Source organism: Bacillus cereus group sp. BfR-BA-01330, assembly GCF_022663885.1.
Lineage (GTDB): Bacteria > Bacillota > Bacilli > Bacillales > Bacillaceae_G > Bacillus_A > Bacillus_A cereus.
Genome location: NZ_JAKUGK010000004.1, coordinates 1 through 115,343 on the forward strand (window position 1 = coordinate 1; position 115,343 = coordinate 115,343).

The window sequence follows — 115,343 nt, forward strand, 5'->3', positions numbered from 1 at the left end:
CAACAGGAGCAACAGGAGCAACAGGAGCAACAGGAGCAACAGGAGCAACAGGAGCAACAGGCGCAACAGGAGCGACAGGCGCAACAGGAGCAACTGGAGCAACAGGAGCGACTGGAGCAACAGGAGCAACAGGAGCAACGGGAATAACAGGAGTAACAGGAGCGACAGGTCCTACTGGGGGGATTGGCCTTATAACAACAACTAATTTGTTATTTTACACTTTTTCAGATGGAGAGAAACTTATATATACAGATGCAGATGGCATAGCTCAATATGGTACAACGAATATACTTTCACCTAGTGAGGTTTCGTATATAAATTTGTTTATCAATGGAATTTTGCAACCACAACCATTCTATGAAGTTAGTACTGGTAAACTAATTTTATTGGATAACCAACCACCATCGCAAGGTTCTTCAATTATTTTACAATTTATTATTATTAATTAAAAAAGACAGATTCTTAATGAAAAGGAATCTGTCTTTTTTGTTTTGAATTACATTCGTTAACATTAAGTGACGATAAATTCAATTGTAATTGGAATTCCGCCGTCTAATGCATCCCCACCAGGAATTGTAATAGCACCAGTAGGACCAGTAGTAACACTGGAGTTCACGCTTGGTTGAAGAATACCGTTCACATATAAGTTGTAATACGTGAAAGTCGGAAAAGCGGTTGCAGTAGTACCTGCATCGTTTAAACAAGCTGTGGCAGCAATTGCAAAAGCTGCACCTGTACCTGTGCCGGCTCCTAGTGTAGATGTAAATCTTCTAGATGCCATAAATGGTTGAATGATAGGCAATTAATTTTCACTCCTTACAATATTTTATTAGAACGAAGTATAAAATAACTTGTCCACTATATTGTATGAGAGTTTTTTATAATAGAAACGGCTTCACCTTTATAAGGTGAGCCCAATTTTAGTAAAGAAATGTTCTTTATTTATATGAAAAAATGATGTTATTACTTGCGGAATATATGTTAATCGTAAATTCGGTTTTTTGTATTCAAATTAAAATGTGTCTTTGAACCTAAGAGATAAACGTGGAAAAATAAAATAAACTCTTAAGTTTAGGTATTTAATCTAAGCAGTCAATTATTAAAAACATATAATTAATATGTGAGTCATGAACATAATTAAATAGCGTTTGCAAGTTTAATTATATTTCATGTTTCCTATTTTAAGTCAATATATAACACATACTCTTTTACAACTTTATGATCCTTATAATAGGAAAAACTCAAATATAAAACAAGTAAGGAGGACATAAATGACAAGTAATAATTGTTTCGGTCATAACCACTGCAATAATCCGATTGTTTTCACTCCAGATTGCTGTAACAATCCACAGACAGTTCCAATTACTAGTGAGCAATTAGGTAGATTAATTACTTTACTAAACTCTTTAATTTCGGCTATTGCAGCGTTTTTTGCAAATCCAAGTGATGCAAACAGATTAGCTTTACTCAATTTGTTTACTCAACTATTGAACTTACTAAATGAATTAGCACCTTCTCCAGAAGGGAATTTCTTAAAACAATTAATTCAAAGTATTATTAATTTACTACAATCTCCTAACCCAAATCTAAGTCAATTACTTTCTTTATTACAACAATTCTACAGTGCTCTTGCACCATTCTTCTTCTCTTTAATTATTGACCCTGCAAGCTTACAACTTTTATTAAACTTATTAACTCAATTAATTGGTGCTACTCCAGGAGGCGGCCCAACAGGCCCAACAGGTCCAACAGGTCCAACAGGAGCGACTGGTGGCGGAGCAACGGGAGCAACGGGAGCAACGGGAGCAACAGGAGCAACAGGCCCAACAGGAGCAACAGGAGCAACAGGTCCAACAGGTCCAACAGGAGCAACAGGAGCAGGAGCAACAGGCCCAACAGGAGCAACAGGCTTAACAGGAGCAACAGGTTTAACAGGAGCAACAGGAGCAACAGGTCCAACAGGTCCAACAGGTCCAACAGGTCCAACAGGTCCAACGGGAGCAACAGGTTTAACTGGTGCAACAGGCTTAACTGGTGCAACAGGAGCAACTGGTGGCGGAGCTATTATTCCATTTGCTTCAGGTACAACACCATCTGCGTTAGTTAACGCGTTAGTAGCTAATACAGGAACTCTTCTTGGATTTGGATTTAGTCAGCCTGGTGTAGCATTAACGGGTGGAACAAGTATCACATTAGCATTAGGTGTAGGTGATTATGCATTTGTAGCACCACGCGCAGGGGTTATTACGTCATTAGCTGGTTTCTTTAGTGCAACAGCTGCATTAGCTCCATTATCACCTGTTCAAGTGCAAATACAAATATTAACTGCACCTGCAGCAAGCAATACGTTTACAGTACAAGGCGCACCTCTTTTATTAACACCAGCATTCGCCGCAATAGCGATTGGTTCTACAGCATCAGGAATCATTGCTGAAGCTATTCCAGTAGCGGCTGGAGATAAAATACTACTGTATGTTTCATTAACAGCAGCAAGTCCAATAGCTGCAGTTGCTGGATTTGTAAGTGCAGGTATTAATATCGTTTAATTTGTTACAATGTTTAGTAGGAAATTAAACAGGGGTTTGTATATAGTCCTTCCTAATAAATTTAGGAAGGACTATATTTTTTGAGGAAATAAGTAATAAATCAATTGAACAATTACTCTTTATTAAGTTCGTATAAAAAAGTATAATTTACCCTTTCTCATTTAAGGCATAAGTTATGTAACTTTAAAAATTTCCGATCAGCAAAAAAAAGATGAATTCTTTTAAAAAAGAATTCATCCATAAAATAAACTATTTATTTTTATTACAGTTACATCCTTTTTTCTTTACATAGCCTTGCTCGGCTAAGTCTCTTTGCGATTGGGAATTGGAAGATTGGGAATTGGAAGATTGAGAATTGGAAGATTGAGAGGATGCTGAAGAGCTACTATTTTTATTATAAGAGTAGTTTTTTCGATAGTTATAATTACTCATAGTACTATCACCTCCAATTTAATATATAAATATTATATGTATGTACACTATCAATTGTTACTATTATTAATAGGAAGAGAACATACAATAAAAAAATCTCCTCGGTATTTTCCTAGGAGATAAATGATGATTCTTTTAAAAATTTACAAATTAATAGCCCCAGTAAAGAGGAAAGTAATAAGAATCTTGGTGATACGGATTATGTTGTTGAGGGAGGGGCTGGGTTGGGTAATTTTTCATTCCACGGTTTTGATTGCAGTTTGCCGGAGGGCCAATAACAGTAGTTGATTGAATAGGAGAAACCGCTTGTTTCCATTGTTGTTCATTGAGGCAGTAAGTATGGGCCATCATATGAGCCGGAGTTAATCTTAAAATATCAGAACCGAAAATAACTTCTGGCGCTGGGGCATTGAAAATGGCTAATAAATGAGTATTATCAGCTGTAGCAATTTCATAATGCCACCACGCTTGTGGAATGTTAGCAACTTGCCCCGGTTTTATCGGTAAGTTTAATATTTGATTCGTAAATGGATTAAGTAAAGAAACAACAGCAGACCCTGAAATACAATAAACAAGTTCAGCTGCATTTTGATGAATATGTGGTTCTACAACATTTCCTGTACTTAAATAAATATCTAATAAAGAAGTATTTTCTAAAGTATTTAATTGTTTAATGCCAAGTACATTTATATAATTTTGGGCATCTTTTTGAAAAAAATTACTTTTATTTACATCAAAAGTAAAATTGGTTGAGGGAGAGGTATAGTCGATGTTGACAGTCAATTGTATTACCCGCCTTTCTATAGGTAAGTTAGGTTACAAAATTAGGATATGTGTCTAGTCTTTGTTTTGTGCTGTTATCGGTAGCTTAATAAATTCACTTATTCCATAAAGAATAAGGTGTTAAGACCAAACTATATTCGTATTCCCATTCATACTTTGGATTGATGGAAAAAAGTAATGAAAATGTTAATTTAAAATTACATCAATCATTTATAAGGAGTGAATGTTCATGTCATTTAGTGAAATGATTAGAAATGAAGTACTCAGCTGGGCGGGTGTTTCTGAAAAACCGCATCGATTTGGTGGTATTGAAATAAATTATGGTAAGAAAGAACTTGGCCATCTTCATGGTGATAAATTAGCTGATTTACCATTTCCGAAGTTAAAGCGAGATGAATTAGTGAACCGAGGATTGGTAAAACCACATCACATATTACCTGAATCAGGATGGATCAGTTATTATATAAAGAGTGAAGAGGATATTCCATTTGCAATTGAGTTATTTCGTATGCAATATGACCGAATTAAAAAGTAATGAAATATAGTAGGGTAATAAAAATTTATTTTTATGTCACATCCCTCCTTAATCGTTCGTCTTGTATGTAGAACGATGAGGAGGGATTTTATTATGAAGAAATTTGATGTAGCAATTGTTGGCGGTGGGCTTGCTGGATTAACAGCATCTATATATTTAGCGAAAGCTGGAAAGAAAGTGATTGTATTAGAAAAGTCCAGTCAATTCGGTGGCCGAGGGATGACTATAAATAAAAATGGAATCTGCATGAATCTTGGTGCACATGCTTTATATAGAGGCGGGGCAGCGTTTATAACTTTTAATGAGCTCGGTATGACTCTTCCAGGTGGAATACCATCTACAAAAGCACATGGAATATGGAAAGGGGATATATTCACCATCCCAACAGATTTTCGCTCAATTTTATCAACACCACTACTTTCTTGGTCTGCAAAAGTACAATTCTCACGTCTTATGATTCGTTTAGGAAATTTAGATGTAGGAGAAGTTCCGAAAATGAGTCTAACTACATGGGCAGAAAATGAAATAAAAGATCCAATGATTCGCAATATATTTTATGCGCTATGCCGGACAACAACATATACGTTTGCTCCTACAATACAATTAGCATCATCTGTACTAAAGCAAATACAGCTTTCTATAAAAGAAGGAGTGCTTTATGTAGATGGTGGTTGGAAGACGATAATAACAAAATTAAGAGCTATAGCAAATGATATCGGGGTGCAGTTTTTGGCTAAAAAGCATGTTGTGGAAATTGAGCATTCCGAAGGTAAACAAAGAATACATTGTGTTGATGATGAGGTTTTTGAAGTAGGTACAGTCATCGTGACGACTCCGCCGAAAGAGGCTTGTAAAATAATAAAAGGTGCAGAAGGAACAAGTTTGCATAAATGGGGTGAACAATCGGTACCGGTTACTGTTGGTGCATTAGATATTGGCTTGAGACAATTACCCAATCCTACACATCAATTTGTATTAGGATTAGATCAACCTATATTTTTCACAAATCAATCGAGAGCAGCTAAATTAAGTGAAGACGGATCAATTGCAGTGAGTCTAATTAAGTACCATAATCCTGTGCTAGAGATGAATCATATTCATGAAGATAAAGAACAGTTGGAAAGTACGATGGAGTTGTTACACCCAAATTGGAAAAGAGAAGTTGTTGCACAGCAATATTTACCGAAAATAACAGTAGTACATGATTTTCCTCATATTGACCGTGTTGAAAAGCCGGGTCCTAATATACCTGAAATGCCAGGTGTTTATGTTGCAGGAGATTGGGCAGGGCATGATGAAATATTAGCTGATGCTGCGGTAGCAAGCGGGAAACGAGCAGCGTTACACATTTTAAAGCAATATGAAAGTGAGGCAGTTCATCATGGAAACGGAGCAGTTATATGAAGCGTATCAACCATTATTATTTTCGTTAGCATACAGAATCCTTGGGAGTGTTATGGATGCTGAGGATATCGTTCAGGATGTATTTATCTCGCTAAATAATATAGAAGATCCTCAATCTATAGAAAATATGAAAGCATATTTATGTAAGATGGCGACAAATCGTTCAATTGATAAATTACGATCGGCAGCGCATAAACGTAACGTGTATGTAGGGATGTGGTTACCAGAGCCACTTGTAGACGAGAGTGATGAGCCATCAAAGTCATTTATAATGAAAGAATCCCTTTCCACCGCATATTTATTACTTTTACAACAACTATCTGAGGTAGAAAGGATTGTTTTCATATTAAGAGAGGTTTTCAGTTATGAATACGAAGAAATAGCTTCAATTGTTGATAAGAGTAGTGTGAACTGTAGGAAAATCTTTCAACGTGCACGAAAAAGCATGTTGGAGAAACCGAAGCAATCAAAATTAAGCACGGAGAAAATGGCTTCTTATGTTGAAAAGTTTGTAGCATCATTACAGTGTGGGGATGCGGAAGGTATGTTAGAAGTATTAAAAACAGATGCTATACTCAAAGCTGATGGTGGCGGTAAAGTTACGACTGCGATCAATCCGATTTATTCTGCAGATCGAATTATACGTTTGTTCTTTGGGATTGCACAACGATTGACAGAAGAGTACACTGTTGATTTCAAAATGGTAAATGGTATACCAGGAGTTATAGTTACAATAAATAATAAAGTAACTTATGTTCTTTCGTTTGCATTTGAGGATGAGAAGATTTCAAATATTTATATGATGGTTAATCCTGAAAAACTTATGCATTTAAATGTAAAAATATAAAAAAGCGCATTTCTTCAGAAATGCGTTTTTTATTATTTTTCTAACATTTCAAGAGGTACATCTTTTTCGCCAGCTACCTCAAATTTAATTTCCCCGTCTTCTTCATAAATACGTGTAATAATCGGTATAGTAATCATTAATTTTTTATGCTGCTTTCGTTTTCGAGCAGCATCTAAGCTAATCACGTTCATTTGTAAGCATCCTTTCTTCTGGAAATATATAAACAAAGAAAATGCGTCCGAAAAGGGCGCTTAATTGAATTTGAAATACCGATTCATTTAAATGGGGTTTATATAATTTAATAACTGCAATTTTTATATGAAATAATATGAATGGAATAATTGCACGTAGAAATTAACTTTACCAAAAAACGAAACAATATGCTATAAAAAATTATAAATCTTTGTCATATAACAGGAAAAAGGTTTTTGTTTCGCATATAATAAAAAGTAGACGGGCAGCAAGAGCTTTTTCATCATATTGCTTGGAAAGGCGATGAAAAGAATGGATACAGTAGATTCATTATTATTACAACTTGAACAATATGGAGAAGAGCATGATCGAAATAAAAAAACAAGGGAAGAAAAATTACGGAATGTTTCTCGTGAGATGGGGCAATTTTTATCAATTTTAGTAAAAGGGTGTAATGCAAAAAATATCTTAGAAATTGGAACTTCTAATGGTTATTCTACATTGTGGTTGGCTAATGCGGTAGAAGAAACAAATGGAAATGTAACAACTGTAGAGCTTTCTTCAGAACGAGTTGGAGAGGCACTTGTCAATTTTGAAAAGGCAAACCTTTTACAAAGGATTGATGTTCACAATCAAGAAGCAGGGGCATTTTTAGATTCCCAATTAGATCATTCATTTGATTTTATTTTCCTAGATTCAGAGCGCACGCAATACATGTGGTGGTTTGAGCATATAAAACGTATGTTACAGCCAAAAGGTTTTCTTGTTGTTGATAATGCAACTTCTCATGCAAGTGAATTAGATGAGTTTATAAAAATGATTGAAGAAGATGATACGTTTGAAACAGTGTTATTAGCGTTTCAAAAGGGAGCATTTGTAGCTCGCAAAAATAAATAGAAGTGAGTGTAATAGAATTATCACATTGAAAACGGGTGAATGTCAAAAGATTGAGTGTAGCACGATTAAAAGAACGTAAATTATTTAGGAAATATATGAAGAATCCGCCTTCAGCATGTAGTTCTCTAGGTCTTAAGTCTGAGGAAAATTATGTTGATTACAGGTATACTTATAGTAAGAAACAGGGAATGACTGCATAAACAGACATTTCTAAAAAAATCGATTTCAAGCAATCAGAATGTGTATGAAATACGATATAATTGATGAAATATAGTGCATATAAATTCGCACATATAAATAAAGGAGCGATTTTGTTGACTGAACTCGAGAAAAAAGAACCTGTATCCATTGTGAAAGATAATAATGTAGAAGTAGTGGTTGATACAGTTATAAAAGATGAAGAACTTGATGAATTAAATAAAGAAGCCGATCTTTATGTACAAAAGTTAAATAGCGAGCAAAATACAGATTTATCGAAAGTATTGTCGCAGCTAGGAGATTTGGGGGATAAAGAACAACAAGCAGCAGGACAAACGTTATCAGCATTAAAACGTCCTGTCACAGCGATGATGAATGGAAAGAATGAAGAAATTCCAAATACATTGTTAGAATTACGCAAAGTAGTATCAGAGCTTGATCCGAATTCATTAAAAGCAAGTGGTATGAAGAAAATTATGTTTAAAGTATTTAAGAAAAATCCACTTGAAACATACGTGCATAAATATCAATCTATAGATAAGCAAATTGAGGAAATTATTAGATCCCTTCTAATTGGTCGTGATAACTTACAAGAGGATACAGTTGGTCTTGAAATGTTAAAAGAACAATCGCACGATAAAATTCATGCTCTTGATAAACAAGTATACTTAGGGAAAAAGCTTGCTGGCATGCTTGAAGCTGAGAAACAAAACCCAGAGCGTCAAAGGGATATTCCGTTAATTAACGATGCATTAGAAAAGATACTTGTACGTACACGTAATATGCAGCAAGCGAAAAGTGTATTATTACAATCTATAGCTTCTGTAGACATCATTAAGAAAAATAATGAAAAATTAACAGAGGCAATACGTAATGCAATTACGATGACGCAAAACGTTGTAACAGTTTCAGCTGCTATTCAGCTTGCATTAACGAATCAACGTAAAACAATTGATGCGGTAAATGCAACGAATGAAGCAATTGAATCGATGGTATTAAGTAATTCTCAAGCGTTAAAACAAAATACAGAAGAAACGACGAAATTGCTTGAAAACCCTGCTATTAGCATGGATAAATTACGTGAATCATTCCAAAATGTGTTCGCTGCAATTGAAGCATCTGAAAAATCGTCAGAACGTATTATTGAGTCAAGCAAGAAGTTCGTTATTGAACTAGACACATTTAATGATGAGATGAAGCAGAAACTCATTCAGCGTCCAAGGAAATAACGGATTATTAGAGGAGGTGAACAAATGAGTTTCATTCAAACAGTACTATTACTACTCGGTACATTGCTTTTAATAGCATTTACTGTCGTTGTTTTAGTCGTATACTTCGGGCGGAAACTGTATTTTTCATGGACGAAGCCATATAAAAGAGCGCAAGATTCTTTAGATAAGATATCAAACAAATCAATACCGTTTCTACAAGAATTTACACAACATCCACTGTTTTATCGCTGGATTCGCACCGAAGGAAAGAAAGAACAAAATACATTAAATATTCTATTTTGTGCATCAGGTCAACGTACGAGAGAGCAAGTCTTCTCGATGTTACCGAAAGAAAAGCAGAAAAAAGTGCATGTAATGGCAAAAACTACGAAAAAGCTTACGAATGAAGATATTGATGTGGCTGCGATGAAAGTGAAAGATTTCTTAAGACAAGAAGCGCAGCAAACTGTAAAACCGACAGAATTATCATTTTACAAATTGTATTTTTATGACCGTTATCCAGACGCATTAAATACAATTCAAGCGTATAAACGCTCAATAAATCCTTCATTACAAAGAACGGTTGATGATATTACAATTTCAGTATTAAATGCACTTCCGTACTATCAAGAGCAACGCATGTTTGAACAACAACATAAACTTGAAACGTTCTTAATGAAAGATTTAACGGCCATGTTATCGTTGGTAGTACAATTACCACCTTCACAAAGACCAGAGAAGGAAGAAGAACTGAAAATCTACTTGGAAAATTTCCAAAAAGAAATGGAAGTAGTAGAGCGAGATATTCGCGACTCAATTGATCACGATTTAAATGTGAAGATGAGAGCAGCGACTGAGAAGTTTAAGAATAAATAACAAAAAGCGCCTTAAAAGCTAAGTATCACGGCTTTAAGGCGCTTTTTTTATGAGGTTTTATTTTGCTCTAACGGTAGTATGACTAGAAGCCACACTTTCATTATGCAATCGATCAACTGCAGTTACGACATACGTATACGTTTCTCCGGAAATAGCGGTTTTATCTACATAAATTTCTCCAAGTTTTGTTTTTCTTACAGTAGTAAGTAAATTTTTGGGGTTTTGTATATCCACTTCATTTTTCCCATTCACGCGGTAAATAGCGTAATAAGCAGAATCATTATCTCTATTGTCAATGATACCGATTGCAATACCTTCATCTCTTGGAATGGCGCCTTTTAAAGTCGGTTGTTTTGGTGGATCATGATCAAGCCAAGGCATAGGTGGGATTAATGCAGGATGTTTATATATGTTTTTTGAAAGTCTATCTTTAACTCCGAGTGGATTGTTATTAATATCTTTTAAGCTAAAATGCATACTACCTTTTATATCAGGATATAGCCGGTTTAATGCAATTTGTTTTGGATATTCTTCTGGATCAGACCAAGCAGGGACGGAGTTATTATTAATTTTATAGGCCGCTTGACCGATGTATAGGTGAAGCGGTTTGTTATTTGTTTCTTTAACCCACCAATCTACTAATATGTCATATGCAGCTGGGGTGAAACCTATATTCCAATATATTTGCGGTGTAATGTAGTCAATATATCCTTTTTGTATCCACTCACGTGTGTCAGCATAAAGGTCATCATAGTTTCTTTGGCCTGCGGTTGTGTTAGAGCCAGTGGGATCGTCAGCTATATTTCGCCATACGCCGAACGGACTAATGCCAAACTTTACATATGATTTTTCTTGTTTTATAGCAGTATTTAAATCTTTTACAAGTTCATTTACATTATTACGTCGCCAATCTTCTATATTTGTAAATCTACCATTATTATATGTTTCGTATGTTTTCTGATCTGGAAATTCTTCACCGGCTACTTTATATGGGTAAAAATAATCATCCATATGCAGCGCATCAATATCGTAATTTTGTACGATTTCTAAAGCGCCTTCTGTTATAAATTTTTTCACTTCCGGAATACCGGGATTGTAATATAACTTTCCGCCATAAGTGACAACCCAATCGGGATGTTGCCTTGCAGGGTGATTATTTGATAATCGATTTATATCGGTGTGATTCATCGTTATTCGGTATGGGTTAATCCAAGCGTGGAATTCTATATTTCTTTTATGAGTTTCTTCAATCATAAATGCGAGCGGGTCATAACCAGGATCTTTTCCTTGTGTTCCTGTAATGTATTCAGACCAAGGACCGTAATTTGAAGGATAGAAAGCATCAGCGGTTGGTTTAATTTGTACAACAACTGCATTCATACCAGTGCTTTTTACATTGTCTAATAATCTTATAAATTCTTGTTTCTGTTTTTCAATGGGTAAGCCAGTTTTTGAGGGCCAATCAATATTCAGAACAGATGCAATCCATACAGCACGTAATTCATGTTTTTTGTACGTAGTATTTACTTCAGCATAAGTAAAGTGAGGGGGAATGAAAGAGAAAGGGATGAACAAGATGACGATACAACATATCATTAATAAACGTTTAACGATCATTTATACGCCTCCCTATCATATGATTATTTAAAATAATATATGAGGCGAGGTTGACTTTGCAATAGAGAAAATTGCATATTGAAACATTAATTTAATAGGAAAAATATTTTTAATGAAATTTACTTTCATTATAACTAAATTCATTTACTACTTCATATGCTTGTTAGTAAAGTGAAACTTCCTTTCATTTGAAGGGTAATAAATTATAAGTATAGGAGGATTAATAAATGAAAGTTTTGTTCGTCTGTTCTGGAGGAATGTCCAGTGCAATTGTTGTAAACGCTTTAAAAAAAGAAGCGGAGAAAAATGGTGTGAACATGGAAGTGCATGCAATTGGAACGAATGAGGTAGAGGAAGAAGTAAAGAATGGCTGGGATGTCGTAATGGTGGCACCTCAAATAAGACACCGATTTGACTCTGTAAAAAAATTTGCAGAGGAGGAATCTATTCCGTGTGGCATCATACCGCCGCAAGCATACACACCGCTTGGTGGCCCGACTTTATTAAAAACTGTAAATGAATTAATAAGTTAGGGGGAAACGTTATGAATAAGTTTGTCACGTTTCTTGATAAAAACTTATCTGGACCGATGGCAAGGCTTTCTGAGCAGAGACATTTACAAGCAATCCGTGATGGAGTTATTTCGGCGTTACCATTTATTATAGTAGGAAGCTTCTTTTTAATAGTAGCATTTCCACCACTGCCGAAAGATAGTTTCATATCAGTTTGGGCATTAAAGAATCAAACAAGTATATTGATACCATATCGTTTAACCATGTTTATTATGTCTTTATATATCGCATTTGGAATAGGATATAATTTAGCGAAAAGTTATAAATTAGATGCTTTATCAGGAGCACAGCTCGCGGTATGTTCACTACTTTTAACATTAACGCCTGAGTTAATTGATAAAAAAGGATTCATGCTTCCGATGACAAATCTCGGAGGTCATGGATTATTTGTGACGATGATTGTTTCTATTTTATCCGTAGAGATTTTAAGATTTTGTAAGAAGAAAAATGTAATGATTAAAATGCCAGAACAAGTACCGCCATCTGTATCGCGTTCATTTGAAGCACTTATACCTGCAGCATTCGTTATTATTATAATGAGTCTAGTAACTGTCGTTTTTAGCATTGATTTACACCATGTTGTTGATAAATTAGCAGCACCATTAGTAAAAGCTGGGGATAGTTACTTCGGTGTAATGATTCCAGTGTTTTTAATTACGTTTTTTTGGTCATTCGGCATCCATGGTGTGTCGGTTGTTGGAACTGTTGCTCGGCCATTATGGGAAGTATATCTAGGGAAAAATGGTGAAGCAGTTGCTAGTGGAGCAGATCAGTTGCCATTTATTTCACCAGAGCCGTTATATCAATGGTTTATATGGATTGGCGGTTCTGGTGCGACGTTAGGGCTTGTATTAGCTATGATTGTATTTGGTCGATCGAAATATTCGAAAGCATTATCAAGAACTTGTATTGTTCCGGGTATTTTTAATATTAATGAACCAGTCATATTCGGATTACCGATTGTACTAAATCCAATTTTAATTATCCCATTTATCATTACACCACTTGTAACAGCAACTGTTGCATATTCAGCAACTGCGATGGGATTTGTAACACCAACGCATATTATGCCGCCATGGACACTACCTGCTCCAATTGGTGCATATTTAGCAACAGGTGGAGATTGGCGTGCGATTGTATTAGTTTTTATAAATATAGCAATATCGTTCCTTATTTATTTACCATTCTTTAAAATGTACGACAAAAATATGCTTGAAATTGAAAAAAATGGTGACGGGGAATCTGTTAATCCTTAATCTGCACGCTGTTATTTTGAGTGATAGACTTTTTGTCTATCACTTCTTTCACATTAAAACTAGAAAGGGGGAAATAGAATGAATATAAAATTTAGTTATAAAGGCGTATTTTTATTATTATTTGGAGTGATTTGTGCAAATTTACTTTTTGTCCCTTTATTAGGCATGCTAAATCTATCACAAATGCATAGTATCTGGCTTGTTACAAGTATTGCGGCAAGCGTTTTGCTTACGGTAGTTGTTTCTTTCATTGATGGACCGTTTGCATCGAAAGCTCAGTTGTTTTTTAGATTTATATTGTTTTCGATTGGTTGTACGTTCGTTACTTACATGATTGTTTTTTAGTAAATAGGAGGTCATGCACGTTATGTATATTGCAGGGGTAATGTCTGGTACTTCATTAGATGGAATAGATGTAGCGCTCGTTCATATAGAAGGAAGTGGTGTAGATTCTAAAATCGAACTCATCCATTTTACTACTGTTCCATTTTGTAATGATATGAAAAATGAGATCCAACAAGCGTTATCAATTGAAACTTCGAATGTCCAACTTATATGTAGTTTAAATTTTAAACTTGGTTTATGCTTCGCCAATGCTGTAAAGGAAGTTTGTAAAGAGGCCAATTTTCCTTTGAGACAATTAGATTTAATAGGCTCTCACGGACAAACGATTTATCATCAGCCAAAGCAAGAAGGGAATATTATTTCTTCAACATTGCAAATTGGGGAACCAGCAGTAATAGCATATGAAACGAACACGACGGTTATCTCGAATTTCCGAACGATGGACATGGCGGCAGGGGGACAAGGTGCACCACTTGTACCATATTCAGAGATTATTTTATATCGGCATCAAACTAAAAATAGACTACTACAAAATATTGGTGGGATTAGTAATGTTACAGTGGTTCCAAGTAAACGAAGTAAAGAGAGTGTTATTGCTTTCGATACTGGACCAGGCAACATGGTAATCGATGAAGTATGTCAAAGATTATTTCATGTACCATATGATCAAAATGGTTGGATTGCAAAGCAGGGGGTAGTTGTAGATGAAATTTTAACATACTGTATGAACCATCCATTTTTGAACATGAAACCACCAAAATCAACAGGTAGAGAACAGTTTGGAGAAGCGTTTGTGACTGAATTATTGAATCGATTTGAAAAGCATAGTAAAGGAAATATATTGGCAACTGTCACGATGTTTACAGCATGTTCAATTGTTCATCATTATAAGGCGTTTATTTTGCCATATTATGAAATTGATGAGGTGATTTTAGGTGGTGGTGGAAGTTATAATAATACACTTGTTGAAATGTTACGGAATGGATTAAGAGAAGAGAAATGTAGCATATGTATACAAGAAGATATTGGTCATTCTTCAGCAGCGAAAGAAGCAATTGCATTTGCTATTTTAGCAAACGAAACGTATCATCGTAATCCGAGTAATGTGCCGAGCGCAACAGGTGCTAAGAATTCCGTAATTTTAGGGAATATAACATTCCCTCCATACGCAGATGAAAATGAGGCGAACATATGAAGTATATGATTGGAGTAGATGGCGGGGGAACAAAGACCGAGGCAATTGCATTTGATAAAGACGGAAATGAACTTGTAAGAGCTACCAGTGGTTTTGGAAACATATTAATAGATTTTGAAGAAGCTCTTGTGCATATTATGGAAGCAATTAATCAATGCCAGAAGAGTTTAATAAATGGGCATTGTGTTTGTGTTTGTTTAGGATTAGCTGGTATAAGCGGAGCGAATACAAATGAATTAACATTACGTTTAAAAAAGAAATACGGAACAAAAATTGAAATTCTTAATGATGCAATGATCGCACATGCAGCTGCTTTAAAAGGTAAGGATGGAATATTAACTATAGGTGGTACAGGTGCAATTTGTATAGGAAAAAAAGGAGAAGTATATCAGTATAGCGGTGGATGGGGACATATTTTAGGAGATGAGGGGAGCGGATATTGGATTGCATTACAAGCTTTAAAGAAAATGGCAATTCAGTTCGATCAAGGAATCAGTCTTTGTCCATTGAGTTTGAATATTCAAAGGCAGTTTCAACTTTTGACACCGTCTCATATAAAAAGCTTAGTATATACTTCTTCTAAAGATAAAATTGCAGCAATCGCCCCATTAGTTATTCAGGAAGCGAGAGATGGCAATAATGATGCGCATGAAATTATGATGCAAGCTGGAAAGGAATTAGCAAGGATTACAGTAAATGTTTATAACAAGTTGAACTTTAAGCACTCAACGCCAATTGCAGTAAGTGGCAGTATATTGCGTTTAGTTCCTGAAATATTTGCTGTATTTAAGAAATGCTGTGAAGAAAGTATGAAAGAAATTACATTCGTATCACAAGCAGAAATGGCAGTGAAAGGAACATACCATTTAATGAGGGATATATATTTTTAAAATTAGCGCATGAGAATTTTTGTATGATTTGTAAAAATATGATGTTAAAATGTATAAAGGGATGTATGTTAAAAACGTACAATATACGTAGTAATTGAATATTGTATATGTATTCCCATGTAGAAAGTGAATGATTACATGATTAATAGTATGCAGTTTTTATATTTGGTGGCTTCTTATTTAATTGGAAACATATTGACCGCTTATATAGTAACAAAATTGAGACATAACGTTGATATTAGGGATGAAGGAAGCGGAAATCCTGGCGCAAGAAATATGGGGCGCGTATATGGAAAAGGGTATTTCATCGCTACATTTTTAGGGGATGCGATTAAAGGGGCAATCGTTGTTACTGTTGCAAAATATCTGTTTGAAGACCCTACATTCGTAATGTTAACATTATTGGCCGTTATTATTGGACATATTTACCCAGTTTTATTTAAAGGTAAGGGCGGTAAAGGTATTTCAACATTTATTGGAGGATTAATTGCATTTGATTATTTGATAGCGCTTACCCTCATAGGCATTTTTATTGTATTTTATTTAATATTCAAAGGGTTTACGAAGCCAGGACTAATTACGATTGCTTGTTTACCAATTTGTATGATTCTTTATTCTTATTCTGTTGTTACGACTATTTTAAGTGGAATGATTATTGTACTTATTCTATATGTAAATCGAGAATAAAATGAATGTTTAATAAGTGGGGATAATCTCCACTTATCATTTTTTATTAAATAGATAAAGGAGATAAGGCATGGGGTTAATTTATAAAGTTGCTGATCAAGATTGGGAATTTGAAAGTATACATAAATTAAATTATAAAACTTTTGTAGAAGAGATTCCGCAACATGAAGAAACGAAAGACCGGTTTCGTATAGATCGGTTTCATGAAGAAAATACATATTTAATTTGTTTAGATGAGGATAGATTAGTAGGTATGGTCGCGGTGCGGGGAAAACGACCATTCTCGTTAGATTATAAAATTTCAAATTTAGATGTTTATTTGCAAGAGCATGGAGAAAAAGTGTATGAAATTCGTTTACTTTCAGTAGAACGTGAATATAGGAATGGAAGAGCGTTGTTAGGATTAATCCGTTTTCTACATCGTTATTTGCTTCTAAATGGATATGAATTAGCACTCATTTCTGCAACAACACGTGAACTAGCTTTATATGAGCAAATGGGATTCAAAGTTTTCCATACGTTAGTTGGTACAGAAGAAGCGGCCTTTCAGCCAATGTATGTTACCCCTGCTATGTTTGAAGAGTCGAGTGTTGGGGGGATTATGACGAAAGAATATACGTTTTTACCTGGTCCAGTAGATATTGAAGAGAACGTTCGAAAGGCATTTTCTACGCGACCTATTTCCCATCGCACTAAGTCATTTCAAGTGATGATGGACAATGTGAAAAAACGGTTACTTCACATGACAAAAGCAAAACATGTACAGCTTATGTTAGGAACAGGGACGTTAGCAAATGATGCGATTGCTTTACAGTTACGTTCTTTAAAAGGGAAAGGACTAGTATTAACAAATGGGGAATTTGGTAATAGATTAGTTGGACATGCAAAACGAGCACGGTTACATTTTGATACGTATAAAAAGGAAATGGGAGATCCATTTATTTATACCGAATTAGAAGAAATTATGACAACTGGAAATTATGAATGGATTTGGCTTGTTCATCATGAAACATCTACTGGAATGTTAAACGATTTAAACGAGCTAAATACTCTTTGTAACGAGAATCAAATGAAACTGTGTGTAGATTGCATAAGCTCAATTGGAGCAATACCATTAGACTTGAAGGATGTGTATTTTGCAAGTGGTGTTAGCGGTAAAGCGATTAAATCATATACAGGAATTTCTTTCGTTTTTCATAACCACATTGTAAAAATAAACGAGGCTGTGCCGGCCTATATGGACATTGGCATGTATGAAGAAAATGAAAGTATTCCATACTCACAATCATGGAATTTAATTTATGCATTGCAAGAAGCGTTAAAGAGATTTGAAGATGAAAAGGCATTTGTAAAAATTAAAGAGACATATGATTATGTTGAAGAAGTTATTACTGATATGGGTTTAAAGCTTGTTTCACCTAAAGAACATGCCGCGCCAATTATACTTACTATTGTATTGAGCGAAGATTATTCTTCTAAAGTAGTAGGCGATACATTAGCATTACAAGGATACATCGTTCATTATGAGTCATCTTATTTACAAAAGAATAATTGGATCCAAATTGCATGTTTAAATCATTATAAAGAACGCGATATGAAGAGGATGTTAAATTGTTTGCAAATGTGTTTATTTCAGAGTGGGGTACATATATAAAGACTTTTTCTTTTCGTATAAAGGAGCTACGACTTACGAAAACTTAGGAATAGAACATTGGAAGAGGTGTCAGTATGATAACTAGAAAACTACCATTACATATAGACGATATTAAAAAAGCTCACAAAATTCTAGATAGAAATGCTCGTAAAACGCCATTAGTAAAATCTTTTTACTTAACTAGTAAAACGGGTGGAGAAATTCATTTGAAATTAGAAAATATGCAATTAACGGGTTCTTTTAAATTTCGTGGCGCATTTAATAAAATGTCGCGGCTCACGGATCAAGAAAAAGAAAGAGGTGTAATTGCATGTTCAGCAGGTAATCATGCACAAGGAGTTGCATTATCTGCTCATTTACTCGGTATTAAGAGTAAAATTGTTATGCCAATTTCTGCACCTCAGGCAAAAGTTGAAGCAACAAAAGGATATGGATCTGAAGTGATTTTACATGGTGAAACCTTTGATGATGCAAAGGTAAAATGTGAAGAAATTATAAGGGAAACAGGTGAAACATACTTACATCCATATGATGATGTAGAGGTAATGGCTGGTCAAGGTACAATTGGATTAGACATTCTTGATGATATGTGGGATGTAGATACTGTCATTGTACCAATAGGTGGAGGCGGAATTATTTCTGGTATTTCTGTAGCATTGAAATCTTTTAATCCATCCATTAATATAATTGGTGTCCAAGCAGATAATGTTCATGGAATGAAGGCATCTTACGATAAAGGAGCAATCGTAGAACACTATGAGGCGCCTACTATTGCAGATGGTTGCGCAGTTAAAATACCAGGTGAATTAACATTTGAAATTGTAAAAGAATTAGTAGATGATATTGTAACTGTATCAGAAAAAGAGCTGGAAGTAGCGATGAAAGATTTATTACAACGTGGGAAAGCTGTTGTAGAAGGTGCAGGTGCATTAGCAACTGCTGCACTTCTTGCAGGAAAAGTTGATAGTTATATAAAAGGGAAAAAAGTAGTGGCTGTTATATCTGGTGGGAACGTGGACTTACAGCGCATATCAAGTGTATGTGAGCACTTTTTTGTCGCTAATGAAGTGAAATAGTTTTATGAAAGAAGAGCTAAGAGAAATGATCTTAGCTCTTACTTTTTGTCTACCGTTTACTGTAAGTAGAAATAAACTTGCAAAATTTGCTGTTTAAAAATTATTTTATTTAAGCGCCTATTTTTACACATATCTTTAATGTTATAATAATTATTTCAATATTGTCGAAACGTAAGCAGAAATTTAATATAATAGTTTTAATGTGCTAATGAGCGGTGAGGAGGGCAGGGCATGAATAAAGAAGAACAGGTCATGAACGGTTTCAGGGAATTATATAATAAGCTGGTTTGGCTTAATAAAGATAAGATGGAAGAGGGTCTTAAAGGTTTTAAGTCTTCTGAAGTCCACTGCATTGAATATATTGAAAACAATGCAGATTCTAACGTGACACAACTCGCAGAGGCTTTTTATGTGACTCGCGGTGCTATAAGTAGAATGACTAAGAAGCTCATACAAAAAGGCCTTGTTGAAAGCTACCAAAAGTCAGAAAATAAGAAAGAAATTTATTTTAGGCTTACCGAACAAGGGAAAGAAATTTATAAAATCCATGAAAATCTGCACAAAGAGTTTCAAGAGCGAGATAAAGCTGTATTTGAACAAGTAACTGAAGAAGAATTCAACAGTATAATTAGCTTTGTGGAAAAGTATAGTAGACATTTGGATGCAGAAATAAAGAAACAAGGTATACATATTAAATCGTAATATATTTTAATAATAAAGTGAAACTTTAATCAGTGGGGGGTCTTCATCTCCACTGATTATCAGCCCTCACCAATCGGGCTTTTACGGGCAGCCTTACTCTAATGAGAATAGGCTGCTTTTTTATTATTTTATTTTTGTTGACTAATCAACAAAAAAGAGTTATTATTTTGTTGACAAAGCAACATTTTTTAGGAGAGAAGTTAAATGTCTATATTTAGATCACAAAATGAAAGGAAAACTGAAAAAAACATAGATAAACATGCTTTACTATTCGGACTTATTTCTGTATTTCTTTGTGGTATAGGTTTCAGTATCATCATGCCTGTAGTCCCATTCTTAGTACAGCCATATACAAGTAATCCGGAAGAACAAGCATTGGTTGTTACACTACTAACTTCCGTATATGCGGCCTGCATGTTTTTAGCTGCACCAGTACTCGGAGCTTTAAGCGATAAGTATGGCCGTCGTCCACTACTTTTAATATGCTTATTTGGTTCTGCAATTGGGTACTTAGTTTTTGGAATAGGAGGAGCTTTATGGGTACTATTTGCTGGACGCATAATAGAAGGAATAACAGGCGGGAGCATAAGTACTATCTTCGCATATTTTGCAGACATCATTCCAAAAGAACAGAGAACGAAATATTTTGGATGGGTGAGTGCAGTTGTAGGTGCGGGAACTATCATTGGCCCAACCATTGGGGGGATACTTGCCAAGTTTGGTGATACTGTACCTATATATTTTGGTGCAATCATAACGTTAATAAATGTTGTATATGGGATCAAATATATGCCTGAGAGCCTTGAAAAAAATAATAGGTTGAAAGAGATTACTTTTGTAAGGTTAAATCCTTTTGTACAGCTAGCAAACATACTTTCCATGAAAAATTTAAAGTGGTTACTTGTCTCAGCGTTTTTACTTTGGATACCTAACGGATCTTTACAAGCAATTTTCACGCAATTTACAATGGATACTTTCAGTTGGAAACCTGCATTAATCGGACTTATGTTTTCAATTTTGGGCTTTCAAGACATTGTTTCACAAAGTTTTATCATGCCAAAGCTTTTGATCAAGCTTAGTGATAAACAAATAGCAATTCTTGGGATGGTTTCGGAGATTATAGGATACAGTTTTATTGCGGCATCAGCTTTGTTTTCACTCTATCCACTACTTATCGCTGGGATGCTGATGTATGGTTTTGGGGATTCAATTTTCGGACCTTCATTCAACGGGATGCTTTCAAAGTCTGTCAGTTCTAGTGAACAAGGAAGGATTCAAGGTGGAAGCCAATCTATTCAAGCTTTAGCAAGAATGATTGGTCCTATTCTTGGAGGACAAATCTATGTATCACTTGGTCATGCCGCACCTGCTTTTATGGGTATGATTCTTATAGTAGCGGCAATAGCAGTTTTATATAAGGGAACGCATGAAACTGTATAACAGATAGATATAAGAATAAATAAAAGGGAGTCAGAACTTAGGAACAAGTGCTGATTCCCTATTTGTTTACGGTTTGAGGACTAAGAGAAATTCTTTTACTGTTTAGGAATTTATTCTGCAATGCTCTCATGGTAAATGACTAGATAGTTTCATTATGCTTGTGCTGAAGTAAATAATGACTCCATCTTTATTTTGCTCTTTTCTCGAATTTCAGCATCTGCGTGTCTCATCACGTATTTATGCGCTACAGCGATTGCTAAAACATCATCTAATAAGCCGATCCCAATAATAGCAGCTATATCTGGAATGAAATCGATTGCTAATACGTAATAAGATAAAGCGGCTAATATTATGAATTTTGCTTTAGTAGGTAATTCTTTCTTTTTCATTGTGTAGAATAAAATAATACTTTCATATACGCTGGATTTACCGAGGTTTACAGAGCTTTTTTTGAACTTTTTCCAAAGTGTCTGTTTCTCCATATAAACACTCCTTTTACAAAAACATAGATTTTTTAAAAGGATGGACAAAGAAGTGAGAGATTAATCAATTTTATTGTTTTTCTTAATTATATATTTCCATAAAAATAGGGGAATACCTGTTCAAAATAATATAATGTGGATTATACAATGATTCACATTGTTCCGTTACATAGTATATATATTGTAAGATGTATGTGGATCATTTAGTTATTATTATGCATTTTATAAGCGGTATGGGGGAAGAAAAATGAAAATAATAGAACTACCAATTGAATTCGAATTTAACGGGCAAAAACAATGTATTTATCCAAGTTTAATTATATTACATAATGAATTAACGTTAGTCGATACAGGATATCCAAGTTTTTTACCTTTAATTGAAAATGCAATATTAAAACATGGATATGAGATGAAAAACTTAAAGAATATAATTATTCCCCATTATGATGACGATCATATAGGGGCTGTATATGATTTTAAAGTGAAATACCCAAATATTAATGTTATTGCTAGTGAAATTGAATCTAACTATATTAGTGGTGATATAAAATCAGAGAGGTTAGTTCAAGCTGAAGAAATGTTAGAACGTATGCCAAATGAAGAAAAAGAATTTGGTAAATGGTTTATACAACAGTTAAAAAATATAAAACATATTTCCGTCGATGAAAAAGTGCATGATGGTCAAATGATTTTGAATAATGAATGTCAAATAGTAGCGACGCCAGGACATACTTCGGGGCATATTTCATTATATTTTCCGAATTTAGACTGTGTAATTACGGGAGATGCGGCTGTTCAAGAGAATCGTGAGTTAGTAATAGCTAATCCGAATTTTTGTTTGGATATAGAAAAAGCGAAACAGTCTTTAAATAGGATTAAAAGTTTTAAAAGTTTTAAAGCAGCACAGTATTATTGCTATCATGGAGGAAAGCTTACTGTATAAATTAATGAAAACCGGTCTTTCCTAAATCGAAAAGATCGGTTTTTTAGTTCATATATTTTGCGATTTCAACCAAATCAGTAACATTATATTTCGGTAAAATTGAAATATATATGTAAAGAAGAATATATATAATTTGAGCAAGGGTATAGGGGGGAGAAAATGGGTTCGTTATTTGATGTAATAGCAGATATCATTTTATTTTATCCTCGAAATGACATGAAATTGAAACACCATATCGCAAAATTAAGTGAATTAGAGTGGTTTCGAAATCTAAATGAAGATCCGAAGTATACAAGTTTAATTTGGAGTAATAGAAAAATTAAAAAGTATATTTTGTCTTCTACTAACATGGAAGCATTAATAAAATCTGAGAAAAAGCAAAAAGAATTTGTTCATCTAGTACAGGATGAATATAAAAAAAGAAGATAAGAATTTTTTTATTTTTCATATTTGGCGAAACAAATGGTACAATGAAAGCTAATGTGAAAAATAAGGAAAAGAAGTGGTCTATTTGAAAAACTTTTTAGAATTAGGAATTAGTGAAACTTTTAATCATACATTACGTGAAAATGGAATTACAGAAGCAACACCAATTCAAGAGAAGGCAATTCCAGTTATTCTGTCAGGTAAAGATATTATTGGGCAGGCGAAAACAGGAACGGGTAAAACGTTAGCATTCGTGTTACCGATTTTAGAAAAAATCGATCCAGAATCTAGTGATGTTCAGGCCTTAATTGTTGCACCAACAAGGGAACTAGCTCTGCAAATTACAACTGAAATTAAAAAAATGCTTGTTCAAAGAGAAGATATTAATGTACTAGCGATTTATGGTGGGCAAGATGTAGCACAACAATTGAGAAAATTAAAAGGTAATACACATATTGTTGTTGCAACACCAGGACGATTATTAGATCATATACGACGTGAAACAATTGATTTAAGTAATCTTTCAACGATTGTACTAGATGAAGCGGATCAAATGCTTTATTTTGGTTTCTTATATGATATTGAAGATATTTTAGATGAGACACCAGGTAGTAAACAAACGATGTTATTCTCAGCAACGATGCCAAAAGATATTAAAAAATTGGCGAAGCGTTATATGGATGAACCGCAAATGATTCAAGTACAAAGTGAAGAAGTAACGGTTGATACAATTGAGCAGCGTGTCATTGAGACGACAGACCGTGCAAAGCCAGATGCACTTCGTTTTGTTATGGATCGTGATCAGCCATTTTTAGCTGTTATTTTCTGTCGTACAAAGGTTAGAGCAAGTAAGCTTTATGATAATTTAAAAGGACTAGGTTATAATTGTGCTGAACTTCATGGTGATATACCTCAAGCGAAACGTGAAAGAGTTATGAAGAGTTTCCGCGAAGCTAAAATTCAGTACTTAATCGCAACGGATGTAGCAGCTCGTGGACTTGATGTAGATGGTGTAACGCACGTATTTAACTATGATATCCCTGAAGATGTAGAAAGTTACATTCATCGCATTGGCCGAACAGGACGTGCAGGTGGATCAGGTCTTGCAATTACGTTCGTTGCAGCGAAAGATGAAAAACATTTAGAAGAAATTGAAAAAACGCTTGGTGCACCAATACAAAGAGAAATAATCGAACAACCGAAGATAAAACGTGTAGATGAAAATGGAAAACCGGTACCAAAGCCGGCTCCGAAGAAATCAGGTCAAAATCGTCAAAGAGATAGCCGCGAAGGTTCAAGAAGTGAATCAAGACGTGATTCGAGAAATAGCTCGAGAAGTGATTCAAGAAATAGTTCGAGAAATGAAAATAACCGATCATTTAATAAGCCAAGTAATAAAAAAGGTAGTACAAAGCAAGGTCAGCAAAGACGTGGTCGTTAAATAGTTATAATTGTAAAAGAGTCCCGAAATATTGTGGCTCTTTTTTTGTTTGTATACAACAAGGATGATGGCAAGAAAAAATTTCATTCACCGTATTTGAAATTTATAAAGGGAATTTTATAGTTCAAAACCAGTAGAGAAAGGGTATTACTGTCATTCAGCAGAACACTTTGGTTAAAAGAAAAGGTATTGAAGCGAGCGAGTATTTTCATTATACATTCCGCAATTATCGAAATAGAACAAGAGAAGTTTATGAAGGATTAAACTCGTATTGGTGTACGATCGTTGGAAACTGGAAAACTAATTTGTTAGTTTTTATCGATGAGGAACTCGAGAAGCACCACTGCCATCCTTATGGGGAAATTGCTTACGACGACGATGAAGGTAATGTAGTGATAATATGCGAAATAAGAAAAAAGGACTAGCAGTCGTACCTGCCGTCCTTTAATAGGAGAAAAAGTAATCTTGTTTAGAACTACGCATAAACAGAAAATTTGCTTGTAATTAGTTTTACCCTAAATATACGTGTCTATACAAAAAAGGGATAAGTAAAAAATACTTATCCCCGGAAGGGAAATCCCAAGTACCAAAATGGCTCGTATTGGTCTGCAGGTTCAAAAGTAGTATATGTAAAACGAAAAATCTCATACAAAAAGCAGACAACGATTTTGGTTGTCTGCCAGTGAGTTCAATGAGTTAGCTAATTGTGATAATTTGCATCCCCATTGCGAGAAGAGTGAAGCTGCTAGTTCAAACAGCTTGTTGGTATTATTTTCGATTTCTTAAAAAATATACATCAAAAGAAAGAGGTATTAGCCATGGACACGGCAGCTTGAAAGTAGTATGTATTTTTATTTGAAAAATATTCAAGGGGTGAAGAAACATGGAATGTTTAATAAAGGTGTTTGTTTTATTAATCAGTTAATTAATAAAACAAAATAGTTATTTGGGAGAAAGGGAAAATGAATATGAGATGAATTGAAGCTGTTGAAAAATTACTTGAAGTGATGAAAGAATGCTTTTGGAACGGAACATCTTTAAAGGGTGAAGCTAATGATTTTAATATTGTATCTTGGCTGATTGAAGAAGCGACGCGTAAAACAAAATAAAAATTTCATTTTGTAGCAAAGGGGAATAGATATGTGTACTTATTGGGGAAAAGTAGATAAAGAGTTCTTTAAGAGGCAAGAACCGGAACAAAATAAAAGAGCAGCTAGCAAAAGCTAACTGCTCAATACAAGGAGATACAGAGAAGACTACTTTAAATGAATGTTGGCATACAGCCCACATTCAGTATTGACCGAATATTTATTTTAAATTCAATTTATTTAAAGTAAACATCCCAACAGATAAAATGGTTGCGCCTGCTACAGAACCTAGCCAGTCTCTCCAGCCTAATGTATTTAAAGATACATATGTTAAATCCGTAATTAAGAAGATAGCAAACATTAATACACCAAATGCTAAGTATCCCCAAAATGTTTGCAAATATTTAATCATCTTCTTTCGGAACTTGCTCATATAAATCACCCTTATTAATAATTTATATTTTTATAAATAAATTATTATATATAAAAATATAAAAGTACGAAATATGCAATATTACATATTGGAACTCAACAAAATACTCCATTGATAAGTACATAGATCGAACGGAGGCATCGTTCTTTTCCTAAAATGAAAGGTGACGATAAGAAACATGAGATACGTTTTAAACAAATTGAGCGGACGTTAAAAAATAAAAATTTATAAAGGAAATAGAAAGTATGGTGTTGTATATGTACGATAATAGGAAACTTTTTGCAAACTAAACATATAATTTTAATAGACCGACAGTCGGTCTGGTAGGAAGGAGAACTTGAATGCGAATTGTAAAGGAGTATGAGGAGCGTAGAAAGGAAATTTTAGAAACAGCTGAGCGTTTGTTTCTTACGAAAGGTTATACGAAAACAACCGTGAATGATATTTTAAAAGAAATTGGTATAGCAAAGGGGACGTTTTATCATTATTTTAAGTCGAAGGAGGAAGTAATGGATGAAATCATTATGAGGATTATTAAAGAGGATGTCACTAAGGCGAAAAGGATTGTCTCCAATCCCGATATCCACGTTTTAGATAAGTTATTTAAAATTTTAATGGAACAATCACCAAAATCAGGAGATGTCAAAGAAAAAATGATTGAACAATTCCATCAACCAAATAATGCAGAAATGCATCAGAAAAGTTTAGTGCAATCCATTATACATTTATCTCCTGTATTAACGGAAGTTTTAGAGCAAGGAATAGAAGAAGGCATATTTTATACTCCATACCCACAAGAAACAATTGAATTATTACTCTCTTCAGCACAAGTCATATTTGATGATGGTTTATTTCAGTGGAAACCGGAAGAAATGATGAGAAGAGCTAAGGCTTATATTAAAATGATGGAAGTATCTGTTGGAGCGAAAGAAGGGTCCTTTGATTATATGATCGAGGTTTTAATGAAACAGAAATAGCTTTTTTCTGTTTGGGTGTTATAGACCGGCAGTCGGTCTAGACTAAATGAAGGATGTGATGAGGATGCCAGCAAGTATTCAATCTTCCTTGAAAGATTTTCACTTAATGGTAAGTGGTCAAATTATTACTATTTTAGGTTCAACACTATTACGTTTTGCACTGTCTTTATATGTGCTAGATATAACAGGACGTGCCGATATATTTGCAGGGTTATATGCCATAACGAGTATCCCGTTTTTGTTAGCTCCTCTTGGCGGAGCGATAGCAGATCGTTTCAACCGCCGTAATGTAATGGTCATTTTGGATTTTATAAACGCTGCTATTGTATTAAGCTTTATAGTTTTGTTATTAACTGAATCGGTATCTATTTTATTGATTGGAACAATTATGTTTTTACTAGCAGTCGTTAGTGCAATGTACGCACCAGTTGTTATGGCAAGTATTCCGCAATTAGTTCCAGAGAAAAAGTTAGAACAAGCAAACGGTATCATAAATGGTGTGCAAGCATTATCTAATATAGTTGCACCTGTACTAGGAGGAATATTATATGGCATAATTGGTTTGAAAATGCTCGTCATAATAAGTTGTCTTGCTTTCTTTTTATCTGCAATTTTAGAAATGTTTATTACAATACCTTTTATAAAAAGAGCGCAAGAAAGCCATATCATACCGACAATTATAAAAGATATGAAAGAAGGTTTTCTTTATGTTTTAAAGCAACCTTTTATTTTGAAGGCTATGTTACTTGCAGCTTTACTAAACTTAATTTTGACACCGTTATTTGTTGTTGGAGGACCTATTATATTACGAGTAACTATGCAGAGTAGCGATACGATGTATGGAATTGGAATGGGATTAATTGATTTTGCAACCATATTAGGGGCATTGTCAATCGGTTTCTTTGCTAAAAAGTTACAGATGAAAACATTATATAATTGGATGCTTATCATAGCTTTATTAGTTATACCAGTGGCACTATCAGTTACACCGTTTACTCTTAATTTAGGATACTATCCACCATTTATCCTCTTTATACTTTCTTCTCTTCTAATCGCAATGATTATGACAATTGTATCCATCTATGTGATTACTGTAGTCCAAAAGAAAACACCAAATGAAAATCTAGGAAAAGTAATGGCAATTATAACAGCGGTATCTCAATGTATGGCACCAATTGGGCAAGTCGTATATGGTTTTATGTTTGAAGGATTCAGTACGAAAATTTATTTACCTATATTAGCTATAAGTTTCATAATGATAATAATAGCGGTGGTGACGAAGAAAATATTAAGAAATGAAGGGAACTAGCTTCATATGCTTAGAGTATTAGCGAAACCCAATCCTAATCAATTCTTTGTCTAATATCCAGTAATAAAAACTGACTGCATCAACGTCAACTAATGATTGGAATACTTTATCAAGATTTGTACTTACTACAGGGATTTCATAGTTATCCCATATTATAAAAATCTGTTCGTCAAAATCTAGTTGGTTTGCTCTAATAAGGGAAATTAGTTGTTCTTTGTTCGAAGCTATGAATTGGTTATCTATCTGTTCCCAATCTATTCTTCCCGAGACAGTTATAGGAAATGAATTCATTAAAATAATAGCAATCTGCTGGCTTTTTTCTTGGGAGAAAATGAGAGTTTCGTTTCCTAGGGATTCAAGGCATTCACTAAACAAAGGGTTTGTGTCATTGTTGTTTTTGGTTTTCAGTGCTCTTAACTTTTGTCGCAATTTCCATTGTCTTGACGATCTATCATCCATTTTTAACATTCCTTATACAATTATTTAATAATGAGTATAGCATATAAGGGAAGTCTTTATGAAAAGGAACTTTTTAAATATAAATTAAATAAAAGCGTTATTTGAAAAAAAGCCTTTTAAGGAAAGATAAGAGGCCATCAAAAAATATAACAACATGAAAATTTTATATTATGTATATACAATTTAAAGAGTTAGTGGAAATAATAAAATGTATAAAATTCTTATAAAAAAGCCCTAGGATTAGGGGATCTAGGGCTTCCTCTGTTGGTATATCTCACACGACATTATAAAAAGAAAAGAACTTAATGAAGGTAACACATGAATGTTTCGTAAATGTATCAAAAAAGTGAACAAAAGCGTTATTTTATTAGAAAAGTATGATTGTATGAAATAACATGTATGAAAGAAGAGGCGTTAGCAAAAATATCCCTTAACGAAATCGGCTTTATTTTTCAGCAAAGTAACCTTCTTAAGTGACTCATGTTGTATAGGTAGCAGAGAAAACAGAAAGAGTTCTTTTTATGGAGGACGGAGAAGTTGTTAGTGAAATACAACTAGGCAAGTTTAGGAATGATGATTTAAAAGCGCGAGAAGAGAAATTGTTAAAATGGTTAGCTGTACTCGGATTTTAAAGACAAAAACTCCTATTGAATATAGGAGTTTTTTCTTTGTTTGAAAGTTCGAAAAGATATATAATAATTTTCTGACTATTAATTTATGGAGGGGTATTAATGAAAACTGAAACGTTACACACACAAGAAGACATTTTAAAAATGCTTGATTCATTATTAAGACCTGCAGAACCATTTTGGAATGAGTTTTATGAGAATAGAGAAAAGGATGTTCCGTTTTTTGAAAATGTTCCAGATGAGAATCTAGTTTCGTATATACAAAAAGAGAGAGTTTCAAAAGGGAAGGTATTAGAACTTGGATGTGGTCCAGGTAGAAATGCCATTTATTTAGCGACTCAAGGATTTGATGTAACAGCAGTGGATTTATCTGTAGAAGGCATTAATTGGGCTAAAGAAAGGGCATTGGCAAAAGAGGTAGAAATTCATTTTATTTGTGATTCGATTTTTAATTTAGAGGTTCAAAACGAATTTGATTTTGTATACGATTCGGGTTGTTTGCATCACATTCCACCGCATAGAAGAATAAATTATGTGGATTTAATTAAAAACTCATTAAAATCGGGTGGTTATTTCGGATTAACATGTTTTGCCGCAGGCGATTTAGATGAGCGAAATGGATCAGAAATAACAGATTGGGACGTATATAGAGAATGGAGTCTACAAGGTGGTCTTGCATACTCGGAAGAAAAGTTAAGAGAGATATTTAAAGAATTTGAGGTAATTGAGATTAGAAGGATGAAACAAATAAAACAACCGAAAGAAATGTTTGGAGAATCATTTCTTTGGACAGCATTATTTAAGAAGAAATAAGAAAGTAGATAATTGACAAACTCATCGTTTTTATAGACAATACACTTATAGGAATGTACGTTCGGTTTTTTAGCCGACTTATGTTTTACATAAATATATAACAAGGGGCTGTCTCCATATGAGTAACACAAATCAAAAAATTACTACGTTTTTAATGTTTGAAGGCAAAGCTGAAGAAGCAATGAATTTTTATACGTCGCTATTTGATCAATCGGAAATTGTAAGTATTTCTCGCTACGATGAAAATGGACCTGGTAAAGAGGGAACTGTAATTCATGCAACTTTTACGCTAAATGGCCAAGAGTTTATGTGTATTGATAGTTATGTAAATCATAATTTTACATTCACTCCAGCTATGTCTCTTTATGTAACTTGTGAGACAGAAGAAGAAATTGAAACGGTCTTTCATAAACTAGCGCAGGATGGAGCAATTCTCATGCCTTTAGGTTCTTATCCGTTTAGTAAAAAGTTTGGCTGGTTAAATGATAAGTATGGTGTATCTTGGCAGTTAACTCTTGCTGAATAAAAAAGAAAAAGCATAGCTTATTTGTTTAATGGATTTAGTTAAAAGCTTGAAAAATGAAATAACATAAAAAAGCGTTCCAACTGTCAACAGATTTGGAATGCTTTTTTTGTGTCTTTTTAGAATTTTTAGTAATTATTAGTGTTTATCTGTTAATGTAAATATAGACAACTATGTATGAACTATCAGGCGGGTTAATAGAAAAAGGAAAGCATAAATAGTTAATAAGTTTACACTTAAAATCTAACTAGATCGTTAGGAGGACTAATCGCAATGGATATTACACAACAAAACAGTAATGCATGGGATAAGAAGGTTGAAGAAGGTTCTAGATACACGAAGCCTGTAAGTAGCGAGGTTATTGAGAAAAGCAAATCAGGTGAATGGGAGATTACAGTCACTACGGAAAAATCAGTTCCTAGAGAGTGGTTTCCAAAGTCATTAGATGGATTAAAGATACTTTGCTTAGCATCAGGTGGCGGACAACAAGCACCAGTTCTAGCTGCTGCTGGAGCAGATGTAACAGTTACTGATATATCTAAGAAGCAATTGGAACAAGATGAAAAGGTAGCAAAACGGGATGGTTTGACTTTAAAAACCGTACAAGGAGATATGTCAGACCTTGGTGATTTTGAGGATGAATATTTTGATATTGTTATAAATCCTGTTTCTAATTTGTTTGTAAAAGATGTTCATCTTGTATGGAATGAAGTTTCTAGGGTTTTAAAGAATAAAGGTATTCTTATTGCTGGATTTACAAATCCGTTACTATGGATCTTTGATGATAACCAAGAACAAAAAGGTATTCTTGATGTTAAACATTCAATTCCTTCATCAACATTGGATTATTTACCAGAGGATGAAGTTCAAGATTACATCGATTCAAATCAAACAATAGAATATGCGCATACTTTAGAAGACCAAATTCAAGGCCAAATTGAAGCTGGTTTTGCTATAACAGGTTTTTATGAGGATGATTTTGGTGGGACAAGGATATTAGATAAGCATATTAAAACATTTATTGCGACAAAAGCTATAAAGTTAAAGATGGATTAAGAATTTTTGCTTGTCATACGGGGCGTTAGTCGAAGAATGCTCTTAAAATAGAAAAGGATGGTGCTTTCCATCCTTTTCCTTATGTATTTTGAGTGTCGAAACTATTCTCAAAACAAGTTTTACACTACCAATTGTATAATTAGGTTATGCTTTTATATTAAGAATTTTGCTGACCGAATCTTTTCCCGAGTTTAGCTAACAATTCAGGTTGACCGCTTTGGCTCATTATAACTTCAATAAAGATAAGTTGATTCTTATAAAAAGTTATATTTGTTAAGACTTCTGCTAATTCTGCTTCATTTTCTACTTTAAATGTTAGACTTTTTTCTTCTGACCCAAATACCATTGATAGTTTATTGTAATCCCACATTTGTATATCATTATAAGGTTGATTTTGGCCGTGAATGGCACGTTCAACAGTGTATCCGTTGTTATTGATTAAAAATATAATCGGTTTTAAATTTTGACGTAGTATAGTTGATAACTCTTGGGCAGTTACTTGGAAAGAACCATCACCAATAATTAAAATGTTGCGCCGTGCTAAATTGGCGAGCTGTGTACCAAGTAGAGCGGGCAATGTATATCCGATAGATCCCCATAACGGTTGTCCTACATATGCAGTGTTTTTAGGTAGAGGGATAGCAGCACTACCAAAGAAAGGTGTTCCTTGTTCTACAATTAAGGTGTCGTTTTCTTGTAAGAAATGGTACATTTGCTGCCAAAAACGTTTTTGTGTGACCATTTGTGCTTTTGGATTGAACTCTTCAGTAAAAGGTGATGGTGCTGAAATAAATGGCTTAATTTCAAGAGTATCTTTATTACGATGCGCAATTGAATCACTTAAATGTTGTAAAACATCCTGCATTACAACTGGACCGTATTTTTTATCTATAATTTTCACAGTGTAGGGATGGATTTCTATAACTTGTTCTTTTGTAAAACCTTGTGTGAAGCCGCCTGTAATAGTATCAGTTAACTTCACACCAATACTAATAATACAATCAGATTCATCAATTCTTTTTCTCAAGTACGGAGAACTTACATCACCAGTATAAATCCCTATAAATTGAGGGTGTTTTTCTGGGAATATTCCTTTTCCCATACTTAACGTCGCGATGGGAAACCCAGTTTTTTCTACAAATTGATGTAAATTTTCTTTAGCGTGAAATCGATCTACTTCAAAATCAGCTAAAATTACAGGTTTTTTGGCGTTATTTATTATTGAAGTGGCATGTAGTAGCATTTTATCCAACGCTTCTTTATTACTTAAAATCGGTTTATATAAAATTGGTTCTGTAGGTTTATTAATTGGTTTATTATATACATCAATCGGCAAATTAATATGAACCGGGCGTTTTTCATTCCAACATGCGCGTAAAACACGGTCAATTTCCTCAGCAGCATGCTCAGGTTTTACATTTGTTTGTGCCACAGTGATTTCTCGATACATATTGGAAAAGTGATCGAACTTTCCATCTCCTAACGTATGATGGACGATTGCTCCATTTTCCATTACTTTTGTTGGTGGCGTACCCGTGATTTTTATAACTGGCACGTTTTCCGCATATGAGCCAGCAATACCGTTAATAGCGCTTAATTCTCCAACTCCGAAAGTAGTAATAAGAGCAGCGATTCCTTTTATGCGAGCGTACCCATCTGCTGCATATGCAGCATTTAATTCGTTACAATTGCCAATCCACTTTAAATTTTCATGTGCTACCACATCATCTAAAAAGGCAAGATTATAATCACCAGGAACCCCAAATATATGTTCAATTCCTAATTCATGTAGTCTATCCAATAAATATGTACTTACAGTATATTGTTTTTTCAAATGAATCATCTCCTAATTATGCAATGAATGTTTCAATAGACTAAATAAGTTCTAATGCGTTGATTAAAATATTCATTACTAGATTGTGGTATAATTTACATACAGGGGGAAAGTAGATGACACAACATAAAGAAGAACAGATGAATGAGGCATTAGCATTATTTTATTTTGCATATAAAACATTTACTGAAAAGCCAGATGAAATTATAAAAGAATATGGCATTCAACGAGTACATCATCGAATTTTATTTTTTATCGCACGTTTTCCAGGGATAAGTGTAAATGAGTTATTATCACTATTAGAAATAAGTAAACAAGCTCTCCACGGACCGCTACGTCAACTTGTGGAAAAGGGCTTAATTGAGAGTAATGAAGCTATGCATGATCGACGTGTGAAACAGTTGTCTTTAACAGAAAAAGGTACAGATTTAGAGAAAAAACTGAGTGATGTACAAAGACAACAAATGGGTGCTATTTTTTCAAAATTTGGTGAATCATGTGAGGACAATTGGCACCAAGTTATGAATGAAATGGCAAATAGCCGATCAGGTTTTGATGCTTGGATAACGAAACGTGAACTACCAGTCGATCAAAAATAATGAAAAAACTTCTGTTTTTATCGTTTGAAAAAGAACAAATTTTATCCATACATTTGGCAACTATGATTTGGTCATAGAGTGAATGGATAAAAAGATACATTACTAGATACTTTATACGTGTACGCAATGGAACAATAAAATTCACATTTCCGAAAGGGGAATTATAATGATAAAACTTGTACTTATTCGTCACGGACAAAGCTTATGGAATCTTGAAAATCGCTTTACTGGATGGACAGATGTTGATCTATCAGAGAATGGATTAAGTGAAGCGAGAGAAGCAGGAGCAATATTAAAGAAAAACGGATATACTTTTGATGTGGCTTATACATCTGTATTAAAGCGCGCAATTCGGACGTTATGGATTGTACTTCATGAGATGGATCTTACTTGGGTCCCAATACATAAATCTTGGAAGCTAAATGAAAGACATTATGGTGCATTGCAAGGGCTGAATAAAGATGAAACTGCACAAAAATATGGTGAGGAGCAAGTTCATATTTGGAGAAGAAGTGTTGATGTAAGACCACCGGCTCTTACTGAAGACGATCCTCGATATGAAGCGAATGATCCAAGATATAAAACACTCAAAAAAGGTGAATTTCCATTAACTGAATGTTTAGAGGATACGGAGAAGAGAGTACTTACTTATTGGCATTCAGAAATTGCGCCGACATTAAAAAGTGGTAATAAAGTAATTATTTCATCACACGGTAACACAATTCGCTCGCTAGTAAAATATTTAGACAACCTTTCAAGTGATGGTGTAGTTTCATTAAATATTCCCACTAGCATTCCGCTTGTTTATGAATTAGACGAAAACTTACGTCCGATTCGTCATTATTATTTAAGTATGGATGGAGAAGTACCTGAAGGGGAAATTCCGAAACATATTTCTTTTTAATACGAAAATTTGAAATGAATGCTTGTCTACATATACAATATAGACTCATGGCAAAGTAAAACTTTAATCAGTGGGGGTCTTACTGCCCACAAATAGCAGGATAAAAGACGTGGTACCTTCTAATATATATGCGATGTAGCTAATTTTAGAAGCTTGTCCACGTCTTTTGTCATAAAGAGAGCAACTTGCGCATGTAATGATATCGTGAGTAGTTTTTGAATGGAGGGTGATGTGATTAATGATCTCTAACATTCGAATTGGCTTATTTGTTTTAGCGATTGTCTTTGTAGTCCTTGTTTTCTTTTTTTGGAAAAATGAGGAGTTGTACGAGGAGAAAAAGCAACGTATTAGAAAGACTTGGTATGGTTTGTTTATCATATCTGTCACTGTGTATTTCATGATAAAAGGAATCGATTTAACCCTCTGGAAAAATCTTTTAATGTTTACTGCGATGGTTATTTTTGTTGATATTGCGTTCATTTTAACACCTAATATTTCAGAAATATGGGGTGCGAAATTTAGTGATATTGGCAAGACAGTTCAATCGATAAAACGATCATTAATTGCATCTAAAGCGAGAGGAGAAATATACACGACAATTATTCAAAATGTTAATCCATCAGTATTCGGTACGATGGAATGGCATACGGAAGAGGAATATACAAAGAGCTTAAATGCATTTTTAGATTCATATGGGGAAAAGATTGGCGCGAAAATTGTTGTTTTTGAAGCCGCGAAAGAGTTAAATACAAACTTTCGTGGTATTCGCTCGCAATTTAGTATTATCGTTCCGTTAGAACATATCGAGCAATTGAATGAGCAGAAAGCGGTGCAAGTAGAAAATGTCGGGATTATACCAGCAAAAATAGTAAGTGACGTTTTCATTGTTATTGATGGAAAGAAAAATAACCTGCAAGATCGGGATTTTGAAAATGTATATAATTTAACAATACATCATAGTTATTTTAGTAAATAAGGACAGAATCTTTTTCTGTCCTTTTCTTCTATACATAAATTAAAAACAAAATCCGACAAAGTTGAATAAAATTGGACAATCATTCCTACACTAGCATGTAGAGGTGATTGTAGTGGTAAAAGATTATGACAATGATTTTTTTAAAGAAGATAACGAAGATACAACAGATTTCTCTTTAATAAAAGGGGATACGTTGCAGCAAGTAGAAGAATTAGAAGAAGAATTAAAAAGAAAATCATAAGTGTACACTCTTTCTACATTTGCTATATAATATAAATAAAAGGTTGTATCTTTTTGAAAAGGGGGAGAAGAGATGGCTGAAGTCAATGTGCAAAAGTCTTCGTTTTTTAAAGAAAAAAAAGAAGAATCAAATACAGATTTCTCTCTTGTGAAAGGTGCATTAACGGAGAATATAAATCGGTTAGAGAAACTGATGAATAATAGTAGTTCAAAATATATACAGGTGAAAAGAACAAAAGAAAATGCATAGAGCATTTTCTTTTTTTTTATTTAATAGTAAACTTTTCTCTTATTTTTTCAGGCAAATCTGCTTTCTGAATCTCTTCATAGGACTTTACTTCAATTGATGATATTTCATTTTTATTATTATCATCTTGATCTACATAAAGGCGTAAAAACGCGTCTGCATTTAATTTATGATTGTTTTCTTTTTTTGTACTTCTAAATGTAATTTGTTTTTTGACGCCATCTTCATCATATGCGGGAAGCGTATAGTTTCGTAAGTTTCTACCATCTACCTTTTCGATAGTTCCTTCGCCTTTTATCTGCATGTAATATACATCTTTACCAATTCTATTTAGTGACGCTCTCTCACAGCCAATAGTAAAACTAGAAAATAATAAACATAGTGTAATAATTGCTAAAAACTTTTTCATTTTCTTTATCTCCTTTAATGTGTTTCTTTAAAAAGTATACGGCTATTATTAAATGAGAAAAATCGATATAGATTACAATGCTCTTACAATGTTGTAAGAGTGTTTTACATAAAATGAACAATAAAAGTTAAAAGAAAGGTAAAATAATGAATCATGGTATAATGATAAAAGACTTACATACTATTTTTTCATTTTGAAAGGAGCTTGAAAAATGTATTCTACTTTAGAACAATTAACAAAGCACCCTGTATTTTATCATTTTGCAGAAATTTCAAAGATTCCTAGAGGATCAGGTAATGAAAAGGAAATTAGTGATTATTTAGTGGGCTTTGCAAAAGAGCGTAACTTAGAAGTCATTCAAGATGAAGCATTAAATGTCATTATTAAAAAAGAAGCAACAGCTGGTTATGAAAATGTACCAGCTATTATTATTCAAGGTCATATGGATATGGTTTGCGAAAAAAATCAAGCAACAGTACATGATTTTGAAAAAGATCCAATTGAATTAAGAATCATTGGGGATATGTTATATGCAAATCAAACAACTTTAGGTGCTGATAATGGTATTGCAGTTGCGTATGCATTAGCTTTATTAGATTCAAAAGAAATTACGCATCCAGCACTTGAAGTCGTTATCACTACTGAAGAAGAAACGACAATGGGCGGGGCTTTTGCTATTGATCCAAATCATTTTGAAGGAAAGATATTTATAAATATTGATTCTGAAGAAGATCATAAATTACTTGTAAGTAGTGCAGGTGGTGCGAAAGCTGTTGAAACAATTCCCGTAATTTGGGATGAAACGCCAGCGAATATGGATGCATACCGTCTATATGTTGGTGGTCTAAAAGGCGGACATTCTGGTATGGAAATTGATAAACAACGCGGTAATGCGAACAAAGTATTAGGACGAGTATTACGTGATTTATCAGCACATACGGAGTTTAACATAAGTGAAGTTCACGGCGGATTAAAAACGAATGCAATTCCGCGTGAAAGTGTAGCTACAATTTTAATTCGTACAGAAGATGTAGGACAAGTAGAAGAAAAACTAGAATCATGGACACGTGTATTACAAGAAGAAATGCGTGCTGTTGATCCAGATGTTCATGTTACACTGACAAAGTTGGATGAAAAAGTTGAAAAAGTATTTGCTAAAGAGACACAAAAGCAGCTTATTTCATCATTATTCTTAATTCCAAATGGCATTCAAAGTATGAGCATGGATATTAAAGGTCTTGTAGAAAGCTCAACAAATTTAGGCGTTATTGAAACGTTGCAAGATGAAATTAAATTACGTAACGAAGTGCGAAGTTCTGTAAGTAGTTTAAAACAACATGTTGCAGAAGAAATCAAATATATTGCTGAATTAGTTGGTGCTACATTTGAAATAGAGTCAGAGTATCCAGAATGGCCATACAATCCAAACTCACAAATTCGTAATTTATTTGAAAAAGTGCATCAAGAAAAATACAATAAAGAAATTGAAATCTTCGCTGTGCATGCGGGGATTGAGTGTAGCGCATTCGTTCAAAAAATGCCTGAATTAGATGCAATTTCATTCGGACCAGACATTTTTAACGTCCACACTCCAGATGAACATATCAGTATCTCTTCTGTAGTGAATAACTGGGGATTCTTCATTGATGTAATGAAGGGTACAAAAGAATTAGCTAAGTAATAACGACGAAATAAAAAGGATCCTATAAAAATTTATAGGATCCTTTTTTGTATTGGAATTTATCCCGCTATTTGCCAGGCAGCCCGATTGGTTTAACTAACAATCAGTGGGGGGTGAATAAAACCACTACTGATCAAAGTTTCACTTTATGAGAAGTCATTTTTCGTTAGTATGTAATATTAAGCTTGAACAATTAATAAGGATGAATTGTTGATGTTTTTTAGTACTGATGAAGGGGTGGAGAAATGAAGGGAAGAAAGCATTTTATTGTTTGTATGTTTTTATTGTTCTTCACATTTAGTTTTATTGGTGTTCAGAAAATAATAGCAGAGGAAGTTGAATTTACAGGAACAACAGCTCCATTGAATGTAAATGTTAGAGAGGCAAAAAGTTTGAATGCAAATATTGTAGATGTGATTCCCGGAAATACAAAAGTATCTTTTAAAGGATGGGAGTATGGTGAAGCGGTTAAAGATTACTGGACAGGAAATTTAGATAATCGTTGGTTTTATTATTTTAAAGATGGAAAAAAAGTATATGTAACGTCAGCGTATATTAATGGAAATCCTCCAAATACATCAATAGATCGTAAATTATCTGTACCTAACATATTACAAGAAAGATCAAATTGGTGTTGGGCAGGCACTTCGGTTTCAGTTTTAAATTATTTTGGGAAAACTCCTTCACAAGATCAGTACGTTAGGTATGTTAAGGGTGGATCATATAATAATCCTGCAACTTCACGTGAAATACAATATGGATTATCGGGATATGGTGTTAGCTCAGCTATAAGTTCTGGAGCAAAATCGTATGATTGGTTCAAAAGTCAAATTAATAGTAATCAGCCGATGATTGCACTCATTATGTGGCAAAATGGAGCTAACATCGGACACTTTCTAGTACTTGATGGATTTTATAAAGGGACAAATGGAACAGATTATATAACGTACATGGACCCTTGGTATGGTGATCATTATAATCATAATTTCAGTACGTTCCATAACAATAATAATTTTTGGTGGAGTGAAACTGTTTATAATATCCATGCAAACTAATAATATTAAAAGCGGGGGTTCATAAATGGGAAAACTACTTAAGCTTGTGATACCGTGCATGTGTTTAATGACAGTTATTATTTTCGCTAGTAAAATTAGTTATGCATCAAAAAATAAAAGTGAATCGGTACAATCGATCGCATTAAAAGATTATCAATATAGTAAGGGAAGTTCTTCTGAAAATTTAAGCTTTGAAAAAATAACAACATCTCCATTTTCATTACCAATCTATGAAACAATTCCAGCACAGCAAATTTTAAATAGCTCTGAATTTAAGCATTTACTATTACCAACAAATGAAAAGTTGTGGTTTATTATGAAGGGTGAGCAGCCAGAAGGAATGATTGTTGCGAATGATATTGAACCGATTCGAACGGGCGGAGAAAATAGAAGTAAAGATTTATACGGATTATATACAGCAATAAAGAATAATACAAATGAAACAAAAGATATTAGTTATTTCGAATTTGAAGGGCAAGGAATATTGGTAGTAAATCAAAATAATGATCAAGAAATATACCTTAGTAAAGGTGCCGCTGCCATATTAAAACTTCCTGCTGGTCAAAAAGTATTGAGCATTGAAGTAATACAGAAAATGAAAGAGAGAATTGTAACTGCTTTTGAATAGTTAAATATAAACTGAATAAACAAATTAATAAATAAATGAATATGTATTTAATATGAAATTTCATGTACTGTATTATTTTCGAAAATAATACAGTACATAGTATAAAAAGGATAACAAAAGAAAAGAGTGTAAGATTTTATGAAAAAATGATGATTATAGTAGAAATAGTTGATTCTTACTTGTTTTGTATAAAGTTCGATTCAAATTACACTTCACATTTAAAATATTTAAATAATTCAAACGGAAAAGCTTGACCTTCACACTATGTAAAGGTTTACAGTAAGACAGAAAAGGAGGTTAAGAAATGAAAAAAATAACGAATTTGTGTATGAGTGCTATACTAACCACATCTATTTTCAGTGGTTATGCTCTAGGGAAGGGGATTGAGAAAGTTCAGGCGAAGGAAATTGAAAAAACGCAAAGAAAAGATATGAAGAAAGTAGAGGTGCGAAAACAAGTAGGAAAGTATACAATGCCAGATGAAAAAAACAAACATGAAGGAACATGGCTACAATGGCCTCATGAATTTACATATGGGCAAAAATATCAGCAAGAAGTAGAGCCAATTTGGATTCAAATGACAAATGCTTTAAGTAAAGGCGAAAAAGTTCATATTGTTGCATATGATCAAGAAGAAAAAGAAAGAATTACTGAGGTTTTAATAGATCACGGGGTAAATATGGGGAAAATTGATTTCTTTATCGCACCTACTGACGATGTATGGGCGAGAGATACTGGACCAATTTTTGTTTATGATAATAACAAAAATCTAAAGATATTAGACCCAGGATTTAACGGATGGGGAAAGAAAACACCATATAAGAAAGATGCTCGTCTTCGTGAGAATCTTAGTAAACAGTTAGGAATTGAAAGAATTGATTGGAATAAATTTGTTCTTGAAGGTGGCGCATTTGAATTAGATGGTAATGGAACTGCTTTACTAACTAGAAGTGCTGTGACGAATAAAAATAGAAATGCAAAATTGTCAGAAAAAGATATTGAAAAATATATTAGTGACCTTGGGGTAACAAATTTTATTTGGTTAGATGGAGTACCTAACTTAGATATTACTGATTTTCATATTGATGGATTTGCAAAATTCCACGATAAATCTACTATTATAACATTAAACAAAAAAGATTTAGCTGAATGGGGAACGTCTGAAAAAGATATTAACAAGTTGTTGCAGGCAAAAGATGCTGAGGGGAATAAGTACAAGTATGTATATCTGCCGCTAAGCAAGAATAATGTTACATTAGAAAATGGGAAGCAGCTTGATTATAAAGGTTCATATATTAATTATTATATAGCGAATCAAGTTATCTTAGTTCCTAACTATAATGATCCTAATGATAAAATAGCAAATGAGATGATTCAAAAACTTTATCCTGATCGTAAAGTTGTGGGAATTGATGTAAGAGAGCTTTATAAAAATGGTGGTATGATCCATTGTATTACTCAACAACAACCAATTAATTTAAAATAATATATTTATAGTGTTTAGAGAAGTTTTCTATTTCTTATGAGAACCTGTTTATCCATAGGATAGGTAAAGATGCGATGGCATTTTTACCTATTTTATTGTATTTTTTATCCTGCATTAACGGGTAGCTCGAATGATTAAAGTTTCACTTTATAAGTTAAGTATACCTTTCCTATAAACTGAAGAAATCCACCCTTTTTGAAAAAAGCTTAATCAAAATGGATGGATTTTTTACATTAAAAGCTATACTTGCTGTTTCTGGTACAATCAGTCTTACTAAAATATCTAAATACAATCTATATTTTTTCTTTTAGCAATCCATACATGCCCATCACCTTCAAAATACAGAATTACCTTAAATAATAAAAGTTCAGCGGCTTTTCTGTTTTTATTTGTAACTGAAACACATTATACTTGGCCAATTATTGTGCAACCTTTTCAAATAAATGATTTTTTTTATTTGAAAATAAGGGTGCATCTATAAAACCATAATGGTAAACTAAAATACCTAATTCCACTCTAGAATTAATATGCCATTTTTCTTTAATATGATTAATTATCGTTGAAATTCTTCGAGGGGTAACATATATTTTTTTTGAAATTTCTACATCTGTAAATCCTTTTGCTACATAAATAGCCACTTCTAACTCTCTTTCGGTCAACATTCTTTTCATAAAATACGCTCCTTCGAAATTATTTATATAAAAATCAAAAGAAACTATTAAAAGAAATAAAGGTGAAAAATCATATTTAGTTCTTTTAATTTCGCTATTTGCGGGCAGTAAGATTCCCACCTCAAAATTTAGCTGTGGCAAAGAAATCGGACTCCCTGAAAAAGCCTGCCTGGAGTGGACTAATAATCAGTGATGATGAATAAAACTCCCATTGATTATTAGTGAATCTTATTGTAATAATTTCTCGTATTGTGATTCAAGTTTGCAAAAAACTATAAATCCATATAAATAGTAATTGTAACTATACTAATTTTACATTACATTAAAAGTTGGAAAATATTCTTATACTCATAAAGTGTTACATTTGAGGGGGGAAAGATGGAATTCTACAATCTTGGTATTATTATTAAAGAACTTAGAAAGAAAAAAAATATGTCACAATCTGAATTATGTCATGGCATATGTTCACAAAGCCAAATTAGTAAGATAGAAAAAGGTATTATTTATCCATCTAGTATATTGTTGTATCAATTATCTGAAAGACTTGGTATTGATCCAAATTATATATTTGCGCTAACGAAAAACAAAAAAATAAAATATATTGAAAATGTAAAATGTGTAATGAGAGATTGTGTGAAACAAAAAGAATATAATGAGCTTTACGAAATAGTGAAAAAAGAGAAAAACGAAAATAATTTCCAATCAAAAGAAGATAAACAATTTCTATTATGGCATGAAGCGATTGCTATATATTATGTAAATGGAGCAACAATTAATGCTTTTGACATTTTAAATAGAGCACTAAAACAAACCTTAAGTAGTAGTAACTTTTTATCAGAAAAAGAAATAAGCATAATGAATTCAATTGCTATAATACATGCAGAAAATGAAGACTATGAGAAAAGCATAAATATATTAAAACAAAGTTTAATTAATTTTAATAAGATAGAATTCCCTAGAGAAAAAGAAATCAAATTAAGACTCATTCATACGTTAACAAAATGTTTACACCTTGCAAATCAATATGAAGAAGCAATAAAGTATAGTGAAATAGGCATAAAATTAGCTATAAATATGAATACTTTATACTTATTAGGTGAATTGTTTTTTGAAAAAGGTGCAATTTTATTAAAAGTTCAGCACTCTAATGAAGTTGGTTTAACAGACATAAAAAAAGCATTATTTATATTTGAACTAACTGAAAGAAAACAATATATAAAAATGATCAAGGAAAAATATATTAAAAATCAAGAATAAACAAGAAATAATTCTAACATAAGTTATTCCTAATTGGTATTTATTTCTAAAAAAAGTACTGTAATACGAACTATTCCTAATTGTTATTTATTGCTAAAATAAGTACCGTAATATTAGATAAAAATAAAGGGTGGCATTTTATGAAAACAAGAGGGATTACTCGTAAAGCAGATAGCATGGGGCGTATTGTTATTCCAATGGAAATAAGACGGAGTTTAGGAATTGTAGAAAAAGATTCTCTTGAAATGTTTATAGAAGAGGACCAGATTATTTTACGAAAATATCAATCACCAAGAGCTTGTACACTTACAGGGGATATTTCAGACAGCAATATTTCGTTAGCGAATGGGAAGATTATTGTAAGTCCAAACGGGATGGAACTGTTAATAAAGAAGTTACAGCAATATCTTTTAAAATAAAAGGTAAGTAAGAAATTTAAAATAGAATATACTTGGAAAAAGGTCCTCTATCACCATTTAGGGGACCTTTTTATTGTTATCAATAAAATTGAGAGGCCGTAGTTGGTTCAATGAAATACGAATTACCTTATGAATAGTCTGACTATTTTTTATAAAAAAACTATTTATTTACATTTTTTGGTTTCGTGTTATATTTTTAGTGTTAATATATTTATCTTGAAAATTCTGATTTTAAACTCAGGAAAACTTTAGAAAATGAATCAGATTTTCAAATTAAATTTGCCAATTTAACGGAGATTCGTGGGGGTAATGTGACTAAGAAGAAATCTCTTATACTCCACGTTTTTTATCTGTAAATTGGTAGTTCTAATAGCTTTGAAGAAAAGAAAAGGAGCAAAAAAGAAGTAGGTAGTTCATTCAATAGAAGATATGGTGTGAAAAAATAAAACAACGGAGGTTTTATAATGAATAAAGGAACACTGCAGATTACAGAAATCGAAGAAATTAGCATTCCTAATGTATTGAAGGATAAAATCAAGAATCTGATAGAAGATGAATTGAAAACTCATAATCCTTATACTTGTGATCAAGAAATAGCAGCATATTTTTCAAAAGAGTGGCTTAATTGTTTGATTGACTATTCAAAGGAAAATCCGAATTCAGATATGAAAAACCTACTACATATGATAAAAATAGCGAATTGTGGCGGGAACGTACCACCTATTCTTATTAAAAATACTCCATGTGATCCTATGGAAACCCTATTACCTGCGGAGAATCGCAAAGGTTTTAATTATGGCGAAGACGAAGACGATAGAATGAAAAAATATTTTTATGCAGAATGGGTCACATGGCTTTTTGCCACACTTTTTAATTATGATGCTTTAATTCACCCATCCGAACATGCAGGGAAAAATAGATTTCACCTCATTTCCCCTTTGAACAACGATGAAGTTTTGCGAAATGTCGGTGCAAGCACCGGTGGCGGGAACTTTTATCAACATAACGATGCCACAGTGTTTACAGAAATGAAAGACCAATCAGATATTGAAGCAAGATTGAAAACATTCAATACGAATTTAGAAATTGTATCAAATAGACTTAATAAATCCGTGGAACGAATAGTGTCTGAAATTACTTGTGGAAAATTTACTAGAGTTGATGCTCTTTTATTAAAAGGAGTGTTAAATTTAAAAACTCAAACTCATATTGGAACGCCAAAATTACTTCAAATGCATCTTGAAGAAAATCACTTCAGTAAAGATGACATATTGGCGATAAGTAAAATGCCTATTGCTCATATCGCTGGAATGGCGGATGGTGAAATATCTGGATTTGTAGGGGAAATAAACCAAATCATATTTTTGGATGATAATGGCGATATTATTGCAACTTGTTTGAATGGAGCAGAAAATAGATTGATTTATGTGGGAGAAAGTGAAGAAGAAAAATTGAAATTTGACATGTTTTTAGAACTCTTACGAACAACGCCTACTTATAAGGTTCCACTTACATCTGAAGATTTATTAATTATCCCAAATTCATACTATGGTAAACAAACAAATGTAACTCATGGTAGGGAAAGGTTATCTGAGGAAGAATATAAAATCCCGATTGGAGATAATAAGTACGGAAGAAGAATTGTTTGCAGGCAGTACGTTTCCAGCCGATTACGTGATCAGAAAGAAAGTTACTTTACAGATATCATTAACTAGTTTAAAGAGAGGAGGGGCGATGGGGAGGTTTGAGTTATAATAGCTCAAGCCTGCCCCTATTCTTTGTATGGATTTTACTATTGAATTACTTATACTACTATTTTTAGTAGCTGTATTAGCAGGATGGATAGATACAATTGCTGGGGGCGGTGGTATGATAACTATCCCGATAATGTTATTAGTAGGTATGTCTCCTTCTGTAGCGATAGCAACTAATAAACTACAAGGGAGTAGCGGAACCCTCATGGCAACAATGATTTTTATTAAGAAGAAAGAAATTAATCTCAAAGATATGCGTTTGTCCATCTTAATGACCTTTTTTGGATCAGTTTTGGGTGGATGGCTTGTTTTACAGATACGGGCAGAATATCTAATAATGATATTACCTTTTTTACTTATTATTATTGGTCTTTATTTTCTATTATCTCCAAATATAGCAAACGAAGATCGACCGAGAAAAATAAGTATGTTGTTGTTTGCGTTAACAGTGGCTCCATTCCTTGGATTTTATGATGGTTTCTTCGGCCCAGGAACAGGTAGTTTAATTGCTTTAGCATTCATTCTCTTATGTGGATATAGTGCTACACGGGCAACTGCAAATGCTAAGATTTTGAATTTTACAAGTAATTTCGCTGCTTTGTTGTATTTTATTATTTTTGGCCAAATCGATTGGACAATTGGATTGATTATGATGCTTGGTCAAATTATAGGATCATATATTGGGGCGAAGATGGTGCTTACAAAAGGGACGGCATTAATACGACCAATAGTGGTTATTGTTTGCTTTGTCATGGCAATTAAAATTTTTTTGCAAAATATAAACTAAATGTAATCAATATATTATTTGTATCAAAGTTAGAGTGTTTTCATGTTCTTATTGCAGTATTACGCTGTTTAAGATGTGTTCAAAATTACACAATTTGACTAGTGTAATGTATTGCGTTATGCTTTTTTTAGTATAAAAGAAAGGCTTGAAGATAATGATTCGTCGTTTGAGAAAGCTAAAAAATGTAGCAGTCGTAGTAAGCTTCTAAGTAAATAGCAAAATATATAATACTTAGAAGCGAGGAATAAAGTTATGAAGTATCCATTATTTAATCATTGGTCAGAAACAAAGTATATAAAAGATATAGTAACAAATCCACTCATTGAAGTGGGAGAGTACTCCTATTATTCAGGCTATTATAGTCATCAAAATTTTGAAGATGGCTGTGTAAGGTATTTGTGGGGGGATGCTAAGTCTCAAGCACTTTTCAATCCAATTGAACAGATGGGATGGCATCTTGATAAACTCATTATTGGGAATTATGTTTGCATTGCAAGTGGAGTAGTCATTTTAATGGGTGGTAACCATAATCATCACTCAGAATGGATTACAGTATATCCATTCGCTGAGAAAATTGAACAATCATATGAACCTAAGGGTGATACAGTCATAAAAAGTGATGCTTGGATTGGAATGAATGCTATAATAATGCCTGGCGTTACTATTGGTGAAGGGGCAATTGTTGCTGCAGGATCTGTCGTAAGTAAAGATGTTCCGCCGTATACAATAGTTGGTGGAAATCCTGCTAAGGAAATAAAGAAACGATTCACTGATACAGAAATAAACATGTTAATGGAAATGCGTTGGTTTGATTGGGATAGGAAATTGATTGAGAAGGCAATTCCGCTGTTATCCAGTCCATCCATCGAACCATTATTTGCTTTTTATAAAAATGAAGTGAAAAATAAATAAATCAGTTAGAAAAACTACATCCAGTATAGGGTGTAGTTTTTTTATTACAAAAAACTAATAGTTTAGACTAAAGAAAATTCATCTCTAATATAAGTCTAGCAAATAGCTGAATTGAGTAATTAAAATCCTTGATAGCTAATAAAGCATTAACGGGCAGTAAGACCCCAACTGATTAAAGTTTCACTTTATTTTTTGTAAATGTGGAACAAATGTATTATTTAGATTGTCTATTAATTGTAATCCTAAAAAATATGAAAGTGCGAATCATTTTGAAAAATATAAGGGGATTAAAAATAGTGATATGTGTGGGAATACAAAGTAGTAGGGCACCTAAAAGTGTCGGATGAGATGGTCTATATGAAAGCGATCCTAACGTCTAATATGTATATACAATTTGAGAACACTGTCTGTTTTTTTTGAGATTATGTTAGAATAACGCTTTTTTTGAGTATAAAAATATTGGAGGTAACAGAAGTGAAAGGTATGTTTTGCAAGAGATTTATTGCAATAGTAACAGTGCTTACACTATTTTTTAGCATGTTCGTTACATTTGGAAGAGCAGCAGCGGAAACAGTTTCTGCTATAGAGGTTGAAGCAGGATCAGCAATTTTAATAGAAGCAAATTCCGGGAAAATTTTATATGAAAAAAATGCAGATGAATCATTGGCAATTGCTAGTATGACAAAAATGATGAGCGAATACTTAGTTCATGAAGCGGTGGATAAAGGAAAACTTAAATGGGATCAAAAAGTTAAAATCTCTGAATATGCACATAAGATTTCGCAAGATCGTTCATTATCAAACGTTCCATTAGAAAATGGTGGCTCTTATACGGTAAAAGAGTTATATGAGGCAATGGCAATTTACTCTGCAAACGGTGCAACAATTGCTTTAGTTGAAGAGATTGCTGGTAAAGAAGTCAACTTTGTAAAAATGATGAACGATAAGTCGAAAGAGTTTGGAATGAAAGATTATAAATTTGTAAACTCTACAGGCTTAACAAATCACGATTTAAAAGGATATCATCCAGAAGGGACAACTCTAGAAGAGAAAAATAAAATGTCTGCAAGGGATTGTGCAATTTTAGCACAACGTCTTATTCAAGATTTCCCCCAAATATTAAATACAGCAAAAATTCCTAAAAAAACATTCCAAGAGGGTGGTAAATATCCAATTGATATGGCGAACTTTAACTGGATGTTAAAAGGTTTAATTAAGCAATATGAAGGTGTAGATGGTTTGAAAACAGGAACGACTCCAGAAGCGGGAGATTGTTTCACTGGTACAGTAGAAAGAAATGGTATGCGCCTAATTTCTGTAGTGATAAAAGCAAAATCTCATACGGCACGTTTTGATGAAACAAAGAAATTATACGATTATGGATTTGCGAATTTTGAAGTGAAGAATGTCTACAGAAAAGATTCAGTAGTAAAAGGGCATGAAACAGTGCGAGTAGCAAATGCAAAAGACAAAGATGTAGTAGTTCAAACGAAGCAAGCTGTTTCACTTCCAATGCCGAAGGGCAATAAAGACATTTATAAAAAAGAATTTAAAGTATTGAATAAAAAACAAGAAGTGCCTATTAAAAAAGGTGTAACAATTAGTAAAATGATTATCTCGCCTAAAGATAATACAGATCCTGGGTTCTTATCAGGTAAATCATTACAAATAGACCTTGTAACAAAATCTGATGTGGAACAAGCAAATTGGTTTACACGTTTTATACGTAAAACAGGATCTTTTTTTAGTGGTATGTGGGATAGTGCGATTGATATAGTAAAAAGCTAATTTTATAGGATACAACTAAATGTTTCACTTTATAAAAATTTAATAAAATCTTTTCTTTGTATTAAATATTTTGTTTTAAATTATGTATATAAAGAAATGGAGGTCAAATTAACTTTGTACTGCTTATATTAGGAATTTAAAGAAAGAATATGTACAATTCTCCCACTACATTCTTATAGTGGCCTTTATGAACAGCAAAATTTACAATTTACAAGGAGAACATTTTATGAGTAAGAGAATAAAAGAATTAGATTCCATACGAGGGTTAGCGGCACTTACTGTGGTATTTGGACATTTTTGTTTAATGCTACCATCGTTGCCTAATTCTATTAAATTTTCCCCGCTTAGGTTTTTATGGGCGGGTGGGGAAGCTGTTATCGTTTTTTATGTACTAAGTGGTTTTGTGTTATCTATGGCACTTTATCATTCAAAAACAAATTATTGGGGATATTTAATTAAGAGATTTGTAAGAATCTATATTCCTTATTATTTTTGGATAATCGTTACCTTTGTTTTATTTATTTTATTTTCGTCGTATGAAGTGGTAGGATTACGGGATTGGTTCTATGATAGGTGGCAAGGGTCTATAACAAAATTAGATATTCTAAACCACTTTGTGCTTCTTAATAACTTTTTTACGGAAAATTATAATCCAGTTATTTGGTCATTGGCTCAAGAAATGCGTATATCTATTGTGTTTCCTTTGTTATTCCTTCTTTTTTATAAACTGAATTGGAAGAAAACGATACTATTTGCTTTGAGCTTTTCATTAATTAGTGTTGTTCTTAATATGTTGCATATTGGGAAAGCTGAAGGATTTTATAATGGTTATGCTGATACACTGCATTTTACATCTATGTTTATTGTTGGAATGTTACTTTTTAAGTATCAGGAAAAACTTATCTACTCATATAGGAATATGAAAAAATTTAAAAAAGGATTTCTTATTGCATTAGGGGTTATCCTATATTTATATTCCATTTTAATTTATGGTTTTTCCCGTAATGATACAACTTTCTTATTAAAAGATTGGGGTGTCGTAATGGGGGTTAGTATATTTATTATAATGGCTATGAGTAACCTAAAAGTAAAAGCATTTCTAAATAAGAGTGTATTTGTATATTTAGGAGAAATTTCATACAGTATCTATTTGTGTCATTTTCCAATCATGATGGTACTATTTAAACTATTGTATACAAAGATACCTATCTTTTTCCTTCTTACTTTGTGCATTGCAATGACACTACTTTTTTCTATAGTTTCATATCATTTAATCGAAAAGAAATGTATCAACTGGGCAAAACAAAGAACAATAATTTTTTTGAAAAAAGTATAATTTCTAGATAAATTTTATCTCTTTAGTAAATATATGAATATGACCGATTCTTAAGTATACTTAGGAATCGGTCAATTTTGGATTCTAAATATAAATATAGTAAAGTGGAATATAATTGAAATCGAAAACCACTTAGAAATAACAATTACGGTTTGAGCTATTGTATAGTATAGATATGGTTAATAATAAAGGGGGAATACATATGTGGAAGCAATTTGTAGCAATTGGCGATAGTTTTACAGAGGGGATAGGGGATGAAGTTGAGGGAATTGCATTAAAAAGCTGGGTAGATTATTTTGTTCAACTGTGTGAAAATGATATAGAATATGCCAATTTTGCAAAGCGTGGGTTAGTAACTAAAGAAATTCGCTCGCAGCAATTGGAAAAAGCGCTAACTTTTAATCCAGATTTGGTTAGTCTCATTGCAGGGGCAAACGATGTTTTAAAAGGACGTTGGAATTACGATGCATATAAGAACGATATGGAATTTATGATAGATACATTAAGTAAAGCAGGGGCTGATATTATTATAGCAAACCTTCCAGATTTTACAGTTAGGCTTCCTTTTGCTTCTGAAAAAAAACAAGTAATAAAAGAACAATTATTAGAGGCAAATGAAGTTATACATTCACTGAGCAGAGAGTATAAGCTTCATCATGTTGATTTTTGGAATCATCATTTAGTTAATGATAATACGCTTTGGTCTAAGGATTTAATTCATCCAAACTCAAAAGGATATGTAAAAGTTGCTGAATTAATTTTTAGTAGTTTGCCTGTACAGAAGACAAAATAATAGTTTGCAATTTAACGAATATGATATTAATTGTATGAAGCTATGTTTTTTAGTAAATAGAAAGAACTAAACATTTAGCAAACAAAGCGTTTCTACGATATATTTCTACAGTAGTGCACAAATACAGAATCACAAAGAAAGATCACTTATGGAAATAGGTGGTCTTTAAATGTTTTTATAACTAAATTAGTATATACTGTATTACTAACAGTTTCGTACTACATAAAAATTAAGTTCTCTTATAGAAAAACTGATTTTATATTATCTTAAAATATAATAAAACGTTCAAATCATATTTTGGGTATGTATCTTAATTGTGAATGATGTGTAATTTTTTTTGAAGTATAAATATCCAATAAATAAAATAGGTAGTAGCTGCAGAAGTATTAATACTATATTATTCAATTCTTGTTATGAGTACATTAGTGATTGGTAATATTATATTTTTATTATCAACTTTAGTTATTGGAATTAATTTGCATAGAAAATATGTAGGATTAGAAAAAATATACTTTATTGTATATTTTTTTTGTTTAGTTGGATTTACGGTCTCTTTAAACTATTATGTTAATAAAATTAAAAAACTTAATTCTTAATACCCTTATGGTTAAAGCTATCTATAAAATGAAAATATAACTAAATAATAGTTTGTTATGATTTGTGGATTTGGTTTTTTATCCGAATTTTCTGATTCAAATATTTCAACTTTATGAATATAGTAGGTGAAATATTTGTGTGATAGTATTTGAGATAGAAAAAAGCCAACTTTAAAAAGGATGTGAATTGAATGTGCAAACGACTGTAAAGGGTTATATTAAGGCAACGTTTAGCTGTTATTAGTGTAAGGTAAAGATATATTTTGTAACAGTTGATATAAAAATGAAGGAATAGGTACGCTTTCGTTTGTCTGACTATTTTAAATATACGAAAAATAAGATCGATTTGAGTTTTGACGAAGTTAAATTCTAGGTGAGATGTCAATAATGATTAATTAGGTTTAATAAAGAGATACCTTATACGCAAAAGCGTTTATATTAGTAACCTAAGGAGCTTGCTTTTATGAAAACTACTGATTCAAAAGGCCTATTAGGAAATAGGGTTTATTTACAAGTTTTCTCTGCCTATTCATTGCTTATGCTTGGTGTTTTTATTGATATGTTAGCGATTATGACTATAGTTGGGTTTGAATGGGAAGTAGATCCTACTATGATTGGATTGATTCCTGTTGCATATGCACTTCCTGGAATTATTTTTGGCTCATGGGCAGGTGTTATTGCGGATCGTTTTAGAAAAATTCCAATTATGATGTTCTGTAATCTAATGGTTGGTCTAATAACAATTGCTCTTTTATTTGTACAAGATATCCACTGGCTCTTAGTGGCATTAATGATTCGTTCCATTTTTATTGTTTTCTATTATCCTGCACAGCAAACACTAACAAGACAGATTGTATCCCCGGACTTGCTTACTAAAGCAGTAAGTATCAACGGAATAGTAGAGCAGGGTACAAAGATAGTAGGCCCACTTATAGGGGGCATGTTGCTGAGCTGGTTTCAACCAGAGTTCTGCCTCATTATAAGAGCTATAAGTTGTTTATTAGCTACCTTAGTTCTGATACCCACAATAAAATTTAAAGAAACTATATCGAAAGAATTTATTGAAAAGCAAAAACAAAGTACTTGGACCGCTTGGGTACAAGGGTGGGGTTATGTGTTATCTAATCGGATAATATTATCAACCATGATTTTCGTTACAATAGCCATGGCAGTATTACAATTAGTAGACTCACAATTCCCAACTTTATTTAAGAGCTTATTCCCACATGATAAAAGTAAAATGGGATATATCATTTCTATTATTGGTCTTGGCGGAATACTTGGTGCATTACTAACTCAGAAATTAAAACAATTTCAATATGGCTGGGTAGTATGTGGAGGTATGGTTTTAATGGGAATTGGTTTTGGGGGGATTGGTTTGATAACGCCCGGTACGGTCTTCGTTTTAGCTTATTTAATTAGTTTTATCGCTGGTATCGGAAGTGGGCTGATGCTTGTATCTAATCAAGTCATTTTACAAATAGAATCCGATCAAGATCAAGTAGGAAGAGTATTTGGTATACAAAGCAGTTTAACAAACGCAGTTCTAATTATTTCTCCTGCTATGAGTGGTCCATTAGTGCATTTGTTTGGAGTAACTCAACTCTATGTTTATGGAGGGATTGGGCTTGTTATTATTGGAGTAATTGGAGTTTCACTGCAGAAATATTTATGGGCTAAACATAAACACGAACCTATAAGAGCAAATAATTTTTGAAGGGAAGATTTTTATGACCAATGAGGAATGCTATCCATTAAGCCATCCGCAGCGAAGAATATGGTATACAGAAGTCGTTCATTCTGATAAAGGAATATGTAATTTAAGATTTTTATTTAAACTTCATCGAAAAATGAATTATTCAAAATTAAACCAAGTTGTGAATCGCGTTATCAGTGAAAATGACGGTCTGTGCATTAGGTTAAAAGAAAATGGGCATCAGGAACCGAAACAATATTTTACTAAACATGAAGAACAAGAATTTGAGTTTTTTGATTTCAGTAATGTGGAGAATACAAATTTGCTTGAGGAATGGATTGAGCAGAAAACAAAAGAAACGTTTACATTATTTAATTCAAATTTATACTATTTCGCTTTAATAAAATTAAACGATAATGAATGTGCAGTCTTTGGAAATGTTCATCATATTATTATGGATGGTTTATCAATTCAAATATTTACTGAGCAGATTGCAAAATATTATTATGACATGCATAACGAGAATGAGGAAGGCGAAATTAAAAATTCATATGTTCAATTTCTGACCAACGAACAAACATACTTGAATAGTAGTCGCTTTCAAAAAGATCAAAAATTTTGGTTAGAGGAATTTAAAACACTGCCATCTGTGACTGGATTGAAGCCTTATAATACGTACCAAGTTAGTACCAAAGCATCACGTGAGACGTTTATATTAACGGAATATTTGAAGAGAAAGATAGAAAAAATTTCTGAAGATTACAAAATTAGTTTATATACTCTTTTTGTTGCTGCTTTCTCGTTGTCCATGTATCGGTGGACCTCATCGCTTGATATTGGTTTAGGAATGGCTTACGGCAATCGTATGACTAAAATGGAACGAAAATTGATTGGAATGATGGTGAGTACAGTTCCTTTAAGGATGGATATTGATCCAGAAGAAGAAGTACTTTCATTTATTAGTAGGGTGTCCAGAAAACAAAGTAAATCATTGAGACACCAGAAATATCCATTTGATTTGTTATTAAAGCAGATTAATAAAGAGAATAACAGTAATGTGAGACTTTTCGGAACTACGATTGATTATAGGGATCGTGATGAAAGTGGTGACTCACTATGGATTCCAAACCGTGAAGAAGTACAAGATTTTGCAGTGCATATTGAAAATCTAATTGATATAGACTCTTTACATGTACATATTGATTATCGTGAGGAGCTATTTTCTAAGGAAGAGATAGAACGATTTTTTAACGTTATGCTAGTGATACTAGAAAATACTTTTGAAAACCCAAAGCAGAAGGTGGCTGAAATAGAAATCATTTCTGAGGAAGATAAAAGAAAAAGTTTAGTTGAGTTCAACAATCCTAAACTGGATGTCCCACCTCAAGTAACTATTCATGAAATGTTCGAACGGCAAGCGATGATTTATCCAAATGCTATTGCAGTTACGTATGAAAAAGAAAAAATTACTTATAAGGAGCTTAATGAACGTGCAAACCAGTTAGCTCATTATCTGCAGAAAAAGGGAGTAGGACCTGATACTTTAGTTGGACTGTGCGTTGAACGTTCCCTCGAAATGATTGTAGGTATTTTAGGGGTTTTGAAGGCTGGTGGGGCTTATGTCCCACTTGATCCAACATATCCAGAGCAACGACTTCAATATATTTTAGAAGATGCTAGCATTCAGTTATTCGTAACGCAAGAAAGTTTAAAAGAATTGAACTGGTTACCAGAAAATGTTGAGTCGATTTGCCTGGATCGTGATCAAGATGAGATTGGGAAAGAAAGTAAGACTTTGCCGGTTTCTAGTGTCGGTCCCCAAAATCTGGCATATGTAATCTATACTTCGGGATCAACGGGAAATCCAAAGGGCGTTATGATAGAACATCACAATGTCATTCGGTTATTTAAATCGACGGATTGTTGGTATCAGTTTAATGAAAAAGATACTTGGACGCTTTTTCATTCGTATGCATTTGATTTCTCAGTATGGGAAATTTGGGGAGCGTTATTATATGGTGGAAAATTAGTTGTTGTTCCGTACTGGATTAGTCGATCACCTAAGGATTTTTATCAATTATTGGTGGAGGAAGAAGTCACAGTTCTAAATCAGACACCTTCCGCATTCCGCCAATTAATACAAGTGTGTGAACAAGAAGATAAGAATAAAAATTTGCAGCTGCGTTATGTCATATTTGGCGGAGAAGCGTTAGAACCTACTAGCTTGTTACCGTGGTTTCAAAGGTATGGGGAGAAAAAACCACAGTTAATTAATATGTATGGAATTACAGAAACTACAGTTCATGTTACATATTATCCAATTACTTTAGATGATGTGCAGCATGTTTCAAGAAGTAATATTGGAAATCGGATTCCCGATTTAGAAGTGTATATACTAGACGCTTATCAACAACCTGTTCCTATAGGTGTTGATGGTGAACTTTATATTGGCGGGGCAGGGCTTGCACGTGGGTATTTAAATAGGCCTGAATTAACAGCAGAGCGTTTTATATCTCATCCATTTAGTAGTGATCTGAAAGCAAGATTATACCGGACAGGAGACTTAGCGAGGTATTTGCCAGATGGGAATCTAGATTATCGTGGAAGAATTGATCATCAGGTTAAAATACGTGGTTTCCGAATTGAGATTGGGGAAATTGAGTCTACTTTACATACATATGCATATGTAAAAGAGGTAGTTGTAATTGTAAGAGAAGATCAGCCAGGCGATAAACGATTAGTAGCATATGTTGTAGGAGATGGAAATGTAGATGCGTGGAGAGAGTATCTTAAAGCGAAACTACCAAGTTATATGGTTCCTTCGGGATTTGTGGCGATGGAAGCTATTCCACTTACAGCTAACGGTAAAGTTGATCGTGAGGCCTTACCTATGCCGGAGGAAACGCAGATTAATAGTGAATGTGTTGGCCCTCGGAATAGTAACGAACAAATACTAACTACCATTTGGAAGAGAGTATTAGGTGTTAAAAAGGTGGGAATCTATGATAATTTCTTTGAAATTGGTGGCGACTCGATTCTCAGTATTCAAATCATATCTCAAGCAAGTCAAGTGGGGTTAAAACTTACTCCAAAGCAAATGTTTGAATGCCCAACTATCGCTGAGCTGGCACAAGTGGCTATAGAAACGCAGGGAGTACAAGCGGAGCAGGGAATTGTGATAGGTGATGTGCCTCTTACTCCAATTCAGTGCTGGTTCTTCGAGCAAGAACATCCACATACAGAGCATTGGAATCAATCAATGCTTTTAAGAGTAAAAGAAAGATTGAATGTGAAATTACTAGAGGGAGCGATATTAAATTTACTGAAACATCATGATGCTTTACGTTTCCGGTACGAACAGTTACCCAACGGAACGTGGAGGCAGAGAAATGAAGGGACTGATGAGCTGTCAGTACTCCATGTTGTAAAACGTAATCAAGTTAATGAAAAAGAGTGGAATAAAATAATACAAGAAGAGATGAACATTAATCAAGCTAGTTTCAATTTAGTTACTGGTCCGTTAATGAGAGTAGTGTACTTTGAAGATAACTTGACTGGAAATGATCGAATATTCTGGGTGATTCATCATTTAGTAGTAGATGGAGTGTCATGGAGGATTCTATTGGAAGATTTACAGGTGGTATATAACCAGATGAAACAAGGTCAAGAAGTTCGCTTACCTGCGAAAAGTACATCTTTTAAAGAGTGGTCTGAACGACTCCAGACATACAGTGATTCGGGTATTTCAAAAGAAGTACAAAATTATTGGAATGAACAAGTAGAAAAAGAAACGATGAAAATTCCAATGGACTATCCAATACAAGAAACAACAGAAGAATCGATTGATCAAGTGACGAGGACTCTAGGAATAGAAGAAACACAAACATTGTTATACGAAGTTCTAGTCACTCATAAGACAAGGATTGATGAGGTACTATTAACGGCATTAGGACAAGCTATCGTTGATTGTATAAATCAGCAAACCGTTTCTATTCATCTAGAAGGACACGGAAGAGAAGAGATGATTGAAGGTATTGATTTATCAAGGACAGTGGGCTGGTTCACAAGTATTTATCCCGTTCATCTCAATTTTCAAGGAACTCAGACACCTATTGAAGGGTTAAAGGCTGTCAAAGAACAATTACGTCGAATTCCAAATCGCGGAGTTGACTATGGTATTTTACGTTACTTGAATAAAGGATTACTTCCGTTTTATCAGCAAAAGCCTTCAATAAGCTTTAACTATTTGGGCCAATTTGATCAGGTGTTTTCAAGGGACTCTTTGTTTATGCAAGAGACAGGATTTACATTTTTAGATCATGCTCCAGATTCCAAACCGTCTCATCTAATTGATGTTATCGGAATGGTGAAAGATGAAAAGTTACATTTTATTTGGATGTATAGTAGGGAACAGTTTTCTAAATTAAAAATTCAAGTGATAGCAGATGGTATGTTAAGGCATCTCCGTCAACTTATAAATAAACCAACAACAGAGTCTGCTTTTACGGTATCAGATTTTGCTGATGCAGAGGATCTTACGGAAGAAAGCTTAAGCAAAGTATTACTTAAATTAACAAAAAAGAGGGTGTAAAAATGGGAGACGTTATTGATATATATGGTTTATCACCTTTGCAAAAAGGAATACTGTTTCATACTTTATACGATCAAGATGATGAACATTCTTTTTCCTATATTGTACAAGTAGGTTTCTTGCTCGGGGGGCAATTGGATGTTGCTACTTTTGAAAAAGCTTGGGAATATGTTATTCAACGACATGAGGTTCTGCGCTCAGTATTTGTTTGGGAAGAAGTAGAAAAACCTCTACAAGCAGTTTACGAACGTCTTCCTTTTACTATTCATCAAGAGGATTGGAGTACCTATTCGCATGAGGAGAAGGAGAAGAAATTACAACAGTTTTTGACTGCAGATCGTAGGAAAGGATTTTTATTGGATGAAGCACCATTGATGAGAGTCACTGCGATTAAAGAAGCAAAAGAGGAAACGAGAATTATCTGGACACATCATCATATTTTGCTAGATGGATGGAGTGTGTCATTGGTCTTTAGTGAAGTGATGGAAGTTTATCTCAAGATGATAAAGGGAGAATTGTTGAATCTTCCTAAATCTCTTCCTTATAAAAAATATATTCAATGGATAAATAAACAAGATCAAAGTCAAGCAGAGGAATTTTGGAAAGAAGAATTAAAAGGGTTCTATGCACCCACTCCATTAGCAATGGAAAGAAAGGATCAAGGACAAGAGAAGGGTTATGGAGAGTTTGATTATCAAGTATCTGAGGAACTTACTGAGAGTTTACAAAAGTGGGTACGAAATAGTCGATTAACGTTGAATACGTTAGTACAAGGTGCATGGGCTTATTTGCTGAGTAGGTATAGCGGTGACAGTGACGTCGTATTTGGCGTAACTAGCGCTGGACGTCCTACTGATTTAATAGGAGCAGAGAATATGGTGGGGCTATTTATTAACACATTACCTACCAGAATTCGATTAACGGATAATGCATCAGTAGTAGATTGGCTTCGTAAAATACAAATGAAAGAAATGGAACGAAGACAGTATGAGTATAATTCGTTGATAGATATTCAAGGCTGGAGTGAGGTTCCGCGAAATTGCTCCTTATTTCATACCTTGTATGTGTTTGAAAATTATCCAATTCAAGGTGAGAGAAATGATGATTTAAGATTACTAGATGTTAAAAGCACGGAACAAACAAATTATCCTTTAACACTCATTGTAATGCCCGGTAAGAAAATTACTTTAAAGTTGATGTATGATCGAAGCTATTTTAATGAAGAAACAATAAATCTGATTCAGAATCACTTATTGCAAATATTAATTCAGATGACGAAGAGCCTAGATTCAAAACTATTTGAAATTACTCATTTAACAGAAGAAGAACAAATACAGTTACTAGAGGAATGGAATCATACTCAAGTTAATTATTCGGCTGAAGGCATGATTCATACGATGTTTGAGGAGCAAGTAAAAAAAACACCGGAAGCAATCGCGGCTAGTTACGAAAATGAACAAATTACCTATAAAGAGTTGGAGAAGCGTGCAAATCAGTTAGCTCATTATTTACAAAAGCATGGTGTAGGCCCAGAGTCTCTAGTTGGGGTATATATGGAACGTTCATTACAAATGATGATAGCGTTATTAGGTATTTTAAAATCAGGAGCAGCGTATGTTCCACTTGACCCTACTTATCCAGAGAGTCGACTTCGATATATATTAGAGGATGCTGGAATCGAAGTACTAGTGACGGAAGAAAATTCTAAAAATTTGTTTTTATCTGAAAATATAGAAACGATTTGTATGAATAAAGATTACACTGCAATTGAAAAAGAAGAAACAACCCCATGTATAAGTGGTGTAACAGGAGAAAATTTAGCGTATGTTATGTATACTTCAGGATCTACAGGGAATCCAAAGGGAGTAATGATTGAGCATCATTCAGTAATTAATTATCTAGAATGGATGCAACATAAATATCCGCTTTCTGAAAAAGATGTGGTCTTGCAGAAAACGCCATTCTCATTTGATGTCTCTGTTTGGGAATTGTTTTGGGGCATTCATGTTGGTGCAAGTGTATCTTTCCTACCTCCAGGTGGAGAAAAAGATCCTTCTATTATAGCTGAAGTGATTAAACAACATCAGGTTACTATAGTTCAATTTGTACCTTCGATGTTATCTGTTTTCTTAGATTACTTCAATCATATTGAATTGAACATGAATTGTTCGTCCGTACGCCATGTATTTTCTGGTGGAGAAGAACTAAGTTCAGGGTTAGTTAGACGTTTTCAACAGAAATGGGATTATAGTGGACAAGTGAAATTAACCAACTTTTATGGGCCAACTGAAGCCACTATTTATGTCAATGCATTTGATATTCAGTCTAATCAAGAATTTGTTTCTATTGGGCGGCCAATACAGAACACGCAATTATATGTATTAGACCAAAATCAACGCTTGCAATCAATAGGAATTGAGGGTGAGTTATATATTGGTGGTGCTGGTTTAGCACGTGGATACTTAAATCGTCCGAATCTTACTGCTGAAAAATTCGTTTCGCACCCATTTCGATTGGGGGAACGACTATATCGAACAGGAGATTCAGTAAGATATCTAACTGATGGAAATATAGAATTTATAGGTAGAATGGATCATCAAGTCAAAATGCGTGGTTTTAGGATTGAATTAGGTGAAATTGAAGCCACTTTAGAAAAATGTTCGTTTATTAAAGAGGCTGTCGTATTAGTTAGAGAAGATCGTCCAGATGATCAACGATTGGTTGCATATGTAATAAGCGATGGAAATACCCAAGAGTGGAGAGAGTATTTACAAAACCAATTACCGAATCATATGATTCCAGCGCACTTTATAGAGTTAGAACATTTCCCGCTTACTCCAAATGGGAAAATTGACCGAAAGGCCTTGCCAGCACCTGATGAGCAAGCTATTGAAGATTTAAATGTGCTACCCCGGACGCCATCGGAAGAGCTTATTGCCTCGGTTTGGAGTCAAGTGTTAGGAACAGAAAATATTGGTATTCAAGATTCCTTCTTTGAACGTGGTGGGCACTCACTACTTGCTACTCAAATTGTCTCTCGATTGCAAGAACTGTTCCAAATTAAAATTCCATTACGTGAACTTTTCAAGCACGATACAGTGGAAGCATTGGCGAAACGGGTGGATCAGTTACGAAAAGAAGATAAAAAACGAGAGGTTGCTCCCCTTGTACCTATGAAACGAGAAGAAATTATCCCACTTTCCTATGCGCAGAAACGTCTATGGTTTATTGATCAATTAATGCCAAATAGTGCTATGTACAATATTCATGCAGCGTGTCGCTTAACAGGTGAATGGTCAATTGAAGCATTGGAGGCCGGATGGAATCAATTGTTGGAGCGTCATGAATCATTAAGGACGATAATTCTAGAACAAGAGGGTGAACCTTTTCAACAAGTTCAATCTCATGTATTCAGACATATTCCTCAAACGAATCTAACAGATCTCTCTTTGGAAGATAGGGAAAGAGAAATGAAACGGCTCATTCAAAACGAAGCTGAGGAACCATTTCATTTTGGACAAGATCCTCTGATTCGAACACGAATATTGAAAGTGGACAGGGAAGAATGGATTCTCATTTGTACGATGCATCATATTATTTCAGATGGATGGTCAATGGGAATCTTACTTGAAGAATGGATGGCTTTTTATGAAGGAGCATTAAGCGGCAAACCGGCGGAATTGAAGGAATTATCTATCCAATATGCAGATTTTGTCATGTGGCAGAAGGAATGGCAAAAAGAAGAAAATTTGAATCAGCACCTTCAATATTGGAAGGAAGAATTATCTGGGGAACTACCGGTTTTACAATTACCGATGGATCGTCCTCGACCTGCAGTTCAAACCCATCGTGGTGCAAGTCAGTCCTTAATAGTGGCGAATTCCCTACAGGAAAAGCTCAAAGATTTAAGTCTGCAAGAAGGATGCACTTTATTTATGACATTGATGGCAGCGTATCAAAGCTTCCTTTCTCGTTATACAGGACAGGATGACATCTTGGTTGGAAGCCCAATCGCTAATCGAAATGTGAAAGAGATTGAGGGATTAATAGGTTTCTTTGCAAATACGTTGGTTTATCGAGCTGATTTCAGTGAAAATCCGTCGTTCCAAGAACTTTTGTCGCAGGTAAGAAAAAAAGCACTAAAAGCATACGAGTATCAGGACATCCCATTTGAGAAAGTGGTAGAATCCGTAAAGCCGGAACGGAATACAAGTCATTCACCAATATTCCAAACTATGTTTACTTTACAGAATGCGAAGCAAGAATTTCCTCAGCTATCTGAAAGACAAATGGAACTCATGGAAAGCCATGCTTCTGTAGCGAAATTTGATTTGAGTTTATTTGTTACTGAGACGGAAGAAGGATTATCACTAACCTTTGAATACAATACTGATTTGTTTGATGATACAACCATTGAACGTATGGCAAGTCATTTTGAGCATTGGTTAAATCAAATTGTCTCTCATCCAAAAGGTGTATTATCAGAACTGAATATGTTATCGAAAGTAGAATATAAGCAACTACTAGAGGAATGGAATAAATCGCGTGTTATAGATATGGAAGAAAGTACGATTCATACAATGTTTGAAGAACAGGTGAAAAAAACACCAGAAGCAATTGCAGTAGTGTGCGAAGATGAAGAACTAACATATCGAGAGTTGGACGAACGCTCGAATCAGTTGGCACATTATTTACAAAAAAATGGTGTAACATGCGAATCATTAGTTGGGATTTGCGTCACACGTTCATCTGAGATGATTGTCGGTCTCTTAGGAATTATGAAGGCGGGAGGAGCATATGTCCCAATTGATCCAGCGTATCCGGAAAGTCGACTACAGTACATTTTAGAAGATGCTCAAATAAAGGTACTGGTGACACAGGAAAAGTTACAACAAAAAATGGTTATACCTAAACTCGTCAACGTGATTTGTATTGATAGTAATCGAGCAGAAATAGAACAAGAAGTAACTACGGTATGTACGAGTGAAGTGACGGGCGATAACTTAGCCTATATTATCTATACTTCAGGTTCCACTGGAAATCCAAAGGGAGTAATGATTGAGCACAGGAATACAGTAACAATGATTCATTGGGCGCATCGTACGTATTCCCGAAAGGAATTAGCGGGAGTGTTAGCTTCAACTTCGCTATCTTTTGATTTATCCGTTTTTGAAGTATTTGTTCCCTTAACGATGGGTGGTAAGGTGATTGTCACTGAAAATGCTCTACATCTAGAGAAGTTGTCTACCAAAGGTGTAACTTTGGTTAATACTGTACCATCGGCAGCGAAGGAACTGGTTCGAGCAAAAACAATCCCTTCTTCGGTAAAGGTGATGAATTTGGCTGGAGAACCATTGCCATATTCGCTTGTTCAAGATTTATACGAGAGAAGTACGATCGAAAAGGTGTACAACCTATATGGACCGTCCGAAGATACTACGTATTCCACGTATATGGAATTAGAAAAGTGTGACATGCATAGGGTACCACCAATTGGTAAACCAATATTCAATACAGAAGTATATGTACTGAGTGCCGAACAAAAAATGGTTCCAATTGGTGTAGTTGGTGAGCTATACATTGGTGGATCAGGGTTAGCGCGTGGATATTTAAACCGCCCTGACTTAACGCAAGATCGTTTTATACCGCATCCGTTTAAAGAAGGAGAGCGAGTATACCGGACTGGAGATCTAGTAAGGTATTTACCAGATGGAAATTTGGAGTATGTTGGACGAATCGATCATCAAGTGAAAATTCGTGGGTTCCGGATTGAACTAGGAGAAATTGAAGCGACATTACAAAGGCATACACTGGTTAACGAAGTTATTGTGATGGTGCAGGAAGATTATCCTGGCGATCCGCGTTTGATCGCCTATGTTATAGGAGACGGGGATGCTCAAAAGTGGCGTGATTATCTCAAGGATCAACTACCAAATTATATGATTCCAGCCTATTTTGTTGGATTAAATGCATTTCCACTCACTCCTAATGGGAAAATTGATAGGAAGGCCTTACCAGCACCAGAGAGACAGGAGATAGCAAGTGGTTATATTGCTCCTCGTACGTCTACGGAAAAAACAATCGTTTCGATATGGCATGAAGTTTTAGGTATGGAAAACATCGGAATTCAAGATTCATTTTTTGAAATTGGTGGCCATTCACTACTCGCTACGCAAGCTGTTTCCAATCTTAAAGAGGCTTTTGGAATCGAGATACCATTGCATGATTTATTTATGTTTCATACGGTGCAGCAATTGGCAGAACAGATTGATCAATTGCTCGATAACAAAAATCAAGAAATGCAGAATGATAGTAAGGAGAATGTAAGTCTTCAAGACTATGTTCAAAAAGAAGCAGAAGTCAGTAATGATGAAGAATTATTGGAACTACTTAAGCAATTAGAGGAGCTATCAGAGGAAGAAGCACAAGGGATATTCGAGAGTAATTTGATTGAGGAAGGGGTAAAAAAATGAGAAGTGATTTACTTGCAAAGCTGAGTTCACTTTCTCCTGAGAAGAGAGCATGGCTTCAGAAGCAAATGCAAAAAAAGGAGAATAAAGAAGCACTCCCGTTGTCTTATGCACAACAACGCTTGTGGTTTATGGACAGATTTAATCCAAACAGTTCTTTATATAATATTCCAACAGTATGGCATCTAAAAGGAAATTGGATACCTGAAGCATTAGAAAAGGGATTCAATCGACTCATTGAACGCCATGAATCATTACGAACTGTTTTTAAAGAAGTAGGAGAACAACCTGTGCAACAAATTGTCGAATTCCTTCCTAGAGCATTACCTGTAAGATATTACTCTCAACTTCCTCTAGAAGTAAAAGAAAAAGAGGTAGATAGTTTAATTGCGAGAGAAGCGCAAGAACCATTTGATTTAATGAATGGTCCTTTAATTCGTAATCAGCTTGTTCAATTAGAGAAGGATGAATGGTTATTACTGTGTACGATGCATCATATTATTTCTGATGCTTGGTCCATTGGTATATTCATGAATGAATTACTTGCTTTCTATGAAGAAGAAACGGGCGGAAATCATGCTAAATTAAGTTCACTATCCATTCAATATGCAGACTTTGCGAAGTGGCAAAAGGAGTGGTTGCAAGGTGATGTGCTAAATCGTCAGCTTACGTATTGGCAGGAAGAATTGTCTGGTGAACTTCCTATCTTACAACTGCCAGTGGATCGACCTCGACCGGTTAAACAGACTTACTCTGGGGCTACGCATCATGTAATTTTTCCTTATAAATTGCTCAGTCAATTGAAGGATATAAGTCGACAAGAAGGATCTACTTTATTTATGACTTTAATGGCCGCATACCAGAGCTTTCTTGCTCGTTATACGGGACAAAAAGATATTCTAGTTGGTAGTCCGATTGCAAATCGAAACCATAAGGGAGTAGAAGGATTAATTGGTTTCTTTGTTAATACGTTGGTTTATCGATTAGATTTGAGTGGCACCCCTACTTTTCGAGAGATTTTGAACCAAACAAAGAAAAAGGCGTTAAAAGCTTACGAATATCAAGATATACCATTTGAAAAAGTAGTAGAAGCTGTGCAACCTGAACGAAGCATGAGTCATTCCCCTATATTTCAGACCATGTTTACGCTACAGAATATAAAACAAGAACGACTAGATTTGCCTGATAGAAGTATTGAAATGGTAGAAAGTAATATGTCTATTGCTAAATTTGATTTGAGCTTAACTGCCTATGAAGTGGAAGAAGGTCTATTCGTCTCATTTGAATACAACACGGATTTATTTGATAGTAGTACCATTGCACGTATGGCAGGACATTTTGAGAACTGGCTAAATGAAATCACGTATCATCCAGATGAATCATTTACAAAGCTGTCAATGTTATCGGATAATGAGCAAAAACAACTCCTAGAAGAATGGAATGATACGGACGTAGTTTATGGTCATGATTGTATGATTCATGAGCTATTTGAGCAGCAAGTTGCACGGACACCTGATGCAGTGGCTGTAGTTTATGAGGGTGGAAAGCTAACGTATCAAGAACTTAATGAAAAATCGAATCAATTGGCACATTTTCTACAAAAACGAGGTATCGGACCTGAATCATTGGTCGGTATATGTATTGAACGTTCTCCTGATATGATTATCGGTCTCTTTGGGATTTTGAAGGCAGGTGGGGCTTATGTCCCACTGGACCCAAGTTATCCCGAAAACCGCCTGAGATATATTTTGGAGAATTCACAAATTCAAGTGCTGTTAACAAAAGAAACACTACAGGACTGGTTACCTAAAGATATTCAAGCAATTTGTTTAGACCGGGATCAAGTGATGATTTCTAAAGAGAGTAATTTAGCTCCGGTAAGTGGAGTAACAGCAAATAACTTAGCCTATATCATATACACTTCGGGTTCGACGGGAAATCCAAAGGGGGTAATGATTGAACATCATTCCGTTATCAATCGCCTACAGTGGATGCAGAAAAAATATCCATTGTCCGAGGAGGATACAATCCTACAAAAGACACCGTTTTCGTTCGATGTTTCTGTCTGGGAATTATTTTGGTGGTCATTTGTAGGAGCACGTGTTTGTTTACTTCCACCAGGAGGAGAGAAAGATCCTGCGGTGATTGAGGAGTATATTGAACGATACCGTGTATCCACCATGCACTTTGTTCCGTCGATGTTATCTACTTTCTTAGATTATATGGAACTATATAATTCGAAAAGGGATGTCTCGTCTTTAATTCAAGTTTTTACTAGTGGAGAAGCGTTAAACACTGAGCAGGTTCGCCGGTTTAAGGGGATCTTTTACAATGCTCAGCAAACAAAGTTAATTAACTTGTATGGTCCTACTGAAGCAACTGTGGATGTGACTTATTATGATTGTGATTTAGAAAAAGAAGCAATGCTTATTCCGATTGGTCGTCCGATTGATAATACAGAGTTGTATGTGCTAGATCAATATCAACAAGTCGTCCCGATTGGTGTGGCAGGGGAACTTTACCTTGGAGGAGTAGGATTGGCACGTGGCTACTTCAATCGACCGGATTTAACTACTGAACGTTTTATTTCGCATCCTTTTAAGGACGGGGAACGATTATATCGAACGGGTGACTTGGTGAGATATATGAATGATCGTAACTTAGAATATATTGGAAGAATAGATAACCAAGTTAAAATTAGAGGATTCCGAATTGAATTGGGAGAAATTGAAGCAGCTTTACATGATTACTCATCTGTAAAAGAGGCAGTCGTGTTGGTGAAGGAAGATCGACCAGGAGATAAGCAGTTAGTAGCTTATGTAGTGGGTGAAGGGGATACTGGAGAGTGGCGTGAATATCTCAAGAAGCAACTGCCACATTATATGGTTCCGGCATACTTTTTCAAAATTGAAGGTATGCCACTCACTCCAAATGGTAAGGTGAATCGGAAAGCCTTACTGGAATTAGAAGAACAGTTCATAAGTGAAGATATTACTTCATCACGAACACCAGTGGAGGAGCTTATCGTTTCCGTTTGGAGTCAAGTGTTAGGAATAAAAAATATTAGTGTTCAGGATTCCTTTTTTGAAATCGGTGGTCATTCACTACTAGCTACTCAAGTAGTGTCACGTTTACAGGGAATTTTTCAAATCGAATTACCAGTACGTGAACTATTTGAATATACAACGGTGGAGTCACTGGCAAAGCGATTAGATCAGTTACGTAAAGGAGATAAAAAACGAGAGATTCCGCCGCTAATACCAATGAAACGAGGAGAAGCTATCCCACTATCTTATGCCCAACAACGCTTATGGTTCATTGATCAATTTACACCTAATAGTGCCCTTTACAATATGCCAATGGTATGTCGCCTTACAGGGAATTGGCTACTTGAAGCATTGGAAACGGGATGGAATCAACTAATAGAACGTCATGAATCACTGCGGACGGTCTTTCACGAAGTGAACGGTCAACCCGTACAGCAAATTGAACCGTATGCTTTTCAATCAATTCCGAAAACGGATTTAACTATGCTTTCTTCTGAAGATCAAGAAGAAGAAGTTAAACGTTTAATTCAACAAGAAACAGAAGTGCCATTTGATTTAACAGAGGGTCCATTAATCAGGACAAGTATTTTGCATGTGGGAGAGGAAGAATGGATACTCCTTTGTACTCTACATCATATCATTTCAGATGGATGGTCAATGGGAATCCTACTTGAAGAATGGATGGCATTTTATGAGAAAGCAACGGATGGAAAGGTAGCGGAACTTGAACCATTACCGGTTCAATATGCCGACTTTGCTCAGTGGCAAAAAGGATGGCTAAAGGAGGAGGTGCTTGATCAACAACTCCAATATTGGAGGGAAGAATTGTCTGGGGAGCTTCCTGTACTCCAACTTCCTGTGGATCGCCCGCGTCCCGCAATACAAACTCATCACGGGTCGACATACACTATGGTTCTGCCAAGCACGCTACATGATAAATTGAATGAACTTAGTCGAAAAGAAGGGGCTACACTCTTCATGACGCTTTTAGCTGCATATCAAAGTTTTCTATCTCGTTATACGGGACAAGAAGATATTCTGGTCGGAAGCCCAATTGCGAATCGGAATTATAGAGAAATTGAAGGACTAATTGGTTTCTTCGTTAACACGCTGGTTTATCGAGCTAATTTGAGTGGTAGGCCGACATTTCAAGATGTACTGTATCAGGTTCGTCAAAAGGCATTGAAGGCGTATGAATATCAAGATATTCCATTTGAAAAAATTGTAGAAGTTGTGCAACCGGAACGAAGTACAAGTCATTCGCCAATCTTCCAGACTATGTTCATCTTGCAAAATATGAAACAAGAATTACCGGTGTTGTCTAGTAGAAGTATTGAAATGATAGAAAGCTATAGTCCAATTGCAAAGTTTGATTTAAGTGTAATGGCAGTTGAGACGGAAGAGGGATTACTTTTTACTTTTGAGTACAATAAGGATTTATTCAATGCTACTACTATTGAACGGATGGCAGGACACTTTGAGAAATGGCTACATGAAGTTTCTTATCGCCCACAAAATCCGTTGCATGACCTGAGCATGCTATCAGAACCCGAGCGTACTTTGTTATTAGAAACATGGAATGACACTGTAATGGAAATGTCTCATCAGGGTCTTATTTGCGACAGATTTGAGGAGCAAGTAGTAAGGCGTCTGGATGCGATTGCGGTAGTTGATCAAACAAAACAGTGGACTTATGGTGAACTGGATGCACAAGCAAATCAGTTGGCAAATGTTTTACAGCGAAAGGGAGTAGCCCCAGAGTCAGTGGTAGGAGTTTATCTTTCGAGGTCAGCTGAGCTGATGGCAAGTTTACTAGGCATTTTAAAAGCTGGTGGAGCTTATGTCGTTTTAGATCCGTTGTATCCAAAATCAAGGTTAGAATACATGATTGAAGATGCAGGAATTCAATTTGTAGTGACGGCGGAAGGACAAGAAGGACATTTCGCACACGTCGAAATGGTGAGGTTAGAAGAATTAACGATGGAAAGCGTAATCGCACCTACACGTCAAATAAATCCAGAGAACTTAGCCTATATTGTCTATACCTCTGGTTCTACAGGAAAACCGAAGGGTGTCATGGTTGAATATCGCTCATTAATGAATATGGTTTCTTGGCATCAGGAAGTTTATCATATTTCAGCAGAGGATCGTGCGACTCAGATTGCAGGGGTTGCTTTTGATTCGGCTGTCCAGGAGATTTGGCCGTATCTAACTGCTGGTGCAGCACTCTACTTGTCAACAGAGGAACTGAGAATTAATCCAGAAGCACTAAGGGACTGGCTCATCGATTCACGAATAACAGCTAGCTTTGCACCTACGCCTATTCTGGAAAGGCTCTTGAAATTATCTTGGCCAGATAAAACGGATCTTCGTTTTATCATTACTGGTGGGGATCAATTAACGCAGTACCCATCTAACGATATTCCTTTTGCGGTAATTAATCAGTATGGTCCATCGGAAAATACCGTTGTTACCACAGATTGTTATGTACCTGTAGGAGTGACAACAGGTACGCCATCGATTGGTCGACCGATTGCGAATACAGAAGTTTATGTGTTAGATTCTCATCTTCAGCTAGTACCAATTGGTGTAATTGGAGATCTCTATATTGGAGGGAAGAGTCTTGCACGTGGATATGCTAATCGTCCGGATCTTACAAAGGAAAAATTTATTCCACATCCTTTCAAGTCAGGAGAACGTCTCTATTATACAGGAGACAAAGCAAGTTATCTTTCTGATGGTAATCTCCAGTTCCATGGACGTATAGATGACCAAGTGAAAATTCGTGGTTTCCGGATTGAATTGGGAGAAATAGAAGCTGTTTTGCAGGCACATTCTTCTGTGAAGGAAGCAGTTGTATTGGTACGAGAGGATAATCAAGGTAACAAGAGATTAGTAGCTTATGTAGTTGGTGAAGGAAGTTTACATGAATGGCGAGAACATCTACAAACACATTTACCTAATTACATGGTTCCAACAAACTTTATTGAGATGGAATTTTTACCACTTACACCGAATGGAAAACTTGATTTGAAGGCATTGCCTATACTTAGTGAACAATCCGTCGAAAATACTGTATACCCACGAACTCCGCTGGAAGAACTTATCGCTTCAGTGTGGAGTCAAGTGCTAGGAATAAAAGAAATTGGTGTTCAGGATTCTTTCTTTGAGCTTGGTGGTCACTCTCTACTTGCTACACAAGTGGTCTCACGCTTACAGGAAGTCTTTCAAATCAAATTATCGGTACGTGAACTGTTCGAATATTCAACGGTCGAGGCATTATCGAAACGAATAGATCAGTTACGTAAGGGGAGCGAAAAACGAGAAATTCCACCATTGGTGCCGATGGAACGCGGAAATAATATTCCACTATCTTATGCCCAACAGCGCTTATGGTTTATTGATCAATTTGCACCTAATAGTGCACTTTATAATATGCCAATGGCATGCCGCCTTACAGGGAATTGGTTACCTGAAGTATTGGAGTTGGGATGGAATCAGTTGATAGAGCGTCACGAATCTTTGCGGACTGTATTTTATGAAGAGGATGGCTATCCTGTGCAGCAGATTCAACCGTACGTTTTCCGTCCGCTTCTCCAAATGGATTTAACTAAGCTTTCATTAGAGGAGCGAGAAAGAAAGTTGGAGCAATGGATTCAAACTGAAGTCGAATCTCCATTTGATTTAGAACAAGGGCCATTGTTCCGTGGGAAACTCATAAGAATTTCAGAAGAAGAATGGGTTCTTCTGTGTAATATGCATCATATTATCTCAGATGGATGGTCGATGGAAATCTTACTTCAAGAATGGATGGCATTTTATGAGAATGCGATTGGTGAAAAACAAGCAGAGCTGGAACCACTACCAGTTCAATATGCCGATTTTGCTCAGTGGCAAAGAGAATGGTTGAAAGATGAAGTACTATATCAACAACTTGCATATTGGAAGGAAGAATTATCTGGTGAGTTACCAGTCTTAATGTTGCCAATGGATCGTCCGCGTCCGCCAGTGCAAACCCATCATGGATTAACTCATAATGTTTTGTTGTCACGCTCATTACTGGATAAATTAAACGAACTAAGTCGTCAAGAAGGGGCCACACTTTTCATGACCTTATTGGCATCGTATCAAAGTTTCCTTGCTCGTTATACGGGACAAACGGATATTATTGTTGGCAGCCCAATTGCAAATCGAAATTATCGAGAAATTGAGGGGCTAATTGGTTTCTTTGTCAACACCTTGGTTTATCGAGCTGATTTAAGTAATGCACCGGCATTTCAAGAGTTGTTATCTCAAGTACGGATAAAAGCATTGAAGGCGTATGAGTATCAAGATGTTCCGTTTGAGAAAATTGTAGAGGTTATCCAACCTGAACGAAATACAAGCCATTCTCCGATTTTCCAAACCATGTTTACTTTGCAAAATACGGGACAGAAGCTACCAGAACTACATGGAAGAAATATAGAAGTAATGGAAAGTAATGCTCCAATCGCTAAGTTTGATTTAAGTTTAACAGCTGCAGAAGTGGAAGAGGGTTTATTACTTACTTTTGTTTATAGAACTGATTTATTTGACAGCTTAACTATTGAATCCATGGCTGAACATTTTGGAAACTGGTTGAATGTAATCGTGGAGAATCCTGATAAATCATTAGCTAAGTTGCCTATATTATCAGGATTACAGCAAAAACAGTTGGAAGAGTGGAATAATAATGCTGTAGCATATCTACGGGAAAGTACGATTCATCAGTTGTTTGAAGAGCAAGTAAATCGTACACCTGATGCGGTAGCAGTGGTAGATGAAAAACAGCAGTTAACATATCGAGAGCTGAATGAAAAAGCTAATCAATTGGCCCACTATCTTCAGCAATGTGGGATTGGGACTGAATCATTAGTTGGAATTTGCTTTGAGCGTTCAGTTGAGATGATTGTTAGTATTATGGGGATCTGGAAGGCTGGAGCAGCATATGTTCCATTGGACCCATCATATCCAGAAAGTCGCATACAATATATTTTGGAGGACACTGAAATTCAAGTATTAGTTACGAATGAGTCATTAGAAGGTTGGATCCCCAAAGAAGTCAAGGCAGTTTGTCTAGATAGGGATCAGGCAATGATTTCAAAAGAAAGCATTCTTTCACCAAAATGTGAAGTAACAGGAGAAAACCTAGCGTATGTTATCTATACTTCGGGATCGACGGGGAACCCAAAGGGTGTCTTGATACAGCATCATTCTGTAATAAACTTGTCGCATGGTTTACAAAAAGAGGTTTTCGAACATGAGATACCATCTAACATGCATGTCGGTTTAAATGCGTCAATTGCCTTTGATGCATCTATTCAGCAATTACAAATGCTGCTTTATGGTTCAAGTTTGTATATTATTCCAAGCGAAGTACGAAGTGATCCGGAGCAGTTTGTAGCTTATATTAGGGAGAACAAGTTAGAAATCTTTGATATAACACCTTCATTGCTTCAATTACTTATAGATGTCGGATTGTTAGAAACGTGCGATTGCGTTCATGTTCCAAGTAAGGTACTGGTTGGTGGTGAAGCAATTATGCCGTCATTATGGGAACAGCTAGTAGAGACTGATAAAATCCAGTTTTATAATGTATATGGTCCTACAGAATGTACGGTTGATGCAACATGCTATCATATCAAAAAAGATAGTAAGAGAGTAACAATTGGGCGTCCATTGCCTAACATCCAAACTTATGTATTAGATAGAAATAGGTTGCCAGTTCCAGTTGGTGTGATGGGGGAACTTTATATCGGAGGAGCAGGTCTAGCAAGGGGGTACTTGAATCGTCCAGAGTTAACATCCGAACGATTTATTTCTCATCCATTCAAAGAAGGCGAGAGGTTATATAGAACAGGTGATCTTGTGAGATATCTTCCTGATGGTAATATAGACTACTTGGGAAGAATGGATAATCAAGTGAAGATTAGAGGATTTCGAATTGAACTTGGAGAGATTGAGTCGACTTTACAAGAGCATGACTTGGTAAAAGAGGCAGTTGTAATGGTTAGGGAAAATCAGTCGGGAGATAAGAGGCTGGTAGCTTATGTAGTGGGCGAAGGCAATTTAGAAGAATGGCGAGAGTATCTTAAAACAAAACTGCCAATCCATATGATACCTTCCTACTTTGTCGAAATGAAAGAATTACCGCTAACCATAAATGGAAAGATTGATCGGAAATCGTTACCTATACCAGATTATCAAGGAACACAAGAAGGATACGTGGCCCCAAGAAATGAACGTGAACATAAGCTTTCTATCATTTGGGAACGTGTGCTAGGTTCAAAACGTATTGGTATGAATGATAACTTCTTTGAAATTGGTGGAGATTCAATTCTTAGCATTCAGATTGTCGCGCGCGCGAAGCAAGCTGGTTTACAATTGACACCAAAACAAATATTTGAACACCAAACGATTGCTGAGTTGGCGCAAGTAGTCAAAGAAGAACAAGGTGTACAAGCTGAACAAGGAATTATAACTGGAGAGACGATACTTACACCTATTCAGCAAAGGTTTTTTGCACAAAATCATCCTAACCCACATCATTGGAATCAATCCATGTTCTTCAGAACGAAAGAGAAATTGGACATAGGATCACTGGAAAAGGCGGCAGGTAACCTTCTACTTCATCATGATGCTCTGCGTTTAAGATATGAACGTTTACCTAATGGGGTTTGGAAACAGTGGAATGAAGGAATAGAAGAACAATTGATGCTTACTGTCATTTCATTAGACGAAGTGCCGGAAGCGGATTGGCATCAGGTTATTCAAAAAGAGATTAATGTTGCACAAGAAAGTTTGAATTTACATGAGGGTCCGCTAATGAGAATGGTGTATTTTGATGAAGGTGAGCACGCTGGCCGATTATTTTGGACAATTCATCATTTAGCCGTGGATGGTGTTTCTTGGCGAATTTTATTGGAAGATTTGCAAACAGCATATACGCAAGTAGTCCAAGGTCAGAAAATTCAATTACCTATGAAGAGTACATCTTTTAAAGAATGGTCGGAGAAATTACATCATTACGCTGAAACTGGACTATCAAAAGAAGTGCTACATTACTGGGAGGAGCAGGCTGAACAAGACGTAGTTAAATTGCCGGTAGATGATACTATAAGTAATCCAGTAAGCGCAGTAACTGAGGAAATTACTGTGGTGTTAAATGAGAATGAGACCCGTATGTTATTGCAAGAGACTTTAAGCATTCACCGTGTCCAAATCAATGAAGTATTATTAGCAGCATTAGTACAAGCTACGGCAGCATGTACGGGGCAGCCGATATTGAGCGTAGATTTAGAGGGACATGGTCGAGAAGAGATTATTGAAGATGTTGATTTATCGAGAACTGTGGGATGGTTTACAAGTATTTACCCAGTTCATTTAAATATTACTAGTGCTAATACCCCAATTGCAGCATTAAAAGCAGTTAAAGAACAAGTTCGCAAAATTCCTAATAAGGGTGTTGATTATGGGGTGTTGCGTTACATGAACACAACAATGTGTGAGCCATTAAGCTCCCAATATACACCGTCTATTAGTTTTAACTATCTTGGACAATTTGACCAAATGTTTTCTAGCGATGCAATGTTTATTCCGGAGAACGAATTTAAGCGTTTAGATCATGCTGCCAGTTCCAAGCGATCGCATGTAATTGATGTAATTGGGGTTGTAACGGATGGAAAACTTCAGTTCACTTGGGTATACAATGTTGGACAATTTGCCAAATCAACGATTCAAAGTATTGCACAGAATATGCTATATCAACTGAGTACATTGATTCAATTTTCAGATAGAGAATCTGCACTGACCATTTCGGATTTTGCAATGGCTAATCTTAGCCAAGATGGTTTGACAAATGTACTAAACAAAATGCATCGCGGAAAGAACAATCAGATTACTGATTTATATCCACTATCACCTTTGCAAGAAGGTATGATTTTCCACACATTGCATGACCAAGGGGATGAACATGTTGCACCGTATATAGTGCAATTGAGTTTTATGATTCGAGGGAAAATGAATATTTCTACATTTGAGCAGGCGTGGAAATCTGTAATTCAGCGGCATGAAATTTTTCGTACAGCATTTGTATGGGACGAAATTGAAGAACCTGTACAAGTGGTGTATGAAAATATCCCATTTAAAGTGAACAAAGAAGACTGGCGTACAATGACAAGTGAAGAGATAGAGGAAAAAAGAAAAGTCTTTTTGGCATTAGATCGAAAACAAGCCTTCCAATTTGATGAAGCACCATTGATGCGGGTAACAGTCATTCAAGAAGGTGAGGAAGAATATCGGATTGTTTGGACCCATCACCATATTTTACTGGATGGATGGAGTTTACCATTAGTATTTAATGAATTACTTACAGTCTATCAGAAGAGAATGAATGGAGAAGCTGTGAAGTTACCTAAGTCCTCACCATATAAGAAATATATCCAATGGTTAAGAGAGCAAGATAAGGAGCAGGCGGAACAATTCTGGAGAGAGAAGCTAAAAAGTTTTACTGCGCCAACTTTGCTGGGCTTAGAAAGTAAAGAGGAAGAAAAAGGTTACACAGAGAAGGTTACGTATTTATCAGAAGAGCAGACTCAAGCGTTACAAGGATGGGCGAAACGCAATAAACTTACTTTGAGTACAGTAATTCAAGGTGCATGGGCATATCTCATGAGCCGATATAGTGGAGAAAATGACATTGTTTTTGGTGTAACAAGCTCAGGGCGTTCTACGGAGATTATTGATGTTGAAAACATCGTAGGTCCTTTCATTACAACGTCACCGACGCGAATTCAATTGATGGATGATATAAAATTAATAGATTGGTTGCAGAAGATACAAGAGGAAGAGATAGAAAGAAGACAATATGAGTATGCTTCTTTGACAGAGATTCAGGGGTGGAGTGAAGTTCCTAGAGGAATACCGCTGTTCAATAGTTTATATGTGTTTGAAAATTATCCAGTGAAAGAGGAGTCTTCAGAAAATCTGGAAATTGGTGAATTGGAAGGGGTAGAACAAACCCACTACCCATTAGGGTTAGCTGTAGTTCCAGGAATCCAGTTATCGTTAAAGTTAATGTATGACCGTAGTAAGTTTAATAGAGTAACCATTGAACGAATGCTGGGTCATTTACACCAAGTGTTAATGCAAATGCTCAAAAACATTGATCAAAATCTATCGGAGCTAGTATATATTACGGAAGCTGAACAAAGAAAGCTATTGGAAGAATGGAATAATAATACTATATCCTATCCACGTGAGAATGCAATCCATCAACTATTCGAAGAGCAAGTACATCGTACGCCTGACGCGTTGGCAGTGGTAGATGAAAAACAGCAACTAACATATCGAGAGCTGAATGAAAGAGCTAATCAATTAGCCCATCATTTACAGAAATGTGGAATTGGGACAGAGTCATTAGTTGGCCTTTGCTTTGAGCGTTCAGTTGAGATGGTTGTTGGTCTCATGGGAATTTGGAAGGCTGGAGCAGCCTATGTTCCATTAGATCCATCGAATCCGGAAAGCCGCCTGCAATATATTTTAGAAGACACGGGAATTAGAGTGTTAGTTACAAATGAGGTATTACTAGGATGGATACCTAAAGACATCAAGACAGTTTGCCTAGATAGGGACCAAGCAATGCTTTCTCAAGAAAGCAAACTTTCACCAATATGTGAGATAACAGGGGAAAACTTAGCGTATGTTATCTATACTTCTGGTTCGACAGGGAATCCAAAGGGGGCTTTAGTACAGCACCATTCTGTAATAAACCTATCCTATGGTTTACAAAAAGAAGTTTTCTCACATGAGATACCTAGTAATATGCGCGTCGGTTTGAATGCGTCAATTGCCTTTGATGTATCTATTCAGCAATTACAAATGCTACTGTATGGTTCAAGTTTATATATTATCCCAAGTGAAGTTCGCACTAATCCGGAACGATTTGTGTCTTATATTAGGGAGAATAAATTGGAAATGTTTGATATGACACCTTCATTACTTCAATTACTTATAGATGGAGGATTACTAGAAACAAGTGCTGATGTTCATGTGCCAAGCAAGATATTGGTCGGTGGTGAAGCAATCATGCCGTCATTATGGAAACAGCTAGTAGAGACTGAAAAAATTGATTTTTATAACGTATACGGTCCTACAGAATGTACGGTTGATGCAACGTGTTATCATATCGAAACAGATAGTAAGAGAGTTACAATTGGACGTCCGTTGCCGAACGTTCAAACTTATGTATTAGATAAAAATTTGTTACCTGTTCCAGTTGGTGTAACAGGTGAGCTATATATTGGTGGTGCAGGTATAGCGCGAGGATACTTGAATCGTCCAGAATTAACAACAGAGCGATTCATCCGTCATCCATTTAATGAAGAAGAGCATTTATATCGTACGGGAGATTTGGTTCGTTATTTACCTGATGGTAATTTAGATTACTTGAGAAGAATTGATAATCAAGTGAAAATTAGGGGCTTTCGTATTGAACTTGAAGAGATTGAAGCGAGTATAGAGAGGCATCCATTGGTAAAAGAAGCAGTAGTTTTGGTGACAGAGGATAAGCTAGGAGAGCAGAGATTGGTTGCTTATGTAGTTGGAGATGGAAGTATGCATGACTGGCGTGAATATCTCAAGACACAAGTACCGAATTATATGGTTCCCGCACACTTTATAAAGGTAGACAAGATTCCTCTTACACCGAATGGAAAAGTTGATCGAAAGGCATTGAACAGTTTAACAATTCAAAGAGAAAATAATTTGTCTACACCAATCATTCCAAGGGATGAAATTGAATATCAGTTGATTAAAATCTGGCAGGATGTGTTACAGATAGAAGATGTCTATGTAAATGATGATTTCTTTAATAGAGGGGGACATTCTCTCCTTGTAATTAAATTGATTTCAAAAATTAAGGAGAAGTTTGGAAAAGAGATTAAGGTGTCTACATTGATTAAGAATCCAACATTGGAAGGAATCGCATGCCTTATTCGTGATAAGCATGATATGACAAAATCTGTATCAGCGCTGGTTCCACTACAAGAATCAGAGAAAAGACCTTTCTTCTGTGTTCATCCGTTTATGGGGAATGTATTCTGTTACATTCAACTAGCAAGATTACTTAAGAACCATTGTTCATTTTATGGTTTACAGAATCCTCTTATAGAAAAGGGAGAAATTGATGAATTGACCTTGCCGGAAGTAATTCAACTTTACATTGAAGAAATCAAACGTGTTCAGCCAGAAGGTCCATATCGTCTTGGAGGATGGTCTTTAGGCGGTGCGATTGCTTATGAAATCGCAACTGTACTAAAGAATCAAGGTGAGGAAGTTGAGTTGTTGATACTAATGGATACTAAAGTACCTTCAGAGCAGGACTATAAAACAACGGAGGATATGCTCTCATATATATATGAGCATTTCATTCCTAGAGATTTTACTGAGCAGGAAGAAGGCCTCATCCATAAACAAGATATGCTTGTGGAGCGATTAATTATGGAGGGAGTACTCCCGCCTGATGCAGATCTTATGAATTTGAAGCAAGTTATCAATGCTCATAGGAAATGCCTGAACTTAATGGCAGAGCATGATTTAATACCATACTCTGGAGAAGTTCTCTACTTTAGTGCTGAGGAAGGAAAAGAGTTGTTTACAGATTGGGGACCTTTATTAAAAGGTAGAGTAAATAGGTATTCAGTCCCTGGATCACATGAGGAAATAGTAGATTCACCTGCAGTTGAAAAAATAGCTATGTATCTACTAAATGAATTTGAAGGAATAAAAGAGAAGTCCATTTTATTAACGGAAAAGTAGAGAGTATAAAAGATGCAAAGCAATGAACGAAAAGGGGAGACCAATACCTGCATATCAAGTGTAGGGAATAATGAATATATTAAGAGCATTACTTTTTAAGGGGATAATGTAAAAAGTAATTGGTAGAGACATAGAAATCTTTGTAATAGAAGCGAATGCCTGATGATATTACTGAGGGAAGGTGCATATTTTCATTGATATGTAAATATGCACCTTTTCTATTGTATATGCAATTTAATAAAGTTAATTTGAGTTTCTGTAACGTTCATATATGAAGCCATTCTTTAAAAAAGGACGTGATTTATCATACAAATTCACGCTGTGAAAATACCAAAGAATATTGAAAGTCATTTGTTTAAGAAACTTAGTAACTTGGTTTCAAATGGGAAGAAAGAGCGAATGAAGCGATTATTAAATTCATGCGACATTAATAGGACCCTGATAGGGGATTTACTAATCCGATCTCTAATCTGCCAAAAGTATAAAATTAATAATGAAGAAATTAGATTTATATATAATGAGTATGGAAAACCTTTTGTTGAAAACTTTTCTGACTTTCATTTTAATGTGTCTCATTCAGGAGAATGGGTGGTTTGTACTACTGCTAATTTTAATGTGGGTATTGATATAGAAAAAGTTTCAGAAATAGAGGCTTTTAAATTAGCAAAAGAATTTTTTTCAGCGGAAGAATTTTATGATATATCTAATATGAATTCTGATGAACAAATTAATTATTTTTATGATTTATGGACATTAAAAGAAAGCTATATAAAAACGATTGGAAAAGGGCTTTATACCCCATTAAATTCATTCTCTATAAAAAAAGAATCACGAACTTCAATTTCATACAAGCATATACCTAAAAACTTTTACTTTAAACAATATAACATTGATCCAAATTATAAGTTATCTGCTTGTGCAACAAGAGATGAATTTCCTCAAGAGATAATAATTAAAGACATTTATACAATTTGCCAAACTATATACAAATTTGAAAGTAAGGAGAAAATCAATGCAGAAGACTAAACTTTTTTGCTTTCCACATGCTGGGGGATCTGCGTTTAGTTACGCAAAATGGAAAAATCACTTTAATCCATATATTGAGGTAGTCCCGGTAGAGTTAGCTGGTAGAGGATATAGAATTGAAGAAAACTTGTACCAAAGTATGGAAGAGGCAGTAAATGATGTCTACAATAAAATAGTTATGCAGATAGATGATTCGCCCTACATTCTATTCGGGCATAGCATGGGAAGTTTGATCGCCTATGAAGTAGCCAGAAAAATAAAAGATTCTAAAAACGTATCGCCTGAATTTCTTGTTTTGTCCGGTAGAAATCATCCAAATAGTAAAATAAGAAATATCCGACATAATCTTTCTAATGAGCAATTTAAAAGCGAAGTTATTGCAATGGGAGGTACACCATCTGGGGTACTGCAATCAGAAGAATTAATGGAGATCTTTCTCCCTATTCTAAGAGCAGATTTTAAAATCGTTGAGACGTATATTCATGACAAAAATACACAACCATGTGATATTGATTTTCTTATATTTAATGGGGAAAATGATGAATTTACTACATATGATCAAGTAATAAAATGGGAACGATACACAAGTAAAACGTGTACTTTTCATTCTTTTGAAGGTAATCATTTCTTTCTAAATGAAAATATTGAAGAAATAGCAAATAGTATTAAAAGAAAGTTAGATTCTAAAAGATTATCAAATAGTTTTTAGAGTTTTATAAGTATGCTCATAGCTAAAAATATTAAAGGGTTTGAAGTATACACTTCTTGTGCAGATATGCATGGCAAAAAGACAATCGAGTACATTCGGTGGTCTTTTTCTATTTTTATGGAGTTTGTGGCGAAATGCTAGACTTGCTAGATTGTGGATCTAGTAGCCGTTGAATGTGCGGGTTCAAGTCCTGTCATTCCGACCACGAGGGGGTATAATTTAAGGGTAAAACAGGGGCCTCCAGAACCTCTGATGTGGGTTCAATTCCCGCCATCCACTTATACTTGTTCATTAAAAGGTTTCACAAACAATATGTAATATGTTATGGGTACTTACATAAATTTATTGATTTTCAGTTAAAAAGTATTGTGCGATTATACACGTTATGTTACAGTAATATTACTAAGTTGTTACAATATATCATAAGTGTTTCGGTATTATTTCTTGTTATTTCCGTAATGTTACAAAAACTATAAATATTGTTATGTGTATAGGAGTGTGTGTAGTAAAAAGTCTGAGTTGAAAGTACGTGCACACTTTAAATTTCCTTTTTGTCTGAATGAAGAAGACTACCAACTAATTAAGGGTTTTAAAGTAACCACTTTAAATAAAATGTGCTTCCTTTCCCACACACAATTGAGTACATATTTAAAGTACAGTCTAATTGCTACACAGACTCTTGTACATATAAACATTAAGGCGAAATAGAGATAAGAATTCATTACATAAAAAGCATTACCAAGCTAAACGTACAAAATATCATCTGTGCATTTTGATGAAATGTTAAAATGCCTAGATGATATTTTTTTGAAGAATTCTTGGATATGTTTATGAATAACAATTCCTAATACTTAATGATTCTCTACTACTAAAACATCCGATAATTTATGTAATTAGATTTATAGGGTGTATGTACATTCACTTATATAGGGAAAATGAGGTTTTTCATATGAAGTATAGTTATAAAGTGTTTATATTTATTTGGACAATTATTTTATTGTTTTTTCTACTTTATTTTGGTTACAGTGAAATTTCCGAAAACGAGCAAATGCCAGTCATAACAATCAAACAATAAAAATAAGAAATACTACAAAAGCAAAACATAATAAAAATAGATACCCGAAAATGTTTAAGAACAGGAACAATTACATGCATAAACAACCTTACGATTTCCATGCATACCCCACGTCATTTGGGCAATAGGGGAAAAGTATTATTATTTGGCGTGCGCAATCTTCCATCACTAGTAGAAACGGAAAGTTCCGTATACCTGCTGAAGGAGGAAGATGTCTACCTGCCAGGGGGCGGATCTATTCAGCATCTAGAAATATTGGAATTAAAAGTGTAGAAAACAAATAGTGAAAAGGGAACATATCTCGTGATTCCTTTTTTATTCTTGTAGATAAGTCTGGGGAGAAAACGGGGATTTCTGCACGCAACATAGATCTCATTGGTATACTAATTGTGTTTTACGTATAGCTGGGAGTTGGTGTGATGGTATTTGCAATGGATGTGAGATTCCGTCATTCTTTTCATGAAATTGAATCATTAGACATTCCAAATATATTGTTTCCGAGTCAGTGCAGGAAATTGTATCAAGTGATTGGAATCGGCATTCAAGAAGAATTCCGCAATCCCTATGTCATTATAAAAGAGCAACATGGTTCCGTTACATTCCGATTACCAGAAGAATTATCAACATGGGTGCAGAACAAATTATTACTTGTTAAAGGGGGCCAGTTTGTTTCCATACTGCATTTCAGTTAGCCATGTGAAGTTTTGTGCCATTTTTTGACCTCGGATATAAAAAGAATAGTCTGTCAGGTTAGGTGAGGAGATGCCACCTCTGACTTTCACATCATACGTAGGATGTGGTGTAACTTGAATCAATTCAGATTTATGATTCTGAATAAACATTCTAACCTTTTCAAACTTGTTAATTACGGGCTGTATCTCCATTTTAAACCGATCATAGGGATATGTTTTATTTTTATTGTAATACCTATCCAGTTCAATCAACTCTGACACTGCTGTATCAAATTCACTCTTTACTTCAGGATTTACTTTTTGCAACCATTCTTTTGCATAAGAGCGGAATGAAGATCTATAAAACAAATTCATATCAAAACCAGCTAATGTGAGTGGCTTTCCTTTTTCTTTTTGTTCTTTCATATAGGTAAATAATTGTTCAAGTTCCTCAGTTTTCCATACAGAGTATAAGGATTGTTTCATCGCTTCTGTAGCGGTTGAGTTATCAAAATTTTGCTGAACAGCTGCTGCTTCCCAAAGCCCTGTTTCAAATGCAATCACATTATATTCCAGGTGTAACAGCTTGAGAGGAAGTGCTGGAAGACGGGATCCCTAAGAAAGCAAAAAAACTAGGTGTGAAATAATCAGTTATTTGTGATGGTGGATTCTCCTAGGTGGAGGGTTCGCCGTTTTTTATTATATGTTATGTTGTGGTTTTTATATAAAGCATATTGAAAAGATGGATTAAATCTTCTGGAATGATGTCTCCATAATTAATAACTTGTACAATAACCTTTCAATTATCACTAAATCCATTCATATCAACAAGTTGTCCCATATATCCCTTTGTAGCAATATCTTTTAAAGTACGCTAAAAAATACCCTTTATTTTATCTTTATCTTATCTTTACCTTATCTTTAAATTTTTATATTAAACTTAAAACCTTAAAGTATTGATGTTTGAGTCTAAAAAGGGCGGGAGATAGATGTTCATTACATAGTTTGTAAATAACCAATTACCTTTGAAAAATTAAATTTTTTATACGAGGAGGAATATATGAAGGATACAAGTAAAAAACAAATTATAAAAGTGTTCCTTATTAGTATTTTAGGCTTAGTAATAATACTTGGAATGCTATATTTTAATCATAAAACCAATATTCAACAAAATAAAGCGCAAGCCACCGAAAAACGTGTATTGCAATATGAGTCTACCTTAAAAAAAGAATTAGAAAAATATAATTTAGGAGAGAAAACACCAATTTTATTAGGAATTATGTATCAAGAGAGTAGAGGTGAGGGAAACGATCCTATGCAGTCATCTGAATCACTTGGATTAAAGCCAAATGAAATTCAAGAGACAAGCTTGAGCATTGAACAAGGGGTAAAACACTTTGCTAAAATGTACAAATATGGAACGGACAAGGATGTTAGCATGGATACAATTATTCAAAGCTATAATATGGGGCCAGGTTATATTGATTTTGTTGCTAGTCAAGAAGTTAAACAACACTCGGAGGATTCAGCCAAAAAGTTTTCTAAGATGAAAGTTGATCAAAATCCAGCGATGTATACTTGTGGTGGAAATAAAAATAATTTTAGGTATCCATATTGTTATGGTGATTTCACATATGCCACAAAGGTAAATGAAAAAACAAAACTTATTGAAGAACTTCTTCGAAATGTACATAGCTCTTCTAAATAAGTTGCAGAATAAAATATAATGATACCGTCAGTTAATAATAATAATAGCTAAGAAAAAACTACTTCCTTTCTTAATTCACATAATTTTCAAAAATAAATCCTGTGGATGTTAATATTTGTTATATAATATATTTGTCAAAGCATTACCCCTAAAGTTTCTACAGTCAATCTGTAAGATAGTTTGTTTGGCTCGTATATTCACCTTAAAACAAAAAGAACTTGTAGAGAGTCCTACAAGTTCTTTTTGTTTTAAGGGTTAAATGTGGATTTAAAATATAGTTGCAATTTTTTGAGGGGGAAAAGTAAATGTTTATAAAAACAGAAAGATTATTAATACGGAAATTTGAGTTCAAAGATTGGCAAGCTGTTCATGAGTATACATCAGATATCAATGTTATGAAATACATACCTGAAGGGGTTTTTACTGAAGAAAATACAAGAAACTTTGTGAATGAAAACATTGGTGAAAACGCTAAGAACTTTCCTGTAGTATTAATTCATAAAGATATTCTGATTGGTCATATAGTTTTTCATAAATATTTTGGTGAGCATACATATGAGATTGGTTGGGTGTTCAATCCTAAATATTTCAATAAAGGATATGCTTCTGAAGCAGCACAAGCTACATTGGAATATGGCTTTAAGGAAATGAAATTACATAGGATTATAGCTACATGTCAGCCACAAAATACCCCATCATATCGAGTAATGGAGAAGATTGGAATGAGAAGAGAAGGCTATTTCAGGAAGTGTATACCACATGGGAATGAATGGTGGGATGAATATTATTACGCTATTTTAGAAGAAGAGTAGTGTTTCAGAATGCATTATTTAAATTGACACTCTTATTCCTAAATAGGCAAGTTGACTATCTTTATTGGGGATTCTTGCTACTAAAGGCGAAGTTTATTTCCGGTATCGCTGACGTGCAAAACTTTGTATAATCTGATCTTATCTCTAAATCACAACTGTTACCCCATCACCATCAAGTTAAAGTTTCGTTTTATTTTGCTAACTTGATGGTGATGTGACGTAACCTTAATTATTTAAAAATTTTAAAAAGGCCCATTAGTCATGTTAAAGGGACCTTGATCACGCAAATGATCTGTAAACCAATTCATTTTTGATATACAGATCATTTGTATAATAATTTTTATAAATAATTGCTAAATAGTGAATTTACATAAATGCTTTTAGTAGTTCTTGAATTAATGGGATTGCTCCACCTATAAATTTTAAAACTGCCATTGCGATTTCCATATTATTCTCTCCTCTTTTTCGTATTAAGATGTAATAAATCTTTATAACCTTATTATAGTAAGCGCTTACAATTATAACAATACATTTTCGTATGCAATATTGCATATTTATACATTAGATCTCTATTATTCATTTTTTAATGGTACTATAGCGAGGTGAGAGTCTTTAAGGGTTCTGCTTAATAGGAGGAAATATGGAAAGAGTGCAAGCGATTTACAGTAATCAAAAATTTAAGAGTTGGGTTAAACAGGTATTAGCTGTAGGAGGAGTAATAGGGTGCTGTTATTTGGTGTTATATGTTTTCTGTTTCTTAGTTATCATGTAAATAGTATACAACTAAACTAGTAGAGTCTTCCCTAGAAAGGTAAGGCTCTTTTATTGTAGTACCTGGAGATGAGCAAACTACATACAATATCTCTCAGGTTTTTCAGATCACTTTGTACGGTTTCTTGTTTAGAACACTAATTCCTATCATTGAAAACAGAATTCTATGGATAAAAAATATGTTTTTACTAGATACATATTAAAAAGACAAGCATAAATTATATTAGATTTTGACAAAGTCTTTTTGATTTCGAAAAGGATTTAAATCTTACTTATAGATTTGATTCCTTTTTATATAATATAATCCTTATATTGATACGTAAATATAATACAGTAATAATGATTTAAAAGCAAGAATTTTAGTAGCGGTACGTTCACACATCCATCAACTTAAGATTTTAAAGTAGCTCTTAAACAAAAAAAATTCTTTTTTTAATTGATTAATAGTAAACAAGAAAGATTGGCAAATTAACAAATAAAGAGATTTATTCAGGTAAAATCTATCAAAAGGTCCTTTACAAAATTTATACATAATTCAATTACAAAATAATGTAAAAATTATGCATTTTTGTAAAAGAAATTCATTGACACTTGTGTATATAAGTAACTATACTCGTTACATTAAATTGAATGCGTGATAATACGATTTTATTATTATTACAAACATGTAAATATAAAAATAGAAAATTTCAATTTGATAAATACAATGGTAGAGGTGTTTATTTTAATGAAGCATAAATTAATTGCAACAGGTATCCTTGCAGGAGTTATATTATCCTATTCTTCTAATATTTTAGCAGATACTCATAAATTCCCTGATGTTCCTACATGGGCTGATAAATCCGTTAACTATTTAGTTGATAAACAGGTATTAAATGGTTATCCAGATGGAACTTTTGGTTCAAATGATTCCTTAGACAGAGCTTCGGCTACAAAGATTATGACAAAAGTTTTAGGGATACAAATTGACACTAATGCAAAACCATCTTTTACAGATTCACAAAATCACTGGGCTACTCCTTATATTGCTGCTGCTGAAAAAGCTGGGATTGTTAAAGGTGAAGGTAATGGAATCTTCAATCCATCCGGAAAAGTAACTCGCGCTGCTATGGCTACGATGCTAGTAAATGCATATAAACTACAAAGCACACCAAATCATAATGATCAGGTTAGATTTGAAGATTTAAAAGGGCATTGGGGAGAAAAATATGCCAATATTTTAATAGATTTAAAAATCTCTAATGGTACCGAGAACGGTTGGCAACCAAATAGATTTATAACACGTGCTGAAGCTGCTCAACTTACTGCAAAAACAGATATGTTACAACAAAATTTAAACGATGAAAAAGAGATTACTACTGCTACCTCATATGAAGATTTAAATTTAACAGTGGCTTCGAAAATTACAGCTCAAGAGATTGATAGTTTTATTGCAAAATATCATTCAGATAGTCCCTTAGTTGGACATGGACAAGATTTTATCAATGCGCAAAATCAATATGGCGTGAGTGCTCATTATTTAGCGGCGCATGCGATTTTAGAATCTGGATACGGAAAATCAGAAATTGCATATCAAAAACATAATTTATTCGGTCTACGTGCATATGATGGAGACCCGTTTAAATATGCGAAATATTTACCAAGCTACGGCGATAGCATTGCTTATAACGCTAATTATGTACGAGAAAGATATTTAGAAGAAAGTGGTATGTATTATAACGGGTCAACATTAACTGGCATGAACGTGAAATATGCATCAGATAAAGGCTGGGCTAAGAAAATTGCGGGTATTATGGAACGTATTAAACCGTTTCGTGTAGAAGACTATACATATGCAAAAAAATTACCAAAGAATCCTGAAACATTAGATGTCGACGCGTTATCTAATGAAATTCCATATAAAATGTATGCAGGCGGTTCAAGCTCAAATGTTGTATCATCAGCTACTTACTATCAGGTACCTTATCCATTTAAATTAAAAATTAAAAGTAGACCAGATGTAGCTGTCGAGGAGAATAAAGTTGGTACAGTAACTCCTGGAACAACCATCTTTATTTATCGTGAAGATCCGAATGGATGGGTAGAATTCTCTTTTGAAGCTAATGGAGAAAAATATTGGACATTAAAAAATAAATTAAGTATGTAATTAAAAAGATCTATTTCACTAGTTTTAAAAGTATGGGATTGGACAATTGATTCTCTAGATTGGAAATACAATAAATTACCCGTTGATGTAGCAGCTGCAAAGATTATTCAAAATGTCTTAGCAGGTGCGACATCCGCATACTTTTTCGGGAAAATGTTGCGCAAAGTAGGTTCATTTTCAACACTATCTCCTGGTTCACCGTAATCTTCAATGATGTAATATTCCTTATCTTTAATGTATATATTGAATATATAAATATATTGTGTTATGATGTGAATTAGAAACTCGCGTGTTTCAAATACAACATTTTTATCTTTTTGATGACCTCTTATCTTTCCGTAAGAGGTCCTTTTTTATCCCTCCGTATTGCATAGCCGCTAAAATACTATGAAAAGATACTAGAGACTACTACAATGTGATATTCTCTAGTATTTTTTCTTTATCCATATTATCTATTGTTGGGTAATTGATGAATTATTAATTTTTGTATAATTTTCACAAAATAACTTTGAACCATTATTTATTTCAATATAAAATAATAAAGGTATATATATGAATAGGTATGTCCTTTTTATGTGATGATAATGCGAATTGAAGCGTAATACTGAAACGGTAAACGAGAAGAATCAGGGCCGAAACAGATAGTAAGGAGCAGACAATACTTATAATGAAAACGTTCATAATGGACTGTCTATGGATGGAGAAAAAATACGAAAAGATAAAAGGGGCAAATGAATATGAACAGAGCCTTTAAAGGTACCGTATTAGCAGGGATAAGTGTGGGTTTCTTGCTAGCTGGTTGTACAATAGAAACATATGTCCTAACGCAGTCCAGAATATAAGCAAGTAGATTAAGTATTCTAAGCAGATAAATGAAGACTATAGCGATGAAGAAATTGAAAGACAACTAAGAGGTATAGCATCCTGACTTTCTAAATAACATGAGTGTTTCTATAGAATGAATCCTTAGGAGGGCTATTGTGGAACCTTTAATCAATGCTATTTTATACTTTGTATTTTTATTTGGAGCACTGTTTCTTATACTGGGTACTGCATTGGTTTTATTAATCGCGGCTGCATTACCAGTAATCTGGAAGAAAAATCTATCATTCCTAATGATTAGCTTAGGTATAAATATACTTGTCATTCCATTGTCTTTTTTTATTGGCGGGATGGCAACAGATTCCCCTGGTAGTACGATGCACGATTTTTGGGAAGTATTTTTGTTTATTCAGATATTTCCGTTTCCCCTAGTACTGCTATCTTTAGTTTGGTGGCTTGTGCGTCGAAAAAAAGAAAAAGTTCATGTGTAGCGTTTTTAATGCAAATAAGCTGTCCGTTTGGGCAGCTGATTATATTTATTACTAAGCGTGATTATTTCCAAAATGAATGCAATACCACTATACAGTTAAATTGAAGGTGAACCATATTGAAATCTTATCAAACTTTAGCCCACTTGTATGCATTAGGACTAGGCTGCGGACTTTGGAATAGAGAGGAGGTTATTTCATGGTGCGATAGGTTGATTGAAGCAAATGATCACCCGCCATATGAAATTATGGAGATATCTTTAATGTCTAAAGCAAAGCTGATATATATAGAATCGGCTTTACTGTCATATAGCCGCATAGTTGATGAAAACCCCTCGGTAAACATCCTTCTTTCAGTCTTAAATGAAAAGTTAGTAGCTCAGAAATGGAATATTAAACAAGCTATTACTTGCTCTACTCGATTACTAGTAAATAGAGGCCTGTATTGGGAAGAAGAATATTTTGATTTATACAGCCTTAATGATAGCTATGACTTAGCACAGGAAGGTATCCATTTTAATGAAAAAGATGTGATTTCTGCTTATATCGATACATTAGGTGTTTTTCGCGTCCCTTTTAACGAGTTTGAAGATCTCTATTTACAAGTCATGAAACAGAAGTGGCAAGGGTAGAAGGCAGGAAAAAGAATCATTGAATCGTAAGAGTTACTTCCTGTATTTATCACCAAATTTATCTAGCCAAGACAAATCTGTCTTCGTGTTGATGAATTTTTGTCTCTTAATAACTTAATGCTATCGTTTTTATTTTTTCCGACAGCAAGCTAAGTTAGCATGTTTAATTCATAATGAGACGCCTGTAAATGAGCATTACTATTTAAATTTTTACCAGAGAGTAATTTAGTTAATTAGTAGAAAAAGGAAGGGGCCTATTTGGCTCCTTCCTTTTTCTCATACATACATAACGCTTGTTGACAACTTATGAAATAATAGCATTCATCGCTATTAAAATATAACATTAAAAGCAATTAATTAGATATGTAATTTTGCATATATTGTACTATTTCATGAATAGGAACAAAACTATTTATCTCTTTCTGTATGGAGACAAATAGATTTAGGTTTACTTAAGTTAAGAAGATCTGATCATTGATTACTGGTTAAACCATATTTCTACGTATTTGAAAAAAATTATATTACTGGATTGCATGTTAAAGAGAGTGAGGACTTTATGAAATGTAGGTTGTTCCTTGATTTCTTACTCGTGATTTTACTAGGAGGATGCATTGGAAAAGAAGTTACGTTATATACAATTTCAAAAGGGGATATTAGTCAGTGTATCCAAAGATGCGCTCCGTTTCCTGTTTCCTATTTCCTATTCTACTAAATTACCATTCCAAGCAAATTTCTTCTCTTTCAAACAATTCATTCATTGAATAAAGATAATTCGGCCATACGTATCGGAGGACAGGAAACTTTATTAATACCATTTGGAATATATTTCAATATACTTCCGATACTATAACAGATCGAAAATTTCTTTATTGGAGGTATATAATGGCATATCCATTTCGTAACTTAGTATTTGAAGGTGGCGGGGTAAAGGGAAGCGCTTATATAGGTGCCATCCGTGCACTAAATGAAGAAGGGATTTTATCAGAAATACAACGATTTGGGGGGACGTCAGCTGGAGCGATTACTGCATTACTTTTAGGTCTTTCCATTCCATTCGCAGATCTTGTAAAAATCCACAAAGACATGAATTTCAAAGCATTTAAAGATGATGATTTTTCGATTGTACAAGATAACATTCGTTTATTTTTTGATGGTTTTGGTATCTATAAAGGGGATTTCTTCACTGAGTGGGTAGGAAAAATCGTTGAAAAGTGGACAGGGAGTAAGGACACAACTTTTCAGCAGTTGTATGACAAAACAGGAAAAGACGTGTTTTTCCAAGGAACGAACGTTTCTACACACCAGCTTCGTACGTTTTCTCGCGAAACGACACCTGATGTCCCGTTAGTAGTTGCTGTGCGGATTTCGATGTCCATCCCATTCTTTTTTAAATCTGTGGAATGGGATAAAGATTATTATGTAGACGGAGGTGTACTCGATAACTACCCAATTCGTTTATTTGATCGGAAAAGTTTTGTGAATAAGGAAGAACACTTCACGACCACAGATACGATTGACGAGGTTAATAAACTGATAAGCAATATGGAGGATCATTCTACACTAAGAAGCTTACACACGAAATACAATGCATCTTTCTTTGATCCTACAGATGAAATTGTCTATAACAAAGAAACACTAGGTTTCCGTTTAGAATCTCAGGCCGAGGTTGCCATGTTAAAACATATCGCAACTTCAACAGAACATCATATTGGCCATTCTCTTATTCATTTTGCATGGAATTTGTCTCAAACCATGATCAAAGGTCATGAGAGTGGAAAAACAACCAAAGAAGATGCTGCCCGCACTGTATTTATCAATACATTCTTTACGCCGTCATTTAATTTCGATATCACAGAAGAAGAAAAGAAAACACTCATGAATTCAGGCTATACTTCTACTAAAGACTATCTACATCAGTTTAATACGTCTGAAGTAAAAATGTTTAATCGACCATAAAGCCGAGTGTAATGCACTTGGCTTTTTTTAATCGTCCTGTAAATTTTTTTAGTAGCTAATAAAAATTCAAATAGACTATGCATAGAACAAGAGAGAGGAGATAACAGAAAGTAATAAATATAAGTTTTGATGACCTCTTATTTTGTAAAACTAGGGTGTAGAAAGGGTGAAACAGGTGGAGGAAAAACGAATTATGATTTATAAAATTTTTCGGCTAACACAGTACAAAAGAGAACCCTAAAACCGTGGATGGGAATGTATCAAAAAATGAATAGAGTAAAAAGGCGGATTTCTTGTGAAAGTAGGGATTTACTTTTTCTTTCTACTGATAATAAAGCGTTATGTAGACTGGAAATGTATAAGGTATTCATTGCTATTCCTCAAAAATGCTGATGTTACATCATATTAAAATAACCTCTAATTTAAGTATTGAAATTCTCTAAATCTCGATGTATTATATTCTTGTATTTTCTCACTTTGCAAATCCGAGAAAACATCATCACTTCTGAAAGAACCCGAACTCCAGCGGGTTCTTTGGATTTACTTGAACTTATTTTTGAATCATTGTATTATATTTTCGAGTTTTACTTATATAAATCATTATCAGGAGAATCTGCAAATTTGCAGGTTCTTTTTTTATTTTATTGAAAGTAAAATTTTAGCCAGTCGTTTATTTTCATATTGTTGGTTTTTATACGTGTTTGGTAAAAATCAATGAGTTGCAAAAAAATACTATGCTGAAATCTAGTTCGGTATAGCAATGTGCATATAAAAGATCCCACTTTGCTATATCCCCTAAAAAGAGTCATAAAAATCTATATTTTTTTAATTCAGTTGCATACTACAAAACTTCTTTTAAAAGAAATGTATGTACATACACATTATATTTTGTTCCATAACTCTCTAACTTTTGTTCACGATAGTCTGTTAAGTACAGGATTATTGGCGGGTGGTGCAATAGGTGCAGAAGATGTGAAAACAAATGAAAAAGTACAAGTTGCTGTTGCAGGTAAAGAGGGAAATATAACGTATAAAGAAATTGATAAAGCAGAATCTCCATTGTTATTTGGAATGTATCCTTTATGTTAAGATCCTAATAAGAAGTTAGTTTTTTTTGATAATTAATATTTATAAAAAATGTATAATTAATATACTAAGACGTTTTTAAATTTTATTAATGTATTCCTTTTCATATGAATGAATTATTTATTGCAACAGGTTTCCCGTTCAAAATAAGATGTTCAAACAAAAGACAATATAAGTATCTTTATAATGATTTTTCAATATAATCAATGTGTTTATGAAAGGAACTCTGTGTTATTTTTGCTTTTTTACTAACTAATACAGCTTCAAACAAAGGACACAATTGCTACATACTAAGTGTAATTTATTACCTATTCAAAATTCTGTCTATTCAATCTTTCTAAAAATAAAAAAAGATTAAACTTATAAATATACAAGTTATAATGAGGGCGTCGAGACACAATTTATTACCTCTAGAGAAAATATCAAACCTCGTTTTGGATTAAAAATTCTAAAGAACTTGCCAGTAATTTTTTAAAATTGGACATACTGATATGATTACTATACGGAGGATAGCGGATTAGAAGGGAAGTTTATTCAACTCAATAAAGAAAGCGTTATCAAACAAAACTTGTTTTGAATCGATCATTCTAATAACTTAGATTCAACTACAGCTAAAAATAATAAATTATGGGGGTGCTTATATGAACATGAATGTAGCATCTATTAAAGAAAAAAAGATTGTTAAATACAAAAGTTGTTTTGATGTGATTGGGCCCATAATGATAGGCCCTTCAAGTTCACATACTGCAGGTGCTTTGGCTATTGGAACAGTTGCTAATAAATTATTTCAAGGTCTTCCCAAAAAAGTTGTGGTAAAGTATTATGAATCATTTGCTGAAACCCATAAAGGTCACGGAACTGATTTTGCAATTATTGCTGGTATATTAGGCTTAGCTGCTGATGACAGCAAAGTGCCAGATGCTATTAAAATAGCAGAGTCTAAGGGAATTGACATTACCTTTATTGAACAATTGGGTAATAGTCCTGCTGGTCATCCAAATACGGCAGATGTATATGCAGAGGATGAAAGTCGAAGTATTAGAGTAATGGGTATTTCGGTCGGTGGTGGGTTGATTGAAGTCAAAAATGTTGAAATTGATGGATTTAGCTTAAATCTGCAGGGGCCATTGCCAGTTGTTATTGCGATTTCAGAAAGAGCTGACTTTGAATTTGTTTTACGCAGGATCTTTAAACAATATGATGTGGAAATTAACAACTTTCATAGTTTGGAAGATAAAACAAAATACTTTTATGCATTCGCTTTGGATTCGATATTGCCAGGTAATGCTCAGAAGGAATTAGGAGATTTAAGCAATATAGCTAATCTTATTATTCTTTAGTCACATTAAGGAGTGAAAAATATGTATATGGCCATAAAAGAAATTGTGGATGCAGCTAATAAAAGCCAAAAGCAAATTTATGAATTAGCAATCGAACAGGAAATCAAACAAACTAAAACTTCTTATGAAGAAGTATGGAGTAAAATGGAACGAAATTTAGCGACTATGCAACATGCAATAAATAAAAGTATCGAGGGCGACGGTGTATTTTCTCCAACAGGTTTGACCGGAGGGGATGCTGTAAAAATTAAAAACTATCGAGAAAATAGGAAAACTCTTTCTGGAGATTTAATGGTGTTAGGGATTCAAAGTGCTATCGGTGTTAATGAAGTAAATGCTGCATTAGGAGCTATTTGTGCAACTCCAACAGCAGGTGCGAGTGGGACGATTCCGGGAGTCCTATTTAGTATTAAAGATACGTTGCAGTTAAGTCATGAAGATATGATTCATTTTCTATTCACTTCAGCGTTATTTGGAACGATAGTCGCAAACAACGCTTGTATTTCAGGAGCGTATGGAGGATGTCAAGCTGAAGTAGGAAGTGCCTCAGCGATGGCGGCTGCAGCTGCGGTAGAAGCTGCGGGTGGAACGCCACAGCAATCTTCTGAAGCTTTTTCGATTGCATTACAAAATTTACTCGGTTTAGTTTGTGATCCGGTCGCTGGTTTGGTAGAAATTCCTTGTGTAAAGAGAAACGCCATTGGAACGGCAAATGCTTTAGCAGCAGCGGACATCGCATTAGCCGGCGTAAACAATCTCATCAATGCTGACGAAGTGATTGAAGCCATGTATAGAGTTGGAAGACAGATGCCTCGCGAATTAAGAGAGACAGGTTTAGGTGGTATTGCAGCTACACCTACAGGAATTGCCATTAAAAATAAAATCTTTGGGGAGAAACAATCAAATCAATAAGTTATCGAATATATTGTGAAGTTTTTAACAATCTTTACTCTATTGTTCGCCTAAGGATGTCTGTATATTGGGGGAGTTATCAATAAAATATACTACTATATAATTAAAATATTGTATAAGTGGTAACAAACCCTTCAGGTTGATGCTTCGCTAATTTTTTGATTTTTATTAACCTAGAAGGGGGATATTCGTTGTGGGGCACTATATAAGCTATTCATTTTTCAAGAACGGTCTATATTCCTATATCTTAAAAAGAGAATTAAGAATAGGACACAAGGAGGAATTATTATATGGATGGGAATACTGCAAAAAACATAGAATTTCAAGCTGATAACACTGCAGTAAAAAATGAGAAATATCTAGACCCTAAAAAGTGGCATAAACAGGATACTACCTGGGCATTGAGCCTTTTTGGAACAGCAATTGGAGCAGGAGTACTCTTTTTACCGATTAATGCAGGTTCAGGTGGTTTATTATCTTTACTACTAATTACATTACTTGCATATCCTGTTATGTATTATTCACATAGGGCGCTTGCTAAAATGATTTACGCTTCGAACTCTGCCGATGAGGGGATTACAGGTACAATAAGAGAGTATTTTGGAAATAAGGCAAGTATCATTTTTAATATTGTATATTTTGTCTCCATTTATACGATCGTGCTGATGTACTCGGTCGCACTTACAAATACCGCTAGTAGCTTTATCGTGCATCAATTGCACATGTCGGAGCCTCCAAGGTCCATTTTATCGCTTGTTTTAGTACTCGGTCTTATCGCTATACTAAATTTTGGTCAAGATATAACTGTAAAGATCATGAGCATGCTAGTGTATCCTTTTATAGCTTCTCTACTTTTTATCGCAATATCTTTGATTCCACAGTGGAATACGTCAATGCTTAGTTTTTCAAGTGTTTCTACTGCTTCAACAGGAACAGGATATTTAGGAACGATATGGATGATACTTCCAATCATAGTATTCTCGTTTAATCATTCGCCTATGATTTCGTCATTTGTTATGAAACAGAGAGCTACGTATGGAATAGATGCTACTGATGCTAAATGTGCTCAAATACAAAAAGTTTGTTATATTATGACATTCGCAGTTGTTATGTTCTTTGTTTGGAGCAGTACCTTAAGTTTGACTCCAAATGATCTTAAGGTGGCAAAAGAACAGAACTTGTCAATCCTATCATATCTTGCTAATGAGCTTAATTCGCCAGTAATCACTATTGCAGCTCCTATCATTGCATTTGTGGCTATTACAAAGTCTTTCCTTGGTCATTATATAGGAGCGTATGAGGTAATGCGTGACATGATTATCAAGTCCAGTAAAAAACGTGGGAAAGATATAGGAGAAAAAACAGTTAAGACAATGATTCTTACTTTTGTCGTATTAACATGCTGGTATGTTGCTTATACAAATCCAAGTATTCTTGGAATCATTGATGCCCTTAGCGGTCCGCTAGTCGCTGCTATCTTATGTATATTACCAATGTATGCGATCCATAAAGTACCAGTACTTGCTAAATACAAAGGGAAAGCGAGCAATGTTTTTGTCATTATTATAGGTATCCTTACTGTCTTAGCAAGTATTCAGTCATTATTCTAATCCACTGTTGTTAGTACTGATGCAAAAAACATGGGATATGAAAAAAATAAAAATTCTTATCGGAACTGAACTCTATATTGTTGAACTAAAGAGATCATGGTTTTGGACAAACTCCTCATCTTGGAGAGTTTGTCTTTTTAATTATATGCATAACTTTTATACTAGCTTAAACAGACTAGATTAATAGTAAATGAAAACTTCATACAAACCACACATTAACTCCACTACTAGCACAAACTACAGTTGTATACTTTAAGTATCATTTTTCAACAATAAACATTCGAACATACTAATATTATGTAATATGGAAGTTACACTACATTAGAAGAAAACAAATAAGGGAGAGCGTATACTATGACAAGATTTGCGAATCAGCATGTAGAGAACACGATTTTAGAAGAGGATGTAGAGCTTTTAAAACTTATGGCACACCCAATGCGTTTAAAAATGATCAATGAGCTTTCTAAACATAAAACACTAAATGTAACCCAAATGACCGAAATTTTAAACATTCCACAATCAACAGTTTCCCAACACTTATCTAAAATGAGAGGGAAGGTTCTAAGAGGAAATCGTCAGGGGTTAGAAATTTACTATAGCATCGAAAACCAAAAAGCTGAAGAAATTATGGGATTATTAGGACCAATACAATAAAATATTAAGTTTACCATTTAAAGATTTACTTATATAGAATACTAAGCCCTCCTTGTTGTGGAGGGTTTTTATTTATTAATTTTTTAAGTAATTATTACTTTGATCCAATGACATCAATATCTTAAATATGTCACGATTTAAAAGAAGAGGGAATATCAGCTGTTTTTCATAGCTTATCAAATGGCGAAGTTCCTAAGGGTGGAGTAATCACGGAAGAAGGTATATTAGACAATACCATCTATACAAGAACTATGTGCATGGAGTCTGGCGCATATTATTATCATACCTACGATTGTAGACAAATTAAAACCATTGATTTATTTGATGCAAACTAATTAGAATAGGTAAACTGTATAAAATACAAATTCAGGGTTCTTATGTGGTTTTAATCTGTTTTTAAATGAAAAATCAATAACTCATAAATATTACAACCTTCCAAAAATCAAAAAGGAAGCGTGATTAGCTTGTAGATTAAGTCTGTTTTAAAACTGATGTATACGGGGGACAATCCCATAAACATCAGTTTTAAAAAATTAGATACTTTATTTATCAAGTTAATGCGAGTTACATCAGTATAGGAAACAGTGGAAATCTAAATCTTTGTTTATATGTTAATTACTTCAAACGTATCCCTTCGAATGCGTTTATAACCAAGTCATGTACATAGGATTCATCCAACTTTTCACCGGTTACTAGCAAGCGATAAAAAATTGGTCCGTAAATGAGATCGATGCTTAATTCAACATCGAGGTTTTCTTTTAATTCGCCTCTGTTAATTCCCTTCTCCAGAAGTTGCTTTGCTTGCAGTCGACGTGGCTGGAAATATCGAGCACGATATTCCTCTGCTAGTTTCGAATCAAATTGCCCTTCGCCAACTAACTCATTGATAATAGTTCCTTCTCGACTTATCAAAAAACTGGCTAAACTTGTAGCATGAATTAAAATATCATTCAACGCTGAACCTGTGTCAGGTACAGGCAATCTGGCAGCAGCAGCAGAAAGAAAACCATCCATTACCACAGCAGCCTTATTTGGCCACCATTTATAAATCGTAGCTTTGCTGACTTTAGCTCGGTCTGCAATTTTATCGACTGTGACTGCTTTAAAGCCACTTTCCAATAATAACTCATAGGACGCAGAAAGGATGGCCTTTTGGGTTTCGATATTACGTGGTCGACCTCTTTTACCTTGCACATTAATCATTCCTTTCAAAAACATAAACTATACGTTTAGTATACTTAATATGAATAAAAAACAAAATAGCCTATATACAAAACTGAACGTTTAGTATATATTTTTAGTTAATTAATAAACTGAACGTACAGTTTATTAATTAACTAACATCTTGTAATGGTATGGCTACATTTAGGTTCCAAAATTCAAAAATTAAATTGCTAAAAAACATTTAGAAAAGGGGGATAAACAAGAGGTGAAATTGGATTTTTTAAAAGCAGAATGTAGTTCAAACTTAATTTATTACAATAAAAAATGGTATCGCAGTAGTTCTTGCCAAGGCGATTTAGTAATTTTGAAATAAAAGTATGGGAGGAAGTAGTTATGTCTAATTTTAAAAATAAAGCAATTGATAAGGATATTTCATCAGGTTTAATCATTCTATTAGCAACTTCATGTGGTATTATTGTGGCTAATCTTTATTATGCACAGCCTTTAATTGGGGTAATTAGTAATGTAATTGGGCTTTCTAATAGTAGCGCTGGATTAATTGTAACGCTAACTCAAATTGGATATGTTGTTGGCTTACTATTTCTTGTACCTTTGGGAGATATTGTTGAGAATAAAAAATTGATACTTATTTTGTTATTTTTAAGTGCATTTGCACTCATTTCCATGGTTTTTGTAAAAAGCGCAACTTTGTTGTTAATTGCTTCATTCTTTATCGGACTGGGGTCGGTCGCAGCGCAAGTGCTCGTACCTCTTGTATCATATCTTTCATCGGAAAATGCACGCGGTCGCGTAGTTGGCAATGTCATGAGTGGTCTGTTACTAGGTATTATGCTTGCGCGACCGATATCTAGTCTAGTAGCCGATATTTGGGGATGGAGTGCAATATTTGCTTTATCTGCTACTGTAATTATTGTCCTGGCGTTTGTTTTATCGAAAGTACTCCCTACAAGAAAACCAACAGCAAAAACAAATTATATCGTCTTACTTAATTCAATGTGGCAACTGCTACGAACTACTCCCATTTTACGTCGTCGCGCCATTTATCATGCTTGTGTATTTGGGGCTTTCAGCTTATTCTGGACCACTGTTCCATTATTATTATCTAGTCCGGCTTTTCATTTTTCTCAAACTGCCATAGCATTGTATGCACTTGTGGGAATTACAGGCGCGATAGCTGCTCCAATAGGTGGTCGACTAGCCGATCTTGGCTGGACACGATCCGCCACTGGGATAGCTCTCACCGTAGTTATTATTTCTTTATTACTTCCACTTTTTATTCAAAGTAGCTCGCCCTTTGGAATAGCTGTTTTAGTAATTGCTGCAATTCTGTTGGACATGGGAGTATCTGCAAACCTTGTGCTTAGCCAACGTTTAATTTTCTCGTTGAGTCCAGAAATCCGTAGTCGATTAAACGGGCTATTTATGGCTATTTTCTTTTTGGGAGGTGCTGTGGGATCCTTTATTGGAGGATGGGCATATGCCTTAGGTGGATGGAATCTAACATTATGGATAGGAATCGCTTTTCCGACTATAGCTCTACTTTATTTTGCTACAGAGAAATAGTTCTATAATTTAGTTTTACCAGTCAGGATAGGGAATGCCTATTTATTGTTATATCTGAGTTTCAAAGGTTATTTGTGAATTGTATGGAGTTTTTGTATTAGAAGCAAATTTTTATTTTCTATTGCTGTAAGTGGAAAAGACTCACCTTGTTGAATATATCTGAAATGCAATAAAAAAGAGCTTGTGTAAAAACACAAACTCTCTTTAAAAAGAAATAACGCAATTGAGATATCTATATATTAACAATTTGTTTCTTATAATTCTATGCTTCCTATGTTGAGAAATAATATATTGTTAGTTTGTTAAAACTTAAATACATTATTGACTTAATATTTCGTCTTTCATGCAAATAATCTTGAATTTGGGATATTTTTTAAAATATTGGTAATGATGAGGTTTTATCGTGAAAATCGTTTAAATCTTATGTTTAACCGATTGAATTGAGAACAAGGTCTTCCTATATACAGCACGAAATACACGGTTCTTTACAGAAAAAGAAACACAAGGTAACATCAAAAAGAGACAATATGCACATTTATCCATACTTTCTGCTATTAACCTCCTAGTCTTGGAGGTAAAAAACAAGCATATCGAGTCTGCATTGATAGTAGTAAGTGGAAAGTTTGTCTATGGGACAGATAAAATTCAAAAATTATCACCTTCAGCTCCTAAATCTAGAACAGGTAGGCTACCAATAATTACTTTTGGGGGTATGATAATAAATCGAAAATTAAGCATCGATTAGGTTATATTATGAAGATTACGATATAGGGAAGCCAGTTGTATTAATTCATGTTTGGCCGTGAAGTGGGCGATCATGGGAATGTCAAGTTCCAGCTCTTGTTGAGGCTGGATACAGAGTCATAACTTATGATCGTCGGGGATCCAATAAATCTTCACAGACATAGGATGGTTATGACTATGATACGCTGGCTAATGATTTACATCTGTTATTGGAGCATTTGAATCTCCAAAAATATCACACTGGTTGAATCTTCAATGGGGGGGATTTACTGGCCTGCCATGAAAGAACACGTTATCGAACTTAATGCGGCATATCCTGTTGCGATAGCTGAGTTTGCGATTATCTCAGGCTTAGAAGAATATGAGCAGCTGGCGAAAGAAACATTACAAGTGAATGATGACCACTAGCACTCCAATCAGATCAAAGAAAATGGGCCACAACAAAAGCAAAGTGGCCTATTTGGAAATGGGTGCATATCAATACAGTTGCTCCAATATGGGTTAGCTTCATAAAAATGTGGATTTACAACGTTAAGGAAATCCCAATATTAAAAAAGCCTAACTTCTCAATTTAATGTGAAGAAATTAGGCTTTTTTATTTAGTGATGAAATCCATTATCACATTTCGTATCATGTGGCATAGGCCCATCCAGGGAATCCAGAAAGGCAACAGTCTGTTTGAGGTTTCTCAAAAATAAATGCGCAAGATCCATGGAAAATCCATTTCGAACCACAACTCGCATAATCGTCACCGTTTCCATATCTGGAGGCAATGGATAGGCGGGTACTTGCCAACCGAATACACGCAATTGTCGAGATAAATCATAAAGGTTCCAGTTTGATGTGTAGCCATCTTTCAGTCGCCAAGCGAAAACCGGAATGTCCGACCCATCAGACAAAAGTTCGAACGGTTCCATCTTCTGAATGGCCTTGCTTAGAAAAAGAGCGACTTTCTGTGAAGCCTTTTGAACATCATAGTACCCCTTTTTCCCTAAACGTAAATAATTATAATATTGCAGGAGCACTTGTGCGCCAGGACGAGAAAAATTCAGAGCAAAGGTCGGCATGTCTCCGCCCAAATAGGAGACATGGAAGATTAGATTTTCAGGGAGATCTTCAGCTTCCCGCCAAATTATCCAACCCAATCCAGGATAGACTAATCCATATTTATGTCCGGATACATTGATGGACTTCACCCTTGGTAATTCAAAATCCCAGACTAAATCTGGTTGGAGAAATGGTGCTATAAATCCTCCCGAAGCTGCATCCACATGCATGGGAATGTCAAGACCAGTCTTCGCCTGTAAATCATCCAACGCTTTCGCAATTGCGGCAACCGGTTCGTAAAGACCGGTATAAGTTTCACCGAGAATCGGTACTACACCAATCGTATTTTCATCCACGGCTGCGAGGACCCCCTGAGGATCCAATTGAGGATGTTCAGGGCTAACCTTCACATAACGTGGTTCAACCTCCCAATAATTCGCGAATTTTTCCCAAACGACCTGAACAGCAGAACTAAACACAATATTGGGACGATCCACCGGCTTCCCTTCGCTTTTACGTGCATTTTGCCATCGTCGCTTTAAGGCAAGCCCACCGAGCATACATGCTTCTGACGATCCAGTTGTTGAAACGCCCATAGTCGTAAGGGGGCTGGGCGAATGCCAGAGGTTGGCTAAGATACGGACACACCGCTCCTCAATTTCAGCTGTCTGTGGATATTCGTCCTTGTCAATCATGTTCTTGTCGAATGATTTTGCATATAATTGCTCTGCGGTAGGCTCCATCCATGTACTAACAAAAGTTGCAAGATTCAGGCGGGCGTTGCCATCAAGAGTAATTTCATCATGGACGATTTGATATGCTGTTTCTGGTAACATGCCTTCATCAGACATATGAAAGCGTGGAACGACGGATTCTCCTTCGCGGGCAAACAAAGGATTTACAGAAAATTCGTGAGGCAGCTCTTTTTGCATGTGAAGTGGTAGAGATTGTGAATTATCTGGCATAATAACTTTTCTTTCGTATGTATCGTTTTGAACTTCTGCTTTTCGATCCTGTGGCATAAAAGCCCCCCTTAATTAAGTTTTTAACAAACATATTATTTACAAAAAATCATTTGTTAAACCAAGGGGACATAAGGCTTCAAGCACTTTTCTATCAATCTTTATTTCAACGCTACACGGAAGCCTGTGGTTATAATTCAAAGGAGTGAACAGCCGATTTATTCCTTACTTTTATTATTCCCTACTGAAACTTTTCAAGCACTTTCTGGTTAATGAGGACATGTAACGTTCCTTGATTCAGATTGCCGCGATCCTGGTCTGGAGGGAAGGACTGTCCATTTCCAGACTACTGTGGTTCGCCAGCTCAAATGCGGATTTCGGGATGATTCCGATGCCGAGATTGTCTTTCTGACAAGTCTCGTGGATCATCTGGTAGAATCAGCGGTAAATGACCAGAGGTTGCTCGTGCAGCTCTTCGAATTATTGTTTTATGCTTTATTCAAGTTGTTGAAAGTAAATTTCTAATGTTGATGAATCAGAATATTCTTTCTGTTATTTCTACAGTTGGGATCTATTTACATATGAGGTTATAAGGATTATATTGGCAATGTAAGTGAAAACAATAGATGGAAGGGGATGTTTTTTATGTTTAAAAAAGCAGCACTAGGGATTTCATCGTTAGCAATCACAGCGTTCGTCGGATTAGGAATGGCAACAGAGGCTTCTGCTGGACCAGCAGCACCACTTACTTCATTAAACGTCGTACAAGTAGAATCTGAACTGGGCGGAGTAGAAACGATTAACCAGAACAGCTTTAGCACATCACGTAATCACGGAGGAAAATACTTATATATTACCACGAAAGAAATGGGATATGGCCAAAACCCATTTGCTAAAATGAATGGATCTAATGTAAAAAGTATTGGATCCACTATAATTGGTGGAAGACCGATCGTTGGCTGGTATTATAAATGGGATGCTTCTGGACACCAACAAGGAACATTTGAGTACCAAAAGACATCTATAAATGCACCATTTAATACAATGCGTACATCAATTTATATCCAATAGTTTTGAAAGCGTTCGCACATTTAAATAGTCAAAGAAAAGGCACTCCTAGGAGTGCCTTTTCTTTGACTTGAACCATGTTCATATATATATTCCCCATCCCATAAAAACACTTCCCATAAAATAGGATCCTAGACACCAATAGACTTTATTTGAAAAATAGTTTACATATAATAGAAGATGGATGGGAAATACAAATAGACAACAATGAGCAGCAGCAAGTATTAAAAGAAAAGTAGATACAATTAGGGGGCGTATTTCATGTATAACTTACAAGAAGATATGTATGAACAATTGAAAGAGAAAAAAGGGGAAGTTACTGTGTTTTTAAAGAATGGCGTTCCAGTACGTGGGCAGATCCTTGCAACAGATAAATCTGCCGTCCTAATGATGGTTCATGGTAAGCAACAACTAGCCTATAAGCAAGTAATTTCCACAATTCTTAAGTAATTCTTTTTCCTTTTTTCGAGAGAAGAGGAAAAAACACAAAAAAATAGAAGATTGAGATCAATCTTCTTTAAAAAAGGAACAGATGACAGATTACTACTCCAACTCTTAATCAATTATAAATAAGTACATGTAAATATTCAATCCATTCCAAGTTTTCTCAACATCTTTGTCTTATTTTTAAATTATAATATAAGTAATTCTTTTTATTATTATATGTTTGTTCTTTCCTGTTACAGAATCCTTAAGCTATTAAGGATTCCTTTTCTTGTATCTAAAATCCAAAAACAAAAAGATAAGATTCGGAAATACGATCTTATCTTTAGCACAAGGAGTAAACAAAAGGATAACCATCATATTGTTAGTATAATTTGTTTTTTTGTTAATTTTGAATATTAGAGCTGTAATTAACAAGTATATTTATATTGAGAAATTTATTACAAAATTAGTTACAAATGATTCAAAACTCCAATGTAAACTTTTATTTTATTGAAGCTTATTCCACAAACATACCCGTTTGTTCATTTTTTACTGTTTGAAAGCCATACTCTTTATATTGATTCATTTATTGGAAAAACCGAAAGTTTTAAACTCTCTCTATTACATATTTACTTTTGGAAAAATAGCCTAACTCCAAATACTAATAATACTGTGCCAGTAATACCCTCTATTGTACGGTTCACCTTTTCTTTTCTTAAAAAAGTTCTTAATTGACGTATTAGAGAGATATAAAATAAATACCATATTGCTGTCAAAGTCGTAAATGTGAATCCCAACAAAAGAAATTGGAAGAAATGACTTTGATTACTCACAATAAATTGGGGTAGAAAACTAAGGAAAAATACAGCCGTTTTTGGGTTTAAGATTGCCGTGGTAAATCCTTGTCTAAAACTTTTAACCGTTCCAATATCCTTAGAGTTTACTTCCACTGAACCTGACATATCTTCTTTTTTAGAAAAGGCACTTTTAATTGACTTTACAGCTAAATAAATTAAATAAAATGCCCCAGCATATTTTATTAATGTAAATAGCATAGCAAATTTCATTAAGATAGCAGAGAGTCCTAGTGTAGCCATTATTGTATGAATCATCATTCCAGATACCGTTCCTAAGACGGTCTTTATCCCACCATTTCTACCATGAGAGATAGTGTTTTTGTAACTAAAGCAAAACCGGGACCAGGCATCATTATAATAAGGAGTGCTGTTAGGATAAATAGCAAATAATTTTCCACGTTCTGGTATTTCCCTTCTGATTTTTAGTTTCGCTTATAGTATAGCTTTTTTCCTTAAAACATTAAATATAAAAAGTGTGATCAGGATAGTATCATAAACTTTCAAGGTGTTGTAATTGATTTATAGAGGACTTCACTTAAATAATGTTCTTCTGTAAATGAGCGTTTTAATGAAATGCCATTTATACAAATAATCAGATTTTTTATGGAATGATAACGCAATTAAATAAATTAAGAGCGTTTTTTAATTACTTTTTCTCGGAACAATCTTAATTTTCTTTTGTTTATTGAGGGTATTAGTATCAACTTGACCAAATATTATCCAAAAACTACATTGATAAAACAGACAGCAAAGCTATGCATACATTTTCTTTAGACAATTAGCTAAATATCATTTAAGCTGTAATTTTATGAAAATATAATAGCTGATTTCAAATATAATTGTAAATAAATGTAAGTATATGACCTGTTTTTACACGTATCTCGGTTATACCCCATATTGATATAAAGGCGTTATCCTTTCCTATGATTTCTCAGAAAGAATACTGCCTTTTTCTTTTTAGGGGGTATTTTGTCTAGTTAGCTTGATAGCGATGTGGTTCTACCCCTTATAAATGTTACAAAAATCTTTCAAATAGCTCTAACTTGCACAATGCTTCCCGTTAATATAATACGCTGATTCTGTGAAAACCGTAAATACAACCTCTACTTCTGGAAGTCCCAAATCCATTATATATGTAGTAATGGCCTTGGCAAATCGATCACGAATTTCCTGTCCACGCTCGAACCATTTCACTTCAATAAGAGGAAACGCTTCTATTTCTTCTCCATTGAATATAAACGTAGAACTTGGTAGTTCCAACGTAAAATTATCCGTACCACACTCACAAATTTCTGCGAGCTCTTCTACTAATGGCTTACTTAAGTGTTTTAATTGTTCAGTAGTAATTCCACGAAACACAACATGCGGCATGTGAATCCCTCCGTTAGATAGCTTTATATTTGCTCACATCATAGCACAATTTATTTTGCTACACTAGAATCTATTGATACATTTCAATGACATTCTTAAGAATGATCATATGTTATTGAAGCAATACAAGTATTGTAACTATTTAAAACATATGAGTGCTCGGTAATTGGGTAAATAAAAAATGCCTTATCATTCTCCCTGTAAGGAGGCATGAGGGGGCCTCTATTAGAAAAGGGATGGTGCGCTTATATATTTTAAAAAGAAAAGACACCCTAAAGTGCCTTCCTCCGACTTGATAACCACTTTAATTTTAATAACATTGGATTCCCATCCGAATATTATTTTACCACGTTAAGTAATGTTAGTCATTGAGAAAGTCAAATACGTAGTGTTCATATATAGTGACCCCTAGGATCAAACAAGATTTAATACAGTTTTTTTGTTGATCCAAAAACAAACGATAAACCTAAAACCGCGCTAGAATAGAAATGTATGAAAAAATGCATAGGTCCATAGAACGAAAAAAGGAGGTTTCCTTGAGAGAGTAGGGTTCCTCTTTTTCCTTGCTACTTATAATGAGACGTTATATCAACCTAACATGTATAGGATATACACTGTTCCTTATTCAACTAAATGGCAGGTTAGTTGAATTGTATTTTGGTCAATATGGGAATTTTCGGATGCCCTCTAGAATATAAAAAATATAGATTGTATTATAGGGGGTATATAATGAAACAAAACATTTATGATAATCCGTTTTTCTTTAAAAAGTATAAGTCATTACGTGAAGCTGGATTTACCTTTAATGATTTTGTTGAACAGCCAGCAATTAAATCTATAATTGCTAATCTTACAGATAAGTCTGTATTAGATTTGGGATGTGGAACTGGTCACTTTTCTATGTACTGTGTAGAAAATGGTGCCTCGAAAGTTATGGGAGTGGACATCTCAAGAAATATGATTGAACAAGCTGAAATGTATAACAAAAATGAAAAAATAGATTATATGTGTGTACCAATAGAAGAACTTAATTTGCCAAATCAAAAATTCGACTTAATAACAAGTTCTTTAGTTATACATTACATAGAAGATTACTCACATCTAATTAAGAAAATAAGTGGTCTGTTAAAAAATGATGGTGAATTTATCTTTTCAACAGAACATCCAATAGTAACAGCTCGAAAGGAAATGAATAATTGGTTTAAGGATAATAATGGAAATAGATTACATTGGGCATTAGATAATTACCAAGAAGAAGGAAAAAGGGAGGAACATTGGTGGATAGATGGTGTTGTTAAATATCATAGAACAATTTCAACATTAATTAATACTCTAATAGACAACGATCTTGTAATAGAGAAAATTATTGAGCCAGAGTCAACTCCAACAGGATTAGAAAAAATGCCAGAATTAATAAATGAAAAACGGAGACCATCTTCTATTATCATTAAATCAAGAAAATATTAAGGTTGAACCCCCGTTGATTAACTACTGGCTTTATTTTTAAAAAAAGAGTAAAAATTTTTTCTAATTTTAAAAATAAGATTGTGAAGAAATACACTTAAACTAACGGGTGCTTTAAGTGAGCAAGAAATTAAAAACTTTTAACTTCAGCTTTCGAAAATTATGTAAATAAGTTGTCCATATGGACAGCTTATTGTGTTTTTAGCTTAGCGTGGGTTTTTTTCGAAATGCTGGCGGTACCCCATCGTCATCAAGCTAAAATTTTATAGTACCCTCAGAACAAGATTTTTTTCTAATTTGTAACTGAAAAAGATAACAGGATAATATACTAATCATTTAATGGGAAGGGGATGTGATTGAGGTGAATAATGCATATAATGAAAAGACGCATACATCGATTAAACAATTATTAAAAAAGTTTTCACCAAAAGCTCCTGGCTTTGCATATATTGCTAGTTTTGATAGCGTGGTAACTTATAAAGGTGCGGTTGCCTTAGCTACTATAGAGGGAAATATACCTATAACTACTAAAAATATTTTTAATATTGCCTCGGTTTCTAAACAATTTACTGCGTTTTCTATATTACTCTTAGAACAAGAGGGAAAATTGAGTTTAGATGATTCAATTGTAAGGTTCGTTCCTTCTATAGGAGCATATGCTGAACCTGTAACATTGAGACACCTAATTCATCACACTGGTGGACTAGTTGATTATATGGAATTGGCTGTATCAGCAAATATTAAATTTACAGATACATTAACTGTGGAAGAATCGTTAGAGCACCTTAAAAATCATCAAATTGCAAGGTTCCCAGCTGGCACAAAATTTGAGTATAGCAATACAGGATATTTTTTATTATCACAAGTGGTAGAGAAGGTAAGTGGCAAGTCTCTACGTCAATTTACAAAGGAGCGTATTTTTGATCCTTTACATATGAGAGACACAACAATTGTAGATTGCTACCCAACAACTATACCAATTATTAGTGGGTATTCGAAGAATGAGCAAGGAAAATATAAAATCTATGAAAGCCCTTGGGAACATACAGGTGATGGGGCAGTTCATACAAATGTTGAAGATCTTGTAAGATGGGGAGAAAATTTAACTACAGGCACTGTTGGTGGAAAAGAACTTGTTAAAAGAATGAGCGAAATAGGTCCGAAAATTTCTCCAACTGGGGAGACGATTATTGACAATGAAGATTATGCTTTTGGGCTAAGGCTTGCAGAAGGTTTTAACTGTCGATACTTGGAACATTCAGGTAGCTGGGCAGGTTATCGTTCACACTTCATGCGGTTTCCAAAAGAATATTTGACTGTTGTAGTACTAAGTAACTATGATGGATTTGACTCTAAAAAATGTGCTAATGAAATAGCAGAAATTGTTTTAGAAAAGTAAAAAATAGGGCGTAGAAGACAGTATCTAGATTTGGTTAACCTCACGTTGTTTTAGGTGTAATTGATTTTGAGAACGGAAGGCAAGCATATATTTATGCCTGCCTTTTTTCGTATTAAAACGAAGATAAATATTAATATTAATATTTATACAGTTAAAAAAATAATTAGAAATTTTTTAAATATAGATTAATTAATGAGGTCGAATTTTAAAATTTTTAAATTGATATATAAAAATTATATATTATGATTATCAAACTCAATTTTATTAAAAATTGAAATGTTAATTAATATTCCTATTGCTATTAAATTGACCATTAAAGAACTTCCACCAAAACTTACAAATGGAAATGGGGTACCTGTAAGAGGAAATAGTCCTGTAATACCACCTAAATTTACAACAGATTGCATACCGATCATACATCCTATACCAATTGCTATAAAACTGCCAAATGGATCTACACATAATTGTGCAATTTTTAAGGAGCGAAGTACTATAGTCAAAACTCCAGCCAATATAATAAATACACCAATAAATCCTAGTTCTTCAGAAACTATTGCCATTATAAAATCTGTATGTGGTTCCGGAAGATAACCTGTTTTTTGTATGCTATTTCCAAATCCACGACCAGTGATTCCTCCGGAGCCAATGGCAATAAAAGAATTTACAAGCTGGTATCCATTTCCTTGCGCATCAAGAAATGGATTGAAAATCGTAGTAATACGTTTCTTTTGAACTTCTGACAAACTATTTTGAATCAAGAAATATAAAATAGGTAACCACAAAATAGAACTGATGATAATTCTTTTGATTAGTAGATTTATATTTATTCCTGAGCAAAGAAATATGCTAAAACCTATACCTAATATTAAAAGTGCAGATCCTAAATTTGGTTGTTTAAAGATAAGAAAAAAAATTGTAGCTAAAAAGAATAAAAGTTTTCCGATACCTCTCCAGTTATTTTTAGCTTGTTTTTGTCTTAATGCAAAAAAGCGGGCTGTTACAAGTATTGTTCCTAATTTAAGAAATTCAGCTGGCTGTATTCCAAAGATCCATGATTGGGCATTATTTACCACTTTTCCTTTCCATAAAACCATAATCAATAAAAAAATCCCCCCAACCATAATACAGATTGAGACTATTCGTTTTTTCCATATTTCATATGGGAGTAAAGCACAAACTATTAACCCTATTGTTCCTAAAAGTAGCTTTGTTAATTGAGAATCAACAAAATGTCTACTGTTATAACCGTAATGTTGGACAGCGACAATGGAGCTTGCACTATACATCATGATAATACCTAAAGTACATGTTATGAATAGAGGAAGGAGCAATAGATAATCGAGTTTTAATATTTTTTTCATTTTAATATCCTCCTGATTTAAAACAAAACATAATATTACATTTGCTTATGAATAGAATCTTGTTCTCGTCAATTACTAAATATGACTTTTGTTTAGGAAGATTCTATCGCTTACTCCCTGTTTTTTTACGCAAAAATCCCCCTAGTATGTAACTAGAGGGATTCAAAATGGCATGACTAAATAAGGCTTTTTTCCCCCTAGTAGAGCTTTGGCACTATACAACGTAAAGTAATGAAAATTCATTACTTAGCTATCTTAAGAAGAGCCTTAATCCGACAATTCCTGTTCTACCCATTGGCGTCTTTCGACATTTTTGGGCAATAGCCTGTGTTTGCATAGGAGCCTCACCTAACAGGTTAAGCAATATAAATTTTATGTGTTTGTTTCGTGTAGCAAGCATAAATATATTTTTTTTGCTTGTCAAGCAACCATATTGCTAATTTTATTTGTTTTATTGCTTTATAGTCCTTTGAGAAATGATTTGAAAAAATGTATGTAATCATTCCGTATAAGTACATATTTTTGACTTGTAGTGTATCGTTTGATTAAGTAGTTTAACCATATAAATTTGATAAACAGTAAAGAAGATTTTAATCATAAAAGAAGATTTTTTTATGAATGTTCTTTTGATATACAGAATGACTAATTATTCATCTTTTGTTATAAAATTGGAATTTGATTAAAAACAATAAATTTCATATGTTTTATTACGTTTCTTTGAATTAAATCTATTTGAATTCTATGTTTTTTAAGGAGAATTTTAAATTTAAAATAAAATATAATTTCATTTTCTATAAAAGATTTTTTTATGAATGGAATTGAAAGTCAGTTGACAAATATTAAATTCTGGTTTAAATTTTGAAGTAATTCAATAAACTTTGTTAGGTGAGGCTCCTGTATAGAGAAACGCTGCTGCCCAAAAATGTCGAGAGACGCCAATGGGTCAACAGGAACGGTCGGATTAAGGCCCTTTTTAATGTAGCTGGTTATAAAAACCTATGCTATACAGTGCTAAAACTCAACGAGGGAGTGGTATACGATTTGATAGAAAGGCACCTCTGTGATTTTGGTAGGGCGGTCTTAATAATCATTTATTTGTATTGTGAAAAAACCTTTACTCCTTTTTGAGTAAAGGTTTTTCTGTTTAATTTTATTTATTTTTATCTGGTCTATATTCAAAAAGGAGGTAATTCTAACTAATGAATTTATTGCAATGTAACTATTATTGCTCTAATAAAAAATTTAAGGCAGATAAAATAAAACAAAACCACTCATGAAACTCTAGAGTCTCCCTTAGCAATATGAGGAGGAGTTAACATGAAGAAATTATTAAAGGAATTACTTGTAACCAAAAATAACTTGGATGCAGAGAAAGTTTTACGTCATCCATCGTATGATATTGCACAAGAAGTAAAACAGTTTTCAATTGAAAATCAAGTCATATTGCTAAATACGATTCCTGTATTAAAAAGCTCTAAAATTCTTCAATATATGGGTGCAGAAGAAAAATATAATATCTTAATTCACTTATCTGAAAACAAAGCTAAAAAGTTACTAAATTTACAACCGATTGATGAATTAGTAGATTTACTGCTAGCGGTTCATCCGGAAAAACAGGCTAAATTAATGGCGTATCTAGATAAAATCACAAAACATAACGTGAAAAAATTGATGACCTTCAAACCTGAAACGGCAGGAAGTCTTGTAACAAGTGATTTTGTTGCAGTTAGAGGAAATTGGTCAGTAAAAATGACATTGAAGTACATTAGGGAACATTCTAAAAATGTAGAATCAATATCTTATAGTTATGTTCTTGATAGTCATGGTTATCTTGAGGGAATCGTTTCCATACATGAGTTATTACTAGCAGCAGATGAAGAGATATTATCTACTATCATGATTCAAGAGGTAATTTCAGTACACGCTGAAGTTGACCAGCAAGAAGTTGTAAAAAAGCTACTGAATTATAATTTAGCAGCAATACCTGTCACAACAGCAAATAATAAAATGATTGGTATTATAACATTTGATGACGTAATGAATGTTATGGAAGCAGAAGCTACAGAAGATATTCAAAAGTTAGGCGGAAGTGAACCATTGAATCAATCTTACTTTGAAGCTAGCATTTGGAGTATTTTCTTAAAACGTCTACCATGGTTATTACTTCTTTTTGTTGCTGAAGCATATACAGGTACGGTATTAAAGTATTTTGAAGACGAAATTGAAACTGTAGTTGCCCTTGCTTTCTTTGTTCCATTATTAGTAGGTACTGGAGGGAATACAGGAACACAGGTTGTAGCAACAATTACTCGTGCAATTGGTATTGGAGAGGTGAAATTTAAAGACATTTTCCGTGTAATGAAAAAGGAGTTTGCAATTGGTATGCTTCTTGGACTTGCACTTGGGATAGCTGGGCTCACTCGCGCTTATATGTTAGGAGTTGGAACAGAAGTTGCACAAGTTGTAGCAATCACTTTATTATTTATTGTTATTTGGGCCTCTCTTGTTGCAGCTGTTTTACCTTTGATTCTAAGAAAATTAAAACTAGATCCTGCAGTTGTTTCAGGTCCATTTATTACAACATTTGTTGACGGGACAGGATTAGTAATTTATTTCATGGTTGCAAAAACGTTATTAAATTTGTAAGTATACACTCAAATAAATACGAAATGTAAAATAAGTATTTTGCATTGCTTGCTAAGACTTAGTGGGGAACTCGGGAATGAGGAAAATCAACGCTTTTGTCTTTATTAAAAAATATTTTAAAGGATTCATTGAATGTAATTAATACCGGAGGATAAAACTATGAAACATCTAAGAAAAATCTTCAAACGAATTTTGCTTCTATTTTCTATTTTCATGCTTATTGGCATAGGAATATTATTTGGTACTAGCTATGGCCGAGAGCTTCGTATAACAATCGCTGGAAGTATACTAACTTCTCAGCATCCACAATATGCGAAATATACATTCCTAACCCAAAAGGAACTAGATAAACTGCAAGATAGAATTAATCATCCGAAATGGTCAAACAGTGATGAGCATATTTATAAAAAAATAGCAGGAAAAAGATTAGAAGAATTAAAAAATCAGCCATTAGAAATTGATGTAGAAACAATTAAAAGCAATAAAGATAGTCGTTTTCTTTTCGAAGGAAGGTTAGTTACCATAAGCAATCCCTTCAATGTTAAACTTGTTAGTCATCTAGGAACACAGGGCGCTAACAGAGGAGAAAAAATTAGTGTAATGGCAAAACGTAATCATGCACTTGTTGCTGTGAATGCAAGTGGATTTGCTGATGAAACAGGGAGGGGTGGAGGAAATATGGCAACTGGCATAGTAATAGAAAATGGGAAAGCTATTGATACGAATATGGATAGAAATACCCCTACAATTATTACGGGTTTAACAAAGTTTGGGCAAATGATAACAGGAAATTATTCTACCCAACAACTTTTGGATAAACAAGTTGTTTCCGCAGCTGGATTTATGCCACAGTTAATTGTTAATGGAGAAAAAATGATTACAGAAGG

84 protein-coding genes, 7 pseudogenes and 2 riboswitches (1 of these 93 running past the window's edge) are annotated in these 115,343 nt (G+C 34.3%); of the genes and pseudogenes, 72 read left to right on the plus strand and 19 right to left on the minus strand.

From position 1 onward, the window contains the following. Positions 1-449: DUF4183 domain-containing protein (locus MR112_RS12110; protein ID WP_242244990.1), on the plus strand; the 449-nt coding region annotated here is incomplete at its 5' end. A gap of 62 nt (positions 450-511) precedes the next feature. Here MR112_RS12110 and MR112_RS12115 read toward each other — a convergent pair. Next, positions 512-802, minus strand: coding sequence for a DUF4183 domain-containing protein (locus MR112_RS12115; RefSeq protein ID WP_001121647.1), 291 nt, complete (start codon positions 800-802; stop codon positions 512-514). A 469-nt stretch (positions 803-1,271) separates the two neighbouring features. Between MR112_RS12115 and MR112_RS12120 the strand changes: the two genes are divergently transcribed. Then, positions 1,272-2,546 carry an exosporium glycoprotein BclB-related protein gene (locus MR112_RS12120; RefSeq protein WP_242244992.1) on the plus strand — a complete coding sequence of 425 codons (1,275 nt, stop codon included), beginning with the start codon at positions 1,272-1,274 and terminating at the stop codon, positions 2,544-2,546. Positions 2,547-2,795: 249 nt separating this feature from the next. Here MR112_RS12120 and MR112_RS12125 read toward each other — a convergent pair whose 3' ends face one another. Continuing rightward, the gene (locus tag MR112_RS12125; protein WP_089170973.1) at positions 2,796-2,978 is read right to left on the minus strand and encodes a hypothetical protein; all 183 of its coding nucleotides are present in this window, start codon (positions 2,976-2,978) and stop codon (positions 2,796-2,798) included. 150 nt (positions 2,979-3,128) lie between these two features. After that, positions 3,129-3,761 carry a cupin domain-containing protein gene (locus MR112_RS12130; RefSeq protein ID WP_000217700.1) on the minus strand — a complete coding sequence of 211 codons (633 nt, stop codon included), beginning with the start codon at positions 3,759-3,761 and terminating at the stop codon, positions 3,129-3,131. A gap of 229 nt (positions 3,762-3,990) precedes the next feature. Between MR112_RS12130 and MR112_RS12135 the strand changes: the two genes are divergently transcribed. From MR112_RS12135 to MR112_RS12145, 3 genes are all read left to right on the plus strand, one after another. Continuing rightward, positions 3,991-4,296 (plus strand): luciferase domain-containing protein, encoded by a 306-nt coding sequence (locus MR112_RS12135; RefSeq protein ID WP_048656582.1) that lies wholly within the window; start codon positions 3,991-3,993, stop codon positions 4,294-4,296. Between the two features lie 93 nt (positions 4,297-4,389). Then, positions 4,390-5,700, plus strand: coding sequence for a phytoene desaturase family protein (locus MR112_RS12140; RefSeq protein WP_048656581.1), 1,311 nt, complete (start codon positions 4,390-4,392; stop codon positions 5,698-5,700). Further along, entirely contained in the window at positions 5,678-6,547 is an 870-nt protein-coding gene (locus MR112_RS12145) for a sigma-70 family RNA polymerase sigma factor (RefSeq protein WP_048656580.1), read from the plus strand. Before MR112_RS12140 ends, MR112_RS12145 begins: the two co-directional genes overlap by 23 nt. A 32-nt stretch (positions 6,548-6,579) precedes the next feature. On the opposite strand, the gene MR112_RS12150 is transcribed toward MR112_RS12145, so the two are convergent. Further along, positions 6,580-6,738, minus strand: coding sequence for a hypothetical protein (locus MR112_RS12150; protein WP_001100984.1), 159 nt, complete (start codon positions 6,736-6,738; stop codon positions 6,580-6,582). Between the two features lie 304 nt (positions 6,739-7,042). Between MR112_RS12150 and MR112_RS12155 the strand changes: the two genes are divergently transcribed. The 3 genes from MR112_RS12155 (at position 7,043) to MR112_RS12165 (ending at position 9,921) form a co-directional block, all read left to right on the plus strand. Then, the gene (locus tag MR112_RS12155; RefSeq protein ID WP_002182747.1) at positions 7,043-7,636 is read left to right on the plus strand and encodes an O-methyltransferase; all 594 of its coding nucleotides are present in this window, start codon (positions 7,043-7,045) and stop codon (positions 7,634-7,636) included. A gap of 314 nt (positions 7,637-7,950) precedes the next feature. Next, on the plus strand, positions 7,951-9,063 hold the full coding sequence (locus tag MR112_RS12160; RefSeq protein ID WP_000137402.1) for a toxic anion resistance protein: 1,113 nt from the start codon (positions 7,951-7,953) through the stop codon (positions 9,061-9,063). A 24-nt stretch (positions 9,064-9,087) separates the two neighbouring features. Beyond that, complete coding sequence (locus MR112_RS12165; RefSeq protein ID WP_242244994.1) at positions 9,088-9,921, plus strand: DUF3974 domain-containing protein; 834 nt, start codon at positions 9,088-9,090, stop codon at positions 9,919-9,921. Between the two features lie 57 nt (positions 9,922-9,978). On the opposite strand, the gene MR112_RS12170 is transcribed toward MR112_RS12165, so the two are convergent. Further along, positions 9,979-11,538 carry a glycoside hydrolase family 10-like protein gene (locus tag MR112_RS12170; protein ID WP_075677015.1) on the minus strand — a complete coding sequence of 520 codons (1,560 nt, stop codon included), beginning with the start codon at positions 11,536-11,538 and terminating at the stop codon, positions 9,979-9,981. Between the two features lie 227 nt (positions 11,539-11,765). Between MR112_RS12170 and MR112_RS12175 the strand changes: the two genes are divergently transcribed. The 10 genes from MR112_RS12175 (at position 11,766) to MR112_RS12220 (ending at position 21,355) form a co-directional block, all read left to right on the plus strand. Then, positions 11,766-12,071 (plus strand): PTS sugar transporter subunit IIB, encoded by a 306-nt coding sequence (locus MR112_RS12175; RefSeq protein WP_000865907.1) that lies wholly within the window; start codon positions 11,766-11,768, stop codon positions 12,069-12,071. An 11-nt stretch (positions 12,072-12,082) separates the two neighbouring features. Then, positions 12,083-13,366: a PTS sugar transporter subunit IIC gene (locus MR112_RS12180; protein ID WP_001032280.1), complete on the plus strand. Its 1,284-nt coding sequence runs from the start codon at positions 12,083-12,085 to the stop codon at positions 13,364-13,366. Between the two features lie 78 nt (positions 13,367-13,444). After that, positions 13,445-13,711: a hypothetical protein gene (locus MR112_RS12185; RefSeq protein ID WP_242244995.1), complete on the plus strand. Its 267-nt coding sequence runs from the start codon at positions 13,445-13,447 to the stop codon at positions 13,709-13,711. A 22-nt stretch (positions 13,712-13,733) separates the two neighbouring features. Continuing rightward, positions 13,734-14,906 carry an anhydro-N-acetylmuramic acid kinase AnmK gene (gene anmK / locus MR112_RS12190; protein WP_086404187.1) on the plus strand — a complete coding sequence of 391 codons (1,173 nt, stop codon included), beginning with the start codon at positions 13,734-13,736 and terminating at the stop codon, positions 14,904-14,906. Next, positions 14,903-15,796, plus strand: coding sequence for a BadF/BadG/BcrA/BcrD ATPase family protein (locus MR112_RS12195; protein WP_063245732.1), 894 nt, complete (start codon positions 14,903-14,905; stop codon positions 15,794-15,796). Before anmK ends, MR112_RS12195 begins: the two co-directional genes overlap by 4 nt. 138 nt (positions 15,797-15,934) lie before the next feature. Further along, the gene (plsY, locus tag MR112_RS12200; RefSeq protein WP_000610875.1) at positions 15,935-16,483 is read left to right on the plus strand and encodes a glycerol-3-phosphate 1-O-acyltransferase PlsY; all 549 of its coding nucleotides are present in this window, start codon (positions 15,935-15,937) and stop codon (positions 16,481-16,483) included. A gap of 70 nt (positions 16,484-16,553) precedes the next feature. Then, on the plus strand, positions 16,554-18,137 hold the full coding sequence (locus MR112_RS12205; RefSeq protein ID WP_086404186.1) for an aminotransferase class V-fold PLP-dependent enzyme: 1,584 nt from the start codon (positions 16,554-16,556) through the stop codon (positions 18,135-18,137). Positions 18,138-18,211: 74 nt separating this feature from the next. Beyond that, complete coding sequence (gene tdcB, locus MR112_RS12210; protein WP_000632959.1) at positions 18,212-19,213, plus strand: bifunctional threonine ammonia-lyase/L-serine ammonia-lyase TdcB; 1,002 nt, start codon at positions 18,212-18,214, stop codon at positions 19,211-19,213. Between the two features lie 231 nt (positions 19,214-19,444). Beyond that, the gene (locus tag MR112_RS12215; protein WP_001030904.1) at positions 19,445-19,915 is read left to right on the plus strand and encodes a MarR family transcriptional regulator; all 471 of its coding nucleotides are present in this window, start codon (positions 19,445-19,447) and stop codon (positions 19,913-19,915) included. Between the two features lie 204 nt (positions 19,916-20,119). Further along, entirely contained in the window at positions 20,120-21,355 is a 1,236-nt protein-coding gene (locus MR112_RS12220; RefSeq protein ID WP_242244997.1) for an MFS transporter, read from the plus strand. A 152-nt stretch (positions 21,356-21,507) separates the two neighbouring features. On the opposite strand, the gene MR112_RS12225 is transcribed toward MR112_RS12220, so the two are convergent. Beyond that, positions 21,508-21,837 carry a YkvA family protein gene (locus MR112_RS12225; protein ID WP_000415082.1) on the minus strand — a complete coding sequence of 110 codons (330 nt, stop codon included), beginning with the start codon at positions 21,835-21,837 and terminating at the stop codon, positions 21,508-21,510. Between the two features lie 247 nt (positions 21,838-22,084). Here MR112_RS12225 and MR112_RS12230 point away from each other — a divergent pair, with 247 nt between their 5' ends. The 3 genes from MR112_RS12230 to MR112_RS12240 all read left to right on the plus strand — a co-directional run bounded on the left by MR112_RS12230 (position 22,085) and on the right by MR112_RS12240 (position 24,647). Continuing rightward, positions 22,085-22,780: an MBL fold metallo-hydrolase gene (locus MR112_RS12230; RefSeq protein ID WP_242244999.1), complete on the plus strand. Its 696-nt coding sequence runs from the start codon at positions 22,085-22,087 to the stop codon at positions 22,778-22,780. 159 nt (positions 22,781-22,939) lie between these two features. Continuing rightward, a complete protein-coding gene (locus MR112_RS12235; RefSeq protein ID WP_000535038.1) occupies positions 22,940-23,209 on the plus strand; it encodes a hypothetical protein in 270 nt (89 codons plus the stop codon). Positions 23,210-23,282: 73 nt separating this feature from the next. Continuing rightward, complete coding sequence (locus MR112_RS12240; RefSeq protein WP_025688173.1) at positions 23,283-24,647, plus strand: DEAD/DEAH box helicase; 1,365 nt, start codon at positions 23,283-23,285, stop codon at positions 24,645-24,647. A gap of 1,308 nt (positions 24,648-25,955) precedes the next feature. Here the strand turns inward: MR112_RS12240 and MR112_RS12245 are convergent. Continuing rightward, a complete protein-coding gene (locus tag MR112_RS12245) occupies positions 25,956-26,168 on the minus strand; it encodes a hypothetical protein (protein ID WP_102956694.1) in 213 nt (70 codons plus the stop codon). A gap of 341 nt (positions 26,169-26,509) precedes the next feature. Between MR112_RS12245 and MR112_RS12250 the strand changes: the two genes are divergently transcribed. Then, positions 26,510-27,145: a TetR/AcrR family transcriptional regulator gene (locus MR112_RS12250; protein WP_001223578.1), complete on the plus strand. Its 636-nt coding sequence runs from the start codon at positions 26,510-26,512 to the stop codon at positions 27,143-27,145. 64 nt (positions 27,146-27,209) lie between these two features. Next, positions 27,210-28,454 (plus strand): MFS transporter, encoded by a 1,245-nt coding sequence (locus MR112_RS12255; protein WP_017658000.1) that lies wholly within the window; start codon positions 27,210-27,212, stop codon positions 28,452-28,454. An 18-nt stretch (positions 28,455-28,472) separates the two neighbouring features. Here the strand turns inward: MR112_RS12255 and MR112_RS12260 are convergent, their stop codons facing one another. After that, positions 28,473-28,913 (minus strand): CDI toxin immunity protein, encoded by a 441-nt coding sequence (locus MR112_RS12260; protein WP_140158291.1) that lies wholly within the window; start codon positions 28,911-28,913, stop codon positions 28,473-28,475. A 491-nt stretch (positions 28,914-29,404) separates the two neighbouring features. On the opposite strand from MR112_RS12260, the pseudogene MR112_RS28895 reads away from it, so the two are divergent. The 4 genes and pseudogenes from MR112_RS28895 to MR112_RS12280 form a co-directional block, all read left to right on the plus strand. Further along, positions 29,405-29,545 (plus strand): annotated as a pseudogene (locus MR112_RS28895) (ABC transporter ATP-binding protein); the annotation flags it as partial. A gap of 99 nt (positions 29,546-29,644) precedes the next feature. Then, the gene (locus MR112_RS12270; protein WP_086404184.1) at positions 29,645-30,355 is read left to right on the plus strand and encodes a class I SAM-dependent methyltransferase; all 711 of its coding nucleotides are present in this window, start codon (positions 29,645-29,647) and stop codon (positions 30,353-30,355) included. 118 nt (positions 30,356-30,473) lie between these two features. Next, positions 30,474-30,881 carry a VOC family protein gene (locus MR112_RS12275; protein ID WP_000072495.1) on the plus strand — a complete coding sequence of 136 codons (408 nt, stop codon included), beginning with the start codon at positions 30,474-30,476 and terminating at the stop codon, positions 30,879-30,881. A 270-nt stretch (positions 30,882-31,151) separates the two neighbouring features. Further along, on the plus strand, positions 31,152-31,934 hold the full coding sequence (locus MR112_RS12280; protein ID WP_086404183.1) for a class I SAM-dependent methyltransferase: 783 nt from the start codon (positions 31,152-31,154) through the stop codon (positions 31,932-31,934). 157 nt (positions 31,935-32,091) lie between these two features. Here MR112_RS12280 and MR112_RS12285 read toward each other — a convergent pair whose 3' ends face one another. Continuing rightward, a complete protein-coding gene (locus MR112_RS12285; RefSeq protein ID WP_242245001.1) occupies positions 32,092-33,777 on the minus strand; it encodes an alpha-keto acid decarboxylase family protein in 1,686 nt (561 codons plus the stop codon). 107 nt (positions 33,778-33,884) lie between these two features. Here MR112_RS12285 and MR112_RS12290 point away from each other — a divergent pair, with 107 nt between their 5' ends. The 5 genes from MR112_RS12290 (at position 33,885) to spoIISB (ending at position 36,737) form a co-directional block, all read left to right on the plus strand. Continuing rightward, positions 33,885-34,367, plus strand: coding sequence for a MarR family winged helix-turn-helix transcriptional regulator (locus MR112_RS12290; RefSeq protein ID WP_000191889.1), 483 nt, complete (start codon positions 33,885-33,887; stop codon positions 34,365-34,367). Positions 34,368-34,533: 166 nt separating this feature from the next. After that, positions 34,534-35,271: a 2,3-diphosphoglycerate-dependent phosphoglycerate mutase gene (gene gpmA / locus MR112_RS12295; protein ID WP_053564492.1), complete on the plus strand. Its 738-nt coding sequence runs from the start codon at positions 34,534-34,536 to the stop codon at positions 35,269-35,271. A 238-nt stretch (positions 35,272-35,509) separates the two neighbouring features. Next, the gene (locus tag MR112_RS12300) at positions 35,510-36,247 is read left to right on the plus strand and encodes a type II toxin-antitoxin system SpoIISA family toxin (protein ID WP_053564491.1); all 738 of its coding nucleotides are present in this window, start codon (positions 35,510-35,512) and stop codon (positions 36,245-36,247) included. A gap of 112 nt (positions 36,248-36,359) precedes the next feature. Continuing rightward, entirely contained in the window at positions 36,360-36,488 is a 129-nt protein-coding gene (locus tag MR112_RS12305; protein WP_000237818.1) for a hypothetical protein, read from the plus strand. A gap of 72 nt (positions 36,489-36,560) precedes the next feature. Then, entirely contained in the window at positions 36,561-36,737 is a 177-nt protein-coding gene (gene spoIISB, locus MR112_RS12310; RefSeq protein ID WP_000852629.1) for a stage II sporulation protein SB, read from the plus strand. A 16-nt stretch (positions 36,738-36,753) separates the two neighbouring features. On the opposite strand, the gene MR112_RS12315 is transcribed toward spoIISB, so the two are convergent. Next, positions 36,754-37,143, minus strand: coding sequence for a YxeA family protein (locus MR112_RS12315; RefSeq protein WP_000713869.1), 390 nt, complete (start codon positions 37,141-37,143; stop codon positions 36,754-36,756). Between the two features lie 211 nt (positions 37,144-37,354). Here MR112_RS12315 and pepD point away from each other — a divergent pair, with 211 nt between their 5' ends. The 4 genes from pepD (at position 37,355) to MR112_RS12335 (ending at position 41,993) form a co-directional block, all read left to right on the plus strand. After that, positions 37,355-38,824 carry a beta-Ala-His dipeptidase gene (gene pepD / locus MR112_RS12320; protein WP_000287547.1) on the plus strand — a complete coding sequence of 490 codons (1,470 nt, stop codon included), beginning with the start codon at positions 37,355-37,357 and terminating at the stop codon, positions 38,822-38,824. 245 nt (positions 38,825-39,069) lie between these two features. Continuing rightward, positions 39,070-39,879, plus strand: a complete 810-nt coding sequence (locus tag MR112_RS12325; RefSeq protein ID WP_086404181.1) for a papain-like cysteine protease family protein — start codon at positions 39,070-39,072, stop codon at positions 39,877-39,879. A 25-nt stretch (positions 39,880-39,904) separates the two neighbouring features. Then, a complete protein-coding gene (locus MR112_RS12330; protein ID WP_086404180.1) occupies positions 39,905-40,507 on the plus strand; it encodes a hypothetical protein in 603 nt (200 codons plus the stop codon). A 304-nt stretch (positions 40,508-40,811) separates the two neighbouring features. Next, positions 40,812-41,993, plus strand: a complete 1,182-nt coding sequence (locus tag MR112_RS12335) for an agmatine deiminase family protein (protein ID WP_048656313.1) — start codon at positions 40,812-40,814, stop codon at positions 41,991-41,993. 419 nt (positions 41,994-42,412) lie between these two features. Here the strand turns inward: MR112_RS12335 and MR112_RS12340 are convergent, their stop codons facing one another. Then, positions 42,413-42,664, minus strand: coding sequence for a response regulator transcription factor (locus MR112_RS12340; RefSeq protein ID WP_029442321.1), 252 nt, complete (start codon positions 42,662-42,664; stop codon positions 42,413-42,415). Between the two features lie 378 nt (positions 42,665-43,042). On the opposite strand from MR112_RS12340, the gene MR112_RS12345 reads away from it, so the two are divergent. The 15 genes from MR112_RS12345 (at position 43,043) to MR112_RS12415 (ending at position 83,447) form a co-directional block, all read left to right on the plus strand. After that, entirely contained in the window at positions 43,043-43,921 is an 879-nt protein-coding gene (locus tag MR112_RS12345; RefSeq protein ID WP_086404179.1) for a helix-turn-helix domain-containing protein, read from the plus strand. 140 nt (positions 43,922-44,061) lie between these two features. Next, positions 44,062-44,340, plus strand: coding sequence for an AbrB/MazE/SpoVT family DNA-binding domain-containing protein (locus MR112_RS12350; RefSeq protein ID WP_086404178.1), 279 nt, complete (start codon positions 44,062-44,064; stop codon positions 44,338-44,340). Between the two features lie 464 nt (positions 44,341-44,804). Continuing rightward, a complete protein-coding gene (locus MR112_RS12355; RefSeq protein ID WP_086404177.1) occupies positions 44,805-46,055 on the plus strand; it encodes a hypothetical protein in 1,251 nt (416 codons plus the stop codon). Between the two features lie 67 nt (positions 46,056-46,122). Beyond that, positions 46,123-46,881 (plus strand): TSUP family transporter, encoded by a 759-nt coding sequence (locus tag MR112_RS12360; protein ID WP_086404176.1) that lies wholly within the window; start codon positions 46,123-46,125, stop codon positions 46,879-46,881. Positions 46,882-47,133: 252 nt separating this feature from the next. Then, positions 47,134-47,793 (plus strand): CatB-related O-acetyltransferase, encoded by a 660-nt coding sequence (locus tag MR112_RS12365; protein WP_074047926.1) that lies wholly within the window; start codon positions 47,134-47,136, stop codon positions 47,791-47,793. Between the two features lie 474 nt (positions 47,794-48,267). Then, positions 48,268-49,581, plus strand: coding sequence for a D-alanyl-D-alanine carboxypeptidase family protein (locus tag MR112_RS12370; RefSeq protein ID WP_370658491.1), 1,314 nt, complete (start codon positions 48,268-48,270; stop codon positions 49,579-49,581). 187 nt (positions 49,582-49,768) lie between these two features. Beyond that, positions 49,769-50,917: an acyltransferase family protein gene (locus MR112_RS12375; RefSeq protein ID WP_095690904.1), complete on the plus strand. Its 1,149-nt coding sequence runs from the start codon at positions 49,769-49,771 to the stop codon at positions 50,915-50,917. 202 nt (positions 50,918-51,119) lie between these two features. Beyond that, a complete protein-coding gene (locus tag MR112_RS12380) occupies positions 51,120-51,710 on the plus strand; it encodes an SGNH/GDSL hydrolase family protein (RefSeq protein ID WP_242245002.1) in 591 nt (196 codons plus the stop codon). Positions 51,711-52,769: 1,059 nt separating this feature from the next. Then, a complete protein-coding gene (locus MR112_RS12385; protein ID WP_086404172.1) occupies positions 52,770-54,023 on the plus strand; it encodes an MFS transporter in 1,254 nt (417 codons plus the stop codon). Between the two features lie 13 nt (positions 54,024-54,036). Beyond that, positions 54,037-58,593: a non-ribosomal peptide synthetase gene (locus MR112_RS12390; RefSeq protein ID WP_242245003.1), complete on the plus strand. Its 4,557-nt coding sequence runs from the start codon at positions 54,037-54,039 to the stop codon at positions 58,591-58,593. 2 nt (positions 58,594-58,595) lie between these two features. Beyond that, positions 58,596-65,066, plus strand: a complete 6,471-nt coding sequence (locus MR112_RS12395) for a non-ribosomal peptide synthetase (RefSeq protein ID WP_242245004.1) — start codon at positions 58,596-58,598, stop codon at positions 65,064-65,066. Then, positions 65,063-79,945, plus strand: a complete 14,883-nt coding sequence (locus tag MR112_RS12400) for a non-ribosomal peptide synthetase (protein WP_242245005.1) — start codon at positions 65,063-65,065, stop codon at positions 79,943-79,945. The genes MR112_RS12395 and MR112_RS12400 overlap by 4 nt, the downstream gene beginning before the upstream one ends. Before the next feature lie 321 nt (positions 79,946-80,266). Further along, complete coding sequence (locus MR112_RS12405; RefSeq protein ID WP_002042141.1) at positions 80,267-80,971, plus strand: 4'-phosphopantetheinyl transferase family protein; 705 nt, start codon at positions 80,267-80,269, stop codon at positions 80,969-80,971. Beyond that, positions 80,958-81,680, plus strand: a complete 723-nt coding sequence (locus tag MR112_RS12410; protein ID WP_226368502.1) for a thioesterase II family protein — start codon at positions 80,958-80,960, stop codon at positions 81,678-81,680. The genes MR112_RS12405 and MR112_RS12410 overlap by 14 nt, the downstream gene beginning before the upstream one ends. A 1,494-nt stretch (positions 81,681-83,174) precedes the next feature. Continuing rightward, the gene (locus MR112_RS12415; RefSeq protein ID WP_002164541.1) at positions 83,175-83,447 is read left to right on the plus strand and encodes a hypothetical protein; all 273 of its coding nucleotides are present in this window, start codon (positions 83,175-83,177) and stop codon (positions 83,445-83,447) included. Here MR112_RS12415 and MR112_RS12420 read toward each other — a convergent pair. Beyond that, positions 83,400-83,990 carry an erythromycin esterase family protein gene (locus MR112_RS12420; protein ID WP_242245006.1) on the minus strand — a complete coding sequence of 197 codons (591 nt, stop codon included), beginning with the start codon at positions 83,988-83,990 and terminating at the stop codon, positions 83,400-83,402. The two genes, MR112_RS12415 and MR112_RS12420, sit on opposite strands and share 48 nt — an antisense overlap. 496 nt (positions 83,991-84,486) lie before the next feature. Between MR112_RS12420 and MR112_RS12430 the strand changes: the two genes are divergently transcribed. Together MR112_RS12430 and MR112_RS12435 are read left to right on the plus strand one after the other, a co-directional pair. Continuing rightward, positions 84,487-85,134, plus strand: a complete 648-nt coding sequence (locus tag MR112_RS12430; protein WP_000655735.1) for a lysozyme family protein — start codon at positions 84,487-84,489, stop codon at positions 85,132-85,134. Between the two features lie 305 nt (positions 85,135-85,439). Continuing rightward, positions 85,440-85,946: a GNAT family N-acetyltransferase gene (locus MR112_RS12435; RefSeq protein WP_000470150.1), complete on the plus strand. Its 507-nt coding sequence runs from the start codon at positions 85,440-85,442 to the stop codon at positions 85,944-85,946. A gap of 366 nt (positions 85,947-86,312) precedes the next feature. Here the strand turns inward: MR112_RS12435 and MR112_RS12440 are convergent, their stop codons facing one another. After that, positions 86,313-86,498, minus strand: a complete 186-nt coding sequence (locus MR112_RS12440; RefSeq protein WP_001987408.1) for a hypothetical protein — start codon at positions 86,496-86,498, stop codon at positions 86,313-86,315. Positions 86,499-87,444: 946 nt separating this feature from the next. Here MR112_RS12440 and MR112_RS12445 point away from each other — a divergent pair. After that, on the plus strand, positions 87,445-88,863 hold the full coding sequence (locus MR112_RS12445; RefSeq protein ID WP_242245007.1) for an S-layer homology domain-containing protein: 1,419 nt from the start codon (positions 87,445-87,447) through the stop codon (positions 88,861-88,863). 24 nt (positions 88,864-88,887) lie between these two features. After that, positions 88,888-89,001: pseudogene (locus MR112_RS12450) on the plus strand (polysaccharide deacetylase); the annotation flags it as partial. Here MR112_RS12450 and MR112_RS12455 read toward each other — a convergent pair. Then, positions 88,989-89,096 (minus strand): annotated as a pseudogene (locus tag MR112_RS12455) (peptidase M56); the annotation flags it as partial. The pseudogenes MR112_RS12450 and MR112_RS12455 sit on opposite strands and share 13 nt — an antisense overlap. A 747-nt stretch (positions 89,097-89,843) precedes the next feature. Between MR112_RS12455 and MR112_RS12460 the strand changes: the two are divergent. The 8 genes and pseudogenes from MR112_RS12460 to MR112_RS12495 all read left to right on the plus strand — a co-directional run. Continuing rightward, positions 89,844-90,176 (plus strand): hypothetical protein, encoded by a 333-nt coding sequence (locus MR112_RS12460; RefSeq protein ID WP_000433519.1) that lies wholly within the window; start codon positions 89,844-89,846, stop codon positions 90,174-90,176. Positions 90,177-90,292: 116 nt separating this feature from the next. After that, positions 90,293-90,805: a hypothetical protein gene (locus MR112_RS12465; RefSeq protein ID WP_000844535.1), complete on the plus strand. Its 513-nt coding sequence runs from the start codon at positions 90,293-90,295 to the stop codon at positions 90,803-90,805. Between the two features lie 882 nt (positions 90,806-91,687). Continuing rightward, positions 91,688-92,761: a patatin-like phospholipase family protein gene (locus MR112_RS12470; RefSeq protein ID WP_048656296.1), complete on the plus strand. Its 1,074-nt coding sequence runs from the start codon at positions 91,688-91,690 to the stop codon at positions 92,759-92,761. 1,727 nt (positions 92,762-94,488) lie between these two features. Next, positions 94,489-95,187, plus strand: a complete 699-nt coding sequence (locus tag MR112_RS12475) for a serine dehydratase beta chain (protein ID WP_086396011.1) — start codon at positions 94,489-94,491, stop codon at positions 95,185-95,187. Positions 95,188-95,208: 21 nt separating this feature from the next. After that, positions 95,209-96,099: an L-serine ammonia-lyase, iron-sulfur-dependent, subunit alpha gene (sdaAA, locus tag MR112_RS12480; RefSeq protein WP_000281777.1), complete on the plus strand. Its 891-nt coding sequence runs from the start codon at positions 95,209-95,211 to the stop codon at positions 96,097-96,099. A gap of 290 nt (positions 96,100-96,389) precedes the next feature. Next, the gene (locus tag MR112_RS12485) at positions 96,390-97,709 is read left to right on the plus strand and encodes an aromatic amino acid transport family protein (protein WP_074553499.1); all 1,320 of its coding nucleotides are present in this window, start codon (positions 96,390-96,392) and stop codon (positions 97,707-97,709) included. Between the two features lie 354 nt (positions 97,710-98,063). Further along, positions 98,064-98,363: a transcriptional repressor PagR gene (gene pagR / locus MR112_RS12490; RefSeq protein WP_074553496.1), complete on the plus strand. Its 300-nt coding sequence runs from the start codon at positions 98,064-98,066 to the stop codon at positions 98,361-98,363. Positions 98,364-98,497: 134 nt separating this feature from the next. After that, a pseudogene (locus MR112_RS12495) lies at positions 98,498-98,695 on the plus strand (linear amide C-N hydrolase); the annotation flags it as partial. 283 nt (positions 98,696-98,978) lie between these two features. Here the strand turns inward: MR112_RS12495 and MR112_RS12500 are convergent. Further along, complete coding sequence (locus tag MR112_RS12500; protein WP_100249670.1) at positions 98,979-99,566, minus strand: TetR/AcrR family transcriptional regulator; 588 nt, start codon at positions 99,564-99,566, stop codon at positions 98,979-98,981. Between the two features lie 354 nt (positions 99,567-99,920). Here MR112_RS12500 and MR112_RS12505 point away from each other — a divergent pair, with 354 nt between their 5' ends. The 3 genes and pseudogenes from MR112_RS12505 to MR112_RS12515 form a co-directional block, all read left to right on the plus strand. Beyond that, the gene (locus MR112_RS12505) at positions 99,921-101,111 is read left to right on the plus strand and encodes an MFS transporter (protein ID WP_074553494.1); all 1,191 of its coding nucleotides are present in this window, start codon (positions 99,921-99,923) and stop codon (positions 101,109-101,111) included. A 740-nt stretch (positions 101,112-101,851) separates the two neighbouring features. Beyond that, positions 101,852-102,119: pseudogene (locus tag MR112_RS12510) on the plus strand (alpha/beta fold hydrolase); the annotation flags it as partial. Then, positions 102,114-102,263, plus strand: a pseudogene (locus MR112_RS12515) (macrolide 2'-phosphotransferase); the annotation flags it as partial. The pseudogenes MR112_RS12510 and MR112_RS12515, both read left to right, overlap by 6 nt. 191 nt (positions 102,264-102,454) lie before the next feature. On the opposite strand, the gene MR112_RS12520 reads toward MR112_RS12515, so the two are convergent. After that, entirely contained in the window at positions 102,455-103,924 is a 1,470-nt protein-coding gene (locus MR112_RS12520) for a glutamate decarboxylase (protein ID WP_078404520.1), read from the minus strand. 585 nt (positions 103,925-104,509) lie between these two features. Between MR112_RS12520 and MR112_RS12525 the strand changes: the two genes are divergently transcribed. Together MR112_RS12525 and hfq are read left to right on the plus strand one after the other, a co-directional pair. After that, a complete protein-coding gene (locus tag MR112_RS12525; protein WP_000472918.1) occupies positions 104,510-104,935 on the plus strand; it encodes a DUF4879 domain-containing protein in 426 nt (141 codons plus the stop codon). 258 nt (positions 104,936-105,193) lie between these two features. Continuing rightward, positions 105,194-105,382, plus strand: a complete 189-nt coding sequence (gene hfq / locus MR112_RS12530) for an RNA chaperone Hfq (RefSeq protein ID WP_078187432.1) — start codon at positions 105,194-105,196, stop codon at positions 105,380-105,382. A 605-nt stretch (positions 105,383-105,987) separates the two neighbouring features. Here the strand turns inward: hfq and MR112_RS12535 are convergent. Together MR112_RS12535 and MR112_RS12540 are read right to left on the minus strand one after the other, a co-directional pair. Continuing rightward, positions 105,988-106,613: pseudogene (locus MR112_RS12535) on the minus strand (LysE family translocator). Positions 106,614-107,253: 640 nt separating this feature from the next. Then, positions 107,254-107,586, minus strand: coding sequence for a DUF1904 family protein (locus MR112_RS12540; protein WP_001120963.1), 333 nt, complete (start codon positions 107,584-107,586; stop codon positions 107,254-107,256). A 729-nt stretch (positions 107,587-108,315) separates the two neighbouring features. Here MR112_RS12540 and MR112_RS12545 point away from each other — a divergent pair. Continuing rightward, positions 108,316-109,053, plus strand: a complete 738-nt coding sequence (locus tag MR112_RS12545) for a class I SAM-dependent methyltransferase (RefSeq protein ID WP_074553486.1) — start codon at positions 108,316-108,318, stop codon at positions 109,051-109,053. A gap of 358 nt (positions 109,054-109,411) precedes the next feature. Next, positions 109,412-110,449, plus strand: a complete 1,038-nt coding sequence (locus tag MR112_RS12550) for a serine hydrolase domain-containing protein (protein ID WP_078187430.1) — start codon at positions 109,412-109,414, stop codon at positions 110,447-110,449. A 233-nt stretch (positions 110,450-110,682) separates the two neighbouring features. On the opposite strand, the gene MR112_RS12555 is transcribed toward MR112_RS12550, so the two are convergent. Beyond that, entirely contained in the window at positions 110,683-111,810 is a 1,128-nt protein-coding gene (locus tag MR112_RS12555; protein WP_074553482.1) for an FtsW/RodA/SpoVE family cell cycle protein, read from the minus strand. A gap of 186 nt (positions 111,811-111,996) precedes the next feature. Then, a riboswitch (M-box (ykoK) riboswitch) is annotated at positions 111,997-112,173 on the minus strand. A 507-nt stretch (positions 112,174-112,680) separates the two neighbouring features. Then, positions 112,681-112,846, plus strand: a riboswitch (M-box (ykoK) riboswitch). Positions 112,847-113,127: 281 nt separating this feature from the next. Here MR112_RS12555 and mgtE point away from each other — a divergent pair. Together mgtE and MR112_RS12565 are read left to right on the plus strand one after the other, a co-directional pair. After that, the gene (gene mgtE / locus MR112_RS12560; RefSeq protein ID WP_048538641.1) at positions 113,128-114,456 is read left to right on the plus strand and encodes a magnesium transporter; all 1,329 of its coding nucleotides are present in this window, start codon (positions 113,128-113,130) and stop codon (positions 114,454-114,456) included. Positions 114,457-114,615: 159 nt separating this feature from the next. Continuing rightward, positions 114,616-115,343: the 5' portion of a phosphodiester glycosidase family protein gene (locus MR112_RS12565; RefSeq protein WP_078186951.1), read on the plus strand. 370 nt of this gene lie beyond the right edge of the window; the window shows 728 of its 1,098 coding nt (coding positions 1-728); it begins with the start codon at positions 114,616-114,618; its stop codon lies off the right edge, out of view.

What these genes read in the sequence shown, in the direction of transcription:
- MR112_RS12195 (WP_063245732.1), top strand. Translation starts at nt 14,903, where the DNA reads ATGAAGTATATGATTGGAGTAGATGGCGGGGGAACAAAGACCGAGGCA.
- MR112_RS12275 (WP_000072495.1), top strand. Translation starts at nt 30,474, where the DNA reads ATGAGTAACACAAATCAAAAAATTACTACGTTTTTAATGTTTGAAGGC.
- MR112_RS12245 (WP_102956694.1), bottom strand. Translation starts at nt 26,168, where the DNA reads ATGAGCAAGTTCCGAAAGAAGATGATTAAATATTTGCAAACATTTTGG.
- MR112_RS12555 (WP_074553482.1), bottom strand. Translation starts at nt 111,810, where the DNA reads ATGAAAAAAATATTAAAACTCGATTATCTATTGCTCCTTCCTCTATTC.
- MR112_RS12185 (WP_242244995.1), top strand. Translation starts at nt 13,445, where the DNA reads ATGAATATAAAATTTAGTTATAAAGGCGTATTTTTATTATTATTTGGA.
- MR112_RS12340 (WP_029442321.1), bottom strand. Translation starts at nt 42,664, where the DNA reads ATGAAAAGAATGTTGACCGAAAGAGAGTTAGAAGTGGCTATTTATGTA.
- MR112_RS12485 (WP_074553499.1), top strand. Translation starts at nt 96,390, where the DNA reads ATGGATGGGAATACTGCAAAAAACATAGAATTTCAAGCTGATAACACT.
- MR112_RS12395 (WP_242245004.1), top strand. Translation starts at nt 58,596, where the DNA reads ATGGGAGACGTTATTGATATATATGGTTTATCACCTTTGCAAAAAGGA.
- MR112_RS12135 (WP_048656582.1), top strand. Translation starts at nt 3,991, where the DNA reads ATGTCATTTAGTGAAATGATTAGAAATGAAGTACTCAGCTGGGCGGGT.
- MR112_RS12355 (WP_086404177.1), top strand. Translation starts at nt 44,805, where the DNA reads ATGAATAAAGGAACACTGCAGATTACAGAAATCGAAGAAATTAGCATT.
- MR112_RS12140 (WP_048656581.1), top strand. Translation starts at nt 4,390, where the DNA reads ATGAAGAAATTTGATGTAGCAATTGTTGGCGGTGGGCTTGCTGGATTA.
- MR112_RS12525 (WP_000472918.1), top strand. Translation starts at nt 104,510, where the DNA reads ATGTTTAAAAAAGCAGCACTAGGGATTTCATCGTTAGCAATCACAGCG.
- MR112_RS12155 (WP_002182747.1), top strand. Translation starts at nt 7,043, where the DNA reads ATGAAAAGAATGGATACAGTAGATTCATTATTATTACAACTTGAACAA.
- MR112_RS12350 (WP_086404178.1), top strand. Translation starts at nt 44,062, where the DNA reads ATGAAAACAAGAGGGATTACTCGTAAAGCAGATAGCATGGGGCGTATT.
- MR112_RS12345 (WP_086404179.1), top strand. Translation starts at nt 43,043, where the DNA reads ATGGAATTCTACAATCTTGGTATTATTATTAAAGAACTTAGAAAGAAA.
- MR112_RS12175 (WP_000865907.1), top strand. Translation starts at nt 11,766, where the DNA reads ATGAAAGTTTTGTTCGTCTGTTCTGGAGGAATGTCCAGTGCAATTGTT.
- MR112_RS12215 (WP_001030904.1), top strand. Translation starts at nt 19,445, where the DNA reads ATGAATAAAGAAGAACAGGTCATGAACGGTTTCAGGGAATTATATAAT.
- MR112_RS12435 (WP_000470150.1), top strand. Translation starts at nt 85,440, where the DNA reads ATGTTTATAAAAACAGAAAGATTATTAATACGGAAATTTGAGTTCAAA.
- MR112_RS12430 (WP_000655735.1), top strand. Translation starts at nt 84,487, where the DNA reads ATGAAGGATACAAGTAAAAAACAAATTATAAAAGTGTTCCTTATTAGT.
- spoIISB (WP_000852629.1), top strand. Translation starts at nt 36,561, where the DNA reads ATGGCTGAAGTCAATGTGCAAAAGTCTTCGTTTTTTAAAGAAAAAAAA.
- tdcB (WP_000632959.1), top strand. Translation starts at nt 18,212, where the DNA reads ATGATAACTAGAAAACTACCATTACATATAGACGATATTAAAAAAGCT.
- MR112_RS12440 (WP_001987408.1), bottom strand. Translation starts at nt 86,498, where the DNA reads ATGCAATATTGCATACGAAAATGTATTGTTATAATTGTAAGCGCTTAC.
- sdaAA (WP_000281777.1), top strand. Translation starts at nt 95,209, where the DNA reads ATGTATATGGCCATAAAAGAAATTGTGGATGCAGCTAATAAAAGCCAA.
- MR112_RS12285 (WP_242245001.1), bottom strand. Translation starts at nt 33,777, where the DNA reads ATGATTCATTTGAAAAAACAATATACTGTAAGTACATATTTATTGGAT.
- MR112_RS12410 (WP_226368502.1), top strand. Translation starts at nt 80,958, where the DNA reads ATGCAGAAGACTAAACTTTTTTGCTTTCCACATGCTGGGGGATCTGCG.
- MR112_RS12220 (WP_242244997.1), top strand. Translation starts at nt 20,120, where the DNA reads ATGTCTATATTTAGATCACAAAATGAAAGGAAAACTGAAAAAAACATA.
- MR112_RS12165 (WP_242244994.1), top strand. Translation starts at nt 9,088, where the DNA reads ATGAGTTTCATTCAAACAGTACTATTACTACTCGGTACATTGCTTTTA.
- MR112_RS12360 (WP_086404176.1), top strand. Translation starts at nt 46,123, where the DNA reads ATGGATTTTACTATTGAATTACTTATACTACTATTTTTAGTAGCTGTA.
- MR112_RS12225 (WP_000415082.1), bottom strand. Translation starts at nt 21,837, where the DNA reads ATGGAGAAACAGACACTTTGGAAAAAGTTCAAAAAAAGCTCTGTAAAC.
- MR112_RS12300 (WP_053564491.1), top strand. Translation starts at nt 35,510, where the DNA reads ATGATCTCTAACATTCGAATTGGCTTATTTGTTTTAGCGATTGTCTTT.
- MR112_RS12500 (WP_100249670.1), bottom strand. Translation starts at nt 99,566, where the DNA reads ATGATTAATGTGCAAGGTAAAAGAGGTCGACCACGTAATATCGAAACC.
- MR112_RS12365 (WP_074047926.1), top strand. Translation starts at nt 47,134, where the DNA reads ATGAAGTATCCATTATTTAATCATTGGTCAGAAACAAAGTATATAAAA.
- MR112_RS12545 (WP_074553486.1), top strand. Translation starts at nt 108,316, where the DNA reads ATGAAACAAAACATTTATGATAATCCGTTTTTCTTTAAAAAGTATAAG.
- MR112_RS12250 (WP_001223578.1), top strand. Translation starts at nt 26,510, where the DNA reads ATGCGAATTGTAAAGGAGTATGAGGAGCGTAGAAAGGAAATTTTAGAA.
- hfq (WP_078187432.1), top strand. Translation starts at nt 105,194, where the DNA reads ATGTATAACTTACAAGAAGATATGTATGAACAATTGAAAGAGAAAAAA.
- MR112_RS12540 (WP_001120963.1), bottom strand. Translation starts at nt 107,586, where the DNA reads ATGCCGCATGTTGTGTTTCGTGGAATTACTACTGAACAATTAAAACAC.
- MR112_RS12415 (WP_002164541.1), top strand. Translation starts at nt 83,175, where the DNA reads ATGGTATTTGCAATGGATGTGAGATTCCGTCATTCTTTTCATGAAATT.
- MR112_RS12235 (WP_000535038.1), top strand. Translation starts at nt 22,940, where the DNA reads ATGGGTTCGTTATTTGATGTAATAGCAGATATCATTTTATTTTATCCT.
- MR112_RS12520 (WP_078404520.1), bottom strand. Translation starts at nt 103,924, where the DNA reads ATGCCACAGGATCGAAAAGCAGAAGTTCAAAACGATACATACGAAAGA.
- MR112_RS12475 (WP_086396011.1), top strand. Translation starts at nt 94,489, where the DNA reads ATGAACATGAATGTAGCATCTATTAAAGAAAAAAAGATTGTTAAATAC.
- MR112_RS12170 (WP_075677015.1), bottom strand. Translation starts at nt 11,538, where the DNA reads ATGATCGTTAAACGTTTATTAATGATATGTTGTATCGTCATCTTGTTC.
- gpmA (WP_053564492.1), top strand. Translation starts at nt 34,534, where the DNA reads ATGATAAAACTTGTACTTATTCGTCACGGACAAAGCTTATGGAATCTT.
- MR112_RS12330 (WP_086404180.1), top strand. Translation starts at nt 39,905, where the DNA reads ATGGGAAAACTACTTAAGCTTGTGATACCGTGCATGTGTTTAATGACA.
- MR112_RS12335 (WP_048656313.1), top strand. Translation starts at nt 40,812, where the DNA reads ATGAAAAAAATAACGAATTTGTGTATGAGTGCTATACTAACCACATCT.
- MR112_RS12315 (WP_000713869.1), bottom strand. Translation starts at nt 37,143, where the DNA reads ATGAAAAAGTTTTTAGCAATTATTACACTATGTTTATTATTTTCTAGT.
- MR112_RS12505 (WP_074553494.1), top strand. Translation starts at nt 99,921, where the DNA reads ATGTCTAATTTTAAAAATAAAGCAATTGATAAGGATATTTCATCAGGT.
- MR112_RS12145 (WP_048656580.1), top strand. Translation starts at nt 5,678, where the DNA reads ATGGAAACGGAGCAGTTATATGAAGCGTATCAACCATTATTATTTTCG.
- MR112_RS12230 (WP_242244999.1), top strand. Translation starts at nt 22,085, where the DNA reads ATGAAAATAATAGAACTACCAATTGAATTCGAATTTAACGGGCAAAAA.
- MR112_RS12150 (WP_001100984.1), bottom strand. Translation starts at nt 6,738, where the DNA reads ATGAACGTGATTAGCTTAGATGCTGCTCGAAAACGAAAGCAGCATAAA.
- MR112_RS12255 (WP_017658000.1), top strand. Translation starts at nt 27,210, where the DNA reads ATGCCAGCAAGTATTCAATCTTCCTTGAAAGATTTTCACTTAATGGTA.
- MR112_RS12390 (WP_242245003.1), top strand. Translation starts at nt 54,037, where the DNA reads ATGACCAATGAGGAATGCTATCCATTAAGCCATCCGCAGCGAAGAATA.
- pepD (WP_000287547.1), top strand. Translation starts at nt 37,355, where the DNA reads ATGTATTCTACTTTAGAACAATTAACAAAGCACCCTGTATTTTATCAT.
- mgtE (WP_048538641.1), top strand. Translation starts at nt 113,128, where the DNA reads ATGAAGAAATTATTAAAGGAATTACTTGTAACCAAAAATAACTTGGAT.
- MR112_RS12125 (WP_089170973.1), bottom strand. Translation starts at nt 2,978, where the DNA reads ATGAGTAATTATAACTATCGAAAAAACTACTCTTATAATAAAAATAGT.
- MR112_RS12470 (WP_048656296.1), top strand. Translation starts at nt 91,688, where the DNA reads ATGGCATATCCATTTCGTAACTTAGTATTTGAAGGTGGCGGGGTAAAG.
- anmK (WP_086404187.1), top strand. Translation starts at nt 13,734, where the DNA reads ATGTATATTGCAGGGGTAATGTCTGGTACTTCATTAGATGGAATAGAT.
- plsY (WP_000610875.1), top strand. Translation starts at nt 15,935, where the DNA reads ATGATTAATAGTATGCAGTTTTTATATTTGGTGGCTTCTTATTTAATT.
- MR112_RS12445 (WP_242245007.1), top strand. Translation starts at nt 87,445, where the DNA reads ATGAAGCATAAATTAATTGCAACAGGTATCCTTGCAGGAGTTATATTA.
- MR112_RS12120 (WP_242244992.1), top strand. Translation starts at nt 1,272, where the DNA reads ATGACAAGTAATAATTGTTTCGGTCATAACCACTGCAATAATCCGATT.
- pagR (WP_074553496.1), top strand. Translation starts at nt 98,064, where the DNA reads ATGACAAGATTTGCGAATCAGCATGTAGAGAACACGATTTTAGAAGAG.
- MR112_RS12385 (WP_086404172.1), top strand. Translation starts at nt 52,770, where the DNA reads ATGAAAACTACTGATTCAAAAGGCCTATTAGGAAATAGGGTTTATTTA.
- MR112_RS12260 (WP_140158291.1), bottom strand. Translation starts at nt 28,913, where the DNA reads ATGGATGATAGATCGTCAAGACAATGGAAATTGCGACAAAAGTTAAGA.
- MR112_RS12280 (WP_086404183.1), top strand. Translation starts at nt 31,152, where the DNA reads ATGGATATTACACAACAAAACAGTAATGCATGGGATAAGAAGGTTGAA.
- MR112_RS12325 (WP_086404181.1), top strand. Translation starts at nt 39,070, where the DNA reads ATGAAGGGAAGAAAGCATTTTATTGTTTGTATGTTTTTATTGTTCTTC.
- MR112_RS12380 (WP_242245002.1), top strand. Translation starts at nt 51,120, where the DNA reads ATGTGGAAGCAATTTGTAGCAATTGGCGATAGTTTTACAGAGGGGATA.
- MR112_RS12205 (WP_086404186.1), top strand. Translation starts at nt 16,554, where the DNA reads ATGGGGTTAATTTATAAAGTTGCTGATCAAGATTGGGAATTTGAAAGT.
- MR112_RS12400 (WP_242245005.1), top strand. Translation starts at nt 65,063, where the DNA reads ATGAGAAGTGATTTACTTGCAAAGCTGAGTTCACTTTCTCCTGAGAAG.
- MR112_RS12375 (WP_095690904.1), top strand. Translation starts at nt 49,769, where the DNA reads ATGAACAGCAAAATTTACAATTTACAAGGAGAACATTTTATGAGTAAG.
- MR112_RS12180 (WP_001032280.1), top strand. Translation starts at nt 12,083, where the DNA reads ATGAATAAGTTTGTCACGTTTCTTGATAAAAACTTATCTGGACCGATG.
- MR112_RS12270 (WP_086404184.1), top strand. Translation starts at nt 29,645, where the DNA reads ATGAAAACTGAAACGTTACACACACAAGAAGACATTTTAAAAATGCTT.
- MR112_RS12290 (WP_000191889.1), top strand. Translation starts at nt 33,885, where the DNA reads ATGACACAACATAAAGAAGAACAGATGAATGAGGCATTAGCATTATTT.